The organism is Pseudomonas sp. 2835, from assembly GCF_050435905.1.
Classification (GTDB): Bacteria; Pseudomonadota; Gammaproteobacteria; order Pseudomonadales; family Pseudomonadaceae; genus Aquipseudomonas.
In genome coordinates this window covers 1-112,713 of record NZ_JBNDLE010000007.1, presented here as the reverse complement: position 1 = coordinate 112,713, position 112,713 = coordinate 1, and the positions used below count along the sequence as shown (strand labels likewise).

The 112,713-nt window shown below is 62.6% G+C and carries 101 protein-coding genes, 1 tRNA gene and 1 pseudogene (1 of these 103 only partly in view); 46 read left to right on the top strand and 57 right to left on the bottom strand.

Going from position 1 to position 112,713, the window contains the following annotated elements; translation table 11 throughout:
* The 8 genes from glnE to ABIE20_RS12335 all read left to right on the top strand — a co-directional run.
* Window positions 1-1,627, top strand: the 3' portion of a protein-coding gene (gene glnE, locus ABIE20_RS12370) for a bifunctional [glutamate--ammonia ligase]-adenylyl-L-tyrosine phosphorylase/[glutamate--ammonia-ligase] adenylyltransferase (RefSeq protein WP_429505341.1). It extends 1,310 nt beyond the left edge of the window; only the last 1,627 of its 2,937 coding nucleotides appear in the window; its start codon lies beyond the left edge, outside the window; it ends in the stop codon at window positions 1,625-1,627.
* A 156-nt stretch (window positions 1,628-1,783) separates the two neighbouring features.
* Complete coding sequence (gene waaF / locus ABIE20_RS12365) at window positions 1,784-2,833, top strand: lipopolysaccharide heptosyltransferase II (RefSeq protein ID WP_429505340.1); 1,050 nt, start codon at window positions 1,784-1,786, stop codon at window positions 2,831-2,833.
* Window positions 2,834-3,892 (top strand): lipopolysaccharide heptosyltransferase I, encoded by a 1,059-nt coding sequence (gene waaC / locus ABIE20_RS12360; RefSeq protein ID WP_429505339.1) that lies wholly within the window; start codon window positions 2,834-2,836, stop codon window positions 3,890-3,892.
* The gene (locus ABIE20_RS12355) at window positions 3,892-5,016 is read left to right on the top strand and encodes a glycosyltransferase family 4 protein (RefSeq protein WP_429505338.1); all 1,125 of its coding nucleotides are present in this window, start codon (window positions 3,892-3,894) and stop codon (window positions 5,014-5,016) included. Before waaC ends, ABIE20_RS12355 begins: the two co-directional genes overlap by 1 nt.
* A complete protein-coding gene (gene rfaP, locus ABIE20_RS12350) occupies window positions 5,013-5,819 on the top strand; it encodes a lipopolysaccharide core heptose(I) kinase RfaP (protein ID WP_429505337.1) in 807 nt (268 codons plus the stop codon). Before ABIE20_RS12355 ends, rfaP begins: the two co-directional genes overlap by 4 nt.
* Entirely contained in the window at window positions 5,819-6,553 is a 735-nt protein-coding gene (locus ABIE20_RS12345) for a lipopolysaccharide kinase InaA family protein (protein WP_123565328.1), read from the top strand. The genes rfaP and ABIE20_RS12345 overlap by 1 nt, the downstream gene beginning before the upstream one ends.
* Window positions 6,550-7,302 (top strand): lipopolysaccharide kinase InaA family protein, encoded by a 753-nt coding sequence (locus ABIE20_RS12340; RefSeq protein WP_429505336.1) that lies wholly within the window; start codon window positions 6,550-6,552, stop codon window positions 7,300-7,302. Before ABIE20_RS12345 ends, ABIE20_RS12340 begins: the two co-directional genes overlap by 4 nt.
* Window positions 7,302-8,744 carry a lipopolysaccharide kinase InaA family protein gene (locus tag ABIE20_RS12335; protein WP_429505335.1) on the top strand — a complete coding sequence of 481 codons (1,443 nt, stop codon included), beginning with the start codon at window positions 7,302-7,304 and terminating at the stop codon, window positions 8,742-8,744. Before ABIE20_RS12340 ends, ABIE20_RS12335 begins: the two co-directional genes overlap by 1 nt.
* On the opposite strand, the gene ABIE20_RS12330 is transcribed toward ABIE20_RS12335, so the two are convergent.
* From ABIE20_RS12330 to ABIE20_RS12295, 8 genes are all read right to left on the bottom strand, one after another.
* Window positions 8,741-11,440, bottom strand: coding sequence for a dermonecrotic toxin domain-containing protein (locus ABIE20_RS12330; protein ID WP_429505334.1), 2,700 nt, complete (start codon window positions 11,438-11,440; stop codon window positions 8,741-8,743). The two genes, ABIE20_RS12335 and ABIE20_RS12330, sit on opposite strands and share 4 nt — an antisense overlap.
* Before the next feature lie 69 nt (window positions 11,441-11,509).
* Window positions 11,510-11,695 (bottom strand): hypothetical protein, encoded by a 186-nt coding sequence (locus ABIE20_RS12325; protein ID WP_429505333.1) that lies wholly within the window; start codon window positions 11,693-11,695, stop codon window positions 11,510-11,512.
* Window positions 11,692-12,825, bottom strand: a complete 1,134-nt coding sequence (locus ABIE20_RS12320; protein ID WP_429505332.1) for a PepSY-associated TM helix domain-containing protein — start codon at window positions 12,823-12,825, stop codon at window positions 11,692-11,694. Before ABIE20_RS12320 ends, ABIE20_RS12325 begins: the two co-directional genes overlap by 4 nt.
* Window positions 12,826-12,833: 8 nt before the next feature.
* Window positions 12,834-15,278: a TonB-dependent siderophore receptor gene (locus ABIE20_RS12315; RefSeq protein WP_429505331.1), complete on the bottom strand. Its 2,445-nt coding sequence runs from the start codon at window positions 15,276-15,278 to the stop codon at window positions 12,834-12,836.
* Between the two features lie 93 nt (window positions 15,279-15,371).
* Window positions 15,372-16,352 carry a FecR domain-containing protein gene (locus ABIE20_RS12310; RefSeq protein ID WP_429505330.1) on the bottom strand — a complete coding sequence of 327 codons (981 nt, stop codon included), beginning with the start codon at window positions 16,350-16,352 and terminating at the stop codon, window positions 15,372-15,374.
* Window positions 16,349-16,867: an RNA polymerase sigma factor gene (locus tag ABIE20_RS12305; RefSeq protein WP_429505329.1), complete on the bottom strand. Its 519-nt coding sequence runs from the start codon at window positions 16,865-16,867 to the stop codon at window positions 16,349-16,351. The genes ABIE20_RS12310 and ABIE20_RS12305 overlap by 4 nt, the downstream gene beginning before the upstream one ends.
* Window positions 16,868-16,962: 95 nt before the next feature.
* The gene (locus ABIE20_RS12300) at window positions 16,963-17,673 is read right to left on the bottom strand and encodes a 3'-5' exonuclease (RefSeq protein WP_429505328.1); all 711 of its coding nucleotides are present in this window, start codon (window positions 17,671-17,673) and stop codon (window positions 16,963-16,965) included.
* Complete coding sequence (locus ABIE20_RS12295) at window positions 17,670-19,607, bottom strand: DUF294 nucleotidyltransferase-like domain-containing protein (RefSeq protein WP_429505492.1); 1,938 nt, start codon at window positions 19,605-19,607, stop codon at window positions 17,670-17,672. The genes ABIE20_RS12300 and ABIE20_RS12295 overlap by 4 nt, the downstream gene beginning before the upstream one ends.
* Window positions 19,608-19,842: 235 nt before the next feature.
* On the opposite strand from ABIE20_RS12295, the gene ABIE20_RS12290 reads away from it, so the two are divergent.
* On the top strand, window positions 19,843-20,286 hold the full coding sequence (locus ABIE20_RS12290; protein ID WP_429505327.1) for a response regulator: 444 nt from the start codon (window positions 19,843-19,845) through the stop codon (window positions 20,284-20,286).
* Window positions 20,287-20,391: 105 nt separating this feature from the next.
* On the opposite strand, the gene ABIE20_RS12285 is transcribed toward ABIE20_RS12290, so the two are convergent.
* Entirely contained in the window at window positions 20,392-22,569 is a 2,178-nt protein-coding gene (locus ABIE20_RS12285; protein WP_429505326.1) for a malate synthase G, read from the bottom strand.
* A gap of 435 nt (window positions 22,570-23,004) precedes the next feature.
* Between ABIE20_RS12285 and ABIE20_RS12280 the strand changes: the two genes are divergently transcribed.
* Entirely contained in the window at window positions 23,005-23,523 is a 519-nt protein-coding gene (locus tag ABIE20_RS12280; protein WP_429505325.1) for a glycine cleavage system protein R, read from the top strand.
* A 98-nt stretch (window positions 23,524-23,621) separates the two neighbouring features.
* On the opposite strand, the gene rarD is transcribed toward ABIE20_RS12280, so the two are convergent.
* The 4 genes from rarD to ABIE20_RS12260 all read right to left on the bottom strand — a co-directional run bounded on the left by rarD (window position 23,622) and on the right by ABIE20_RS12260 (window position 27,406).
* Complete coding sequence (gene rarD, locus ABIE20_RS12275) at window positions 23,622-24,509, bottom strand: EamA family transporter RarD (protein WP_429505324.1); 888 nt, start codon at window positions 24,507-24,509, stop codon at window positions 23,622-23,624.
* 65 nt (window positions 24,510-24,574) lie between these two features.
* On the bottom strand, window positions 24,575-25,549 hold the full coding sequence (locus ABIE20_RS12270) for a serine/threonine protein kinase (RefSeq protein WP_429505323.1): 975 nt from the start codon (window positions 25,547-25,549) through the stop codon (window positions 24,575-24,577).
* Window positions 25,550-25,844: 295 nt separating this feature from the next.
* Window positions 25,845-26,609: a TOBE domain-containing protein gene (locus ABIE20_RS12265; RefSeq protein WP_429505322.1), complete on the bottom strand. Its 765-nt coding sequence runs from the start codon at window positions 26,607-26,609 to the stop codon at window positions 25,845-25,847.
* Between the two features lie 59 nt (window positions 26,610-26,668).
* Window positions 26,669-27,406, bottom strand: a complete 738-nt coding sequence (locus tag ABIE20_RS12260; protein ID WP_429505321.1) for a ComF family protein — start codon at window positions 27,404-27,406, stop codon at window positions 26,669-26,671.
* Between the two features lie 89 nt (window positions 27,407-27,495).
* Between ABIE20_RS12260 and bioB the strand changes: the two genes are divergently transcribed.
* The 9 genes from bioB (at window position 27,496) to ABIE20_RS12215 (ending at window position 37,770) form a co-directional block, all read left to right on the top strand.
* Window positions 27,496-28,554 (top strand): biotin synthase BioB, encoded by a 1,059-nt coding sequence (gene bioB / locus ABIE20_RS12255; protein WP_429505320.1) that lies wholly within the window; start codon window positions 27,496-27,498, stop codon window positions 28,552-28,554.
* Between the two features lie 7 nt (window positions 28,555-28,561).
* Window positions 28,562-29,734: an 8-amino-7-oxononanoate synthase gene (bioF, locus tag ABIE20_RS12250; protein ID WP_429505319.1), complete on the top strand. Its 1,173-nt coding sequence runs from the start codon at window positions 28,562-28,564 to the stop codon at window positions 29,732-29,734.
* Window positions 29,727-30,458, top strand: coding sequence for an alpha/beta fold hydrolase (locus ABIE20_RS12245; RefSeq protein ID WP_429505318.1), 732 nt, complete (start codon window positions 29,727-29,729; stop codon window positions 30,456-30,458). Before bioF ends, ABIE20_RS12245 begins: the two co-directional genes overlap by 8 nt.
* Window positions 30,451-31,275 (top strand): malonyl-ACP O-methyltransferase BioC, encoded by an 825-nt coding sequence (gene bioC / locus ABIE20_RS12240; protein ID WP_429505317.1) that lies wholly within the window; start codon window positions 30,451-30,453, stop codon window positions 31,273-31,275. The genes ABIE20_RS12245 and bioC overlap by 8 nt, the downstream gene beginning before the upstream one ends.
* A 1-nt stretch (window position 31,276) precedes the next feature.
* A complete protein-coding gene (gene bioD, locus ABIE20_RS12235; RefSeq protein ID WP_429505316.1) occupies window positions 31,277-31,957 on the top strand; it encodes a dethiobiotin synthase in 681 nt (226 codons plus the stop codon).
* Between the two features lie 107 nt (window positions 31,958-32,064).
* A complete protein-coding gene (locus ABIE20_RS12230; protein ID WP_045199215.1) occupies window positions 32,065-32,361 on the top strand; it encodes a hypothetical protein in 297 nt (98 codons plus the stop codon).
* 268 nt (window positions 32,362-32,629) lie between these two features.
* Window positions 32,630-34,435 carry a phenylacyl-CoA dehydrogenase gene (locus tag ABIE20_RS12225; RefSeq protein ID WP_010221411.1) on the top strand — a complete coding sequence of 602 codons (1,806 nt, stop codon included), beginning with the start codon at window positions 32,630-32,632 and terminating at the stop codon, window positions 34,433-34,435.
* Window positions 34,436-34,586: 151 nt separating this feature from the next.
* A complete protein-coding gene (locus ABIE20_RS12220; RefSeq protein ID WP_429505315.1) occupies window positions 34,587-35,870 on the top strand; it encodes a diguanylate cyclase in 1,284 nt (427 codons plus the stop codon).
* Between the two features lie 121 nt (window positions 35,871-35,991).
* Window positions 35,992-37,770: an acyl-CoA dehydrogenase C-terminal domain-containing protein gene (locus ABIE20_RS12215; protein ID WP_429505314.1), complete on the top strand. Its 1,779-nt coding sequence runs from the start codon at window positions 35,992-35,994 to the stop codon at window positions 37,768-37,770.
* Between the two features lie 229 nt (window positions 37,771-37,999).
* Here the strand turns inward: ABIE20_RS12215 and ABIE20_RS12210 are convergent, their stop codons facing one another.
* Window positions 38,000-38,923 (bottom strand): LysR family transcriptional regulator, encoded by a 924-nt coding sequence (locus tag ABIE20_RS12210; protein WP_045199221.1) that lies wholly within the window; start codon window positions 38,921-38,923, stop codon window positions 38,000-38,002.
* A 102-nt stretch (window positions 38,924-39,025) separates the two neighbouring features.
* Between ABIE20_RS12210 and ABIE20_RS12205 the strand changes: the two genes are divergently transcribed.
* The 3 genes from ABIE20_RS12205 (at window position 39,026) to ABIE20_RS12195 (ending at window position 41,324) form a co-directional block, all read left to right on the top strand.
* Window positions 39,026-39,724 carry an MOSC domain-containing protein gene (locus ABIE20_RS12205; protein ID WP_429505313.1) on the top strand — a complete coding sequence of 233 codons (699 nt, stop codon included), beginning with the start codon at window positions 39,026-39,028 and terminating at the stop codon, window positions 39,722-39,724.
* On the top strand, window positions 39,721-41,001 hold the full coding sequence (locus tag ABIE20_RS12200) for an aspartate aminotransferase family protein (RefSeq protein WP_429505312.1): 1,281 nt from the start codon (window positions 39,721-39,723) through the stop codon (window positions 40,999-41,001). Before ABIE20_RS12205 ends, ABIE20_RS12200 begins: the two co-directional genes overlap by 4 nt.
* A 164-nt stretch (window positions 41,002-41,165) precedes the next feature.
* Entirely contained in the window at window positions 41,166-41,324 is a 159-nt protein-coding gene (locus tag ABIE20_RS12195) for a YqaE/Pmp3 family membrane protein (protein WP_003177654.1), read from the top strand.
* 13 nt (window positions 41,325-41,337) lie between these two features.
* On the opposite strand, the gene ABIE20_RS12190 is transcribed toward ABIE20_RS12195, so the two are convergent.
* The 13 genes and pseudogenes from ABIE20_RS12190 to panB form a co-directional block, all read right to left on the bottom strand.
* Window positions 41,338-43,176, bottom strand: coding sequence for a S9 family peptidase (locus tag ABIE20_RS12190; protein WP_429505311.1), 1,839 nt, complete (start codon window positions 43,174-43,176; stop codon window positions 41,338-41,340).
* Window positions 43,142-44,302 carry a pyrroloquinoline quinone biosynthesis protein PqqE gene (gene pqqE, locus ABIE20_RS12185; RefSeq protein WP_429505310.1) on the bottom strand — a complete coding sequence of 387 codons (1,161 nt, stop codon included), beginning with the start codon at window positions 44,300-44,302 and terminating at the stop codon, window positions 43,142-43,144. Before pqqE ends, ABIE20_RS12190 begins: the two co-directional genes overlap by 35 nt.
* A complete protein-coding gene (gene pqqD / locus ABIE20_RS12180) occupies window positions 44,274-44,549 on the bottom strand; it encodes a pyrroloquinoline quinone biosynthesis peptide chaperone PqqD (RefSeq protein ID WP_429505309.1) in 276 nt (91 codons plus the stop codon). Before pqqD ends, pqqE begins: the two co-directional genes overlap by 29 nt.
* Window positions 44,546-45,301: a pyrroloquinoline-quinone synthase PqqC gene (gene pqqC, locus ABIE20_RS12175; protein WP_429505308.1), complete on the bottom strand. Its 756-nt coding sequence runs from the start codon at window positions 45,299-45,301 to the stop codon at window positions 44,546-44,548. Before pqqC ends, pqqD begins: the two co-directional genes overlap by 4 nt.
* A gap of 8 nt (window positions 45,302-45,309) precedes the next feature.
* Window positions 45,310-46,221: a pyrroloquinoline quinone biosynthesis protein PqqB gene (gene pqqB, locus ABIE20_RS12170; RefSeq protein ID WP_429505307.1), complete on the bottom strand. Its 912-nt coding sequence runs from the start codon at window positions 46,219-46,221 to the stop codon at window positions 45,310-45,312.
* Between the two features lie 67 nt (window positions 46,222-46,288).
* Entirely contained in the window at window positions 46,289-46,360 is a 72-nt protein-coding gene (pqqA, locus tag ABIE20_RS12165; protein ID WP_008365141.1) for a pyrroloquinoline quinone precursor peptide PqqA, read from the bottom strand.
* Between the two features lie 167 nt (window positions 46,361-46,527).
* Window positions 46,528-48,864: a pyrroloquinoline quinone biosynthesis protein PqqF gene (pqqF, locus tag ABIE20_RS12160; RefSeq protein WP_429505306.1), complete on the bottom strand. Its 2,337-nt coding sequence runs from the start codon at window positions 48,862-48,864 to the stop codon at window positions 46,528-46,530.
* A 38-nt stretch (window positions 48,865-48,902) separates the two neighbouring features.
* A complete protein-coding gene (locus tag ABIE20_RS12155; RefSeq protein WP_429505305.1) occupies window positions 48,903-49,700 on the bottom strand; it encodes a carbon-nitrogen hydrolase family protein in 798 nt (265 codons plus the stop codon).
* Between the two features lie 13 nt (window positions 49,701-49,713).
* Entirely contained in the window at window positions 49,714-51,396 is a 1,683-nt protein-coding gene (locus ABIE20_RS12150; protein ID WP_429505304.1) for a flavin monoamine oxidase family protein, read from the bottom strand.
* 160 nt (window positions 51,397-51,556) lie between these two features.
* On the bottom strand, window positions 51,557-51,871 hold the full coding sequence (locus ABIE20_RS12145) for a helix-turn-helix domain-containing protein (protein ID WP_429505303.1): 315 nt from the start codon (window positions 51,869-51,871) through the stop codon (window positions 51,557-51,559).
* A gap of 1 nt (window position 51,872) precedes the next feature.
* Window positions 51,873-52,211: pseudogene (locus tag ABIE20_RS12140) on the bottom strand (toxin).
* A gap of 118 nt (window positions 52,212-52,329) precedes the next feature.
* On the bottom strand, window positions 52,330-52,791 hold the full coding sequence (locus ABIE20_RS12135; protein ID WP_038998420.1) for an Lrp/AsnC family transcriptional regulator: 462 nt from the start codon (window positions 52,789-52,791) through the stop codon (window positions 52,330-52,332).
* A gap of 92 nt (window positions 52,792-52,883) precedes the next feature.
* Window positions 52,884-53,702: a 3-methyl-2-oxobutanoate hydroxymethyltransferase gene (gene panB / locus ABIE20_RS12130; RefSeq protein WP_429505302.1), complete on the bottom strand. Its 819-nt coding sequence runs from the start codon at window positions 53,700-53,702 to the stop codon at window positions 52,884-52,886.
* Between the two features lie 93 nt (window positions 53,703-53,795).
* Here panB and ABIE20_RS12125 point away from each other — a divergent pair, with 93 nt between their 5' ends.
* Window positions 53,796-54,584: an AraC family transcriptional regulator gene (locus tag ABIE20_RS12125; RefSeq protein ID WP_429505301.1), complete on the top strand. Its 789-nt coding sequence runs from the start codon at window positions 53,796-53,798 to the stop codon at window positions 54,582-54,584.
* A gap of 42 nt (window positions 54,585-54,626) precedes the next feature.
* Here the strand turns inward: ABIE20_RS12125 and ABIE20_RS12120 are convergent.
* The 5 genes from ABIE20_RS12120 to rpsU form a co-directional block, all read right to left on the bottom strand.
* Window positions 54,627-54,703: transfer RNA gene (locus ABIE20_RS12120), tRNA-Ile, on the bottom strand.
* A gap of 13 nt (window positions 54,704-54,716) precedes the next feature.
* Complete coding sequence (locus tag ABIE20_RS12115) at window positions 54,717-58,460, bottom strand: EAL domain-containing protein (RefSeq protein WP_429505300.1); 3,744 nt, start codon at window positions 58,458-58,460, stop codon at window positions 54,717-54,719.
* A gap of 128 nt (window positions 58,461-58,588) precedes the next feature.
* Window positions 58,589-60,439, bottom strand: a complete 1,851-nt coding sequence (rpoD, locus tag ABIE20_RS12110) for an RNA polymerase sigma factor RpoD (RefSeq protein WP_429505299.1) — start codon at window positions 60,437-60,439, stop codon at window positions 58,589-58,591.
* A gap of 67 nt (window positions 60,440-60,506) precedes the next feature.
* Window positions 60,507-62,477 (bottom strand): DNA primase, encoded by a 1,971-nt coding sequence (gene dnaG, locus ABIE20_RS12105; protein WP_258715935.1) that lies wholly within the window; start codon window positions 62,475-62,477, stop codon window positions 60,507-60,509.
* 304 nt (window positions 62,478-62,781) lie between these two features.
* Entirely contained in the window at window positions 62,782-62,997 is a 216-nt protein-coding gene (rpsU, locus tag ABIE20_RS12100) for a 30S ribosomal protein S21 (RefSeq protein ID WP_002551877.1), read from the bottom strand.
* Window positions 62,998-63,198: 201 nt separating this feature from the next.
* Here rpsU and tsaD point away from each other — a divergent pair, with 201 nt between their 5' ends.
* Window positions 63,199-64,224, top strand: coding sequence for a tRNA (adenosine(37)-N6)-threonylcarbamoyltransferase complex transferase subunit TsaD (gene tsaD, locus ABIE20_RS12095; protein ID WP_038998431.1), 1,026 nt, complete (start codon window positions 63,199-63,201; stop codon window positions 64,222-64,224).
* Window positions 64,225-64,250: 26 nt separating this feature from the next.
* Here the strand turns inward: tsaD and plsY are convergent, their stop codons facing one another.
* On the bottom strand, window positions 64,251-64,820 hold the full coding sequence (gene plsY, locus ABIE20_RS12090) for a glycerol-3-phosphate 1-O-acyltransferase PlsY (RefSeq protein ID WP_429505298.1): 570 nt from the start codon (window positions 64,818-64,820) through the stop codon (window positions 64,251-64,253).
* A 74-nt stretch (window positions 64,821-64,894) separates the two neighbouring features.
* On the opposite strand from plsY, the gene folB reads away from it, so the two are divergent.
* Window positions 64,895-65,248, top strand: a complete 354-nt coding sequence (gene folB / locus ABIE20_RS12085; RefSeq protein ID WP_115085024.1) for a dihydroneopterin aldolase — start codon at window positions 64,895-64,897, stop codon at window positions 65,246-65,248.
* Window positions 65,239-65,748 (top strand): 2-amino-4-hydroxy-6-hydroxymethyldihydropteridine diphosphokinase, encoded by a 510-nt coding sequence (folK, locus tag ABIE20_RS12080; RefSeq protein ID WP_429505297.1) that lies wholly within the window; start codon window positions 65,239-65,241, stop codon window positions 65,746-65,748. Before folB ends, folK begins: the two co-directional genes overlap by 10 nt.
* A 63-nt stretch (window positions 65,749-65,811) precedes the next feature.
* Here folK and ABIE20_RS12075 read toward each other — a convergent pair whose 3' ends face one another.
* From ABIE20_RS12075 to ABIE20_RS12025, 11 genes are all read right to left on the bottom strand, one after another.
* Window positions 65,812-67,041 carry a multifunctional CCA addition/repair protein gene (locus ABIE20_RS12075; RefSeq protein WP_429505296.1) on the bottom strand — a complete coding sequence of 410 codons (1,230 nt, stop codon included), beginning with the start codon at window positions 67,039-67,041 and terminating at the stop codon, window positions 65,812-65,814.
* 55 nt (window positions 67,042-67,096) lie between these two features.
* Complete coding sequence (locus ABIE20_RS12070) at window positions 67,097-68,659, bottom strand: SpoVR family protein (protein ID WP_038998436.1); 1,563 nt, start codon at window positions 68,657-68,659, stop codon at window positions 67,097-67,099.
* Window positions 68,656-69,927, bottom strand: coding sequence for a YeaH/YhbH family protein (locus ABIE20_RS12065; RefSeq protein WP_429505295.1), 1,272 nt, complete (start codon window positions 69,925-69,927; stop codon window positions 68,656-68,658). Before ABIE20_RS12065 ends, ABIE20_RS12070 begins: the two co-directional genes overlap by 4 nt.
* Window positions 69,928-70,059: 132 nt before the next feature.
* Window positions 70,060-71,982 carry a PrkA family serine protein kinase gene (locus ABIE20_RS12060; RefSeq protein WP_010221441.1) on the bottom strand — a complete coding sequence of 641 codons (1,923 nt, stop codon included), beginning with the start codon at window positions 71,980-71,982 and terminating at the stop codon, window positions 70,060-70,062.
* Between the two features lie 281 nt (window positions 71,983-72,263).
* Entirely contained in the window at window positions 72,264-72,593 is a 330-nt protein-coding gene (gene glpE, locus ABIE20_RS12055; RefSeq protein WP_429505294.1) for a thiosulfate sulfurtransferase GlpE, read from the bottom strand.
* 14 nt (window positions 72,594-72,607) lie between these two features.
* Window positions 72,608-73,483: a symmetrical bis(5'-nucleosyl)-tetraphosphatase gene (locus tag ABIE20_RS12050; protein ID WP_429505293.1), complete on the bottom strand. Its 876-nt coding sequence runs from the start codon at window positions 73,481-73,483 to the stop codon at window positions 72,608-72,610.
* Complete coding sequence (gene apaG / locus ABIE20_RS12045) at window positions 73,483-73,863, bottom strand: Co2+/Mg2+ efflux protein ApaG (protein WP_429505292.1); 381 nt, start codon at window positions 73,861-73,863, stop codon at window positions 73,483-73,485. The genes ABIE20_RS12050 and apaG overlap by 1 nt, the downstream gene beginning before the upstream one ends.
* Before the next feature lie 104 nt (window positions 73,864-73,967).
* Entirely contained in the window at window positions 73,968-74,774 is an 807-nt protein-coding gene (gene rsmA / locus ABIE20_RS12040) for a 16S rRNA (adenine(1518)-N(6)/adenine(1519)-N(6))-dimethyltransferase RsmA (RefSeq protein WP_429505291.1), read from the bottom strand.
* Window positions 74,771-75,760, bottom strand: coding sequence for a 4-hydroxythreonine-4-phosphate dehydrogenase PdxA (gene pdxA, locus ABIE20_RS12035; RefSeq protein WP_429505290.1), 990 nt, complete (start codon window positions 75,758-75,760; stop codon window positions 74,771-74,773). Before pdxA ends, rsmA begins: the two co-directional genes overlap by 4 nt.
* Window positions 75,757-77,076, bottom strand: a complete 1,320-nt coding sequence (locus tag ABIE20_RS12030; protein ID WP_429505289.1) for a peptidylprolyl isomerase — start codon at window positions 77,074-77,076, stop codon at window positions 75,757-75,759. The genes pdxA and ABIE20_RS12030 overlap by 4 nt, the downstream gene beginning before the upstream one ends.
* Window positions 77,057-79,867 carry an LPS-assembly protein LptD gene (locus tag ABIE20_RS12025; protein ID WP_429505288.1) on the bottom strand — a complete coding sequence of 937 codons (2,811 nt, stop codon included), beginning with the start codon at window positions 79,865-79,867 and terminating at the stop codon, window positions 77,057-77,059. The genes ABIE20_RS12030 and ABIE20_RS12025 overlap by 20 nt, the downstream gene beginning before the upstream one ends.
* A 130-nt stretch (window positions 79,868-79,997) precedes the next feature.
* Between ABIE20_RS12025 and ABIE20_RS12020 the strand changes: the two genes are divergently transcribed.
* From ABIE20_RS12020 to ABIE20_RS12010, 3 genes are read left to right on the top strand one after another with little or no spacing between them, the layout of a single operon-like run.
* Window positions 79,998-81,023, top strand: coding sequence for an aminoglycoside phosphotransferase family protein (locus tag ABIE20_RS12020; RefSeq protein WP_429505287.1), 1,026 nt, complete (start codon window positions 79,998-80,000; stop codon window positions 81,021-81,023).
* The gene (gene murU / locus ABIE20_RS12015) at window positions 81,020-81,691 is read left to right on the top strand and encodes an N-acetylmuramate alpha-1-phosphate uridylyltransferase MurU (protein ID WP_429505286.1); all 672 of its coding nucleotides are present in this window, start codon (window positions 81,020-81,022) and stop codon (window positions 81,689-81,691) included. The genes ABIE20_RS12020 and murU overlap by 4 nt, the downstream gene beginning before the upstream one ends.
* A gap of 1 nt (window position 81,692) precedes the next feature.
* Window positions 81,693-82,457, top strand: coding sequence for a DnaJ domain-containing protein (locus ABIE20_RS12010; RefSeq protein ID WP_429505491.1), 765 nt, complete (start codon window positions 81,693-81,695; stop codon window positions 82,455-82,457).
* Here the strand turns inward: ABIE20_RS12010 and ABIE20_RS12005 are convergent.
* On the bottom strand, window positions 82,454-83,458 hold the full coding sequence (locus tag ABIE20_RS12005; RefSeq protein ID WP_429505285.1) for an alpha/beta hydrolase family protein: 1,005 nt from the start codon (window positions 83,456-83,458) through the stop codon (window positions 82,454-82,456). The two genes, ABIE20_RS12010 and ABIE20_RS12005, sit on opposite strands and share 4 nt — an antisense overlap.
* Window positions 83,459-83,552: 94 nt before the next feature.
* Between ABIE20_RS12005 and ABIE20_RS12000 the strand changes: the two genes are divergently transcribed.
* The 9 genes from ABIE20_RS12000 to trpE all read left to right on the top strand — a co-directional run bounded on the left by ABIE20_RS12000 (window position 83,553) and on the right by trpE (window position 94,359).
* The gene (locus ABIE20_RS12000; protein WP_429505284.1) at window positions 83,553-85,934 is read left to right on the top strand and encodes a PAS domain-containing sensor histidine kinase; all 2,382 of its coding nucleotides are present in this window, start codon (window positions 83,553-83,555) and stop codon (window positions 85,932-85,934) included.
* 9 nt (window positions 85,935-85,943) lie between these two features.
* Window positions 85,944-86,573: a response regulator gene (locus ABIE20_RS11995; RefSeq protein WP_429505283.1), complete on the top strand. Its 630-nt coding sequence runs from the start codon at window positions 85,944-85,946 to the stop codon at window positions 86,571-86,573.
* Window positions 86,574-86,832: 259 nt separating this feature from the next.
* A complete protein-coding gene (locus ABIE20_RS11990) occupies window positions 86,833-87,957 on the top strand; it encodes an ABC transporter ATP-binding protein (RefSeq protein ID WP_038998451.1) in 1,125 nt (374 codons plus the stop codon).
* A gap of 40 nt (window positions 87,958-87,997) precedes the next feature.
* A complete protein-coding gene (locus ABIE20_RS11985; RefSeq protein WP_429505282.1) occupies window positions 87,998-89,032 on the top strand; it encodes an ABC transporter substrate-binding protein in 1,035 nt (344 codons plus the stop codon).
* A gap of 64 nt (window positions 89,033-89,096) precedes the next feature.
* Window positions 89,097-90,344 (top strand): ABC transporter permease, encoded by a 1,248-nt coding sequence (locus ABIE20_RS11980; RefSeq protein ID WP_429505281.1) that lies wholly within the window; start codon window positions 89,097-89,099, stop codon window positions 90,342-90,344.
* 11 nt (window positions 90,345-90,355) lie between these two features.
* Window positions 90,356-91,183 carry an ABC transporter permease gene (locus ABIE20_RS11975; protein WP_429505280.1) on the top strand — a complete coding sequence of 276 codons (828 nt, stop codon included), beginning with the start codon at window positions 90,356-90,358 and terminating at the stop codon, window positions 91,181-91,183.
* Window positions 91,184-91,318: 135 nt separating this feature from the next.
* Entirely contained in the window at window positions 91,319-91,993 is a 675-nt protein-coding gene (gene rpe / locus ABIE20_RS11970) for a ribulose-phosphate 3-epimerase (RefSeq protein WP_045199313.1), read from the top strand.
* On the top strand, window positions 91,990-92,808 hold the full coding sequence (locus tag ABIE20_RS11965) for a phosphoglycolate phosphatase (RefSeq protein ID WP_429505279.1): 819 nt from the start codon (window positions 91,990-91,992) through the stop codon (window positions 92,806-92,808). Before rpe ends, ABIE20_RS11965 begins: the two co-directional genes overlap by 4 nt.
* A 69-nt stretch (window positions 92,809-92,877) precedes the next feature.
* On the top strand, window positions 92,878-94,359 hold the full coding sequence (gene trpE / locus ABIE20_RS11960; protein ID WP_429505278.1) for an anthranilate synthase component I: 1,482 nt from the start codon (window positions 92,878-92,880) through the stop codon (window positions 94,357-94,359).
* Window positions 94,360-94,404: 45 nt separating this feature from the next.
* Here trpE and estP read toward each other — a convergent pair whose 3' ends face one another.
* Window positions 94,405-96,327, bottom strand: coding sequence for an esterase EstP (gene estP / locus ABIE20_RS11955; RefSeq protein WP_429505277.1), 1,923 nt, complete (start codon window positions 96,325-96,327; stop codon window positions 94,405-94,407).
* Window positions 96,328-96,731: 404 nt separating this feature from the next.
* Here estP and ABIE20_RS11950 point away from each other — a divergent pair, with 404 nt between their 5' ends.
* From ABIE20_RS11950 to ABIE20_RS11935, 4 genes are read left to right on the top strand one after another with little or no spacing between them, the layout of a single operon-like run.
* Window positions 96,732-97,325 (top strand): aminodeoxychorismate/anthranilate synthase component II, encoded by a 594-nt coding sequence (locus tag ABIE20_RS11950; RefSeq protein WP_123565384.1) that lies wholly within the window; start codon window positions 96,732-96,734, stop codon window positions 97,323-97,325.
* A gap of 9 nt (window positions 97,326-97,334) precedes the next feature.
* The gene (trpD, locus tag ABIE20_RS11945; protein ID WP_045199323.1) at window positions 97,335-98,384 is read left to right on the top strand and encodes an anthranilate phosphoribosyltransferase; all 1,050 of its coding nucleotides are present in this window, start codon (window positions 97,335-97,337) and stop codon (window positions 98,382-98,384) included.
* A complete protein-coding gene (gene trpC / locus ABIE20_RS11940) occupies window positions 98,381-99,217 on the top strand; it encodes an indole-3-glycerol phosphate synthase TrpC (protein ID WP_429505276.1) in 837 nt (278 codons plus the stop codon). Before trpD ends, trpC begins: the two co-directional genes overlap by 4 nt.
* 53 nt (window positions 99,218-99,270) lie before the next feature.
* The gene (locus ABIE20_RS11935; protein WP_429505275.1) at window positions 99,271-99,975 is read left to right on the top strand and encodes a lipoate--protein ligase family protein; all 705 of its coding nucleotides are present in this window, start codon (window positions 99,271-99,273) and stop codon (window positions 99,973-99,975) included.
* On the opposite strand, the gene crp is transcribed toward ABIE20_RS11935, so the two are convergent.
* Window positions 99,972-100,616, bottom strand: a complete 645-nt coding sequence (gene crp / locus ABIE20_RS11930; RefSeq protein WP_429505274.1) for a cAMP-activated global transcriptional regulator CRP — start codon at window positions 100,614-100,616, stop codon at window positions 99,972-99,974. The two genes, ABIE20_RS11935 and crp, sit on opposite strands and share 4 nt — an antisense overlap.
* A 192-nt stretch (window positions 100,617-100,808) precedes the next feature.
* On the opposite strand from crp, the gene ABIE20_RS11925 reads away from it, so the two are divergent.
* Entirely contained in the window at window positions 100,809-101,231 is a 423-nt protein-coding gene (locus ABIE20_RS11925) for an OsmC family protein (RefSeq protein ID WP_010221469.1), read from the top strand.
* A gap of 31 nt (window positions 101,232-101,262) precedes the next feature.
* Here the strand turns inward: ABIE20_RS11925 and ABIE20_RS11920 are convergent, their stop codons facing one another.
* The 8 genes from ABIE20_RS11920 to hemJ form a co-directional block, all read right to left on the bottom strand.
* The gene (locus ABIE20_RS11920; protein ID WP_429505273.1) at window positions 101,263-101,682 is read right to left on the bottom strand and encodes a hypothetical protein; all 420 of its coding nucleotides are present in this window, start codon (window positions 101,680-101,682) and stop codon (window positions 101,263-101,265) included.
* Window positions 101,682-102,722 carry a DUF2157 domain-containing protein gene (locus tag ABIE20_RS11915; protein WP_429505272.1) on the bottom strand — a complete coding sequence of 347 codons (1,041 nt, stop codon included), beginning with the start codon at window positions 102,720-102,722 and terminating at the stop codon, window positions 101,682-101,684. Before ABIE20_RS11915 ends, ABIE20_RS11920 begins: the two co-directional genes overlap by 1 nt.
* Before the next feature lie 8 nt (window positions 102,723-102,730).
* Window positions 102,731-103,378, bottom strand: a complete 648-nt coding sequence (gene coq7 / locus ABIE20_RS11910; protein WP_038998467.1) for a 2-polyprenyl-3-methyl-6-methoxy-1,4-benzoquinone monooxygenase — start codon at window positions 103,376-103,378, stop codon at window positions 102,731-102,733.
* A 65-nt stretch (window positions 103,379-103,443) separates the two neighbouring features.
* Window positions 103,444-103,782 carry a histidine triad nucleotide-binding protein gene (locus ABIE20_RS11905; protein ID WP_429505271.1) on the bottom strand — a complete coding sequence of 113 codons (339 nt, stop codon included), beginning with the start codon at window positions 103,780-103,782 and terminating at the stop codon, window positions 103,444-103,446.
* Window positions 103,783-103,853: 71 nt separating this feature from the next.
* Window positions 103,854-104,627, bottom strand: coding sequence for an SDR family NAD(P)-dependent oxidoreductase (locus ABIE20_RS11900; RefSeq protein ID WP_429505270.1), 774 nt, complete (start codon window positions 104,625-104,627; stop codon window positions 103,854-103,856).
* An 80-nt stretch (window positions 104,628-104,707) separates the two neighbouring features.
* Window positions 104,708-105,166: a DUF805 domain-containing protein gene (locus tag ABIE20_RS11895; protein WP_429505269.1), complete on the bottom strand. Its 459-nt coding sequence runs from the start codon at window positions 105,164-105,166 to the stop codon at window positions 104,708-104,710.
* Between the two features lie 31 nt (window positions 105,167-105,197).
* Entirely contained in the window at window positions 105,198-106,154 is a 957-nt protein-coding gene (locus ABIE20_RS11890) for an NAD(P)H-dependent flavin oxidoreductase (protein WP_429505268.1), read from the bottom strand.
* 33 nt (window positions 106,155-106,187) lie between these two features.
* Complete coding sequence (gene hemJ, locus ABIE20_RS11885) at window positions 106,188-106,613, bottom strand: protoporphyrinogen oxidase HemJ (RefSeq protein WP_045199341.1); 426 nt, start codon at window positions 106,611-106,613, stop codon at window positions 106,188-106,190.
* A 142-nt stretch (window positions 106,614-106,755) separates the two neighbouring features.
* Between hemJ and argC the strand changes: the two genes are divergently transcribed.
* Both argC and erpA read left to right on the top strand, forming a co-directional pair.
* Entirely contained in the window at window positions 106,756-107,790 is a 1,035-nt protein-coding gene (gene argC, locus ABIE20_RS11880; protein WP_429505267.1) for an N-acetyl-gamma-glutamyl-phosphate reductase, read from the top strand.
* A gap of 158 nt (window positions 107,791-107,948) precedes the next feature.
* Window positions 107,949-108,299, top strand: coding sequence for an iron-sulfur cluster insertion protein ErpA (gene erpA, locus ABIE20_RS11875; RefSeq protein ID WP_010221479.1), 351 nt, complete (start codon window positions 107,949-107,951; stop codon window positions 108,297-108,299).
* A gap of 57 nt (window positions 108,300-108,356) precedes the next feature.
* Here the strand turns inward: erpA and ABIE20_RS11870 are convergent, their stop codons facing one another.
* A complete protein-coding gene (locus ABIE20_RS11870; RefSeq protein ID WP_429505266.1) occupies window positions 108,357-109,448 on the bottom strand; it encodes an anhydro-N-acetylmuramic acid kinase in 1,092 nt (363 codons plus the stop codon).
* 3 nt (window positions 109,449-109,451) lie between these two features.
* Window positions 109,452-110,873 (bottom strand): peptidoglycan DD-metalloendopeptidase family protein, encoded by a 1,422-nt coding sequence (locus tag ABIE20_RS11865; protein WP_429505265.1) that lies wholly within the window; start codon window positions 110,871-110,873, stop codon window positions 109,452-109,454.
* A 210-nt stretch (window positions 110,874-111,083) separates the two neighbouring features.
* On the opposite strand from ABIE20_RS11865, the gene tyrS reads away from it, so the two are divergent.
* Window positions 111,084-112,283: a tyrosine--tRNA ligase gene (gene tyrS, locus ABIE20_RS11860; RefSeq protein WP_429505264.1), complete on the top strand. Its 1,200-nt coding sequence runs from the start codon at window positions 111,084-111,086 to the stop codon at window positions 112,281-112,283.
* Window positions 112,284-112,713: the final 430 nt, after the last annotated feature.

The window sequence follows — 112,713 nt, the reverse complement described above, 5'->3', positions numbered from 1 at the left end:
GCTGATGCACTGGCGTGGGCGGATCGACTGGCACTTTCGCCAGGTGATTGCCGACCCGGACGAAGACGAGAATGAAGAGGGTGAAGTGATCGTCGGTGGCGAATGGCTGCCGCTGTGGGAAGAAGCCCAGAATGAAGAGGCCGCCTGCCGTCAGTTGCAGGACGCCGGTTTCGCCGACCCGCAAAAAGCCCTCAAGCAGCTCGCCGGCCTGCGCGTCAGCCCGCAGTTGCGGGCCATGCAGCGCCTGGGGCGTGAACGCCTCGATGCCTTTATTCCGCGTTTGCTGGCCCAGGCGGTGGAGCACGCCGACCCGGACCTGGTGCTGGAGCGGGTGCTGCCGCTGGTCGAGGCTGTGGCCCGGCGTTCGGCTTACCTGGTGCTGCTCACCGAAAACCCCGGTGCCCTGCGCCGCCTGCTGACCCTGTGCGCCGCCAGCCCGTGGATCGCCGAACAGATCACCCGCTTCCCGCTGCTGCTCGATGAACTGCTTAATGAAGGCCGCCTGTTCAGCCCGCCGCAGGCCCCGGAACTGGCCGCCGAGCTGCGTGAGCGGCTGACGCGTATCCCCGAGGACGATCTCGAGCAACAAATGGAAGCCCTGCGCCATTTCAAGCTGGCCCACAGCCTGCGGGTCGCCGCCTCGGAAATCGCCGGCAACCTGCCGTTGATGAAGGTCAGCGACTACCTGACCTGGCTGGCCGAAGCCATCCTCAACCAGGTGCTGGCCCTGGCCTGGCGCCAGACCGTAAGCCGTCATGGTCAGCCCAAGCGCAGCGACGGCAGCCTGTGCGACCCGGGCTTCATTATTGTCGGCTACGGCAAGGTCGGTGGCATCGAGCTGGGCCACGGCTCGGACCTGGACCTGGTGTTCATCCACGACGGCGACCCGCAGGCCGAAACCGATGGCGCCAAGCCCATCGACAGCGCGCAGTTCTTCACCCGCCTGGGCCAGCGCATCATTCACCTGCTGACTACCCAGACCAACTCCGGGCAGCTCTACGACGTGGACATGCGCCTGCGGCCTTCGGGCGCTTCAGGCCTGTTGGTCAGTTCCCTGGGCGCTTTCGAGCGTTACCAGCAGAACGAAGCCTGGACCTGGGAGCATCAGGCCCTGGTCCGCGCCCGGGTGCTGGTCGGTTGCCCGCAGGTGGGCACGGCGTTCGAGGCGGTGCGTGCACGCATCCTCGGCCAGGCCCGCGACCTGCCCAAGCTGCAGGCCGAAGTCAGCGAGATGCGCGCCAAGATGCGCGACAACCTCGGCACCAAGGTCAGCGCCGCCGGAACCGCGGCCAATGCTTTCGAGGCCGGCGTGCCCTTCGATATCAAGCAGGATGCCGGTGGTATCGTCGATATCGAATTTATGGTGCAATACGCCGCTTTGGCCTGGTCTCACGACCATCCGGCACTGCTGCGCTGGACCGACAATATCCGCATCCTCGAAGAGCTTGAGCAGGCCGGGCTGATGCCCGCCAGCGATGCCGTGCTGCTGCGCGAGGTGTACAAGGCGTTCCGCTCCGCCGCGCACCGCCAGGCCCTGCAAAAGCAGGCCGGGGTGATCGATGCCGGGCAGTTCGTCCAGGAGCGCCAGGAGGTGCGGCGGATCTGGTCGCAGCTGGGTTTGAGTTGAGCCATCGGCCAGGCGGTTCAGGCACCAGGACGCCTGCCACGACCACAGTACAGCCCGAGTGGCGTACACTGGTCGACATATAGCCTGAATATAAAGAGGGGAGGCCAGGCTGTTCGCGGACAGTTTGCAGCCTCCCTGATCGTTTCTGGATAAAGCATGAGAATTTTGATCATTGGCCCCAGCTGGGTGGGCGACATGGTAATGGCGCAGACCCTGTTCCAGTGCCTGAAGCAGCGTCACCCGGAATGTGTGATCGATGTGCTGGCCCCCGAGTGGAGCCGGCCGATCCTCGAGCGCATGCCTGAAGTGCGCCAGGCCTTGAGCTTCCCGCTAGGCCACGGCGCGCTGGAGCTTGCCACGCGCCGGCGTATCGGCAAGTCCCTGGCCGGCCAGTACGACCAGGCGATCCTGCTGCCCAATTCGCTGAAGTCGGCGCTGGTGCCGTTCTTTGCCGGTATCCCCAAGCGCACCGGCTGGCGCGGCGAGCTGCGCTTTGGCCTGCTCAACGACGTGCGCAAGCTCGACAAGGCCAGGTATCCGCTGATGATCGAGCGATTCATGGCCCTGGCTTACCCGGCCGGCGCCGAGCTGCCGCAGCCGTACCCGCGGCCGAGCCTGCAGATCGAAGCGCAGAGCCGCGACGCTGCCCTGGCCAAGTTCGGCCTGAGCCTGGACCGCCCGGTATTGGCGCTGTGCCCCGGCGCCGAGTTCGGTGAGGCCAAGCGCTGGCCGTCGGAGCATTACGCCCAGGTTGCCGAGACCAAGATCCGCGAAGGCTGGCAGGTCTGGCTGTTCGGCTCGAAGAACGACCACGCGGTCGGCGAGGCGATTCGTGGCCGCTTGATCCCGGGCCTGCGCGAAGAGGCGACCAACCTCAGCGGCGAGACCTCGCTGGCCGAGGCCATCGACTTGCTGTCGTGCAGCGATGCGGTGGTGTCCAACGATTCCGGGCTGATGCACGTGGCGGCGGCGCTGAACCGCCCGCTGGTGGCAGTTTACGGTTCAACCTCGCCGGGCTTTACCCCACCTTTGGCCGATCAGGTCGAAGTAGTGCGCCTGGGCCTGGAGTGCAGCCCGTGCTTCGACCGTACCTGCCGCTTCGGCCATTACAACTGCTTGCGTCAACTTGAGCCGCAAGCCGTGGAAGCTGCGCTGCAGCGCCTGAATGGCCCAAGCCTTATCGATGTCATGGCCGAGGTCGACTAAGTGCGGGTACTGTTGATCAAGACCTCGTCCCTGGGCGATGTGATCCACGCGCTGCCGGCGCTGACCGACGCTGCCCGGGCCATCCCCGGCATCCGCTTCGACTGGGTGGTGGAAGAAGGCTTCGCCGAGATCCCCAGCTGGCACCCGGCAGTGGACAAAATTATCCCGGTGGCCATCCGCCGCTGGCGCAAGAACCTCTGGCAAACCTTCAAGAGCGGCGAATGGCGCCAGTTCAAGCAGCGTCTGCGCGAGCGCAAGTACGACCTGGTGATCGACGCCCAGGGCCTGGTCAAGTCGGCCTGGCTGACCCGCTACGTCAAGGCGCCGGTGGCTGGCATGGACCGTTACTCGGCCCGTGAAGGGCTGTCGAGCCGCTTCTACGACCGGCGTTTGTCGGTCGAGCGCGGCCAGCATGCGGTGGAGCGGGTGCGCCAGTTGTTCGCCCTGGCGCTGGGCTACAACCTGCCGGCAGGCCTGGGTGATTACGGCCTCGACCTTAACCGCCTGCAGTTGCCGCCGGCAGCGCCGTTCGTGGTGTTCCTGCACGGCACCACCTGGGCAACCAAGCACTGGCCGGAAGCCTACTGGCGCCAGTTGGCCGAACGCCTTGGCCAGCAAGGCCTGCAGGTACGCTTGCCGTGGGGCAACCCGGCCGAGCAGGCGCGTGCCGAGCGCATCGCCAAAGGCCTGGGCAACTGCCAGGTATTGCCCAAGCTCAACCTCGTGGGCGTTGCCCGGGTACTGGCCGCAGCCAAGGCCTGCATTGCCGTGGATACCGGCCTCGGCCACCTGGCGGCGGCACTGGATGTGCCGACCCTGTCGCTGTTCGGCCCGACCAACCCGGGGCTGACCGGGGCCTATGGCAAGTCCCAGGTGCACATCGCCAGCGACTTTGCCTGTGCGCCGTGCCTGCAGAAAAAATGTACCTACAAACCGAGCGCTGACGACCAGCGCCGGTTCGATCTCAAACGCGAGTGGCCGCTGTGCTTCACTCGCCTGAATCCCGAGCGTGTGGCGAGCCAATTGCGCGCGTTGCTGCTGGCTGAGGATGTTCGTTGATGCAACTGGCTTTTGTTCTATACAAGTATTTCCCCTTCGGTGGCCTGCAGCGCGACTTCATGCGCATTGCCCTGGAGTGCCAGCGTCGCGGTCATCAGATCCGTGTCTATACGCTGATCTGGGAAGGTGACGTGCCCGAGGGCTTCGAGGTGCTGGTGGCGCCGGTCAAGGCACTGTTCAACCACCGGCGCAACGAGAAACTCAGTGCCTGGATGGAAGCGGACCTGGCCAAGCGCCCGGTCGACCGCCTGATCGGCTTCAACAAGATGCCCGGCCTGGATGTTTACTACGCCGCCGACGGCTGCTTTGAAGACAAGGCGCAGAATTTGCGTAATTCGCTGTACCGGCGCTGGGGCCGTTACCGGCACTTTGCCGAGTACGAGCGGGCGGTGTTCGCCAAGGATGCCAAGACCGAGATCCTGATGATCTCCGAAGTCCAGCAGCCGCTGTTCATCAAACACTACGACACGCCGATCGAGCGCTTCCACCTGCTGCCTCCAGGCATCAGCCAGGACCGTCGGGCACCGGCCAATGCCGCCGAGATCCGCGCTGAGTTCCGCCGCGAATTCGACCTGAAGGACGATCAGCTGCTGCTGGTGCAGATCGGCTCGGGCTTCAAGACCAAGGGCGTCGACCGCAGCCTCAAGGCCCTGGCGGCCTTGCCGTCGGCCTTGCGCAAGCGCACGCGGCTGATGGTTATCGGCCAGGACGACCCCAAGGTGTTCCAACTGCAAAGCGCGACCCTCGGCCTGACCGAGCAGGTGCAGTTCCTCAAGGGTCGCAGCGATATCCCGCGTTTTCTGCTCGGCGCCGATCTGCTGATTCACCCGGCCTACAACGAAAACACCGGTACCGTGCTGCTTGAAGCGCTGGTGGCCGGGCTGCCGGTGCTGGTTTCGGCCGTGTGCGGCTACGCCCATTACATCGCCGAAGCCGACAGCGGCCTGGTGCTCGACGAGCCGTTCGAGCAGGAGCAGCTCAATCGCTACCTGCAGCGCATGCTCGAAGATGGCTCGGCCCGCGCCGACTGGGCGCGCAATGGCCTGGCATTTGCCGATACGGCCGACCTCTACAGCATGCCCGAGCACGCCGCCGACGTGATCCTGGCGCAGGAGCGCGCATGAAACTGATACTGGCTGAGCCGTTTAAGCGCCTGTGGGCCGGGCGCGATGCCTTCGAGGCCGTTGAAGCCTTGCAAGGCGAGGTGTACCGCGAGCTGGAAGGCCGCCGTACCCTGCGCACCGAGGTCGAAGGCCGTGGCTATTTCGTCAAAATCCATCGCGGTATCGGCTGGGGCGAGATCTTCAAGAACCTGTTCACCGCCAAGCTGCCGGTGCTCGGTGCCGGCCAGGAATGGCAGGCCATCCAGCGCCTGCACGAAGTCGGGGTGCCGACCATGACCGCGGTTGCCTATGGCGAACGTGGCGACAACCCGGCGACCCAGCATTCGTTCATCGTCACTGAAGAGCTGGCACCGACCGTCAGCCTTGAAGACTTCAGCATCGACTGGCTCAAGCAACCACCGCAGCCGCGCCTCAAGCGTGCGCTGATCGCCGAAGTGGCGCGCATGACCGGCATGATGCACCGCGCCGGGGTCAACCACCGCGACTGCTACATCTGCCATTTCCTGCTGCACACCGACCGGCCGGTGACGGCCGACGACTTCAAGTTGTCGGTCATCGACCTGCATCGCGCTCAGACCCGGGCGAAAATCTCCCGCCGCTGGCGTGACAAGGACCTGGCCGCGCTGTACTTCTCGGCGCTGGACATCGGCCTGACCCGGCGTGACAAGTTGCGCTTTTTGCGCGGCTACTTCCAGCAGCCTCTACGCCAGATACTGGCCGAGGAAGCCGGGTTGCTGGCCTGGCTGGAAGGCAAAGCGCAGAAGCTCTACGAGCGTAAACAACGGTACGGAGACGCGCTCTGATGGCGGGTTGGAAACTGGAGCCTGCCTACCAGGCCCTGGCGACGGATTTTGGCAGTATCGACGCAGTGTTCGCCCTCAAGGGCGAGCGCCTGACCCACGACCCGCTGAGCGAAGTGATCCGGGTCGAGCGCGATGGGGTCAACTATTACGTCAAACGCTATACCGGTGCTGGTAAAGGCCTGCGCCGCTACCTGGGCCGGCCGCGGATCAAGGCTGAATGGCAGAACCTCAAGCAGTTCGCCAAGTGGGACATTCCCACCGCCGAAGTGGTCGCCTTCGGTCATGAGCGCAATGGCCTGGCCTTTGGCCGCGGGGCGATGATCACTCGCGAGCTGCCGCGCACCGAAGATCTCTCGGCCCTGGCCGAACGCAACGATGCACGGCTGGCCGATCGCGGCTGGGTCGACCACATCAGCCGTCAGCTGGCCCGCCACACGCGGATCATGCATGACCACCACTTCACCCATAACGACCTGAAGTGGCGCAACCTGCTGGTGGACGATCAGGCCACGCTATTCTTCATTGACTGCCCGACCGGCGATTTCTGGTGGGGCTTCATGCTGCGTTACCGCATCACCAAAGACCTGGCGTGCCTGGACAAAGTGGCCAAATACCATTTGTCCAACACCCAGCGTCTGCGCTTTTACCTGCAGTACCGCGGGCGTGAGCGTCTGAATGAATCGGACAAGCGCCGCATTCGTCATGTGGTGACGTTTTTCGAGGGACGCGAATGACTGATTTTCTTGCCAGTGCCGACATGGCACTGCTTGAGCGCCATGGCCTCAACGGTTTCGACCAGCTCTGGGCGCTGCAACTCGACGCGGTGGATGAGCCCAACACCGGCCGGGGCGGCTGGAGCAGCGTCTATCGCCTGGAGCTTGAAGGCAAGGGCTATTACCTCAAGCGCCAGAGCGACTACCTGACCCGCACATTGCACAAGCCGTTCGGCGAGCCGACCTTCGCCCGCGAGTTTCGCAATATCAGCCGCTACCAGAAGCTTGGCATTCCCGCATTGCAGGCGGTGTATTACGGCGAGCGCAAGGTTGAAGGCGAACGCCGGGCGATCCTCATGACCCGCGCCCTGGACGACTGGAGCGACCTCGACAGCCTGCTGGCGCAGTGGCCGCAGCTGGACATCGGCCAGCGCCAGGGCATCCTGCGCGCCTGCGGGCAACTGGCGCGCACTCTGCACGCGGCCAACCAGGTGCACGGCTGCTTCTATCCCAAGCATATCTTCCTGCGCACCCGCAGTGATGGCTGGCTGGCGCAATTGATCGACCTGGAGAAAACCCGGCCGCTGCTGCTGGGCATGCGCGACCGGCTCAAGGACCTGGAGCCGTTGTTGCGCCGGGCGCCGATCTGGAGCGAAGCTGAAGTGCGGGTGATGCTCTCGTCCTACCTGGACCAGCCCAGCGACAGCCCGCTGGTCGATACCTGGCTGCAGCGCCTGACGCGCCGCCGCCGTGAGAAAGAGGCTCGCTGATGCGTTTGTCTGAACTCAAGGATGCCGGGCGCAGCCCGGACCTGCCGCTGAATATCAGCCTGGCCGACGCCGCTGGCAGTGCCGAGCTGCAATTGCTCAGCCTGCTGCGGGTGCTGCCCGGCCAGCGTTACGTCGGCGCCGGGATCTGGCGCGGCAAGCCTGTGTTGGCCAAGTTGCTGGTTGGCAGCAGCGCCGCCCGGCATTTTCAACGCGAGCTGGACGGTGCGCGGCTGTTGGCCGCGCAAGGCCTGACCACGCCGCTGCTGCTGGCCGATGGCTTGCGCGAAGGCGAGGGCGGCTGGCTGCTGTTCGAGTTTCTCGAAAACGCGCAAAGCCTGGCCGATGCCTGGGCGCAGGTCGAAGCCCTGCCGCCGCTGGCCGATGAACAGCACCTGGTGCTCGGTGAAGCACTGACCGCCGTGGCGCAGATGCATGCCAAGGGCCTGTGGCAGGACGACCTGCACCTGGACAACCTGCTGCGCCACAACGGCCAGCTGTATTTGATCGACGGCGCCGGGATCAAGGCCGAAACCCTCGGCCAGCCCCTGTCGCGTCAACAAGTGCTGCACAACCTCGGGGTGCTGTTCGCCCAGTTGCCCAAGCGACTTGAACCTTATATCGAAGAGCTGCTGGTGCATTACCTGCTGGCCAACGCCGAGCATGCGCTGCCGCTCGAAGCGCTGCAAAAGCAAATCGACAAGGTCCGTAACTGGCGTTTGAAGGACTACCTCGACAAGGCCGGACGCGAGTGCACGCTGTTCAGCGTCGAGCGTGGCCCGTCGGTCCTGCGTTCAATCCGCCGCAACGAAGCGGCCGCCATGCTGCCGGTGCTGGAGCAGGCCGATAGCCTGATCGACCAGGGCCACCTGTATAAAACCGGTGGCGCCGCCAGTGTCGCGAAAGTCGAGGTCGATGGCCGGCCGCTGGTGCTCAAACGCTACAACATCAAGAACACCGCCCACTGGTTCAAACGCTTCTGGCGCCCGAGCCGGGCCTGGCATTCGTGGATCGAAGGGCATCGCCTGGAGTTTCTCGGCATCGCCACGCCCAAGCCGCTGGCGGTCCAGGAGCTGCGTTTCATGGGTTTGCGCAGCCGCGCCTACCTGGTCACCGAGTATGCCGATGGCCCGGACTTGCTGGCCTGCTTTGCGCCTTATGTCGAGTCTGGCGAGGTGCCAGAGGAGCAGTTGCAGGCCCTGCAACAGCTGCTCGGGCAACTGATCCACGAGCGCATCAGCCATGGCGACATGAAAGGCCACAACCTGTTCTGGCAGGACGGCCAATGGTCGTTGATCGACCTCGATGCCATGTGCCAGCACACCACCCAGATGAGCTTCGCCCAGGCCTTTGCCCGCGACCGCGCGCGGCTGCTGCGTAACTGGCCCGCCAGCAGCGCCCTGCATCAGCGTCTGGACGCTGCACTGCCTTCGCTCGAAGGCTAGTTTTCGGGCAAGGGCAACCAGTCACTGGCACGTCCCGTCTGACGAACGCGGATGTGCCAGTTCGGTGTTTGCCAACGCAGGCTGATGCTGGTGGGGATTGCGCCCTTTAGATGGTCGGGCAGTACCAGCCGGTATTGGTCCATCAGCAGGCTGGGTTCCACGGCCAGTTGCCGGGCTCCCCACTGCAGGTAGTAGCGCCCACCACTGTTGAGTATTCCATTTTCTTGCGCGGTTGCGAGCATTGGCGTTGCAAGCTGACTGTCATCGATCAGCCTGGGCAGATCCGGCAGGCCTTCACTCCAGCGCACGGGTGCATCGTATTCCCAGTGGCCTTGGGCATTGCGCCGGATCGGCAGGTGCAGGTAGGCGTCGGGTTGGCGCGGGTCCTGAATGCGCCAGCGGCTGCCGTCGAAGCTTACCCGGTAGTAACGGTCGGCCAGATCCTTGATGTAGTACTGGCTCAATCCCTGATAGTCGGATACCTGTTCATACACCCCTTCGTGATAGTGGCCATCGATGCGATAGCGCAATTTGTCGGGGCTGATCTGGGTGGCCAGGTGCGGGCTTATCAGCTTCGGTGCCCGTCCTGGAAGCCTGCGCATGGTCTGGCGCATCAAGGCCGATCCGCCCAGATGAGCCAGGCCATCGGTGGCGTGCGACAGCGCGCCGTAGAAGTGTTCAAGCGTTTTCGCTGCATCTGCTTGGGGAAGGCTTTCCAGCCCGTCCCAGATCGACCACAGGCAGCGAGCAAAGGCCAGTGGCACCTGCACCCTGCTTGGGAGAAACACGGTAATCAGGTCAACTATCAGCCATATGCCTTGCCACACCTGCTCGGCGTCGAGCTGTCCGGTGCTTGTGCCTTGGGCTGCGGCATTGCTGATGAAGTGGCGGACTTCGGCCTGGTAGCACTGGGCAAAAAAGTCCGCGGAAATCGTCAATGATTGTACCTGGCCCTGGTTATGCTGACTTGCAAACAGGTGACGAGCAGCTGTTTGCGCTGACCGGGCCAAACGACCGATCAGGTAGGCTTGCAGGCTCGGGCTTTGCTGCAGGGCTTGCCACAACTGGCTGCGATCATCGAATTCGCGCCAGGGTTTACGGTCCGGTGCGTCGGGGGTGTAGAGCAGTATTGACGGCAAGCCTTGAGTCGCTTGCGGGCTGATTACCAATACCCCCTGGGCTGTCGCTCCCGCTATCAGCAGTTGCTGAACATCCAGCTTTTGTCCTGCCACAGCCGGGCGGTTGCTGCTGTCGGGGTAGTCGATCACATTCATCGCCCAGCGGTAGCCGCGCTCCTCTCGATCGGGGCGAAAATAACCGGCATAGCGGCCTTTGATCGCTTCGGCGCGCATGCGTGCACGGCTAATGTCCCGGTAGGCCTGGCGGCGCCAGTGTGAGGCCGGTGCAGTGAGTAAATGCCGGCGCAGGAATTGCTCATAGCTGCCGGCAACATCTAGGTCGCGGACCATGCGTTTGACGTAACCCGCTGATAGCCAGGGTATTGCTCGGCCATCGCTGTGGGTAATGCGGGCGGTCAACCAGTAATCGACATCGAGCAGGCTGACATTTTCCAGGGCCAGCTCGCTGAGTGTGCGTTTGCGGCGTACAGGAATCAGTATGTCGCCGGCTTGAGGCCGTGATCTGCCGGGAACACTGCTGCCCGGGTTGGTGGGAATGTGCAGCGGTCCGCCCTGGTGGATCAGCGTGGTGCTGACCAGAACCTTATCCGGGTCCAGGTCCTGGCCATGATCGTTTAGCAGTCGCCGGCGCAAGGTGTCGCGGCAATAGTCGAGCAGGGTGTTGCGCTGCTGGAATTGCTGCAAGGTCAGCAGGCCTGGCGCGCTGGCCAGTTCGATGGCGCTGGCCAGCTCCTGCAATGACTGCATCATGTGGGTCAGGCCTTGAAGCGGGGTACTTCTGAACCATGGCGGCATATGCCGGTCCAGCAGTGCGCTGTAGCGGGTTGCCAGGCTCCCGGCGCTGCCCAGCCGGGTCTGCAGGGCGATGGCCGGGCCTGGTGCGGCAGCGGCGTGCCAGGCGTTTTTCAGGGCGCGGCGTTGATGGGCGATGACAGCGTCGAGCAAGTGCTGGAATACGTCCTGCTCCTGCGTCGCCAAAGTCATCGTCTGCGCCGAGCGGCATTGTAGCTGGCGTTCTGCCGGTAGCAGGTCCAGCAGCCCAGCGCCTTGCACCTCGTCGTCCAGGCGCTCAGCCAGTTCGGTTGTCAGTGCCTGTAGGTTATTGAAACCTTCGAAGCCATGCGCCAGGCTGAACAGCACCACCTCATCTTCGGTTTCGGCGGCAGTGATCACCAGGCAACTGCGAAGTTGAGTGCGCCAGAAGGGCTGGCTGGCGCTTAGTACTACCGCTTTGATCTGGGCCTGCTCGGCGCGAGGCAGGCCTTGGCGCAACGCCGCACTGGGGTGGGTAACGATGCGTGAGACCAGGCGATGCTGGGCATGGCTCATGGTCAGGTCGTCCAGGCGCAGGTCGGCCTCCGCCTGCCACTGGCCGGCGCATAGTGTGCGCAGGCGTTCACGGCGACTTTGCTGGCTGTCGGGGCGAAAGGGCTGGTTGTAGTACTGACGCAGGGCGGCGCGCCATTGGCCGAGTTTTATGTAGGGGCCTTGCGGGGTATCGGCGAGGATGCTGTGGATGGCGCTGTCGATTTCTTCGAGGCGTTCGAGGGGTTGCATGACCTGTCTCCCGGTGGTGAGCAGGTCATGCTAGGGGGCGCTGTTCAGTGACTGTCGCTATACATGTATTCAGTTGCCCCTGGCAGGCCATAGCCCGCGCAAACTGTATAGCGCCGGCAAGCCCAAGCCGACCCAGGCCAGCGCGTCCCACCAGCCATCGCCGAGCAGGGCAGCGAACAGCCCCAGCGCGCCCAGCAGGGCAATGACTGTCGGTATGCCGAATACGGCCCGCAAACCTGATGACTTGCGTTTCATCGCAGCATCTCCGTTTGCGCGGTGGCAACCGGCTTGCTGGCCCGGCGGCGCACGACCCACAGGTACAGGCCGCTACCCAGGACGATGATGGTCAGCACATCCAGCACTGCCCAGAGGATCTGCATTGGCCGGCCGCCGTAGTCACCGAAGTGCAGCGGCTGCGACAGACCCATGGCGTCCATGTACCAGGGGCGGTCGCCGATGGCGGTGACTTGCAGGTTGCTGGCGTCGATCAGTACCGGCGTCAGCAGGTGCGCGGTCAGGTGGGTGCTGCCCTTCATGAACACCGCGTAGTGGTGCTCGCTGGAGAAACGCGTACCGGGGAAGGCGATGAAGTCCGGCTGCATGCCCGGTGCGGCCTCGGCGGCGATATCCAGCACGCGGCTCACCGGTGCCAGCTCGGTGAGCGGCGGTGCATCGCGGTAGGGCGCAACCATCGCTGTCAGGCTGTCGTTGCGCCAGGCGGCGATGACCAGGTCCGACAGGGCGCTGATCACCCCGGTAACGCCCACCACCAGCGCCCAGGTCAGGGTGACGATACCAATCAGGTTGTGCAGGTCGAGCCAGCGCAGGCGCGTGGATTTGTCGTTGCGTACGGTGGCGAACTTCAGCCGGCGCATGAACGGTGCATAGAGCACCACGCCGGAGATGATCGCCACCACGAACAACAACCCCATGAACGCCAGCAGCAGCTTGCCGGGCAGACCGGCAAACATGTCCACGTGCAGGCGCAGCATGGTCATCATGAAGCCGCCGTTGGCCGAAGGCATTTCCACCGCTTCACCGGTGCGCGCATCGAGCATGAAGGTGTGCGACGAGTTCGGCTCGGTGCCTGCGGTAGCCGCCATGATCGCGATCACGCCGTTGCGGTCGTCCTCATCCCAGCCGAAGTACTGCATCACCTCGCCCGGGCGATGGGCCTGGGCCTTGACCACCAGTTCCTGCAAGTCGAGCCTGGGCGTGTCGGCAGGCATTTCCCTGAGCTCAGGCGCATCGCCCAGCAGGTGGTCGATCTCGTGATGGAAGATCAATGGCAAGCCGGTGACCGCCAGCATCAGCAGGAACAGTGTGCAGATCAGGCTGGTCCAGGTGTGCACGAAGGACCAGCGACGGATGGTTAGGCTGTTCATCCAGGGCCTTAGAATTTGTAGTTGACGCTGGCTACCACGTTGCGCTCGTCACCGTAGTAGCACCAGTAACCGTCGCAGTTGGCCAGGTAGTCCTTGTTGAACAGGTTCTTGGCTTCGACAGCGACGGTCATGCCCTTGAGCGTGCTGACCTTGCGGCCCAGATCGTAATGCACCGAGGCGTCGTAGACGGTGTAGGAGCCGACATAACCGAGATCGGTGTTGGTGGTGTTGCCGTAGTTGTCACCGACATAGCGCACGCCACCGCCGACGCCGAAGCCGTCGAGCAGGCCGCTGTGCCAGGTGTAGTCGGCCCACAGGGTCGCCTGGTTGCGCGGGATCAGCGCCATGCGGTTGCCTTGCTCGTTGGCCGCACCCTTGAGGATCTCGGTATCGGTGTAGCTGTAGGAACCGATCAGCTTGAGGTTTTCGGTCACCTGGGTGGTGGCCTCCAGCTCAAGGCCGCGAACCTGCAACTGGCCAACCTGCTGGGTGATGTTGCCTTCGGTGACTTTGACGTTGTCCTGGCGCAGGTCATACACGGCAGCGGTGTAGAGGTTCTTGCTGCCCACCGGCTGGTACTTGATGCCGACTTCGTATTGGCGGCCTTCGGTCGGTTTGAACGAGTCCGTGGAGGCGACGGCGGCGCCGGTGGTCGGCTGGAACGACTCGGTGTAGGAGATGTACGGGGTCACGCCGTTGTCGAACACGTAGCTCAGGCCGACGTTGCCGGTGAAGGCCTTGTCGCGCTCGGTGCTGGTGGCATCGTTCTGGTTGTGGAAGGTGGTGCCGGTGTGCACCCAGTCTTCACGCCCGCCCAGGGTCAGGCGCCAGTTGTCCAGGGCGATCTGGTCCTGTACATAGAAGCCGGTCTGACGGATTTTCTGGCCGTAGTCGTACATGGTGAAGTACGACACCTTGGAAAAATCCTGGCCGTACGGCGGGTTGATCACGTTGCCTGGCGGTACGCTCGGACTCAGGCCGTAGTCCCAGCGGTAGTTGGTGTTCGAACGCTGGTGGTCGAGGCCGATCAGCAGGGTATGGCTCAGGGCGCCGGTCTGGAAGTCGGCCTGGAAGTTGTTGTCGATGGCGAACTGGCTGATGTCTTCGTTGACGATGCCGGTTTCGCGCGGAACGCTGCCGTCTGCTTCGACGCTGCCGCCTGGGGTGGAGGTATCGTTGTTCATGGTCGCGACGTTGATGCCCTGGAACGACAGATCGCTCTTGGTGTAGCGCAGGTTCTGGCGGAACTGCCAGACATCGTTCAGGCGGTGCTCGAAGGCGTAGCCCAGGGCGTAGTAGGTGCGATCGTAGAACTCCCAGTCCGGGTCGCCGAGGTTCTTGTGGTGGGAGATGTCGCCAGCCGGCGAGCCCAGCTTGGTGCCCTGCAGCGGCAGGAACTGGCCGCTGATGCCGGTATCGTCGCGAGTGAACTGGGTGATGAAGGTCAGGCTGGTGTCTTCATTCATGTTCCAGGTCAGGCTAGGCGCGAGGTTGTAGCGCTTGTCCGGAACATGATCGGTCGGCGCGCCACTGTCGCGGACCACGCCGCTGACGCGATACAGGAACTGGCCTTGATCATCGATCTTGCCGGTGCTGTCGAAGTTGATCTGGCGATGGTTGTTGCTGCCAACCTGGGCTTCGACCTGGTGGGCGCTTTCAGCCTGGGGGCGACGGCTGACCATGTCGAGCATGCCGCCGGGCGGGGTCTGGCCGTAAATCGACGAGGCCGGCCCGCGCAGCACGGCGATGCGCTCCAGGTTCCACGGCTCGACTTTCGGGTTGGCGAACGAACCTTTGGGCAGCGGCAGGCCGTCGAGAAACTGGGTCGGGTCAAAACCGCGCACCCGCAGCCAGTCGGCGCGGGGGTCGGAGCCGTAACCGCTGCTTTGTACCCCAGCGGTGTAGCGCAGGGCGTCGTTGAGGTTGAGGACCTGGCGGTCGTCCAGTTGTTCGCGGGTGATCACGCTCATCGAGCGGGGTACTTCAACGATCGGGGTGTCGGTTTTGGTACCGGCTGCGGTGCGCGTGGCGGTGAAGCCGGTGGCCGGGCCCCAGGCACTTTCGTAGTCGCTGCGCGCGTTGACGCTGGTTTCCGGCAGGGCCAGGGTGCCCTCGGGGGTGGCGACCAGGCTGTAGGTGCCGGCGCTGCTCTGCTGCAGTTGCAGGCCGGTGCCGCGCAGGGCCGCTTGCAGAGCGCCGACGCCGTCGTACTGGCCGTTGACCGGCGCCGAGGTGCGGCCACTGGCCAGGCTCGGGTCCAGGGCCAGGGCGATGCCAGCCTGGCTGGCGATCTGGTTGAGCGAGGTCGAAAGCGGCGCGGCAGGCAGGTTGTAGCTGCGCAGGCTGGCCGATTGCTCGGCAGCGATCAGCGGGCTGCTCGCCAGAGGTGCTGTCAGGGCAATGGCCACGGCCAGCAGGCTGGGACGCAGGAAGTTCTCAAAAGCGCGGGACATACAGCGGCTCCTCGACGGAAGTAAGTGCTAACTAGCTTCCTTGCCGAGTGAGTTGGGAAAAGTGTCAGGGGGTAGTGAAAATAATTTTGATTTTTATTTCAGGCTGCTCGCGGAGGTATCGCGTTTAGCCACCACCGTCACCCACCACGGTGTGCGCTGCTCGATCTGCACCGGCAAGGTCGGCAGCAACGACGTCAGCGCCAGGTCGGTATCGTTGAGTGGGAAGCTACCGGTAATGCGCAGGTCGGCCACCTGGTCGGCAACCCCCAGATGCCCGCTGCGGTAACGCCCCAGTTCCTCGACCAGGTCGGCCAGGCGCACGTTGTCGACCACCAGCATGCCGCGGGTCCAGGCGTCGGCTCCGGCGGCCAGGCCGTCGGCGCGGCCCAGGCGGTCGTGGTTCATCAGCACCTGCTGGCCTTCCTTGAAAATCTGCTCGTCGCCGCTGTCTTGCGGGCGCGCCGCCACTGCCGATTGCAGCACGCTCAGGCGCGTGCCCTGGTCTTCGAGCTTGACCAGGAAGCGCGTTCCCAGTGCACGCAGGCGGCCGTCTTCGGTGGTGACTACAAACGGGCGATCGTCCTTGTGGCCGGTTTCGATGGAGATTTCACCTTCGTGCAAGACGATCAGGCGTTCTTTCTCGTCGAAGCGGATATCCACCGCCGAATGGGTGTTGAGGCTGATCAGGGTGCCGTCAGTGAGGCGCAAGGTACGCTGCTCACCGGTGCCGGTGCGCTGGTCGGCCAGCCAGTAGCCCAGCGACTGATGGGCACTGACCCAGCTCAGCACGCCGACCACCAGCACCAGGCTGGCCAGGCCGCTACCCAGCTTGCGCACACGCTGGCGCAGACCGGCGCGAGATTGCAGCAGGGCCTGGCGCGCAGGGCCGGAGGCGGCGCTGAAACGCTGGTCGAGCATGCCCAGTTGCAGCCAGGCCCGGGCGTGCTCTTCGCTGGCGGCATGCCAGCGGGCGAACTCGGCGCGCTCATCGGCGCTGCCGCTGCCGGAATCCAGGCACAGCTGCCAGGCAATCGCGGCATCCAGCACCCGCGCCGAAACCGGCTTGCTGTTCATGTCGGCTCACCGTATAGCGCCACGTAGCACTGGCGCATGCCCTGGGCCAGGTACTGGCGCACCCGCGACACGGAAACCCCCAGGCGCTCGGCGATTTCGGCATGGCCCAGACCGTCCAGGCGGTTGTACAGGAACGCCGCCCGGGCTTTGCTCGACAGTTTGCCGAGCAGGCGGTCGATGGCCTTGAGGTCTTCGATGATCAGCTGCTGTTCTTCCGGTGAGGGCTGTTCGGCTTCGGGGATCAGCATCAGCTCGGCCAGGTACGCCTGTTCCAGTGCTGTGCGGCGAAAGTGGTCAAACAACAGGCCCTTGGCGATAGCGAGGAGGAACGCCCGTGGTTCACACGGTGCAGGCAATTGCTCGCGCCCGAGCAGGCGCACGAAAGTGTCCTGGCTCAGGTCTTCGGCGCGCTCGGCGCAGGCGATGTTGCGCCGCAGCCAGGCGAGCAGCCAACTGCGATGGTCACGGTACAGCGTACCGACCAGCTCAGTGTGTGGGCTTTGCACAGACGACAAGGCGTTCCCCGGGAAGATGCGTTAACTAACGAGAATTATTCGCGATTGTCGCAGAAGCTCCCCGTCAGACGCAATTCACGCTCATCGGATGATGCTTAAAAGCCATGGCTCTGTTGCCGACGCCTGCGTAGCCGGTGCAATTGCTGGTCGAGCAAGGCCGGGCTGTCCAGTTGTTGGCGCCGGGCCTGGCTAAACAGGATCAGCGCCAGCTCGGCGGTGACCAGGGCATCGGCGCTGGCGTTGTGCCGCTCGGCCGCCTCGAGGCCGAAGTAGGCAGTCCAGTCATCCAGCCCGGCTTCGCGCAGGGTTATCTGCGGGTTGAGCAGCGGCGCCAGTTCCGCGACATCGAAGAACGGGTGCTGCAGGCCATAGCCCAGGTGCTCCTTCAAGGCGCGGGCGAGCATGCGCTGGTCGAACGGCGCATGAAAGGCCAGCAGCGGGCTGTCGCCGATAAAGTCCATCAGCTCCAGCAGCGCCTGGGCCGGATCGCAGCCAGCAGCAATGGCGCTGGGGCCCAGGCCGTGGATCAGGACGCTGGAGGTGAGCTTGTGGTCGCGCTGGTGCAGGGTGCGTTCGAACTGCTGGCTGAAGTCGATGGCGCCGTCTTCGATCACAACTGCGCCAATCGACAGCACCTGGTCACGGTTGAGGTTCAGGCCGCTGGTTTCCAGGTCGAGCACCACCCAGCGCTGCTGGCGCAGGCTGTGTTCGGCCAGCGGCGCCGGGGCGCTCAGCTGTTGCACGCGCTGGCGCAGTTGCTCGTCGAGCTGCGGTTGGCTCGGGCGTAGCCAGGCAAACAGGCTCATAGCTGGTACCGCAGGGCCAGGCTGCTTTGCAGGCGTTGGGCCTGACGCAGGGACTCGCGCAGGATACGCCGGTCCAGATGGTTGAGGCTGTCAGGGTCGACCCGGTTGGAGTACGCCAGATTCTGCCGGCTCTGCAGTTGATGCTGCTGCATGCGGGTTTGCTGGATAAAGTGGTAAGCCTCTTCATAGGCGGCGCCGTCGAGCGGGTCGATCACTTCTTTGGCTACCAGTTGGCGTAGGCGCTCCAGGGTGTTGTTGGCGCCGATGCCATTGGCCAGGGCCAGCAAACGGGCACCATCAACGAACGGCGTCAGGCCCTGGACCTTGAGATCAAGGGTGGCAGCCTTGTCGTTGCCCTGACGGGTCAGCACAAATTCCCGGAAGCGGCCCACCGGCGGGCGCTGGCGCAGGGCATTGCCGGCCATCATGCGCTGGAACAGGCGATTGTCAGCTACCTGCTCGAGAATGCTCTTGCGCAGTTGTTCACAGGCTTGCTCGTCGCCCCAGACCACCCGCAGGTCGAAGTAGATGCTCGAAGCCAGCAGGTTTTCCGGCGTGGCTTCGCGAATGAAAGCGGCAAAGCGCCGTGCCCATTCGGCGCGGGACAGGCACAGCTCGGGGTTGCCGGCCATGATGTTGCCCTTGCACAGGCTGAAGCCGCATTGCGCCAGGCCCTGGTTGATGTGCTGGGCCAGCGGCAGCAGGCGCCCGCGTATTTCGGCGGCATGGGCGGCATCACGGGCTTCGAAGAGGATGCCGTTGTCCTGGTCGGTGTGCAGGGTCTGTTCGCGGCGGCCTTCGCTGCCGAAGCACAACCAACTGAACGGTACGCCCGGGTCGCCCTTGTCTTCGATGGCCAGCTCGATCACCCGGCACACGGTGTGGTCGTTGAGCAGGGTGATGATCTGGGTGATCTGCGTCGAAGAGGCGCCATGGGCGAGCATGCGTTCGACCAACTGGCTGATTTCACCGCGCAGCGACACCAGGTTCTCGACCCGGTTGGCGTGGCGGATGGTGCGCGCCAGGTGCACCAGGTCGACCCGCTGCAGGGAGAACAGGTCCCGTTCGGAGACCACGCCGCACAAGCGCCGTTCTTCGACCAGGCAGACGTGGGCGATATGGCGCTCGGTCATGGCGATGGCGGCATCGAAGGCGCTGGCTTGCGGGCTCAGGTAGAACGGCGCGGCGGTCATGTGCCGGCTGATCGGCTGAGCGAAGTCGGCGCTGGCATCGGCGACCACCTGGCGCAGGTCGCGCAGGGTGAAGATGCCAATGGGGAAGCGCTGCTCGTCGACGATGACAATACTGCCGACCTGTTGCTCATGCATCAGCCGCACCGCTTCACGCAGCGGTGTGGCCGGATCGCAGACCACCGGATGACGCATGGCCAGCTCACCCAGGCGGGTGTTCAACGAATACTGGTTGCCGAGGGTTTCCGCCGCGCGGCGCTGGACCTGCTGGTTGACCTGGTCGAGCAGGCTGCTGACCCCACGCAGGGCAAAGTCGCGGAAAGCTTCGGACAGGGTGAACAGGCGGATGAACGCAGCCTTGTTCAATTGCAGGCAGAAGGTGTCTTCACCTGCCAGGTGCTCGGTGCGGGTGGCCCGCTCGCCGAGCAGGGCGGCAAGTGGGAAGCACTCGCCACTGGTGATTTCGAAGGTGGTTTCGGTACCCGGGCGGGTTACGTGCTGACGTTCGCCGACCACCCGGCCCTGCTTGACGATGTAGAAGTGCTCGACCGGGCCGTCGCTGGGCTTGATGATGCTGTCATTGGCCGCATAGAAGCGTAGCTGGCACTGTTCGACGAGAAACGCCAGGTGGGCGTTCTCCATCTGATTGAAGGGTGGAAAGCGTTGCAGAAACTGCATGGTCCCCTGGATGTTCTGCATGACTGCAGTCTTTCCTGCCTGGGCGAAGGCGTCCTTTTTGCTCATGAGCATTACCGCGTCTTTGTGTCGAGCTGTGACCATCGACCTTGTTGTTTTCGTTGTTCATGGTCGGTCGCGGGCTGCTCAGTGCCCATTGGACGTAAGTCTATAAAACGCGTCAGGCTGTTGAAGCGTTGCGTCATGTGTCAATTACCCGACGAAAGGCAGTTTGCAAGTAATCTCAATGCGGTCTGAACTTGATTCACAGGACATTTTGCAGGTCATTGATGATGAGACAGCCATGTCCGACCATGAAGACATACTGAGCGAGGCCGAGCGTGAGGCGCTGGCGTCGGTGACCGCGCCACCGGCCGCGCCGCCGAAGGTATTGATCGTTGATGACAACCGCGTGGCCCGCGAAGCCCTGGCCAGGTACCTGAGCTCCAAGCGCATCAAGTGCCTGACCGCCAACAGCGGCAAGCAGGCGCTGGAGTGTCTGGTCAAGGAGCGGGGTATTGGCCTGGTGATCACCGACCTGCGCATGGGCTCGTTCGGTGGGCTTGAGCTGATACGCCACATACGCGAATCGGAGCGCGCGGCGATGCCGATCATCATTGTGTCGGGGGCTGCGGATGTGAAAGACGCCATCGAGGCGATGCACTTGAGCGTCGTCGACTTTCTGCTCAAGCCGATCGATCTGGACAAGCTGGTGGGGTTGGTGCGCAGGGAACTGGGGATAGGCTGAAGCCATCGCGGGTCAAGTCGGATCGTCGCACCGCCGCTCCCACAGAGTGGACTGTGGGAGCTGCGGTGCGGCGATCCGACTTGACCCGCGATGAAGGCAACGCGATTACAGGCCGTTCCGGGCCTTGAACTCGCGACGACGACGGTGCAGCACCGGCTCGGTATAACCGTTTGGTTGCTTGGTGCCTTCAACCACCAGTTCGACCGCCGCCTGGAACGCGATGTTGTTGTCGAAGTCTGGTGCCAGCGGGCGGTACAGCGGGTCGTTGGCGTTCTGCTTGTCGACCACCGGCGCCATGCGCTTGAGGCTTTCAAGGACTTGCGCTTCGCTGACCACGCCGTGGCGCAGCCAGTTGGCCAGCAACTGCGCGGAAATCCGCAGGGTGGCGCGGTCTTCCATCAGGCCGACATCGTTGATATCCGGCACTTTCGAACAACCGACACCCTGGTCGATCCAGCGCACTACATAACCGAGGATGCCCTGGGCGTTGTTGTCCAGCTCGTTGCGTTTTTCGTCGTCCGACCAGTTGGTGTCGGTCGCCAGCGGGATGGTCAGGATGTCATCGACCGACGCCGGTGCACGCTTGGCCAGTTCCGCCTGACGGGCGAATACGTCAACCTTGTGGTAGTGCAGGGCATGCAGCGCTGCGGCAGTCGGCGACGGCACCCAGGCGGTGTTGGCACCGGCCAGCGGGTGGGCGATCTTCTGCTCGAGCATGTCGGCCATCAGGTCCGGCATGGCCCACATGCCCTTGCCGATCTGGGCGCGGCCTTGCAGGCCGGTCGCCAGGCCGATATCAACGTTGGAGTTTTCGTAGGCGCCGATCCACTTCTGGGTCTTCATGGCGCCCTTGCGTACCACGGCACCGGCTTCCATGGAGGTGTGGATTTCGTCACCGGTACGGTCGAGGAAACCGGTGTTGATGAACACCACGCGCTCGCTGGCCGCCTGGATACAGGCCTTGAGGTTGACCGTGGTGCGGCGCTCCTCGTCCATGATGCCGACCTTAAGGGTGTTGCGCTTGAGGCCCAGGGCATCTTCGATACGGCCGAACAGCTCGTTGGTGAACGCGGCTTCTTCCGGGCCATGCATCTTCGGTTTGACGATGTACACGGAGCCGGTGCGGCTGTTCTTGCGGCTGGTGTTGCCGTTGAGGTTGTGCATCGAGGCGAGGCTGGTGACCAGGCCATCGAGAATGCCTTCCGGCACTTCGTTGCCATCCTTGTCGAGAATGGCATCGATGGTCATCAGGTGACCGACGTTACGCACGAACAGCAGCGAACGGCCATGCAGGCTCACTGAGCCACCGTTTGGCGCGGTGTATTCGCGGTCCGGGTTCATGGTGCGGGTGAAGGTTTGCCCACCTTTGCTGACGCTCTCGGCCAGGTCGCCTTTCATCAGGCCCAGCCAGTTGCGGTAGATCACTACCTTGTCGTCGGCATCGACGGCGGCGACCGAGTCTTCGCAGTCCATGATGGTGGTCAGGGCGGCTTCCATCAGCACGTCCTTGACGCCGGCGGCATCGGTCTGGCCGACCGGGGTGCTGGCGTCAATCTGGATTTCGAAGTGCAGGCCGTTGTGCTTGAGCAGGATCGCAGTCGGTGCCGAGGCGTCGCCCTGGTAGCCGATCAGCTGGGCATCGTCGCGCAGGCCGCTGTTGCTGCCACCCTTGAGGGCGACAACCAGCTTGCCGCCTTCAATGCGGTAAGCAGTGGAGTCGACATGGGAGCCGGCAGCCAGTGGTGCCGATTCGTCGAGGAAGGCGCGGGCGAAGGCAATCACTTTGTCGCCGCGAACCTTGTTATAGCCTTTGCCTTTTTCCGCGCCGCCAGCTTCGCTGATGGCGTCAGTGCCATACAGCGCGTCGTACAGCGAACCCCAACGGGCGTTGGAGGCGTTCAGGGCAAAGCGGGCGTTCATGACTGGCACGACCAGCTGAGGGCCGGCCATGCGGGCGATTTCGTCGTCGACGTTCTGGGTCGAGGCCTGGAAGTCTGCAGCTTCTGGCAGCAGGTAACCGATGTCCTGAAGGAAGGCTTTGTAAGCCACGGCATCGTGAGCCTGGCCTTTGCGTGCCTGGTGCCAGGCATCGATCTGCGCCTGCAGTGCGTCACGTTTGGCCAGCAGTGCTTTGTTCTTTGGAGCGAGGTCGTTGATGATCTTTTCCGCACCCACCCAGAATTGCTCGGCGTTGACGCCGGTTCCGGGAATGGCTTCGTTGTTCACGAAGTCGAACAGGACTTTGGCGACCTGAAGGCCACCGACTTGAACGTGTTCAATCATTGCTTGCCTCACTCTGCTCAGCTATTCAGCTCTTCTATTTAAGCCTTGCGCGCTTCTCTAAACACGGCACCAGAACATGCCCTTGTGGGCGGCTGGGTGCGGCCTGCCAGACAGGCTGGCGGGTGTTGGCGTATTTTCACAGGCGCCTTGGCAGACATCGATCCAACGTTTTGTAGTCCACGCTGCGGCATACTACATGATGCGCTGCGGTTGTGAAAATCAGACTAAATACGTCGTTCTGCGACCAATTGGTCGCATAGGGTCACGCTGGGAGTTCGTATGTTCTCAAAAAAGCGGCAGATTGTTCCAGATAAATCTTGAAACAGTACACGATTAGTCAATCGCAGCTCCTGCGGCAGGTTGCCGCGCCTTGCCTATACTTTCTGCGCGCCCTTTGATTTCGGGGGCTGAACGTTAAAAGCAGAGGGTTAGCGCGTGGATCATCTCGTATTGACAGTGATCGCCCCCGACAAGGCCGGGCAAGTCGAGCGTATCGCTGAATGCATTGCCGAGCATAACGGTAACTGGTTGGAGAGCCGCATGTCGCGGATGGCTGGCCAATTTGCCGGCATTCTTAAGGTAGCGGTGCCGGCCGAGTCCTACGATGAACTGGTCGAGGCGCTGCAGGCCCTGGGCAAGTACGACATTCGTGTGCTGATCGCCGAAAGCGGCATCGAGCCGTCCTGCACCTGGAAGCCGATCGCCATGGAGTTGGTGGGCAATGATCGCCCGGGTATCGTGCGCGACATTACCCGGCTGTTGGCCGACCAGGGTGTCAACGTCGAGCGCCTGACCACCGAGGTGCGCCCGGCGCCGATGAGCAGCGAGCCGTTGTTTCATGCTGATGCCTTGCTGGCGGTGCCGCTGACACTGTCGCTGGATGTCTTGCAGGGCAAGCTGGAGGATCTGGCCGACGATCTGATGGTCGAGTTGAACCTGCGCCCCGAGGAGTAGTTATCCCGGTTTTGCGGGGATGCGCCTGTGGATAAGCTTTGGAGATGTCGCTGCAGGCCACGGTTTACGTGGCCTGTAGAGGGTTGTGCGTTTTTTGATCAGCTGCGTCGACGCAGGCTCAACCAGGCGTCGACGCTGTACAGCGCCAGACCCGCCCAGATGAACATGAAGGCCACCAGCGTGCTGCTCGACAGGTGCTCGCCGAACAGCCACACCGCCTGCAGCAGCACCAGGGTGGGCGCCAGATACTGCAAGAAGCCCAGGGTGGTATAGGGCAGGTGCCGTGCGGCGGCGTTGAAGCAGACCAACGGCACCAGGGTGACCGGGCCGGCGGCGATCAGCCACAGTGCTTCGCTGCTGGTATAGAAACTGGCCTGGGCGCTATGGGCCAAGGGGTTGAGCAACATCCAGCCGATGGCCAGCGGCACCAGCATCCAGGTTTCTACCACCAGGCCGGGCAGGGCGGCTACCGGCGCTTGCTTGCGGATCAGACCGTAGAAGCCAAAGCTCAGTGCCAGTACCAGGGATACCCACGGCAGACTGCCCACCTGCCAGACCTGTTGCGCCACCCCGAGTGCGGCCAGCCCTACTGCGACCCACTGCAAACGGCGCAGACGTTCACCGAGTAAAAGCATGCCCAGCAGCACGTTGACCAGCGGGTTGATGTAGTAGCCCAGGCTGGCTTCAAGCATGCGCCCGTTGTTCACCGACCACACGTAAGTCAGCCAGTTGCCGGCGATCAGCGAGCCGCTCAGGGCCAGGATCGCCAGGCGCTTGGGGTTTTCGCGCAGTTCGCGTAACCAGCCCGGATGCTTCCAGACCAGCAGCAGCAACGAGCCGAACAGCGCCGACCAGAGCACCCGGTGGACGATGATTTCTACCGCGGGGACGCTTTGCAGCGCTTTGAAGTAGAGCGGGAACAGGCCCCAGATGATATAGGCGCTCAGGCCCAGGATGTACCCGCGGCGCGGGTTGGCGGCGTGCATGCAGATTCCTTGCTTAGGCAGCTATCTAAAAGCAGGGGGCTATTGTAGACAGACTCGCGTGCGCTTCAGAACAATTTCAGCGGTTCTTCATCCAGCGCCGCCATTTGCTCGCGCAGGGCGAGGATCTGGTCACCCCAGTAACGCTCCTGGCCGAACCAAGGGAAGCTGCGCGGGAACGCCGGATCGTCCCAGCGCCGGGCCAGCCAGGCACTGTAATGCAACAGGCGCAGGGCGCGCAGGGGCTCGATCAGGGCCAGCTCGCGCGGGTCGAAATCGTGGAACTCGTTGTAGCCATCCATCAGCTCGGCGAGCTGGCCCAGGCGCTCGTGGCGCTCGCCGGCGAGCATCATCCACAAGTCCTGCACCGCCGGGCCAGTGCGGCAGTCATCAAGGTCGACGATGTGGAACACCTCGTCGCGGCACATCATGTTGCCGGGGTGGCAGTCACCGTGCAGGCGGATGACCTGGTGCGGGGTGCTGGCGTAGATCGCCTCGACCCGCTTGAGCAGGTCGCGGGCCACCGACTCGAAGGCCGGCAGCAGGCTTTTGGGGATGAAGTTGCCTTCGAGCAGGGTGTTCAGCGAGGCATGGCCGAAGTTATCCACCGCCAGCGCTTCGCGGTGCTCGAACGAGCGGGTAGCGCCGACCCCATGCAGGCGGCCGAGCAGTTGCCCGAGGCGATACAACTGATCGAGGTTACCCGGCTCCGGCGCGCGGCCGCCGCGGCGCGGGAACAGGGTGAAACGAAAGCCGCTGTGCTCGAACAGGGTCTCGCCGTTGTGGACAAGTGGTGCCACCACCGGCACTTCGCATTCGGCCAGTTCAGCGGTAAAGCTGTGTTCTTCGAGGATCGCCGCGTCGCTCCAGCGGTCCGGACGGTAGAACTTGGCGATCAATGGCTCAGCCCCTTCGATGCCCACCTGGTAGACCCGGTTCTCGTAGCTGTTGAGTGCCAGCACCCGGGCGTCGCTGAGAAAGCCGATGCTTTCCACGGCGTCCAGGACCAGGTCGGGGGTGAGGGTTTCAAAGGGGTGGGACATGCTCGCTCCTGCTATGCGGCAGGTGGCCGCAAGGTTCCTGCATGGTATCGCACATCGGCTCCCGCGGCGGATCTGTATTGGCAGCTGGCCTTGCCAGCGCCAGACTCATGCGCCGGCCAGGGCGGCGTTCTCGTGCTTGAAGCGGCCCAGGGCCGCTGAGGCTGATGGGCGTATTGCCATGGATGCGCCGGTTGTAGGGCGAATCCTGGATGAACTGCCACTGGCCATTGCCCGACAGGCTTCCTGCGGGTTTGGCAGTCACCTTAGTCAGGGCGCATGACGGTTTTGTGGCAGTTTATAGCGGAGTTCCGAGAAGTACGTAGGAAGGCTGGAACTGCACCTTAAGGTCACTGCCTATAACGACCTGATGGTCCTTCAGCCAGCGGGCTTCGGCGAAGGCACACAGGGTTTGCCCGCTGGCCAGGGCCAGGCGCACTTCGGTGGGCCCCTCGGCGGCGTCCAGCAGGGCATCGACCTTGACCGGCAAACAATTGTAGCCCTCGGCAGGTTGCTCACCGAGGCCCAGCAACTCCAACCAGCCCGCCTTGATCAGCGCGACGACGGCGGTACCGGGGCTGAGCTCCAGGCGCCCGGTGCTGTCGTGGGTGATTTCGGCGTCGATGCGCAGATCGCCCGCCAGGGTCAGGCTGATGCGGTCATAGCGGCCCAGGGTCTCAATCGAGCTGATGCGCCCGTGCAGTTGGTTGCGCGCACTGGTACGCAGCATCAGGCGGCCGAGCAGGTCCAGATCACTGGCGTCTTCGGCAGCTTCGAGAATCTGCGTCTGCAGCGCCTGCAAACGTTGGTACAGGCGCAATACCCGCTGGCCTTCGGCAGACAGCTTTGCGCCGCCGCCGCCACGGCCGCCGACACTGCGTTCGACCAGCGGGCTGGCCGCCAGGTTGTTGAGCTCGTCGATGGCATCCCAGGCGGCCTTGTAACTCATGCCGGCGCTTTTTGCCGCACGGGTGATCGAGCCTTGTTCGGCAATGTGTTGCAGCAAGGCAATCCGCTGCGGGCGGCGGACGATGTGCTGGGTGAGCAGGGCAGGCAGAGACATAAGCGGTAACGGGCACCTGATGGGAATCAGCCCGAAAGTGCCCGCACCCCGCGTTCAAGTCAAGCGCTGCCGGGCTTGGCGGTGCGTGCCAGGCAGTAGACATCGACCCGCCGGGCACCCGCCTTGAGCAGCAGGCTGGCCAAGGCCTGGGCAGTGGCGCCAGTGGTCAGCACGTCATCCACCAGCGCCACGTGGCGCCCGGCAATCAGGTTGCTGTCGTGGATGGCGAAGGCCTGGCGCAGGTTGCGTTTGCGCGCCCGTGCCTTGAGTCCTTGCTGGGCCGGGGTATCGAGGGTGCGGATGAGCACCTGTCCGTTGCAACTGATACCCAGTTGTTGCGCCAGCCAGTTGCCGAGCATGCCCGCCTGGTTGTAGCCGCGTTGGCGCAAACGCTGCCGTGAAAGCGGTACCGGCAGCAATAAGGACGGGCGCGGCAACCCTTCGTCGAAACGATGGATCAACCAGCGCCCGAGCAGTTGCGCCAGCAGGCGGCCCAGCGGCCACTGGCTGTTGTGCTTGAAGCGGGTGACCAGCGCATCGACCGGAAAACCGTAATGCCAGGGCGCCTCGACCCGATAGAAGGCCGGCGGACGCCGGCTGCACTGGCCACAAACCAGGCCATGCATGGGCAGCGGCAGGGCACACACCTGGCAATGTTCATCCAGCCAGGGCAGTTCGCTTTCGCAGGCGACACACAAGGGGTAGGGCTGCTCGGCCGTTTCATTGCAGAGCAGACAGCTATGGTTGTTAAATAACCAGTTGTAAACCTTGGTTTTGACTTGTGGTTGACAGTGCATCAGCCTTCCTTAACTATGCGAGCTATCCGTGATGCGCTGGCGGGGTTTCCTGTGCCGGCGCTTGTACAAGCCTAAACAAGGAACCGCCGATGAGCGCCAGCACAACTGCAACAACACGTCACGACTGGTCCCTGGCCGAGGTCAAAGCCCTGTTCCAGCAGCCGTTCAATGACTTGCTGTTCCAGGCGCAAACCGTGCACCGCGCGCATTTCGACGCCAACCGCGTGCAGGTTTCGACCCTGCTGTCGATCAAGACCGGCGCCTGCCCGGAAGATTGCAAATATTGTCCGCAGTCCGGCCACTACAACACCGGGTTGGAAAAACAGAAGCTGATGGAAGTGCAGAAGGTCCTTGAAGAGGCTGCCCGGGCCAAGGCCATCGGCTCGACCCGTTTCTGCATGGGCGCCGCCTGGAAGCACCCCTCGGCCAAGGACATGCCCTACGTGCTGCAAATGGTCAAAGGGGTCAAGGCCATGGGCCTGGAAACCTGCATGACCCTCGGCAAGCTCGACCTTGAGCAAACCCAGGCACTGGCCGAGGCCGGGTTGGACTACTACAACCATAACCTCGATACCTCGCCGGAGTTTTACGGCAGCATCATCACCACCCGCACCTACAGTGATCGCCTGCAGACCCTGGCCTACGTGCGCGACGCCGGGATGAAGATCTGCTCGGGTGGCATCCTCGGCATGGGCGAGTCGCTGGACGACCGCGCCGGGTTGCTGATCCAGCTGGCCAACCTGCCGGAGCACCCGGAGTCGGTACCGATCAACATGCTGGTGAAAGTCGCCGGCACCCCGCTGGAGAACGCCGAAGAAGTCGACCCGTTCGACTTCATCCGTATGCTTGCGGTCGCCCGCATTCTTATGCCCAAGTCCCACGTGCGGCTGTCGGCCGGCCGCGAAGCGATGAACGAGCAGATGCAAGCCCTGGCCTTCTTCGCGGGTGCCAACTCGATCTTCTACGGCGAGAAACTGCTGACCACCGCCAACCCGCAAGCCGACAAGGACATGCAACTGTTCGCGCGCCTGGGCATCCAGCCTGAAGCCGGTGAAGAGCACGCCGACGAAGTCCATCAGGCGGCCATCGAGCAGGCCTTGGTGGAGCAGAAGAGCAGCGAGCTGTTCTACAACGCCGCCTCGGCCTGAGGCGCGCATGGCTTTTGATCTTCGCGCGCGGCTCGAACAACGCCGCGCGGCTGACCTGTACCGTCAGCGCCCGTTGCTGCAAAGCCCGCAGGGCCCTGAAGTGGTGGTCGACGGCCAGCCGTTGCTGGCGTTCTGCAGCAATGACTACCTGGGCCTGGCCAACCACCCGGAAGTAATCGCCGCCTGGCGCGCCGGTGCCGAGCGCTGGGGTGTCGGCGGCGGCGCTTCGCACCTGGTGATCGGCCACAGCAGCCCGCATCATGCGGTGGAAGAGGCCCTGGCCGAACTTACCGGGCGGCCGCGGGCACTGCTGTTTACCACCGGCTACATGGCCAACCTCGGTGCCTTGACCGCTCTGGTCGGGCAGGGCGACACGGTGCTGCAAGACCGCCTCAATCATGCCTCGCTGCTGGATGCCGGGCTACTCAGTGGCGCGCGCTTCAACCGTTACCTGCACAACGATGCCCAGAGCCTGGCCAGCCGCCTGGACAAGGCGGTCGGCAACACCCTGGTGGTGACCGACGGGGTGTTCAGCATGGACGGCGACCTGGCCGATCTGCCCGCCCTGGCTGCCGCGGCGAATGCCCGCGACGCCTGGCTGATGGTCGACGACGCCCATGGCCTGGGCACCCTGGGGCGCAACGGCGGCGGCATCGTCGAGCATTTTGGCCTGAGCCTTGAACAGGTGCCGGTGCTGATCGGCACGCTCGGCAAGGCTTGCGGTACGGCGGGTGCGTTTGTCGCCGGCAGCGAAGAGCTGATCGAATGCCTGATCCAGTTCGCCCGGCCCTACATCTATACCACCAGCCAGCCCCCGGCCCTGGCCTGCGCCACCCTGCGCAGCCTGGAGTTACTGCGCAGCGAACACTGGCGGCGTGAGCACCTGGCAGCGTTGATTCAGCAGTTTCGCCGCGGCGCCGAGCAGATTGGCCTGCAGTTGATGGACAGCTTCACGCCAATCCAGCCGATCCTGATCGGTGACAGCGCGCGCGCCTTGCGCCTGTCGCGGATGCTGCGCGAGCGTGGCTTGCTGGTGACCGCGATCCGCCCACCCACGGTGCCTACCGGCAGCGCGCGCCTGCGCGTAACCCTGAGTGCGGCGCACAGCCCGGCGCAGGTCCAGCTATTGTTGAATGCATTGGCTGACTGTTATCCGCTGCTGGAGCCTGCTGATGCGTAACCATCTGATCCTGTTGCCGGGCTGGGGCCTGGGCAGTTCTGCCTTGCAACCACTGGTGGCGACCCTGCGGGCCATCGACCCTGGCCTGCGGGTGGAGATTCAAGCCCTGCCCAACCTGGTGTCGAACAACCCCGAAGACTGGCTCGACAAGCTCGATCGGCAACTGCCGCGCCATGCCTGGCTGGGTGGCTGGTCACTGGGCGGCATGCTCGCTGCCGAACTTGCCGCCCGGCGCGGCGACGACTGCCATGGCCTGATTACCCTGGGCAGCAACCTCAGTTTTGTCAGCCGCCCGGACTGGCCGCACGGCATGGCGCTGGATACTTTCCAGACCTTCCTCGAAGGGTGCCGCTATCACACCCAGGTCACCCTCAAGCGCTTCGTTTCGCTGTGCAGCCAGGGCGCTGAAGAGCCGCGCAGCCTGGCCCGCCTGCTCAGCGCCGGCCTGCCGGTTCCCGCTCCCGAGCAATTGGTGGCCGGGCTTGAGGTACTTGGCAAGCTCGATACCCGCGCCGCGCTGCAGCGCTACGGCGGCCCGCAGCTGCACCTGTTTGCTGGCCGTGACGGCCTGGTACCGGCGGAAGTGGCCGGCGAGTTGCTGGAAATACTGCCCGACGTGGAAGTCGGGCTGCTGGAAGACAGTGCTCATGGTTTTGTGATGGAAACACCTCATGAGTTGGCGGCAGCAATCAAGGCCTTTGTACATGAGAGTGGCGATGACTGATCTTTCCCTGCCGGGCCTGCCCGGTGCCCTGCCCGATAAACGCCAGGTCGCAGCGTCGTTCTCCCGCGCTGCTGCCAGCTACGACAGCGTCGCCGAACTGCAGCGCGCGGTAGGTACTGCGCTGCTTGAGCGGTTGCCGGGTGCACTTGAACCGCAACGCTGGCTGGACCTGGGCAGTGGCACCGGCTACTTCAGTCGTGCCCTGAACAGCCGTTTTTCCCAGGCCGCCGGTATCGCCGTGGACATCGCCGAAGGCATGCTCGAGCACGCCCGCGAGCAGGGCGGGGCGCATCATTATGTAGCTGGCGATGCCGAGCGCTTGCCGCTGCGCGACGCCAGTGTCGAGTTGATTTTCACCAGCCTGGCGGTGCAATGGTGCGGCGATTTTCGCGCAGTGCTCAGCGAAGCCCGGCGCGTGCTGCAGCCCGGCGGTGTACTGGCGTTCGCCAGCCTCTGCGTCGGCACCCTGCATGAACTGCGCGAAAGCTGGCAGGCGGTCGATGGCCTGGTGCATGTCAATCGCTTCCGGCGTCTTGAAGACTATCAGCGCCTGTGTGGCGAAAGTGCCTTGCAGGTGCTGAGCCTGGAGGCCCGCCCGCACGTACTGCACTACCCCGATGTGCGCAGCCTGACCCACGAACTCAAGGCTCTCGGCGCCCACAACCTCAACCCCGGTCGCCCGGCGGGGCTGACCGGTCGGGCGCGGATGCAGGGGCTGTTGCAGGCATATGAGCGCTTCCGCCAGCCGCATGGACTACCGGCGACTTACCAGGTGGTCTACGGTGTACTGCAAAAGCCGCCGGTAGAAGGGGATTGAGATGAACCCGGCCTATTTCATTGCAGGGACCGACACTGACGTCGGCAAGACCACCATCGCCGCTGGCCTTCTGCACGCCGCGCATCTGGCCGGCCTGAGCACCCTGGGTGCCAAACCGGTGGCGTCCGGTTGCGAGGCCAGCAGCCGAGGCCTGCGCAACGCCGATGCCATGGCGCTGATCGCCGAAAGCTCGCTCAAGCTGCCTTACGAACAGGTAAACCCGTTCGCCTTCGAGCCGGCCATTGCCCCGCACCTGGCGGCGCGCGAGGCCGGTGTCGCCCTGAGCGTGCAGGCCTTGTTGGCGCCGATGCGCGAGGTGCTGGCCCAAGGCGCGGATTTCACCTTGATCGAAGGTGCCGGAGGCTGGCGCGTACCGCTGTCCGATCAGGCCAACCTGTCGGACCTGGCCATTGCCCTGAAGTTGCCGGTGATCCTCGTGGTCGGTGTGCGCCTGGGTTGCATCAACCACGCCTTGCTGACGGCCGAAGCCATCGCCCGCGACGGCCTGCAACTGGCCGGCTGGGTTGCCAATATCGTCGACCCGCGCACCTCGCGCCTGGAAGAAAACCTCGCCAGCCTCGCCGAGCGCTTGCCGGCGCCGTGCCTTGGGCGGGTGCCGAAACTCAAGCAGGTTAGCGCCGAAGCCGTGGCCGCGCACCTGCAACTGGACCTGCTGGACTGACACCCGTCTATCATAAGGCACAGTGCCATTAGTGTTTTCAACGGGCCTTTTGCCGGCAAGTCTGCTTCAATAGAGGCTGTTCGCCTTCAGCGTCATGGAGTTTCGACATGGAAATCTCGGGCAACTCAGTCTACTACGCAGGGCTCGGCGCCATTCAGGCCGGGCAGAACCGGGTCGATCAGGCCGCCAGCCAGATCGCCAACACCACCGTCGAGCGTGCCGCTACCAGCCAGTCCAGCGACTATCAGGCCGAGCGCCTGCGTGCGGTCGATCGTAGCCAGCAGATGGACCTGGCCACCAGCAGCGTCGAGATGGCCCTGGGCAAGCATCAGGTCGAACTCGGTGTCAAAGTGGCCAAAGCATCGGACGAAATGCTCGGCACGTTGATCGACACCTACGCCTGACCCCTTCGGCTCGCCCTCTGCGAGCCTTCAACTAGTCTTTATGTATCAGCGCCTTGGCCCTGCTGGCCGGCGTTCGGCTGCGCGTTTGCGGGGTATTTTGCCAGGGCAATCGCGCAGTCTGGCATGGCCGAACTGCCCTCTGCTTGATGCTTGACAAGTTTTCGGCGTAAACGTATGTTTCAAACAACTGTTTGACCGAAAGCCGCCTAGAGCTGGTCGGTATATCGCGGTCTCCCTATCCAGGATTCATCAGCAGAGGTTCATCGCTATGCCTGATTACAAAGCCCCCTTGCGTGATATTCGCTTCGTTCGTGACGAGCTGCTCGGCTACGAAGCGCATTATCAGAGCCTGCCGGCTTGCCAGGACGCTACCCCGGACATGGTTGACGCCATCCTCGAGGAAGGCGCCAAGTTTTGTGAACAGGTACTGGCCCCGCTGAACCGTGTCGGCGACCTCGAAGGCTGCACCTGGAGCGAGTCGGGCGTAAAAACCCCATCCGGCTTCAAGGAAGCCTACAAGCAATTCGTCGAAGGTGGCTGGCCGAGCCTGGCTCATGACGTCGAGCACGGCGGTCAGGGCCTGCCTGAGTCGCTGGGCCTGGCGGTGAGCGAAATGGTTGGCGAGTCGAACTGGTCGTGGGGCATGTACCCTGGCCTGTCCCACGGCGCGATGAACACCATCTCCGAGCACGGCACCGCCGAGCAGCAAGAGACCTACCTGACCAAGCTGGTATCCGGCGAGTGGACCGGCACCATGTGCCTGACCGAGCCACACTGCGGTACCGACCTGGGCATGCTGCGTACCAAGGCCGAACCTCAGGCTGATGGTTCCTACAAAGTTACCGGCACCAAGATCTTCATCTCGGCCGGTGAGCACGACATGGCCGACAACATCGTCCACATCGTCCTGGCTCGCCTGCCCGATGCACCGGCTGGCACCAAAGGCATTTCGCTGTTCATCGTGCCGAAGTTCCTGCCGACCGCCGAAGGCACTGTCGGTGAGCGCAACGCTGTTTCCTGTGGCTCGATCGAACACAAGATGGGCATCCACGGCAACGCCACCTGCGTGATGAACTTCGACGCCGCTACCGGCTATCTGATCGGCCCGGCCAACAAAGGCCTGAACTGCATGTTCACCTTCATGAACACCGCTCGCCTGGGTACCGCGCTGCAAGGCCTGGCCCACGCTGAAGTGGCGTTCCAGGGCGGCCTGAAATACGCTCGCGACCGCCTGCAAATGCGCTCGCTGACTGGCCCGAAAGCGCCGGACAAAGCCGCTGACCCGATCATCGTTCACCCGGACGTACGTCGCATGCTGCTGACCATGAAGGCGTTCGCCGAAGGCAACCGCGCCATGGTCTACTTCACCGCCAAGCAGGTGGACATCGTCAAGTACAGCCAGGACGAAGAAGAGAAGAAGAAAGCCGACGCACTGCTGGCCTTCATGACTCCAATCGCCAAGGCATTCATGACCGAAGTCGGCTTCGAAGCGGCCAACCACGGCGTGCAGATCTACGGCGGCCACGGCTTCATTGCCGAGTGGGGCATGGAGCAGAACGTTCGCGACAGCCGCATCTCGATGCTGTACGAAGGCACCACCGGCATCCAGGCCCTGGACCTGCTCGGCCGTAAAGTGCTGATGACCCAGGGCGAAGCGCTCAAGGGCTTCACCAAGATCGTGCACAAGTTCTGCCAGGGCAACGAAGGCAACGAGGCGATCAGCGAGTTCGTCGCACCACTGGCCCAACTGAACAAAGAGTGGGGCGAGCTGACCATGAAGGTCGGTATGGCGGCGATGAAAGACCGTGAAGAAGTCGGTGCCGCTTCGGTGGACTACCTGATGTACTCCGGTTACGCCTGCCTGGCTTACTTCTGGGCCGACATGGCGCGCCTGGCTGCCGAAAAACTGGCCGCCGGCACCACTGAAGAAGCCTTCTACACCGCCAAGCTGCAGACCGCGCGCTTCTACTTCCAGCGCATCCTGCCGCGTACCCGCACCCATGTCGCAACCATGCTGTCGGGCGCCAACAACCTGATGGACATGAACGAAGAGCACTTCGGTCTCTCGTACTGATTCAAAGGCTGTAAGAAAAAACGCCTGCCCTCACCGGCAGGCGTTTTTTTTTGCCTTTTGCTTCCTGTGGGAGCGCATTCATCTATTCATGTGCGCTGCCGATACATTAAGGCACAATGCCATTATTGATCTGCCGGGTCGGAGATTACCCTTGTTTCGTTTATCCGCTGTACGCCTGAGCCACTTCCTGCCATCAGTCTGTTTGCTGGTGTCGGGGCTCGCGGCCGCTTATGTGAGAGACCTCAGCGTCTTTTTCACATCGCTGTTCAATGTCCTGCCCACCTTGGTCCTGTTGCTCGGCGGCGCCTATTGCGCCGTGTACCGCCGTCAGCGTGAGCTGTTTCTGATGCTCACGGTGTATATCGCCTACTTCCTGCTCGATACCCAGACCGACTTCTACCGCGACAACGGTCGCGTGCGCGAAGATGCGGCGGTGGTGTTCCATCTGGTTTGCCTGCTGTTGCCGCTGATGTTTGCCCTGTACGGCGCCTGGCAGGAGCGCACGCATCTGTTCCAGGACATGGTCGCGCGCTTTGCCGTACTGCTGGCCGTGGGCAGCGTCGCTCTGGGCCTGGAGCAGAGTTTCCCCCAGACACTGCTGACCTGGCTGGCGGAGATCCGCTGGCCATCGTTGCACGGCCAGTGGATGAGCCTGATCCAGCTGGCCTACCCGGTGTTCTTCTGCGCCTTTATCCTGCTGGTGGTGCAGTACCTGCGCCAGCCACGGCCGTTGCATGCCGCGCAGTTGATCGGCCTGATCGGTATCTTCTGGATGCTGCCCAAGACTTTCATCCTGCCGTTCACCCTGAACATCATGTGCAGCCAGGTGATGCTGATGATTGCCGCAGCGGTGTCCCACGAGGCTTATCAGATGGCCTTTCGTGATGAGCTGACCGGCTTGCCCGGCCGCCGCGCGCTCAACGAGCGCATGCAGCGCCTGGGGCGCAATTATGTGCTGGCAATGACCGACGTCGACCACTTCAAGAAATTCAACGACACCCACGGCCACGATGTCGGTGACCAGGTGTTGCGCCTGGTGGCCAGCAAGCTGTCCAAGGTGACCGGTGGCGGTCGGGCTTATCGCTATGGTGGTGAGGAATTTGCCGTGGTGTTCGCCGGCAAGAGCATCGAGGAGTGCATGCCACACCTTGAGGCGGTGCGTGAGGTGATCGCCAACTACAACATCCAGCTGCGCAACCAGGACAGCCGCCCCCAGGACGACCAGCAAGGACGCCAGCGCCGCGGAGCGTCGGCGGCCTCCAGCGTTTCGGTGACCATCAGCATCGGCGTCAGCGAGCGCCTGGCCGATCATCGTTCACCCGACGAAGTGCTCAAGTCCGCCGACCAGGCCCTGTACAGCGCCAAGGGCGCCGGGCGCAACTGTGTTGTCGCCTACGGGGTTCAGGCCAAGCGTGGCGCAGTACGCATGGCGTGACCGAAATAGACTATACAGTCGCTAGATGACCCTATGTGTCACAAAAGTTGTTCGGTTACACTGCTTGCATAACAGTGATGCGGCCTGCGGGCCGTCCCCGACTCTAGTGTGAGAGGTAGCCATGGCTGACTATAAAGCGCCCCTGCGCGATATGCGCTTCGTCCTCAATGAAGTCTTCGAGGTGTCCAAGCTCTGGGCGCAGTTGCCGGGCCTGGCCGAAGTGGTCGACGAAGAAACCGCCCTGGCGGTGCTCGAAGAAGCCGGCAAGGTCACCAGCAAGAGCATCGCGCCGCTGAGCCGCAGCGCCGATGAAGAAGGCTGCCACTGGGACAACGGTGCGGTGAGCACCCCGGCCGGTTTCATCGAGGCCTATCAGACCTACGCCGAAGGCGGCTGGGTGGGCGTCGGTGGCGACCCGGCCTACGGTGGTATGGGCATGCCCAAGGTGATCTCGGCCCAGGTCGAGGAGATGGTCAACTCGTCCAGCCTGGCGTTCGGCCTGTACCCGATGTTGACTGCCGGTGCCTGCCTGTCGATCAACGCCCACGCCAGCGACGAGCTGAAAGAAAAGTACCTGCCGAATATGTACGCCGGGATCTGGGCCGGCTCCATGTGCCTGACCGAACCGCACGCCGGCACCGACCTGGGCATCATCCGCACCAAGGCCGAGCCTCAGGCTGATGGCAGCTACAAGGTCAGCGGCACGAAGATCTTCATCACCGGTGGCGAGCACGACCTCACCGAGAACATCATCCACCTGGTGCTGGCCAAGCTGCCGGACGCCCCCGCCGGGCCGAAGGGCATTTCCCTGTTCCTGGTGCCGAAGGTCCTGGTCAATGCCGATGGCAGCCTGGGCGCGCGCAACCCGGCCACTTGCGGCTCGATCGAGCACAAGATGGGCATCCAGGCTTCGGCCACCTGCGTGATGAACTTCGACGAAGCAGTCGGTTACCTGGTCGGCGAGCCGAACAAAGGCCTGGCGGCGATGTTCACCATGATGAACTACGAACGCCTGGGCGTTGGTATCCAGGGCCTGGCGTCGGCCGAACGTTCCTACCAGAACGCCATCGAATATGCCCGCGATCGCCTGCAGAGTCGCTCGCCAACCGGCCCGCAAGCCAAAGACAAGGTTGCTGACCCGATCATCGTCCACCCCGATGTGCGACGCATGCTGCTGACCATGAAGGCCCTCAACGAAGGCGGTCGTGCGTTCTCTACCTATGTGGCGATGCAGCTCGATACCGCCAAGTTCAGCGAAGACGCCCAGACCCGCAAGCGCGGTGAAGACCTGGTGGCCTTGCTGACGCCGGTGGCCAAGGCATTTCTCACCGACCTTGGCCTGGAGTCGGCCGTGCATGGCCAGCAAGTGTTCGGCGGCCACGGTTATATTCGTGAGTGGGGCCAGGAGCAACTGGTGCGCGATGTGCGCATCACCCAGATCTATGAAGGCACCAACGGTATCCAGGCCCTCGACCTCATGGGGCGCAAGGTGGTTGGTAGCGGCGGCGCGCTGTACAAGCTGTTCGCCGACGAGATCCGCCACTTCACCGCCAGCGCCGGCAGCGAGCTGGGCGAGTTCGTCAAACCGCTGAATGCTGCCCTGGATAACCTCGACGACCTGACCGCCTGGGTGCTGGACCGGGCCAAGAGCAACCCGAACGAGATCGGCGCGGCGTCGGTAGAGTACCTGCAGGCGTTTGGCTATACCGCCTACGCCTACATGTGGGCGTTGATGGCCCGCACCGCCCTGGCCAAGCAAGGCGAAGACGACTTCTACGCCAGCAAGCTGGGCACCGCACGCTTCTATTTCGCCCGTTTGCTGCCGCGGATTCACTCGCTGAGCGCTTCGGTCAAAGCCGGTAGCGAGTCGCTGTACCTGCTGGATGCGGCGCAGTTTTAAGCGTGATAGTAGTTTGTAAGCATTCTCTTACATGACGTGGTGACTTTTCGCCTCTATCGGAAGATTGGATCCACAGTTAATCTTCTCACATGGACGTAGCGCAGGAAGCGCAAAGTACAGAACACGGACACGAAGGATTCCTGCCAGGATGGCGGGGCGAAAAGGATGTCAGGGAAACAGTCTGCAAAGCCCCGCTTCGGCGGGGTTTTCTTTTGCCTGCGATTTGACCTCAGCCCAGCACATCCAGCGGTGACACACCGATCTGGCGCGGGTCAGCTTCTTCTTCCAGCAGGTTGCGCAGCAGTTCAACCGAGGCTTGCTGGCGCTGCGCATCGCGAAACACCAGGCCGATCTTCAGCGGCACCCGTGGTTCGCTCAATGGCTTCCACAACAGATCCTGGTCATCTTCGACCACTTCCTTGGCGCGCCCCGGCAATACCGTTGCCAGCGAGGTGTGCGCAAGGCTGTCGAGAATCCCGCCCATGTTGTTCATTTCCGCCTGCACTTGCGGCCGCCGGCCGAGGTTGGCCAGTTGCGACTGCCAGATCTGGCGCACCTGGAATTCTTCGCCGAGCAGCAGCATCGGCAGCTCGGCCGCCTGTTTGAGCGATACCTTCTTGAATTCGCGCAAGGGGTGGGTATTGGGGATGACCAGTTGCAGTTCGTCTTCGTACAGCAGCAGCCCATGCAGGCCGGGCTGGCGCGGCGGCAGATAGCTGATGCCGATGTCCAGGCTGCCATTGAGCAGGCGCCGTTCGATTTCCAGCCCCGACAGCTCATAGATTTGCACCACCAGATGCGGCTGCGCCTTGCGCACCCGGTCGAGCAGTTGCGGTACCAGGCTTGGCCGCACGGTTTGCAGCACGCCGATGGCCAGGGTGCGCAACGACTGGCCCTTGAAGTTGCGCAATGCCTCGCGGGCCCGCTGCAGGCCATCGAGCAAGGGCAGGGCGTGGTTGTACAGGGTGTGCGCGGCCAGGGTCGGCAGCAGACGCTTGTTGCCGCGCTCGAACAGGCTTACATCGAGGTTCTGTTCAAGCTGGCGGATCTGTTGTGACAGCGCCGGTTGCGACAGTGACAGGCGCTCGGCAGCCCGGCCGACGTGGCCCTCTTCATACACCGCGACGAAATAACGCAGTTGGCGAAAATCCATAACTAATACTTATCAAAAATGCTCGAAAAACCAAATGGCCGTTAGCCTGCAAGAAGCCTAGTCTATCCCGTATTCACAAGGTTTACAGGGCCAGAAGGCGCGATGAATACCGTGTATGTGGATGGCGTTTACATAGGCAAGGCAAAAAACCTCGGGCATGGCTTATTGACTGATATCGATAAGCAGGAGGTTGCAAGACGGTTGTGGTTATGGCCACAGGGGCTGGGGAACGACGAGCACGGCGACCCACGCTTTCATACCGGCCCCGAACGGGCCTTGCACCATTACCCGGCCGAACACTACGCCTGGTGGCGGCAACGTTATCCACAGATCGACTGGCGCGCCCCGGGTTTTGGCGAAAACCTCTCGACCCACGGCCTGGATGAACATCAGGTCTGCCTGGGCGACATGTTCCGCTGGGGCGGGGCGCTGTTGCAGATCAGCCAGCCGCGTTCGCCGTGCTATCGCCTGAGCCATCGCTGGGGGTTGTCGAACCTGCCGCAGCAAGCCCAGGACAGTGGCCGCTGTGGCTGGTTCTACCGGGTGCTCAAGCCTGGTTTCGTCAGCGCCGAGGAGCCTTTTGAACTGATTCAACGCAGTTATCCGGGCCTGACCGTGGCCTGGGCCCTGCGCACTTTTTACCGTGAACCTCTGGAGCATGCAGGTTTGAAAAAGCTGGTGGATTGTCCGGCCCTCTCGTCTCGCTGGCGCGATATCGCGATCAAGCGCATACGCACCGGCCAGGTCGAAGACTGGACCGCGCGTCTGCTGGGCCTGCCGCTCGAGGGGCTGCGCGCATGAACCTGTTCAACCTGCGCCGCCCGGCCCCGGCCGTGGCCGAGCGCAAGATCGCTCCTGCCGTTACTCAATCTGTAGACGCCCAGTCGCGTGAATACCTGATGCCAGCGGTAGAGCGTGCACCCCAGGTGTTCGTCCGCGGCCAGGGTTCATGGTTGTGGGACAGCGAAGGCCATGCGTATCTGGACTTCACCCAGGGTTGTGCAGTCAACAGCCTCGGCCACAGCCCCAGCGTGCTGGTCAAAGCCCTGGGCAGCCAGGCCCAGGCGTTGATCAATCCGGGTTCCGGTTTTCATAACCGTGGCTTGTTGAAGCTGGTCAATCAATTGTGCGAAAGCACCGGTAGCGATCAGGCCTACCTGCTCAACAGCGGCGCCGAAGCCTGCGAAGGGGCGATCAAGCTGGCGCGCAAATGGGGCCAGCTGCATCGCAACGGCGCCTACCACATCATCACCGCCAGCCAGAGCTGCCATGGCCGCAGCCTGGGCGCGCTGTCGGCCTCCGACCCGTCGCCGTGCAATCGCTGCGAGCCCGGTTTGCCGGGCTTCAGCAAGGTGCCATTCAATGACCTTGAAGCGCTGCACGCGGCGGTCGACTCACGCACCGTAGCGATCATGCTTGAACCGATCCAGGGCGAAGCCGGGGTGATTCCGGCGACCCAGGCGTACCTGCAGGGTGTCGAGCGCCTGTGCCGTGAGTTGGGCATCCTGCTGATTCTCGATGAAGTGCAGACCGGCGTCGGCCGCTGCGGGACGATGCTCGCCGAACAGTTGTACGGCGTGCGTGCCGACATCCTCACCCTCGGCAAAGGCCTGGGTGGCGGCGTGCCATTGGCGGCCTTGCTGGCCCGTGGCAGCGCCTGCTGCGCAGAGCCCGGCGAGCTGGAAGGCAGCCACCATGGCAATGCGCTGATGACTGCAGCGGGCCTGGCGGTGTTGCAGACCGTACTGGAGCCGGGCTTCTTCGAGCATGTGCAGGATTCCGGGCGGCACCTTCGCGATGGCCTGAGCCGTCTGGCCGGCCGTTATGGCCAGCTTGAGGTACGCGGCCAGGGCTTGCTCTGGGCGTTGCAACTGAATGAGGACATTGCCGCCGAGCTGGTTAAGGCCGCCTTGCATGAAGGTTTGCTGCTCAATGCTCCACAGGCCGATGTGCTGCGTTTTTCGCCAGCGCTGACGGTGAGCAAGGGCAACATCGACGAGATGCTCCTGCGCCTGGCCCGGGCCTTTGCCCGCGTGCACGCCGCGCAGCAGAACCAGCGACGCGAGGCCACGGCCTGATCAATAGCGCGCTTTAACGAATTATCCGAACCGTCTCGCGTTCCTGCGCATCGCCCCGGGCCTGTTGTTTTTGGCTTGGGGCGTTTTTTTGTCTGCTGGCGACGAGTGGAACCCTGATGACGCGCTAGAGTCAGTTCTAGTACATCTTTGAAGGGAGCTGCCCAATGGACTTTATCCGCATCATCATCGCCATTCTCCTGCCGCCGCTTGGCGTGTTCCTGCAGGTCGGCTTCGGCGGCGCCTTCTGGCTGAACATCCTGCTGACGTTGCTGGGGTATATTCCGGGCATTGTGCATGCGGTGTATATCATCGCCAAGCGGTGAGGCCAATCGCGGTCTAACTGCCCTCCAGCACCCGCTGATAGAACTTCCATTCCTCTTCCAGCGCATGTGCCAGGTTGCTCGCGGTACGAAAACCGTGACGCTCTGAAGGGTAGAAATGCCCTTCGGCGCGAATGCCGTTGGCCTTTAGCGCAGCCAGCATCGAACGGGTCTGTTCTGGCACCACCACGGCATCCAGCTCGCCCTGGAAGAAGATCACCGGCACCTTGATGTTGGCAGCATGCAGCAACGGTGTGCGCTGCTGGTAACGCTCGGCATCGGCCACGGGGTCGCCGATCAGCCAGTCGAGGTAATCGCCTTCGAACTTGTGCGTGGCCCGGGCCAGCGCCTGCGGATCGCTGACGCCGTACAGGCTGGCGCCGGCGCGGAACACATCGTGGAACGCCAGGGCACAGAGGGTGGTGTAGCCGCCGGCGCTGCCACCGCGGATAAACGCGCGCTGGGGGTCGATCAGCTTGCGTTCGGCCAGGTGCCTGACCACGGCGCAGGCATCTTCGACATCAACCTCGCCCCAGCGCAGGTGCAAGGCCTGGCGATAGTCGCGGCCATAGCTGCTGCTGCCTCGGTAATTGAGGTCGGCCACGGCAAAGCCACGCTGGGCCCAGTACTGGATGCGCGGATCGAGCACCGGGTAGCAGGCCGAGGTCGGGCCACCATGGATGAACACCAGCAGCGGCGGCTGCGCCTCACCGTTCATGGCCGGGTAGAAGAAACCGTGGGCGATGCCGTCACCGCTGGGGTAGCGCAATGCTTGCGGCCGGCTGATGCGTTCGGCCGGCAGCGGTAAAGCACCGCCCGCCAATACCTGAACCTGATGATTCTGGCGGTTGATGGCGATTACCGCAGGTGGGCTGATGGCTGACGCGGCAATGGCATAGATGTGCTGCTCGTCGAGATCGAGGCAGCGGAAGCGGTTGTAGTTCGCGCTGTAGTCTTCTACCGAACCATCGGAATGACAGATGCCTAAGCGGCTGAAGCCGTTGTCGAACCAGCTGGCCAGGTAGCGTTGCTGATCCAGCGCCAGCCAGGTGCTGGCGCCCAGTTGCCAGGGCGCGCCGGCATGGTCGGCAGCGGCGGCCGGCAATGCGCTCCAGCCCGCGGCGGTTTCGCCCCAGGGCTGCCAATAACCGTTGCGGTCGGACAGGCAATACAAGCGGCCGCCGGCATCAAAATGCGGTTGCTGCAGGGATTGTTGCGGGCCTTGTTCACCGGCGATACAGCGTGGTGTGCTCCAGCGGCCATCGGCCTGGCGCTGGCAACAGAGCAACCGGGTTGCGGTCCATGGTTGCTCGGGGCGGCTCCATTCTATCCAGGCCAGGCGCGAGCCATCGGCGCTGAGGGTGGGCGCGGCGTAGAAGTCGGCGCCTTCGGCCAGTACTTCACGGCTACCCTTGGCGATGGCCACCAGACGATGCTCCACCGCCCCCGGGCCATGGCTTTCTTCCACTGCCAGCACCTGGCCGTTGGCCCAGCGCAGATCCCCATAACGCTTCAGGCCTTCGGTCAGGGGTTGCGGCAACCCGCCGTCAAGGTCTTGGCAATAGAGCTGCTGGTCGGCCTCGTTGACAAACACCAGGCCATCGTCGCTCAGGCAGAAGCTGCCGCCACCGTACTCATACACCCGGCTGCGCACGCTGAAGCCATTGGGCGTCAGGCAGCGGGCCTGGCCATCGCGCCAGTGCCAGATCCGGCAGGCGCCGTCATTGGGGCGAAACTCGTTCCAGAACAGGCCCTGGGTGGCAACCCGAAGCTCGGCAAAATCGGTACCGGCGGCGACCGCCTGTTCGGCGCTGAAACGCTCAGCCGCGGACAATGACACGGGAGTTTCGCTCATTACGGAAGGTCAGCTCATCGATGGTCTGGTGGGCATGCTCGGCGTCTTCACGCGCCTTGAGGATGATGCCGTGTTCAGCCGACTTGGCGCAAACCGGGTCGGCATTGCTGGCATCGCCGGTCAGCATGAAGGCCTGGCAGCGGCAGCCACCGAAGTCTTTCTCTTTTTCGTCGCAGGAGCGGCACGGTTCGGGCATCCAGTCATAACCACGGAAGCGGTTGAAGCCGAACGAGTCGTACCAGATGTGCTCCATGCTGTGCTCGCGCACATTGGGAAACTGCACCGGCAGCTGCCGGGCGCCATGGCAGGGCAGGGCGGTGCCGTCCGGGGTGACGGTGAGGAACACGCTGCCCCAGCCGTTCATGCAGGCCTTGGGGCGCTCTTCGTAATAGTCCGGGGTGACGAAGATCAGCTTGCACGGGTTGCCGGCGGCCTGCAGTTTGGCCCGGTACTCGTTGGTGATGCGTTCGGCGCGTTCGAGCTGGGCGCGGGTCGGCAGCAGGCCGACGCGGTTCAGGTGTGCCCAGCCATAGAACTGACAAGTGGCCAGTTCAACGAAGTCGGCTTCCAGGGCCACGCACAGCTCGATGATGCGGTCGATCTTGTCGATGTTGTGCCGATGGGTGACGAAGTTCAGCACCATCGGATAGCCATGGGCTTTTACCGCGCGGGCCATTTCCAGTTTTTGCGCGAAGGCCTTCTTCGAGCCGGCCAGCAGGTTGTTCACCTGCTCGTCGCTGGCCTGGAAGCTGATCTGGATATGGTCCAGCCCGGCCTCTTTGAAGGCGGCGATCTTCTGCTCGGTGAGGCCGATGCCGGAGGTGATCAGGTTGGTGTAGTAACCCAGGCGCCGGCCCTCGCCGATCAGTTCGGCCAGGTCCTGGCGCACCAGCGGCTCACCGCCGGAAAAACCCAGTTGTGCGGCGCCCATCTCCCGCGCTTCGGCCATCACCTTGAACCACTGCTCGGTGCTCAGCTCCTGGCCCTGGGCGGCGAAGTCCAGGGGGTTGGAGCAGTAGGGGCACTGCAGTGGGCAACGGTAGGTCAGCTCGGCGAGCAGCCACAGCGGCAGGCCGACGTCAGGTTTTGCCGGCAATTCAGGCAAGGCTGATCCAGTGTTCGGCACGGGCCACCTCCATGAACTGCTCGATGTCGTCACCAAGCTCGGGTACACCAGGGAACTGCGTGTCCAGCTCGGCGATGATCGCGGCTACGTCACGCTGGCCGTCGATCAGCCCGCCGATCAGTGCGGCGCTGTCGTTGAGCTTGATCATTCCCTCCGGGTACAACAGCACATGGCCCTTTTGTGCCGGCTCGTACTGGAAGCGATAGCCCGGGCGCCAGGCCGGGACTTGCGCGCGATCGAAACTCATAAGGCGATTCCTTTGTGCCAGACCCTTTCGCGGGTGACACTGTGATAGGGCGGGCGGTTCAGTTCGTAAGCCATGCTCATGGCATCGAGCATGCTCCAGAGGATGTCCAGCTTGAACTGCAGGATCTCCAGCATGCGCTGCTGGCCTTCAACTGTAGTGTAGTGCTGCAGGGTAATCGCCAGCCCATGCTCGACGTCACGCCGGGCCTGGCCCAGGCGGGTGCGGAAGTACTCGTAGCCGGCCGGGTCGATCCATGGGTAGTGCTGCGGCCAGCTGTCGAGCCGCGACTGGTGAATCTGCGGGGCGAACAGCTCGGTCAGTGAACTGCTGGCCGCCTCCTGCCAACTGGCGCGGCGGGCGAAGTTGACGTAGGCATCCACGGCAAAACGTACGCCCGGAAGCACCAGTTCCTGAGAACGCAGTTGGTCCGGGTCGAGGCCGACCGCCTGGCCCAGGCGCAGCCAGGCTTCGATGCCGCCGTCTTCGCCTGGGGCGCCGTCATGGTCGAGCAGGCGCTGAATCCACTCGCGGCGGATTTCGCGGTCCGGGCAGTTGGCCAGGATCGCGGCGTCCTTCATCGGAATGTTGACCTGGTAGTAGAAACGGTTGGCCACCCAGCCCTGGATCTGCTCGCGGCTCGCGCGGCCTTCATACATCGCCACATGGTAGGGGTGATGAATGTGGTAATAGGCGCCCTTGGCGCGCAGGGCCTGTTCGAATTCGGCGGGGGACAGCGGTTTGGCGTCGCTCATGTCGGCTCCTAGAGGGTGATGCTCATGCCGTCGAAGGCCACTTCGACGCCGCGGCGTACGCATTCGGCGCGCTCGGCCGAATCCTCATCGAGAATCGGGTTGGTGTTGTTGATGTGGATAAGCACCTTGCGCTGGCGCGGGAAGCCTTCCAGTACCTCGAGCATGCCGCCCGGGCCGTTCTGCGCCAGATGGCCCATCTCGCGGCCGGTGCGGGTGCCGACACCGCGGCGCTGCATCTCATCATCCTCCCAGAGGGTGCCGTCGACCAGCAGGCAGTCGGCGTCGCTCATCATCTGCAACAATTTGCCGTCGACCTGGCCAAGGCCTGGGGCGTAGAACAGCTTGCCGCCGGTGCGCAGGTCTTCGACCATCAACCCGAGGTTGTCGCCCGGGTGTGGGTCGAAGCGGTGCGGCGAGTAGGGCGGTGCGGCGCTGCGCAGCGGGAAGGGGCTGAAGCGCAGGTTCGGGCAGGCGTCGATGACGAAGCTGCCTTCGAGCGCGATGCGCTTCCATTGCAGGCCGCCGTTCCAGTGGCTGAGCATGGTGAACAGCGGGAAACCGGTGCTCAGGTCCTGGTGGACCATGTCGGTGCACCAGACTTGGTGCGGGCAGCCTTCGCGCAGGCTGAGCAGGCCGGTGGTGTGGTCGATCTGGCTGTCGAGCAGGACGATGGCATCGATGCCGGTGTCGCGCAGGGCACGGGCCGGTTGCATCGGGGCAAAGCTTTGCAGCTGCGCGCGGATGTCCGGTGAGGCGTTACACAGCACCCAATGGATACCGTCGTCAGACAGGGCAATCGATGACTGGGTCCGCGCCGTGGCGCGCAGGCTGGCGTCGCGAAAGCCTTTGCAGTTGGCGCAGTTGCAGTTCCACTGGGGAAAACCGCCACCGGCGGCGGAACCTAGAATCTGGATGTACATGGCCACTCCTGCCGCGTCCTGAAATAAAAACGCCCCGGCGGGCCGAGGCGTTGTACCGCAAGCAGGTTTAGCGGCTTGCGAAATACATGGTCACTTCAAAGCCGATACGCAGGTCAGTGTAAGCAGGTTTGGTCCACATGGGATTACTCCTTCCGGATAGGTCTGGGGGTTGCAGGCTACTTATTTAGTCCACCCTCCAGGTGAGGGGTTCCATAGCCAAGATTGCGCTATCTTACTAAAAAAATACGGACCGAATGGTTAAATCTGAGATAAACGCCGTTACCGGGACGGTAAGAATCGCCCACCTCAGTGCCAGGTTTCACAAGGCGCGGGGCCGTTGGCCAGGCACAGCCAGCCTTGCTCGGCCTGGCTTACCTGGCGGGCCAGGTGCTGCAGTTGCGGCGCCTCGACCGCCAGAATCGCCGCTTGCAGATCGCTCAGCTGCGGCTGCTGCTGACCGGCCAGATGCGCCTGCCAGGCCCATTCGGCAACCTCATTGTTGGCCATGGCCGGTTCGTCGAACTGGGCGGCGAGGGCCTGTTTATCTGCAGTGTTGCAGCTCAGTGTGGCGCTCAGGTTATCGAGCAATGCCTGGATGTGCCCGATGATCTCGGCGTGGCTGGCCGACGGCGACTGCACGCCAAGCAGCAGGCCATTGCAGCCCTCGATCTGTCGGAAGGCGCTGAACACCGCGTAGCCCAGGTTCAGTTCGACCCGCAGGCGCTGATAGAAAGGCCCTTGTAGCTGCTGGGCAAGCAGGCGGCCTGCAGCTTGATCCTCGATCGGGCAGAACAGCAGCAAGGCCTGTTCACTGGCCGCTGGCGGTAGCGTTTGCCAGCGCCGCACAGGTTCGATTGTGGTCGGCAGATGCCTGCCAGCGCACCCTGGCATTGCGCTTAGGGCCTGGTTCAGCACCGATTGCTGGCTGGCACTGAAGCCGGTCGAGAGACCGGTCCAGGTTGAATACGCCCACAGCGTATCCAGATCGCTCTGGCTGATCGTGCAGGCTGGCAAGGGCTGGTCGACGTGGCGGCCGAGTAATTGCTCCGGCAACTGCCTGAGCAGAGCGCGGATTGGCATGTTGTCGGCCTGCTCGGCAGTGCCGGGTGTCCAGCTCTGGCTGGGCGGGTGCCGCAGTATGGCCAACGCCTGTTCGATCACTGCGCCCACTACGGTGCCATTGCCGGCGCAGCGCAGTTGCCAGTATTTGTCGCAGGTGCTCAATTGCATTTGCACCCCAGCCTGCGCGGCCTGTTCACGCAGAGCTTGCAGCGCCCGATCCAGTACCTGCCACAGGCGCCCACGCAAGGCCGAGGCGAGCTGCCAGCGCAGGTAAATGACACCATGCTCGCGTGACGGCGGTAGCAGGGGAGAGACAGTCAGGCCTTCGGGAACGGCGCTGACCGAGAGGGTCTGCGCCTTCACGCTCAGCAACGGATTTGCAGTGGGCAACTGCCAGGCGTGGGTAGACGTTTGTACCTGGCCGGCGAGCATTGTTTCGAGCAACTGCTCAAGCGCAGCCAAGCCTTGCGCGTCCAGCGCTTCGAAGCGTTGCCCGGTGCTGTCCCGGCGTGCCAGCTCCAGCGCGCTGGCGGCAAGTTCGCGACAACGCTGCAAGCGGGCGTATTCCTGATTGATGCTGCTCAGGTCCGCTGTGCGGAAAAACGCCAGCCAGTCAGTCAACAGCGCCTGGACCTGCGCGGCATCAGCCGCGTCGTTGAGCTTGAAGCCCGCATGCAGCAGCGACTGGCCGGCATAGCTGTACAGCGAGGAAAACGCGAAGTGCGCCAGCCAGCCCCGCTCGCGCAAGCACGCCGGCAAGCCGCCGGGCCGGGTGTCGCTCAGCCAGGTAGCGAGAAAATCGACTGCCTGCTCAAAACCTGCGGGGAGTTGCTCGCACGGGTACAGCACATCCAGTTGCCGTTCGTTGTGCATCAACAGTGGAGCGCGGCTATTGAAACTCGGTGGTAGCGACTGCTGCACCTTTGCCCCGTGACTGAACACCTGGCCAAAGCGATTCACCAACGCCAAAAGTTCGTCGAGGCTTTGTGGCCCGCTCAGGCTCAAGGTGATCTGCCCGGCCTGATAGTAGCGCTGATGAAAGCCCCTTAGCGCCGCCTGGAACGCCGGGTTTTGAACCTGCAGGCTATACCGGTTGCCAGCCTGAAAGGCGCTCAACGGATGTGCGCTGCCAGCGGCCTGCAGCAAGGCGAACTGTCTTTGCGCTTGCGGGTTGCGCGACCAGGCAATGAATTCGGCATGGATCACTTTCCGTTCGCGCACTTGTCGTTCAAGGTCGAACTGCGGGTGCGCGAGCATCTGACACAGTCGTTCGAGGCCACCGGCAAAGGCTGCAGGCGGCACTTCGAAAAAGAACTCGGTGCTGCGTTCGCGGGTGCTGGCATTCACTTGCCCGCCGTGATGCTGCACGTAGCGCATCAGGCCGTCGTCCAGGGCAAACCGTTGATTGCCAAGAAAGAACAGATGTTCGAGAAAGTGCGCCAACCCCGGCCACGCCGGTGGCGCGTCATGGCTGCCGGCCGCTACCCGCACAGCCGCCGCGCAGCGTTTGAGCTGCGGGGCATGGCGCAGGGTGACCTGCAGGCCATTGGCGAGGGTCAGGTTGTGCAAGGCGCTGGGCATGACGGCTCCGGGTACAGGCGAACCGTCATGCTAGCGGATTATTGCCGCGCCGTGCTGTAGAGCTCGGGGCGCAGGTCGTGCAGGTAAGGGTTGTTGGCCCGCCCTTGCTGCACTCGCTGCAGGTCGAGGTCGGCGCTCAGCAGCGCGCTGTCACGACCGGCCATGGCCAGGATGCTGCCATCCGGGCCGATGATGCTGCTTTGTCCGCAGTAGTGGATGTCGCCTTCGCTGCCGCAGTAGTTGGCGTACGCCAGGTAGCACTGGTTCTCGTAGGCGCGGGCGCGCACGGTGACCTGGGCAATGAAGTCGAAGGGCACCATGTTCGCCGTTGGTACCAGGATCAGCTCTGCACCGGCCAGGGCCAGGCGCCGGGCATTTTCCGGGAACTCGATGTCGTAGCAGATCAAAAAGCCCACGCGCCAGCCGTTGAGCTCGACCACCGGGAAGTGATCGGGCCCCGGGCTGAACATCGCCCGGTCCAGGCCGCCGAACAGATGGGTTTTGCGGTAGTTGCACAGGCTGCTGCCGTGGGCGTCGATCAATTGCACGCTGTTGAAGATCTGCCCGTCTTCGGACAGCTCCGGGTAGCCGTAGGCAATGGCGATGCGGTTGCTCTGGGCGATCTCCACCACGGCCATGGCCGAGGGGCCGTCTTCGGCTTCGGCCAGGCGCGCGACGGCTTCGCTGCCGATGTTGTAGCCGCTCAGGAACATCTCCGGGCATACCAGCAGTTCGGCGCCGCGGGCAGCGGCCAGTTGCGCCTGCTGCTGCAGGCGCTCGAGGTTGCCGGGCAGGTCCAGCGGTTGCGGTTCGCCTTGGAACAGGGCGATGCGCATGGCGATTCTCCCGTCAGTCGGCCAGGGCGATGGGGCCGATTTCATTGAACACATCGCCCGGGCCTGGGTTGTCCGGGTGGGTCTGCCCACCGAAGTGATTCATGATACCCCACACCGCATTGAGCGAAGTCTGCACCGCGCCTTCGACCCAGGCCGGGGTCCACGACACATCGTCACCGGCGATGAAGATGCCGCGCTGTTCGGCCGGCATGTCCTGCTGCATGAAGTGCGCGTACATGCGCTGGTTATAGCGGTAATGGCCGGGCAGGGCGCCCTTGAAGGCGCCGAGGAAATGCGGGTCGGCTTCCCACGACACGGTGATCGGGTCGCCGATGATGTGCCCGGCGATATCGACTTTCGGGTAAATCTTCTTCAACGCATCGAGAGCCAGCTTGACGCGTTTTTCCACCGGGTGCGGGAGCATCTTCAGCGCATCGCTCATCCACGAATAGGACAGGCAGATCACCCCCGGCTTGTCGTCGCCGTTGTCGAACAGGTAGGTGCCGCGGGTCAGGCGGTCGGTCAGGGTCATGCTCATCAGGTCGCGACCGGTTTGCGGATCCTTGTCCTTCCAGAACGGCCGGTCGACCATGACGAAGGTCTTCGACGACTGCATGTAGCGGGTACGGTCCAGGGCCATCCACATCTTCTGTGAGAACAGCGATTCTTCGCACTCGATCTGGGTGGTCAGCAGCCAGCTCTGGCAGGTGGTCAGCACCGCGGCGTAGTGGCGGGTGTCGCCCCAGGTGTCGGTAACCGCCAGGCGCCCGTCGCTGTCGCGGGCAATGCTTTTCACCCCGGCGCGTGGCGCGCCGCGGTGTAGCGAGCTGAGGCTGGTGCCGGCCGGCCAGTGCGCGCAACGCTCCGGCACATGGCGCCAGATGCCCAGCGGCACCTGCTCGACGCCGCCGACGACCAGGTGCTGGTGATCGTCGCAGTTGGTCATCACCACGCGGAAGATTTCCAGCATCGAGTTGGGGAAGTCCGAGTCCCAGCCGCCAGTGCCGAAACCGACCTGGCCGAACACCTCGCGGTGCAGGAAGCTGAGCTTGGCGAAGGCCTTGGACGTGGCGACGAAGTCGTAGAAGGTGCGGTCGTCCCACAGCGGTACCAGGGTGTTCCACAGCTCTTTGAGGCGCGGCACATCGCGGTCGCGAATAGCCTGCTGGATATCGCCGAAGCGGGCGCCGTCTTCCAGGGCATCGGCCCAGGCATCGGCGACTTCCTGAAACAGCTTGGGCAGGTCGGAGAGCTTTTCGGCGTAGTGGGTCTGGCCTTCCAGGTCGATTACCGTGCTGCCCGACGCAGGGGTCAGCGGGTTGGGGAAGGGCTTGGTTTCTAGGCCAAGCTTGTCGACATAGTGATAGAACGCCGTCGACGATACCGGAAAACGCATGCCGCCGAGTTCGGCGATGACCCCGTCGCTGCCTTCGAAGGCCTGCGAACGCAGGCGCCCGCCCATTTTCGAGGCTTCGTACACCACAGGCTTGAGGCCCAGCTTCATCAGCTCGTATGCCGCCACCAGCCCGGCGATACCGGCGCCGACAATCGCTACTTCTTCGCCGTGGCGTGCAGCCGGAATATTGCCCAGGCCGGCCGGGTGCTCGATCCAGTCGTCAAAGGCAAAAGGGAAATCCGGGCCGAAGATGGTGATCGGTTTCTTGCCGTCGGCGGGGTGACGATTGTTCTTGTTCATAGGTGACCTTGCCAGGCGCTGCGCGGGGTGCGGAGCTTGAGTATAGAAAAAACACTGGCGGTCATTTTAGGGGGCGGGGATTACGTAATTAAGATGCAGAGTGTCGTCGTTATGATTTGATATAAGTCATTTTGACGATGCTGTTTATCTATATGACGAATCAGGCCAGCGCAGCCAGGTGCTCCACGGTTTCAGGGAATTTTTCTACCAGGCGAATCAGCGTCATTGCCTGGGCATTGGGGCGAGCCCGGCCCTGTTCCCAGTTTTCCAGGGTGCGGGCATTGGTGCGCAGGTACATGGCAAACACCGCGCGAGACATGTTCAAGCGTTCGCGAATAGCCACAAGCTCTTTGGCCGAGACGTCCATCAACTCGGCGAGCTGTATTTTATGCGAGCGCAGGGTCAGTTTGCCCTGACGCTCCTGGGCAAGGGCATCGAAGCCTTCGTTCAGTTCGGAAAAAATATCGCGTTTCATTTTATCTCCTCGCTTCGATTTGCAGATCGAGCATCTGTTTGAGCGACTGGCGTTGCGCAGGGCTCAGGTCGTCCAGTTGATCCTTGCCGTACAAGGTGAACAGCCAGAACTGTTGGCCGTTGCTCCACCAGTAATAGATGACTCGGATTCCACCGCGCTTGCCCTTGTGCCGCTGATCATCAGCAAAGCGAACTTTGCGCAAGCCCCCGGTCCCCTGGATGACTGAGCCAGCCTGGGGATTGAGCAGCAATACGAGCTGCAAGGCCTTCATCGCCTAGTCATCCAGGTAGTCACTGCGATAGCGCGCAAAGGCCGGTAGTTCGACGAAAAGTGCTTCCATGCTTTGTACGTTATCTGCGTATAGTTTGTGGTTATCAAGCTTTGCCGTCAAGCGACGGGCCTGTAACCAGCCTATACGTGCAGCCGCGATGCATCCGGGGGGATGATTGCCTGGTGTGTCAAACCGGCTGCCCGCGATCCACCTTGCTGCTGAGGATGATCGAGGTGGTGGTTTTTTCCACGCCTTCAACGCTGCCGATCTGGTCGAGCAACTGGTCCAGTTGCTCGGGCGAGTCGCTGCGCAGCCAGGCGACGTAATCGAATTCGCCGCTGACCGCGCACAACTGCTGCACCTGGCCCATGGCGCTCAGGCGCCGCACCACGTCCTTTCCCGAACGCGGTTGTACCTTGATCCCGACATAGGCTTGCAGGCCGCCATCGATCAGGCGCTGACCGAGGCGCACGCCGTAGCCGCTGATGACCTTGGTCTTTTCCAGGCGGGCCAGGCGCGAAGTTACCGTGGTGCGCGCGATACCCAGTTGCCGGGCGAGCGTGGCGACGCTTTCACGGGCGTTGATCTGCAGCAGCGAGATCAGCTGGCGATCGATTTCGTCGAGGGCGACGGGGCGGCTGTCGGACATGGGCACTCTCTGGCAAGAGCCGCATTTCGCGGCTCATGGAATAAGCGCGATAGCCTATCCATTGCCCTCACCCTTGGGCAAGGCGTCTGTGCTCAGCGCGCCTTGAAGCAGTGCTCGGCCTGGGGGAAGCTGCCGTCGCGTACTTCCCGGGCATAGGCTGCCAATGCCTGGGCAATCTGTGGTTGAAGGTCGGCAAAGCGTTTGACGAAGCGCGGTTGGTATTCGCCGAACAAACCAAGCAGGTCTTCGGTAACCAGCACCTGGCCATCACAGGCCGGTGAAGCGCCGATACCGATGGTGGGGATGGCCAGTTCTTCACTCACGCGCCGTGCCAGGGGTTCGGCGATGCCTTCCAGCACTACCGAAAAAGCCCCGGCGGCCTGCATAGCCAGGGCGTCCTGGCGCACTTTGGCGGCACTTTGATCATCGCGGCCCTGGGCCTTGAAACCTCCCAGGCAGTTGACCTGTTGCGGCATCAGGCCGACATGGGCCATGACCGGAATCCCGCGGCGGGTGAGGAACTCCACGGTCTCGGCCAGCTCTTCACCGCCCTCAAGCTTGACCCCCTGGGCACCGGTCTCGCGCAACAGCCGGGCGGCACTGAGGAAGGATTGTTCGGGCGAGGCCTGATAACTGCCGAACGGCAGGTCGATGACCACGCAGGCGCGCTCGGAGCCGCGCATCACCGCCTGGCCATGGGCAATCATCATCTCCAGGCTGACCCCGAGTGTGCTGGGCAGGCCATACAGCACCATGCCGACCGAGTCACCGACAATGATCACATCGGCCTCGGCATCTACCCAACGTGCCATCGGCATGCTGTAGGCGGTCAGCACCACCAGGTTGCCAGCGCCCTTGCGTTGCTGGATGGCGGGCACGCTCAAACGGTTTTCACGCACATGGCTGCTCATCGGTCTCTCCTTGGGTTGTTCAACGAAGCCGGGCGCAGGCTACCATCGGCCTTCGTCGGCTCACTTGAGCAAAGGAGACAGGCATTGCCGCCAATGAGACAAAGCAGTGAAGTACCGCCGCTGCCGGACTTCCAGCAACTGCCGGGGCCGGTTTACCGGCGCATGTTTGCCATTCCGGCCGGTCATCGGGTGCAACTGCACAGGCACCCCTGGGTGCAGTTTACCTACGCCAGCGCCGGGATCATGCAAGTGGTCACCGAGCACCACAGCTACCTGCTGCCGCCGCAATGTGCGTTGTGGATACCAGCGGGGGTCGAACACACCGCCTATAGCGACCAGGCCATCGAGTTTCGCGGGCTGTACCTGGATGACTCGCTGCTCAATGGCTACCAGCGCCCTTGCGGTGTGGTGCAAGTTACGCCGCTGGTACGTGAGCTGATCGCCAAGGCCAACAGCTTTGCGCCGCAATACCCTGCCCAAGGCGCCCAGGCGCGGCTGTTGCAGGTGCTGGTAGATGAGTTGCGCGAACTGCCCGAAGCGCCGTTCGGCCTGCCGCTGCCCAGCGATCCGCGCCTGCGCCGAATCAGCGAAGCCTTGCAGGCCAACCCTGGCGACAACCGCAGTATTGAAGACTGGGCGCAGCAGGTCGGCGCTTCGCGGCGTACCCTGGTGCGGCTGTTTCAGGCGCAGACACAGTTGTCGTTCAGGGAGTGGCGCCAGCGCTTGCGCCTGTTGGCGGCGTTGCCGTTGCTGGCGCAAGGCATGAGCGTCACGGCGCTGGCCAATGAGCTGGGCTACGACTCGGTGTCGGCGTTCATTGCTCTGTTTCAGCGCCACTACGGCAAGACCCCAGGCCTGTGGGCGGCAGAATTGCGCAGCTGACAGCGGGCACAAAAAAAACCGCGCAATGCGCGGCTTTTTGTTTGGTGGGCCCAGCAGGACTCGAACCTGCGACCAAGGGATTATGAGTCCCCTGCTCTAACCAACTGAGCTATAGGCCCCAGTGGACGCGGATTATAACGAGGGATTCCAGGCTGTGCCATCCGAAAGATCTGAAAGAGCTATGCGAAGGAAGGTCCTGGCGAATTCCTCGGCCGGTAGCGGCAGGCTGACGATGTATCCCTGGATCTGCTCGCAGCCTTCGGCGGCAAGAAACTGCTGCTGGGCCTGGCTTTCCACCCCTTCGGCAATGATGGTCAGCTGCATGCTGCGGCCCAGGGCGATGATGGCGCGGGCAATTGCCGCATCATGAGGGTCGTCCGGCAGGCCGCGGATGAACGACTGGTCGATCTTGAGGATATCCAGCGGCAGGCGCTTGAGGTAGCTCAGCGACGAGTAGCCGGTGCCGAAGTCGTCGATCGCCAGTTGCACGCCCAGGTGCTTGAGTTGATGGAGGATGGCCAGGGCTTCCTCGGCCTGGCTCATGATGAAGTTTTCGGTGATCTCCAACTGCAGGTCTCCGGCCTTGAGCTGGTGGGTCTTGAGCAGTTGTTCAATGCGTTTGACCAGGCTTGGCTGGCGCAATTGCGCGCCGGCCAGGTTGACTGACAGCGGGCCGAACGCCAGGTAGTTGTGTTTCCAGTCCTGCATTTGCCGACAGGCCTGTTCCAGCACCCAGTCGCCCAGTTGCAGGATCATGCCGTTCTCTTCGGCCAGTGCAATGAAGTGCTCCGGCGGGACGTCGCCAAACGTCGGGTTGGTCCAGCGGATCAGCGCTTCGGCACCGACCAGGCTCTGGGTCTTGAGGCTGAACTTGGGCTGGTAGCACAGGCTCAGTTCATTGCGCTCGATGGCCCGGCGCAGTTCGTGCTCCAGGGCGATGCGCTCGCTGGCCTGGGCCGTGAGGTCGCGGGTGTAGGACTCGACCCGGTTGCGCCCCTTGGCCTTGGAGCGGTACATGGCCGCGTCGGCGTTGCGGATCAGCGAGGCGACGTCGGTGCCGTCCTGGGGATAAAGGCTGGTGCCGATGCTGGCGCTGGTGAAGAACTCATGTTCGCCTGCCTGGAACGGTGCGCCGAAGCAGGCCAGCAGTTTGTGCGCGATGTGCTCGGCATCACTGGGCTGGTGCAGGCCGGGCAGGAGGATGATGAACTCGTCGCCGCCCAGGCGTGCGACGGTATCGATGTCGCGCACCTGCTCCTTGAGCCGCTGGGCGATGCCTTTGAGCAACAGGTCGCCGACCGGGTGGCCAAGGCTGTCGTTGATGTGCTTGAAGCGGTCGAGATCGAGAAACAGCACCGCGCCCTGGCGCTTGGAGGCCTGGGCGCAGTTGAGCGCGGCCTGCAGACGGCTTTCGAACAGGGTGCGATTGGGCAGGCCGGTCAGCGGGTCGTGATGGGCCTGGTAATCGAGCTTGGCCTGGGCGTGCTTGAGGCTGGAGATATCGGCGAACACCGCAACGAAGTGGGTGATGACCCGCTCGCTGTTGCGTACGGCGCTGATAGTCAGCCAACTGGGGTAGATTTCGCCGTTCTTGCGCCGGTTGTGGATTTCGCCCTGCCAATGGCCTTCGGCCGTCAGTTGGTGCCACATGGCTACATAGAAGGCACTGTCGTGCTGGCCGGAGGCGAGCAGCCGCGGTGTCTGGCCCAGCGCTTCGAACTCGCTGTAACCGGTGATCTCGCTGAAGGCGCGGTTGACCGCGCTGATGCGCTGGTCGGTGTCGGTGATCAACACGCCTTCGGCGGTGTTCTCGAACACCGTGGCGGCCAGTTGCAGTTTTTCCTGCATCAGGTGGCGTTCAGTGATGTCGCGGGCAATGGTCAGCATGCAGTCGACACCGGCAATGGGCAGCGGCCTGGCCGATAGCTCGCAGAGACGGATCTGGCCATCGCTGCGGCGGATATGGCAGCTGAAATCACGCACGAAACCATCGCGCTGGAGCGTCTCCAGCAGCCGGCGGCGCTCGTTGAGGTCGACCCAGATGCCCAGGTCCAGGGAGGTGTGATCCAGGGACATATGAGTGTCGTAGCCGGTCAGGCGGCAGAAGCCTTCGTTCACTTCGATCAGCAGGCCATCGCTCTGGCGCGACAATAGCAGGCCGTCGGGCGAGGCATGGAACGCCTTGGCGAACTTCTCTTCGGAGGTTTGCAACTGCTCCTGGGTTTCTTTCAGCTGGCTGATGTCGCGCACCGCCACCACCAGCGCTGGCGTGCTGTCGAGCTGGAAGGTTTCGGCGGAGGTCAGGCCGGTGAACAACTGACCATTGCTGCGCCGAAACACCATTTCCAGGTTGCGGATGCTGCCGGACTGCAAGCGCTTGAGCAGGTCAGGGCCGACGCCGTCGATGCCCCAGATATTCAGCTCGGTCGCGGTGCGGCCCAGTACCTGCGCCGGGCTCAGGCCGATTTGCTCTTCGAAAGCTTCGTTGACCTCCAGCAGGCAGCCGTCGCTCATGCGGGCGATGACCAGGATATCCGGGCACTGCTGAAACACCGAGGCGAACTTCTGCTCTGACAGGCGCAGGGCTTCTTCGGCGTTCTTGGTTTCGCTGATGTCGATCATCAGCCCGCGCATCACCGGTTTGTGCCCGTGCTCGATGAGGCTGACGATATCGCGCACCCACAGGCTGCGGCCGTCGGCGCGGATCACCCGGTAATCGAGGCTGTGATCGCGTCCGGCGGCGGTTTCGCTGTCGCAGTAGGCCTGGGCCCAGAGCGCGTCGTCGGGGTGAATGATGCTGCGCCAGAACCCCGGGCGCAGCCACTGGTTCAACGGGTAGCCAAGCAGGTCTTCGGCATGGGGTGAGACGTAGCTGTAGGTAAAATCGTTGGCGTCGGCTTCCCAAGCAATGGCGGAAAGGCTTTCGACCAGGCCGCGGTAGTGGTATTCGCTGCTGCGCAGTTCCTGCTCGAGGGCGATGCGCCGGGAAATCTCCGAGCTAAGGCGGCGGTTGACGCGGATCACCGCCGCGAGGATAGCGGTCATCAACAGCAGGGCAGGCAGGCCGTAGATCAGCAGGTCGTACCACAGCGTGCGATGGTCAAGCACCTTGCCGACCCAGCGCTCCTGGATATTGCTGATTTCGCCGGGGCTCATGTCGGCCATAACCTTGTCGAGAATGCCGACGAGGATCTTCTGCTCCCGTGGCACCGCCATAGCCAGCTGATAGCGGTAGGGTGTTTCACCGCTGACGTACAGGCCTTCGAGCTTGAGCTGGCGCAGGCTCCAGATGCTCGAGGCAAGGTCGCCCACCACGGCGTCCACCTCATCGGTGGCCAGGGCCTGCAGTGCCGAGCTGACATTGGGCAGGGCCACCAGGTTGAGGTCAGGGTGGTGGGTGCGCAACAGCTCATGGGGCGCGTAGTTTTCCACCACGGCGATCTTCAGGCCGTAGAGGTCCTTGATGGTGCGCGGTTGCGGGCCGCCATCGTGGGCGAGGATGACAATCGGAAAATCCAGGTACGGGCGGGTGAAGGCCAGAAAGCTCTGGCGCTCGGGGGTCGACATGATGCCGGGCAGCAAGTCGAGCTTGTTCTTGCGTGCCTGTTCGAGCACGGCTGTCCAGCTGATCGGTTCGATCGGCTTGAACTGCACACCCAGGCGCTCCTGGATAAGGGCAATGTAGTCGGCGGCCAATCCCTGGTAGCGACCGTCCTGGTCCCGGTATTCGAAAGGTGGCCAGGATGCATCGACGCCCAGGCGCAGCTGCGGATGAGCGCTGAGCCAGGCTTGTTCTTCTTCAGTCAGGGTCAGGGCGCCGGCGGTTGCACTCCAGACGAGCAGGAGAGCCAACAGAAGGGCCGGCATTCGGGGCATAGCGGCCTCGTCACACAGGTGGATTGATTCGAGTGTAGACGGGCATTTAAGCGGCGGGGTAGTGGGCGAAGGCTGAAAAGCGCCGTTCGCCGGAAAAGAAAAACCCCGGCCTGGGCCGGGGTTTGTCATCACTCGTCGAGGAAGGAGCGCAGATGCTCGCTTCGCGTCGGGTGGCGCAGCTTGCGCAGCGCCTTGGCTTCAATCTGACGGATCCGCTCACGGGTCACGTCGAACTGTTTGCCGACCTCTTCGAGGGTGTGATCGGTGTTCATATCGATACCGAAACGCATGCGCAGCACCTTGGCTTCGCGTGCGGTCAGACCGGAGAGCACGTCACGGGTCGCTTCCTTGAGGCTTTCGACCGTGGCCACATCGATTGGCGACTGCATGGTCGAGTCTTCGATGAAGTCACCCAGGTGCGAATCTTCGTCGTCACCGATCGGGGTTTCCATGGAGATCGGCTCTTTGGCGATCTTCAATACCTTGCGGATCTTGTCCTCAGGCATTTCCATGCGTTCACCCAGCTCTTCCGGGGTCGGTTCGCGACCCATTTCCTGCAACATCTGCCGGGAAATGCGGTTGAGCTTGTTGATCGTCTCGATCATGTGCACCGGAATACGGATGGTGCGGGCCTGGTCGGCGATCGAACGGGTGATCGCCTGGCGGATCCACCAGGTGGCATAGGTCGAGAACTTGTAACCACGACGGTATTCGAACTTGTCCACCGCCTTCATCAGGCCGATGTTGCCTTCCTGGATCAGGTCGAGGAACTGCAGGCCGCGGTTGGTGTACTTCTTGGCGATCGAGATAACCAGACGCAGGTTGGCCTCGACCATTTCCTTCTTGGCGCGACGAGCCTTGGCTTCACCGATCGACATGCGACGGTTGATGTCCTTGATCTCGGCGATGGTCAGGCCGGTTTCGCTTTCGAGGTCGATCAGCTTCTGCTGGCAGGCTACGATTGCGTCGCTTTTCTCACCCAGGGCGGCAGCCCATTTGGTGCTGCGCTTGGCCAGGTCGCTGGCCCAGGTCTGGTCGATTTCGTTACTCGGGAACAGGCGCAGGAAGTCGGCACGTGGCATGCGTGCGTCACGGACGCACAGTTGCATGATGGCGCGTTCTTGCTGACGCAGGCGGTCCAGGGCGCTACGAACGCGCTCAACCAGGGCTTCGAACTGCTTCGGTACCAGCTTGATCGGCATGAACAGCTCGGCCAGATCAAGCATCGCCTTGAGGCTGTCCTTGTGGCTGCGGCCGTTCTTCTTCAGCACCTTGAGGGTAGCGTTGAGCTGATCCTGGACGGCACCGAAGCGCTGTTGCGCGACGACCGGATCCGGACCGCTTTCGACTTCTTCCTCTTCGTCGGTGCTTTCCTCTTTCTCTTCCTCGTCGTCGTCAGCATCGGCCTTGGCCGGGGCTTTCGGGTCGATCGGCGGCGGCACTTCGGCCGGCGGCGCGATGCCGTCGTCCGGGTCGATGTAACCGCTGAGGACGTCGGACAGGCGGCCACCTTCGGTGGTGACGCGATCGTACTCGGAGAGGATGTGCTCGACAGTACCCGGGAAGTGGGCAATAGCACCCATGACTTCACGAATACCTTCTTCGATCCGCTTGGCGATTTCGATTTCGCCTTCGCGGGTCAGAAGCTCGACGGTCCCCATTTCACGCATGTACATGCGCACCGGGTCAGTCGTGCGACCAATATCGGTTTCCACAGCCGCCAACGCTGCGGCGGCTTCTTCAGCTGCGGCTTCGTCGGTGTCGGCTTCGGCCAACAAAAGGGCATCCGCATCCGGAGCACTCTCGAATACGTTGATCCCCATGTCGTTGATCATGCGGATGATGTCTTCCACCTGCTCCGGATCTGAAATATCCTCTGGCAGGTGGTCGTTGACCTCCGCGTAAGTCAGGTAGCCCTGCTCACGACCGCGGGTGATCAACTCTTTGATGCGAGACTGCTGTTGCGCTTTTCCGGACATAACACCCTATCCACTGAAGGTCTTGGCGGGCAAAAAACAAGCCGAGGATTATACCCGAGCTAGGACCTCACGCGCCAGTTGAGGTCGGGGTTTGTGCGGGAACATTACGGCTTAACAGGTCACGCAGCTGATTTTTTTCCTCTGCGCTCAAGTCACTTTGACGTGCTTTCCTGAGCAGATGTTCCAGGCTGCGCTCGCGTTGGCGAGCGGACAAGCTAGTTATGGTGTCGAAAAACTGTTGTTCAAGGTTATCGGCATCGATCAGCCATTCCTTTTCTGCCAATGCCCTTAGCAGGCGGCCCTGTTCGGTGCCATGCCAGCGGGCGATCAGCTGTAGTGAGCGTAGCTCAGGATTCTTTTGCAACGCCTCGAGCAGGGCTACCAGCAGCTGGGCATAGACGTGTTCTTCGGCCGCCAGCTGGCTGGCATCTTCGACCTTTTTCGCCAGTTGCGGGTGATGCAGCAGGGTGCGCAGGGCGCTCAAGGTCGGCGGTTCTACCGAAGTCGGAACCCGTGGTGGCGCATCCTGGCGCTGGCCGTTGCGCTCCCAGGGTTTGCCCTTCTTGTCCCAGGGCTTGCCTTCCCACTTTTTCTTGCCGCCCTTGTTCGGCGTCCACTGCTGTTGCTGAGGTGCGTATTCGGGCTGGTGAAAATCAGCGTAATCCGGGGTGTAGTCGGGAATGGCGTCGTAATCGATGCCCGGGTCGTAACTGGGTGGAGCTTCAACGGGTGCGCTGTGCGCCAGTTGTTCGACCTGCTGGTTATCCAGGCCGGTGATTTCCTTGAGGCGATTGCGCATCAGGGCACGCAGGTTGGCCCCGGGCACTTTTTCGATCAACGGTGCAGCAAGGGTGGCCATGTGCGCCTTGCCTTCGAGCGAGCGCGGGTCGGCTTCCTCGGTCAACTGCTGGAAAAAGTAATCGGCCAGTGGCTGCGCATGCTGGTTGATGCGCGCGCGGAAGGCATCGGTGCCTTCGGCGCGTACCAGGGTGTCCGGGTCTTCGCCTTCGGGCAAAAACAGAAAGCGCGCCTTGCGCCCGTCCTGCAGGCTCGAAAGCGTTGCCTCCAGAGCGCGCCAGGCAGCGTTGCGGCCAGCCTGGTCGCCGTCGAAACAGAACAGCACGCTCGGCACCACGCGAAACAAGCGCTTGAGGTGTTCTTCGCTGGTGGCCGTGCCCAGGGTCGCCACCGCATTGCGCAAGCCTTGCTGCGCGAGGGCGATGACGTCCATGTAGCCTTCGACCACGATGATCTCGTCAAGATTGCGGTTGAACTTGCGCGCTTCGTACAGCCCGTACAGCTCCTGCCCCTTGTGGAACACCGGGGTTTCCGGGGAGTTCAGGTACTTGGGCTTGTCGTCGCCCAGTACCCGGCCGCCGAAGGCGATGACCCGGCCACGGCTGTCGCGGATCGGAAACATCACCCGGTCGCGGAAGCGATCGTAACGCTTGCCGGACTCGGCGTTCTCGATCAGCAGGCCGGCATCGATCATGGCTTTTTGCTGCAGGGTATCGCTGCTCAAATGTTTGAACAGGTTGTCCCAGCCAGGCGGGGCGAAGCCCAGGCCGAAGTCGCGGGCGATCTCGCCGGACAGGCCGCGGCCCTTGAGGTAGTCGACCGCGGATTTGCGTGTCGGATGGCTGCGCAGCGCCTGGCGATAAAATTCGGCGGCTGCTTCAAGCAGCGGGTAGAGCGGTGAATCGACCGGTTGCCGGGGTTTGTGACCACGCCCGCTTTCTTCGCGGGGGATCTCCATGCCGGCGGCCTTGGCCAGTTCCTCGACGGCCTGGGGGAAATCCAGGTTGTCGTGGTCCATGATGAAGCCAAGGGCGTTGCCGCCCGCGCCGCAGCCGAAGCAGTAGTAGAACTGTTTGTCGGGGCTGACGCTGAAGGACGGGGTCTTTTCCTTGTGGAACGGGCAGCAGGCCGTGAGGTTCTTGCCAGCTTTTTTCAGCTGCACGCGCGAACTCACCACATCGACGATGTCGGTACGGTTAAGCAGGTCGTCGATAAAACTCTGGGGAATCAGCCCGGCCATGGCACTCTCATCATCAGGCGATAAGCAAGTGTAATCGCTAATGCGGCGGGAACGGCTGCGCGTTCGAGCGATGTCGAATGGCGTAACACAAAATACGGAAAGACGTGCTCGTCTGCAGCCGGTGAAGGCTCGTCAGGAAGGACGTGCACAGCTGGCGTTGCGGCCAGTTCTGACGATTCAGGCAGGTTGTCCATGCTGCAGGGCAGCAGGACGCCTTGGGCCCGAAGGCCAAAGGATCAAGCAACAACTGCCGGCAGCCCGGCTGTAGGCCGGGCGAGGCAGAAGCTTGCGACGGACGTCTGTATTAGTACAGACGAACGGCGCGGCGCTGTTCGCGCTGAACTTTCTTGGCGTGACGTTTAACAGCGGCTGCTGCTTTGCGCTTACGCTCAGAAGTCGGCTTCTCGTAAAATTCGCGGCTACGAACTTCAGCCAGAACACCGGCTTTTTCGCAGGAGCGCTTGAAACGACGCAGAGCTACGTCGAAGGGTTCATTCTCTTTAACTTTGACGGCTGGCATCCAGAGCTACCTTCATTCATTACCGGGGTCAACGAACTCGTGGCAAAAATGTGCGCTGGAGAACGTCGGTTTTTAAGGGTTGCGGATGTTAACCCTTAGCCGACCGGAATGCAAAGCCTCTGATCGAAAACCGCTGGTCGGCGTCGGGAGCGGGGACTATCATGCGCGCCTTCGAATTCAGCCTCAACAAGGCACGGACCCATGCTAGTACTGGGATTGGAAACATCCTGCGACGAAACCGGCGTCGCATTATACGACAGTGAACGCGGCCTTCTGGCCGATGCATTGTTCAGTCAGATCGACCTGCACCGCGTCTATGGCGGGGTAGTGCCGGAGCTGGCCTCGCGTGATCACGTCAAGCGCATGCTGCCGTTGATCCGCCAGGTGCTGGCCGAAGCCGACTGCGTCGCCACCGAGATCGACGCCATTGCCTACACCGCAGGCCCCGGCCTCGTGGGCGCACTGTTGGTGGGCGCTTCCTGCGCTCAGGCTCTGGCATTTGCCTGGGGGATTCCAGCCCTCGGCGTGCACCACATGGAAGGCCACCTGCTGGCGCCGATGCTCGAAGAGCAACCGCCGGAGTTCCCGTTCGTCGCCTTGCTGGTGTCGGGTGGGCATACCCAGCTGGTGCGCGTCGATGGTATCGGCCAATACGAGTTGCTCGGCGAGACCCTCGATGACGCCGCTGGCGAAGCCTTCGACAAGACCGCCAAGCTGATCGGCCTGCCTTACCCGGGCGGCCCTGAGATCGCCCGCCTGGCGACCCAGGGCGTGCCCGGGCGCTTTGTCTTCCCGCGGCCGATGACCGATCGTCCGGGGCTGGATTTCAGCTTCAGCGGCCTGAAAACCTTTGCCCTCAACACCTGGCAGCAGTGTCAGAGTGCTGGAGACGACGGTGAACAAACTCGTTGCGACGTGTCGCTGGCCTTCCAGCAAGCGGTGGTGGAGACTTTGACCATCAAGTGCAAGCGGGCCCTCAAGCAGACCGGCCTCAAACGCCTGGTGATCGCTGGCGGCGTCAGTGCCAACAAGGCCTTGCGCGCTTCGCTGGAAGACATGCTGGCCGGCATCAAGGGCAATGTGTACTACGCCCGGCCGCAGTTTTGTACCGACAATGGCGCCATGATCGCCTACGCCGGCTGCCAGCGTCTGGCCGCCGGGCAGCAGGAAAGCCTGGCAATCAGCGTGCAGGCGCGCTGGCCGATGGAGCAGCTGGCGCCGCTGTGAAACTGAGCGTTGCTCATGCAGTGGATTCAGAAATGCCGTTCGCGTCCGGCGAAAAGGTCGCGTAGATTGCCGCGGTGACGCCAGACGATCAGCACGGTCAGCACGCTGATCGGCAGCAGCGCTTCCGGCTCGCGCCAGGCCAGTAGTGGCAGGGTCAGGGGCGTTGCCACCAGCGCCGCCAGCGAGCTGGTGCGGGTCAGGTAGAAGGTTAGCAGCCAGGCGCTGATGGCCAGCAAGGCGGCTGGCGGGTAAAGCCCCAGCAGCATGCCGGCGGCGGTGGCGACACCTTTGCCGCCGCGAAAGCGGAAGTACACCGGGAACAGATGGCCAACCACTGCGCACACGCCGATCCAGGCCTGTTGTTGCAGGTCGAGGCCAGCAAGATTGGCGACCAGCACGGGCAGCAGGCCCTTGCACAGGTCGCCAAGCAGGGTCAGGACCGCCAGTTTGCGGCCGGCCAGGCGCAGCATGTTGGTTGCACCGGCATTGCCTGAACCGCTCATGCGCGGGTCCGGGCTGCCATTGAGGCGGCTGAGGACGATGGCAAAGGACAGAGAGCCGAGCAGGTAGGCGCACAGCGCCAGTAACCAAAACATGCTAACCATTCCGGGCGAGGACGCCCTGATTCTAACGGCGCAACGCGCCCTTGTCGTGCTGTGGAGAGAAGTGCTTGGACAGAGTGTTCATCGAGGGGCTGGAAGTCGATACCGTGATCGGCGCCTATGACTGGGAGCGCGGAATCCGCCAGTGCCTGCGTCTGGACCTGAGTTTTGCCTGGGACAACCGCCCGGCCGCAGCCGGTGACGACCTGACCAAGGCCCTGGACTACGCCAGCGTTTCGGCGCGCATCCAGGCGTTTGCCGAGCAATCCGAATTCCAGTTGGTGGAAACCTTCGCCGAGCGCCTGGCGGCAGTGTTGATGAGCGAATTCCAGATTCCCTGGTTGCGCCTGAAACTGACCAAGCCTGGCGCGGTACCTGCTGCCAGTGGGGTGGGCGTGGAGATCGAGCGCGGATGTCTCTGAACAGGGTTTACCTCGGGTTGGGCAGCAATATCGATCGCGAGCGGCACTTGACCGCGGGGCTCGATGCCCTGGCCGAGATGCTGACCGACATGCACTGCTCTGCAGTGTTCGAAAGCCAGGCGGTGGGTATCAAGAGCGGGCCGTTCTTCAATCTGGTGGTCACCGGCCTGACCGATCTTCCACTGATGGAGCTGGACCGCCGGCTCAAGTTCATCGAGGCCGATAACGGCCGCTACGCCCCCGAGCGCAAGGGCTTGCCGCTGGATATCGATGTGCTGATGTACAACGACCTGCATGGCAGCTTTGACGGGCTGGTGTTGCCACGGGCGGAGATTCTCAAGAACGCTTTTGTGCTGTGGCCGCTGGCGTTGATTGCGCCAGAGTTGCTGCACCCGGGGGCTGGTAAAACCATGGGTCAGTTGTGGGCTGAAGCGCAGATCGATCAAGTGCTGGCGCCAGTTCCGTTTGAGTGGCGCGGGCAGCAGTTGACCGGTCTTTAGCTTCGATCGCGGGGCAAGCCCGCTCCCACAGGATTGTCGGAACGGGCTTGCCCCGCGATAGGTTCAGCGCCCGGGATCGTCCTTGTACGCCTTCAACGCCTTCAGTCGCTCGCCCTTGAGCGCCTCGCCCAGTGCCTGCCCTGTCAGCCCCCGCTGCACCAGCGGTTGCACCTGTACCGCCCGCGCTGCTGCTGCCGCGCCGCGCAGATAACCCGCCTGTGGATAATCACGTTGCTCCAGGCCCTTGCGGCCCCGGGCGTCCATCTCGCAGGCGACGATGAACTCCTCGAAGCGTTGCGGTCGGCGGTACACGTCGAAGCTTTGCAGCAGCTCCAGCAACGTCGAGGCGCGCAGTTCCAGCGCCCGATGGCAGTGGGTGTGATATTCACCAACCAGCAAGGCCAGTTCCTGGCATTCGCGGGGCGCCTTGAAGCGCTGGTTTACCGCCTTGATCAACTTCAGCCCGCGCTGCTCGTGAGCGATGTGCCGTGGCCATTCTTCCTCTGGGGTAAGGCCTTTGCCAAGGTCATGCAGCAAGCAGGCCCAGCGCACGCTCAGGGGCTGTTGGTGCGCGGCGGCTTGTTCAAGCACCGAGAGGGTGTGGATGCCGCTGTCGATCTCCGGGTGATGAGCCTCAGGCTGCGGTACGCCGAACAGCGCATCGAGCTCCGGGAGCAATTGTTTGAGGGCGCCGCAATCGCGCAATACCTGGATGAATACCTGGGGTTGGTCTTCCATCAGTGCCCGGGCGATTTCCTTCCAGCTGCGCTCGGCGGTCAGGGCCTGCAACTCGCCTGACTCGCTGAGTGCACGCATCAGTTCGATGGTTTCAGGGGCCACGCTGAAGCCCATGCCGGCATAGCGCGCGGCAAAGCGGGCCACACGCAGCACGCGCAAGGGATCTTCGGCGAACGCCGGGGATACGTGACGCAAGATGCGGGCTTCGAGGTCCTTCTTGCCGTTGTACGGGTCACAAACGTTGCCCTGGTCGTCTTCGGCCATGGCGTTGATGGTCAGGTCGCGGCGGATCAGGTCTTCTTCAAGGGTAACCTCGGGGCTGGCGTGGAAGGTGAAGCCGCCATAGCCGCGTCCGCTCTTGCGCTCGGTACGCGCCAGGGCGTACTCCTCGCCGCTTTTGGGGTGCAGGAATACCGGAAAATCCGCCCCGACCGGGCGATAGCCCAAGGCTTGCATTTGTTCCGCCGTGGCGCCGACCACGACCCAGTCGATATCACTGACCGGCCTGCCGAGCAGGCGGTCGCGTACAGCGCCGCCGACTTTGTAGATCTGCATGTAGAACCTCCGTTGATGCCACAGGATAACCTGTCTGGCAGCAACGGAGGGCGTGCTAGAGGTGCACTACCGCCAGGTCCAGGCGGCCGTAGTCGGCTTCGCCGTGCTCGCCTCTGGGCGGCACGTGGTGGGTTTTCATGACCTGGTCGCCCTGCAGGGTCTCCAGGTGGATATCGAAGCCCCAGAGGCGGTGCAGGTGCTTGAGAACCTCCTCGGTGGAATCGCCCAGGGGTTTGCGGTCGTGCTGCTGGTGGCGCAGGGTCAGTGAGCGGTCGCCGCGGCGGTCGATGCTCCAGATCTGCACGTTGGGTTCGCGGTTGCCGAGGTTGTACTGGGCGGCCAGGGTCTCGCGGATGATCCGGTAGCCACTCTCGTCGTGGATGGCCGGTACCAGCAGGTCTTCGCGCTGGTCATCATCGAGGATGCTGAACAGCTTGAGGTCGCGGATTACCGTCGGCGACAGGTACTGGAGAATGAAACTCTCGTCCTTGAAGCTGCTCATGGCGAACTTGATGGTCGACAGCCAGTCGCTGCCGGCGATGTCGGGGAACCAGCGGCGGTCCTCTTCGGTAGGGTGTTCGCACATGCGCCGGATGTCGCGGTACATGGCGAAACCCAGAGCGTAGGGGTTGATGCCGCTGTAGTAAGGGCTGTCGAAGCCTGGCTGGAACACCACGCTGGTGTGCGACTGCAGGAATTCCATCATGAAGCCTTCGGTCACCAGGCCCTCATCGTAGAGGTCGTTCATCAGGGTGTAGTGCCAGAAGGTCGCCCAGCCTTCGTTCATCACCTGGGTCTGGCGCTGCGGGTAGAAGTACTGGGCGATCTTGCGCACGATGCGCACGATTTCGCGTTGCCAGGGTTCGAGCAAGGGCGCGTGTTTCTCGATGAAGTAGAGGATGTTCTCCTGGGGTTCGGCCGGGAAGCGCGCATTGTCGCGGTCGCTGTTCTTGTCGGCGCCCTTGGGAATGGTGCGCCACAGGTCGTTGATCTGTTTTTGCAGGTGCTCTTCGCGCTCCTTCTGCCGGCGCCGCTCTTCTTCGGCGGAGATCGGGTAGGGCCGCTTGTAGCGGTCGACACCGTAGTTCATCAGGGCGTGGCAGGAGTCGAGCAGATCTTCCACGGCATCGATGCCATGGCGTTCTTCGCACTGGGTGATGTACTGCTTGGCGAACACCAGGTAGTCGATGATCGAGCTGGCGTCGGTCCAGGTGCGGAACAGGTAGTTGCCCTTGAAGAAGCTGTTGTGCCCGTAGCAGGCATGGGCAACCACCAGGGCCTGCATGCAGATGGTGTTTTCTTCCATCAGGTAGGCGATGCAGGGGTCGGAGTTGATCACGATCTCGTAGGCCAGGCCCATCTGACCGCGGCTATAGGACTTTTCAGTGCTGAGGAAGTGTTTGCCGTAGGACCAGTGGTGATAGCCCAGCGGCATGCCGACGGAGGCGTAAGCGTCCATCATCTGCTCGGCGGTGATCACCTCGATCTGGTTGGGGTAGGTGTCCAGGGCATAGCGCTCGGCCAGGCGGCTGATTTCCCGGTCATAGGCCTGGATCAGTTCGAATGTCCATTCGGACCCGGTGGAAATAGGGTGGCGCTTCTGCTCTCTAGCGGTCATGTCACTAACCTGCGCTGGAAGAGTTCACGGAAGACCGGATAGATATCGCCGGCCGACACCAGCTGCTGCTGGGCGAACGTATCGGCAAAGGCTTCGCCGATACGCTCATACTCGTACCACAATGCCTGATGTTCGCGAGGGGTGATCTCGACGTAAGTGTAGTACTGGACGAACGGCATGATCTGCTTGGTAAGGATTTCGCGACAGATCGGCGAGTCGTCGTTCCAGTTGTCACCGTCCGAGGCCTGGGCGGCGTAGATGTTCCATTCGTTGGCCGGGTAGCGTTCGGCCATGATCTCCTGCATCAGCTTCAGCGCGCTGGAAACGATGGTACCGCCGGTTTCCCGGGAATAGAAAAACTCCTCTTCGTCGACTTCGCGGGCGCTGGTGTGATGGCGGATGAACACCACCTCGATCTTGTCGTAGTTGCGCTTGAGGAACAGGTACAGAAGGATGAAGAAGCGCTTGGCGATGTCCTTGGTGGCCTGGGTCATGGAGCCGGAAACGTCCATCAGGCAGAACATCACTGCCTTGGAGCTGGGGTTGGGTTGTTTGACCAGCAGGTTGTACTTGAGGTCGAAGGTGTCGAGGAACGGCACACGGTGGATGCGCGCGCTCAAACGTTCTATTTCTGCTTCAATTTCCTGAATATCGCCGAAGTTATCTGGTTCTTCCCGCTTCAGGCGCGCCAGTTCCTCCTGCGCCTGGCGCAGTTTTGCCCGGCTGCTGCCGGACAGGGCGATGCGCCGGGCATGGGCTGAACGCAGGGTGCGGATGATGTTGATGCGTGACGGGTTGCCTTCGTTGCTGATACCGGCGCGCACGGTCTTGAAGGTGTCGGTGCCGGTCAGGTGACGTTTGACCAGGTTGGGCAACTCGAGGTCTTCGAACATGAACTCGAGGAATTCTTCCTGGGTAATCTGGAAGACGAATTCGTCCATACCTTCGCCGGAGTTGCCGGCCTTGCCACGGCCGCCTCCGCCGCCGCCACCTTGCGGGCGGGCGATATGCTCGCCAGCGGTGAATTCCTTGTTGCCCGGGTGCACCACGGTCTGCTTGCCGCCACGGCCATGGTGCAGTACTGGCTCATCGATGTCGCGACCGGGGATGCTGATCTGCTCGCCATGCTCCATGTCGGTGATGGAGCGGCGGCTCACGGCCTCCTCGACGGCCTTCTTGATGTGGTCACGGTAACGCCGCAAAAAGCGCTGGCGGTTGACCGTGCTCTTGTTCTTGCCGTTCAGGCGTCGGTCGATCACATAGCTCATAGGCCCCTCCGGGAGTAGGCGGTAGCTGCAAGCTGTAAGCTTCAAGCTTCAAGTTGGATCACCGCTGCCCCCGCAAGCCGACACGTATTTGACCTACGTGCGACTTGCAGCTGACAGCTTGCAGCTTGGCGCTTATTGCGACTTTCTGACCCGCAGGTACCATTCCGAGAGCAGCCGAACTTGCTTGTCTGTGTAACCGCGTTCCACCATTCGGGTGACGAAGTCGTTGTGCTTTTGTTGATCCTCTTTGCTGGCTTTGGCGTTGAAGCTGATGACCGGCAGCAGGTCCTCGGTGTTGGAGAACATTTTCTTCTCGATCACCACCCGCAGTTTTTCGTAGCTGAGCCAGGTCGGGTTCTTGCCGTTGTTGTTGGCCCGGGCACGCAACACGAAGTTGACGATTTCGTTGCGGAAATCCTTCGGATTGCTGATACCGGCCGGCTTCTCGATCTTCTCCAGCTCTTCGTTGAGGGCAATGCGGTTGAGGATCTCGCCGGTTTCCGGATCGCGGTATTCCTGGTCCTGAATCCAGAAGTCGGCGTACAGCACGTAACGGTCGAAGATGTTTTGCCCGTATTCACTGTAGGACTCCAGGTAAGCGGTCTGGATTTCCTTGCCGATGAATTCGATGTAGCGCGGTGCCAGGTACTCTTTCAGGTAGCGCAGGTAGCGTTCACGCACTTCAGCCGGGAACTGTTCCTGTTCGATCTGCTGTTCCAGCACATACAGCAGGTGCACCGGGTTGGCGGCGATCTCATGGGGGTCGAAGTTGAACACCTTGGAGAGGATCTTGAAGGCGAAGCGGGTCGACAGGCCGTTCATGCCTTCGTCCACTCCAGCGGCGTCGCGGTACTCCTGGATCGACTTGGCCTTGGGATCGGTGTCCTTGAGGTTTTCGCCGTCGTACACCCGCATTTTCGAGTAGATGTTCGAGTTTTCCGGCTCTTTGAGCCGCGACAGCACGGTGAACTGGGCGAGCATCTTCAGGGTGTCTGGCGCGCAATGGGCCTTGGCCAGCGAACTGTTGAACAGCAGCTTGTCGTAGATCTTGATCTCGTCGCTGACCCGCAGGCAGTACGGCACCTTGACGATGTAGATACGGTCGATGAACGCTTCGTTGTTCTTGTTGTTGCGGAAACTGTGCCATTCCGATTCGTTGGAGTGGGCCAGTAGGATCCCGGAGTAGGGGATCGCCCCAAGGCCTTCGGTACTGTTGTAGTTACCTTCCTGGGTGGCCGTGAGCAGCGGGTGCAGGACCTTGATTGGCGCCTTGAACATCTCGACGAATTCCATCAGGCCCTGGTTGGCCCGGCACAGCGCGCCCGAGTAGCTGTAGGCGTCGGCGTCGTTCTGTGGGTATTCCTCGAGTTTGCGGATGTCGACCTTACCAACCAGGGCGGAAATGTCCTGGTTGTTTTCATCACCCGGTTCGGTTTTGGCCACGGCAATCTGGTTGAGGATCGACGGGTAGAGTTTGACCACCTTGAACTGGCTGATATCGCCGCCGAACTCGGCCAGTCGTTTGGTCGCCCAGGGTGACATGATGGTGTTCAGATAGCGCCGCGGAATGCCGAAGTCTTCTTCGAGAATGGCGCCGTCTTCAGCGGCGTTGAACAGCCCCAGGGGCGATTCGAAGACCGGTGAGCCCTTGATGGCATAGAAGGGCACCTTCTCCATCAGTTGTTTGAGCTTTTCGGCCAGGGACGACTTACCGCCGCCCACCGGGCCCAGCAGGTAAAGGATCTGTTTCTTCTCCTCCAGGCCTTGGGCAGCATGGCGGAAATACGACACGATCTGGTCGATGCATTCTTCCATGCCATGGAAGTCTTCAAAGGCCGGATAGCGGCGGATTACCTTGTTGGAGAAGATGCGCGACAGCCTGGAGTTGTTCGAGGTGTCGACCAGTTCCGGCTCGCCGATAGCCATCAACAGGCGTTCGGCCGCCGACGCATACGCGCTGCGATCGCTTTTGCAGAGCTCAAGGTACTCTTGCAGCGAAAGTTCTTCCTGACGGGTGGACTCGAAACGTTGTTGGAAGTGGCTAAAAATACTCATGACGTCACCTCGCTCGATACGTGGAGCCGACGCCGGATCAGTCAGCTGATGCTGGCATGCAATCGACATCGCCGATTGCTGTATACCCCCCAGAACACCTAGAACTCGCTACCGATGACCCGCACGCCGGTGTACCGGCTCTCCCCTTTTTGGATGGCCTGCGCTTAAGGATAGTTCGTTATCAGGGAGGTCAAGGGCGGTTGTACATGAAGTTCGCCATGACCGTTCGTCTGGCCAGGCGCGAGCCCGCACAGGACGCGGGCTGCGGGAGATGAAAAAAATTATTCGGCGGCGTCTTGGGCGGTTTCCGCGGGATAAGTGCTGCGCCACAACTCGAAGCCGCCGTCGAGGCTGTAGACGTCGGAAAAGCCCTGGCTGATCAGATAGGCGGCAGCGCTCTGGCTGGAATTGCCGTGATAGCAGACCACTACGGTGGGGGCATCGAGATCGGCGGCGCGGATGAAGTCGGCTACCGATTGGTTGTCCAGGTGCCTGGAGCCTGCAATGTGGCCGGCGGCAAAGGTTGGTTGGTCGCGAATATCGACCACGACCGCACCTTGCTCGCGCAGCGCCTGGGCCTGCTGGGGAGGGATGCGTTTGAATTCGCTCATGGGTACGGTTTCCTTCAGGACTGGTCGTTCATTCTAGCCGGTTGTGCGGACGCAGGCTGCATACGCGGGGTGCCTTGCTCGGTGCATTCGCAGCGGTGCAATGCGCCGGTGTCGACGTTGTACAGGGTCATGGCGCCGCCCCACACGCAGCCGGTGTCCAGGGCGATCACCCCGGGCTCCTTGCAGCGGCCTTCAAGGGCGGCCCAATGGCCGAAGATGATCTTCACATGCCGAGAGCGGCGGCCCTTGTGGGCGAACCAGGGCTTGTATCCGGGTGGGGCGGTGTCGGCGCCTTCCTTGCCCTTGAGGTCGAGCTTGCCTTCGCTGGTGCAAAAGCGCATGCGGGTGAAGTAGTTGGTGATCACCCGCAAACGGGTGACGCCGCTCAGGTCCTTGCTCCACTTGTTCGGCTCGTTGCCGTACATGCCATCGAGGTAGGGCTTGAAGCGGTTATCGTCGCGCAGCGCTTCCTCGACTTCGCCTGCCAGCTCCAGGGCCTTGCCCAGGGTCCACTGCGGCGGGATGCCGGCGTGCACCAGTGCTACACCGCGCTGCTCGTCGTAGTGCAGCAGCTTTTGCCGGCGCAGCCAGTCGAGCAGTTCGCCAGCATCGGGCGCCTCGAGAATTTCGCGCAGGGTGTCGCTTTTTTTCAGGCGCTCGATGTTGTGCCAGGCGGCCAACAGGTGCAGATCATGGTTGCCCAGTACGCACACCAGCGATTCGCGGATGGAATAAAGGAAGCGCAAGGTTTCCAGTGATTCCGGGCCTCGGTTGACCAGGTCGCCGACCAGCCACAGGCGGTCGATCTTCGGATCGAAGTTCACCCGTTCGAGCAGGCACTTGAGCGGCTGCAGGCAGCCTTGCAGGTCTCCGACTACGTATACCGCCATCAGTGCAGGGCTCCGGGGACGGCGAGGCGGAAGGGGGCAATGACGGCGTCGAAACGCTTACCGTCCTCGGCGAACATCTGGTAGCTGCCCTGCATGGTACCGACCTTGGTGCTGATCACCGCGCCGCTGCTGTAGGTGTGGCTGTGGCCAGGTTCGATGGTCGGTTGCTGGCCGATCACACCGGCGCCCTTGACCTCTTCGACATGGCCATCACCGTTGGTGATCAGCCAGTGTCGTGACATCAGTTTGGCGGTCACAGAGCCATTGTTCTTCACCGTAATGGTATAGGCGAAGGCGAAACGGTCGTTTTCGGGGTCGGATTGTTCTTTGAGAAAGCGGGTCACGACGCTGACGTCGATCTGGTAACGGGGATCGGACATGCAAGGGGCCTTGGCAACAGACGCGGATACGGCGATGGCGTCAGTCTAGGCTATCGGCGGGGTAGCCGGCCAGTCATGCGGGCATGACTGGCCAATGGCGCAGGTTACGCGGCGCCCTGTTGCTCGGCCAGCTTGTCGGCCAGGCGCACGAAGGCAGCGAGGTCGAGTTGCTCGGGGCGCAGGCTGCCATCGACGCCGGCGGCTTCGATAGCGTCGCTGCTGAGCAGGGCCTTGAGGGTGTTGCGCAAGGTTTTGCGGCGCTGGTTGAAGGCTTCGCGAACGATGCGTTCGAGCAGGCGATGGTCCTTGGCCGGGAACGGCAGGGTTTCGTGTGGTACCAGGCGCACGATCGCTGAATCGACCTTGGGCGGCGGATTGAACGCGCCGGGACCGACGTTGAACAGGTGTTCGACCCGGCAATGGTACTGCACCATGATCGACAGGCGGCCCCAGTCACCACCGCCAGGGCCTGCGGCCAGGCGCTCGACTACTTCCTTCTGCAGCATGAAGTGCATGTCGCGGATCAGCTCGGCGTTGGCCAGCAGGTGGAAGATCAGTGGCGTGGAGATGTTGTACGGCAGGTTGCCGACCACGCGCAGGCTGTGGGGGGCAGCGCCGAGGGTGGTAAAGTCGAATTTCAGCGCATCGCCCTGGTGCAGGCGGAAGTTGTCGCGGCCAGCGAACTGCTGGTTGAGGATCGGCACCAGGTCCTTGTCCAGCTCGACCACGTCCAGCTGCGCGCCGCTGGCCAGCAGGCCAGAGGTCAGGGCACCCTGGCCCGGGCCGATTTCCAGCAGGCGTTCGCCGGCTTTGGCGTGGATCGAACGCAGGATGCGGTCGATGACGCCAGCGTCGTGCAGGAAGTTCTGGCCAAAGCGCTTGCGCGCCTTGTGTTGGTATTGCTCGGTCATTTTCGGGTCTCGGCCATCTGGTAGGCGGTTTCCAGGGCGACCTGCAAGCTGCCGGTGTCGATCTTGCCGCTGCCGGCCAGGTCCAGGGCGGTGCCGTGGTCGACCGAAGTGCGGATGATCGGCAGGCCGAGCGTCACGTTGACCGCAGCGCCGAAGCCTTTGTACTTGAGCACGGGCAAGCCCTGGTCGTGGTACATCGCCAGCACTGCATCGCAGTGCTCCAGATATTTGGGGGTAAACAGGGTGTCGGCGGGCAACGGGCCGCGAAGGTCCATGCCTTCGCTGCGCAGGCGCGCCAATGTCGGTTCGATGGTGTCTATTTCTTCGTGGCCCAGGTGGCCACCTTCGCCGGCATGCGGGTTGAGGCCGCAGACCAGGATGCGCGGGTCGGCAATGCCGAACTTGTTCTGCAGGTCGGCATGCAGGATCCGCGTGACGCGCTCCAGGCGCTCGCTGGTGATGGCGTCGGCAACCTCGCGCAGGGGCAGGTGAGTGGTCACCAGGGCCACGCGCAGGCCGCGCGTAGCCAGCATCATTACCACTTGAGCAGTGTTGGTCAGGTCGGCGAGGAACTCGGTATGCCCGGAAAAGGCGATTCCGCTTTCGTTGATCACGCCCTTGTGCACGGGCGCGGTGATCATCCCGGCGAAATGCCCGTCCAGGCAGCCTTGCCCGGCGCGGGTCAGGGTTTGCAGGACGAATCCTGCGTTGGCCTTGTCCAGCTGGCCTGCGAGCACCGGGTTTTGCAACGGCGTATCCCAGACATACAGGCTGCCTGCCGGAGCAGGCTGGTCGGGGAGGGCGTCGAGAGTCACCGGCAGCAGTGTGATGGCCACACCCAGCTGCGCGGCCCGCTCGGCGAGCAGGTCACGGCTGGTAATGGCAATCAGGGGATGCGGCTGGGCTTGCGTGGCGAGCAGCAGGCACAGGTCTGGACCTATGCCGGCCGGCTCGCCGGGTGTGAGGGCGAAGCGCTGCGGTTTCACTGCGCGGCCTGATCGGCGCCAGGAAGCTTGATTTCGACGTAGGCTTCGTCACGGATCTGACGCAGCCAGGTCTGCAGCTCTTCATCGTACTTGCGGTTACGCAGTACGTTCATCGCTTGTTGCTCGCGGGCCTGTTCGGTGCTGTCGGTGGCGCGGCGGCCCAGCACTTCGAGCACGTGCCAGCCGTACTGGGTCTTGAATGGCTTGGTGACCTGGCCCTGTTGGGCGTTGGCCATTTCTTCGCGGAACTCCGGTACCAGGTTGCTCGGGTCGACCCAGTTGAGGTCGCCGCCATTGAGTGCCGAGCCAGGGTCTTCGGAGAAGCTCTTGGCCAGCGTGGCGAAATCCTCACCGTTCTGGATACGGTCATAGAGCCGTTGGGCCAGTTCCTGGGTCGCCGCTTCGCTGCGAATCTCGCTCGGCTTGATCAGGATGTGACGGACATGCACTTCGTCGCGCATGGTGGCTCCGCCGCCGCCACGTTTTTCCTGCATCTTGATGATGAGGAAACCGGTAGGAATACGCAGCGGCTGAGTCACGTCGCCGACGTTCAGGCTGCTGAGCAGCTTGGCGAGCTCAGGCGGAAGCTGACCGGCTTTACGCCAGCCCATTTCGCCGCCTTCCAGGGCGTTTTCGCTGGCGGAACTGGCGATTGCCATCTGGCCGAAGTCGGCACCGCTCTTCAAGCGCGAGTAGACCTCGCCGGCCTTTTGCGCGGCCGCCTGGATCTGCGCCGAGTTGGCGCTTTCCGGGGTCGGGATGAGGATATTGGCCAGGCGCCATTCTTCCGACAGTTGCATCTGGCCTTGCTCCGAGGCGAGGAAGTTCTTCACTTCCTGCTCCGAGACCTGGATGCGCTCGGCAACCCGGCGCTGACGCACGCGGCTGATGATCATCTCGCGACGAACCTGCTCGCGGGCATCTTCGTACGACAGGCCGTCACGGGCCAGGGCCGCGCGGAACTGCTCCAGGTTCATGCCATTGCGCTGGGCAATGGTGCCGATGGCCTGGTTCAGCTCTTCGTCGGTGATGCGGATGCCCGAGCGATCGCCGATCTGCAGTTGCAGGTTTTCGACGATCAGGCGCTCGAGCACCTGTTGGTCCAGGACACCGGCGGGCGGCACCTGGCCGCCACGCTTGGCGATGGTCTGCTGGACTTCGCGTACGCGGCTGTCCAGCTGGCTTTTCATCACCACGTCGTTATCGACGATGGCCACAACGCTGTCCAGGGGTTGCACGGCGGCGTGCGCCGTGCCGGTCAGCAACACTGCGCCCAGCAACAGCGGGCGCAGACAATCAGTAAGCTTGGTCTTCACGAGTACGATAACCTTGAATGCCCTGGTCGAGGAACGACTCGACCTTGTTGCCCACTACGCCGCCGAGGCCTTTCAGCACAATCTGCAGGAAGACGCCGTGGTCGCCTTTTTCGTTTTGCGGAATTGCCTGGCTGTAATCGTCGTAATCGATCCAGTAACGGTTGATCAGACGCAGCTTCCAGCAGCAATTGTCATATTCGAAACCACCGAAGGCTTCCAGCGTGCGGTTGCGGTTGTAGTCATGCTGCCAGCGTGCAATCGCGGTCCACTGCGGAACGATCGGCCACATGACCGAGAAGTCATGCTGCTGGATCTTGTAGTAGTCCTTGATGTAGTTCGCGTCACCCGGTTGGCCATAGTCGCCACCACCTACCTGCCAGCGACCAGTGGCGCTGTTGTAGATGACCATGTCGTTGCGGTAGCGGTAACCGAGGTTGACCACCTTGTTGACGTTGTCTTCAGGTTGGTAATGGAACATCGCGCTGCCCGAACGGGTGCTGCGGCTGTCTGGATCCCAGTTGAAATCGGAATTGAAGCGCCAGTCGCGGTTGAAGCGGTATTCGTATTCCAGTGCGTACGGGGAAACGTCCGACTGTGCGTCTTGGCGGTCCTTGTAGGCAATACCAGGCAGCTGAACCTTGCGGTCCTTGAAGTACAAGGCCTGGCCAACGCTCAGGCGCTGACGTTCAAAACCGTTCTCTTCGATCCAGCGGTTGGTCACGCCCAGCGACAGTTTGTTCTCGTCGCCGATACGGTCGTTGCCGCTGAAACGGTTGTCGCGGAACAGCGAGGCGTAGTTGAAGGTGTACTCGCTGGTGTCGAAGACCGGGATGTCCATCTGATTCTTGTACGGGACGTACAGGTAGTACAGACGTGGCTCCAGGGTCTGGGTGTAGTTCTTACCGAACCACTGGGTACTGCGGTCGAAGTACAGCCCGCTGTCGACGCTGACGATCGGAACGTCGCGATCCTGCGAAGAGTTGAACCGGCCGAATTCGCGCGGCTGGCCTGGCGCCTGGGCCTTGCCCTGACTGTCGAGGTCAAGGTCGTAGTGTGTGTAGGCGTACTTGAGCGATGGCCGTACATAGCCATAGCTTGCTTCCATCGGCAGGCTGATGGTCGGCGCCAGGTGCAGGCGAGTGCCGTTGGCGCGGGCCAGGCCGGTGATGTTCTGGTCGATGCGGCCGCCGTCAGGCCGAACGCTGGTATCGAGCTTGCCGTCCTTATCGAAGACGGTGCCATTCTTCAGATCACGCTCGAAGCGTACAGCCTCGGATTCGTAGGTGAAGTTCATGCCGCCCGGGTGGAAAGGCAGCATGCCGTTGAAAGTGACCTGCGGCAGGCGGTCATACGGGGTGATCTGGGAAATGGTCGCCAGCTCGAAAGCCTGCACGTTCAACCGCGCGGTGTAGGTGTCGCCGCGATAGGTCAAAGCACCTTGCTGATTGACGAAGTCCCGGCTTTCGACACCAATCTGATCCGACTCCAGGTCCTGGAAGTAGAACGGATCGCTGAAGTCGGTGTAGTCGACTTCAGTCATCAGGCGCTCGTCGAGGCCGCCCTTGTGCTGCCAGTTAACCATCCAGCGCTGGTCTTTGTAGTCCGTCTGCAGCTTGCGGTCATCATCCTTGTCATTCAGGTAAGCACCACCAAACTGCCCTTCGCTGGACTTGGTCAGGTAGCGGAACTCGCCTTCCATCAACATGCCGCGCTTGGCCATGTAGCGTGGATACAAGGTGGCGTCATAGTTCGGCGCCAGGTTGAAGTAGTACGGCGTGACCAGCATGAAGCCGGTATCGCTGCTGGTGCTGAACGACGGCGGCAGGAAGCCGGACTGGCGACGGTCGTCGATCGGGAAGTAGATGTACGGTGTGTAGAACACCGGGAAATCCTTGACCCGCAGGGTGACGTTGGTCGCGGTACCGAAGCCGGTGGCCGGGTTCAGGGTGATGTTGTTGCCCTTGAGCTGCCAGGCGTTGCTGTTTGGCTCACAGGTGGTGTAGGTACCATCCTTGAGGCGGATGATGGCGTTTTCGGCACGCTTGGCGTACAAGGCGCTGCCGCGGATGCGCGATTTGTGCATCACGTATTCGGCGTTGTCGACCTTGGCTTCACCCGTGTCGAGCTGGATGTCGGCGTGATCGCCCACCACCAGCGAACCGTTGTCGCGAATCTTCACGTTGCCGCTCAGCTCGCCGCGGTTCTCGGCCTGGTACAGGTTGGCCTCGTCGGCCTCGACCTGCATGCTGCCCTGGCGCATGACCACGTCACCGGCGAGGGTGGCGATCTGCTGCTCCTGCTGGTAGCGCGAGACCTTGGCACCGATGAAGGTCGGCGACTCGTCTTTCGGCGTGGTGTCGGTCATACCCGGACGGGTCGGCTCGATGTAGGCACCGGCGCAGTAAGGCCCGGTTTCGGCGAGCTGCGCCGGGGTGAGCTGGTCACGAGGGACCCAATCCAGGTGGCTGGCATCGGGGCTGCGGGATTTCAGCACGCGGCCTTTGGCTTCAGTGACCAGCGCAGGACCTTGAACCTGCTCCTGGGCAACCTCGCCGGAGCCGGCTGGCGTTTCACCGGACGAGCTGGCGGCAGCACCGGCGTGTACCGGGCGCGGCGGCAGTGCAGCGGCAGGGGTTTTGGGCTTGCAGTCCCAGCCTCCGGCAGCAGACACTTGGCAGTCGAACTGCTCTGCGGCAACCACGTATGGGGTGGCCAGAGGTTGCATCGCCAGCAAACCGCCGGTGACCAGCAACGGGAATTTTTTACGAAACGCGGGGGATTTCAATGCCATCTTATTAGTCCGGGCTTCCTGCGTGCCATCTGCCCGCGTGTGGGGCCGCACGCCTCTCGATGGTCTGAAAAAGATGCTGGATAATAAAGCATGACCCGCTTGACGGCTAGGGCCGTCGGAGACCCTTGTAATGCCCGATCACGATGTACGCTTGCAACACCTGAATGTCTGGCTCGCCGAGCAGCTGGCAAATCTGTTCCATAAACAGGGCTGGGGCACGGTTCCCGCGGGTAGCCTGACCGCCGCCAGCAGCGATGCGAGCTTTCGCCGCTACTTCCGCTGGCAGGCCGAAGGCCACAGCTTTATTGTCATGGATGCGCCGCCACCGCAGGAAAACTGCCGACCATTTGTTGATATCGCCCACTTGCTGGCCACAGCCAAGGTCAATGTTCCGGTCATTCATGCCCAGGACCTTGAGCGCGGGTTCCTGCTGCTCAGCGACCTGGGCACCCAGACCTACCTGGATGTGATCAGCGCCGAGAACGCCGATGGCCTGTTCAATGACGCCATCGACGCGCTGCTGGCCTTTCAGCAGTTGCCGATGGATGCGCCGCTGCCAAGTTATGACGTCGCCCTGCTGCGCCGCGAGCTTGAGCTGTTCCCCGAGTGGTATGTCGGCCGTGAACTGGGCCTGGGCTTTACCGACGCGCAACTGGCCGCCTGGCAGCGCATCAGCAACCTGCTGATCGACAGCGCCCTGGCCCAGCCAAAGGTGCTGGTGCACCGCGACTATATGCCACGCAACCTGATGGACAGCGAGCCGAACCCTGGCGTGCTGGATTTCCAGGACGCGGTGTACGGGCCGGTCACCTATGACATCACCTGCCTGTTCAAGGATGCCTTCCTGAGCTGGCCGCAGGCACGCGTGCAGGGCTGGCTCAAGGATTACTGGCAGCGCGCCCAGGCCAAGGGCATCCCGGTGCAGGCCGATTTCGAGGACTTCCACCGCGCCAGCGACCTGATGGGCGTGCAGCGTCACCTCAAGGTCATCGGCATCTTCGCGCGCATCTGCCACCGCGACGGCAAGCCGCGTTACCTGGCCGATGTACCGCGCTTCTTTGCCTATATAGATGAAGTGATCGCTCGCCGCCCGGAGCTGGCCGAGCTCGACGAGTTGATCGAGAGCCTGCAGGCCGCAGCCGGAGCGCGTCCATGAAAGCGATGATTCTTGCTGCAGGTAAAGGCGAGCGCATGCGCCCGCTGACCCTGCACACGCCAAAGCCGCTGGTGCCAGTGGCCGGCATGCCGCTGATCGAGTACCACCTGCGTGCGTTGGCAGCGGCCGGCTTCAAGGATGTGGTGATCAATCACGCCTGGCTCGGGCAGCAGATCGAGGATCACCTGGGCGATGGTTCGCGCTGGGGCCTGAATATCAGTTACTCACCCGAAGGTGAGCCGCTGGAGACCGGCGGCGGTATCTTCAAGGCCTTGCCGTTGCTGGGCGATGAGCCTTTTGTACTGGTCAACGGCGATATCTGGACCGAGTACGACTTCGCCCGCCTGCCGAATCATCTCGACGGCTTGGCCCACCTGGTACTGGTGGATAACCCTGGTCATCATGGCAAGGGTGACTTCTGTCTGGATAAAGGCCAGGTCAGCGACGCCAACGCCGATGCCGACACCCTGACCTACAGCGGTATCGCCGTACTCGCCCCACAGCTGCTCGCCGACTGCCAGGCCGGCGCTTTCAAGCTGGCGCCGCTGCTGCGCCAGGCGATGTCGGCCGGGCAGGTCAGCGGTGAGCATTTCAGCGGGCACTGGGTGGATGTCGGTACCCTTGAACGCCTGGCTGAAGTCGAGCAACTGCTCGCTGAGCGCCGCTGACATGTTGTGGCCGAGCACAGTGATAGGTGCCGGAGCAGGCTTTGCCATCGCCAGTATTCCCGGGGCGTTGCTGGGGGCGTTGTTAGGCCAGGCGATGGACCGCCGTTTGCAGTTGCACAGCTGGGCGCATGTGCGCGAACGCCTGGGCGGGCGGCCGGTGCTGCGTGACGACGAGGTATTGTTCGTCCTGCTTGGGCGCCTGGCCAAGAGCGACGGGCGGGTGGTCGATGGCCATATCCAGCAGGCGCGGGTGGAAATGCAGCGTCTGGAAATGAGCGAACCGGCCAGGCGCCGCGCCATCGCTGCGTTCAATCGTGGCAAGGGCGGCAAGGAGCGCCTGGGTGTTCATCTGCGCCGCCTGAAGCAACAGCCGCATGCCGCCGAAGGCATGTTGCGCGCGTGCTGGCGCATGGTCTGGGCCGATGGCCAGGCTGGCCGGCATGAACGCGAGCTGCTGCTGGCCTGGGGCCAGGCCCTTGGTTGGTCGGCGGCCAAGGTCCAGGCACTGGCGCTGGACTATGAACCGCAAAAGGCCGTACTGGCCGATGGTACGCTGGGTTATCCACAGGCCTTGCGCATGCTTGGGGTCAGCGCCGACAGCGAAGCCGGGCAGATCAAACAAGCCTATCGGCGGCTGCTCAGCCGTCATCACCCGGACAAGCTGGTGGGCAATGGCGCCAGCCCCGCGCAGGTTCGCGAGGCAACGGAGCGCACTCGCGAACTGCACCAGGCCTATGCCGTCATTCGCAAACGCCGTGGCTTCTAGTCGAGCTTTTCCGGGCTGAGCCAGCCACGGATGCGGCGGAACAATTGCTCCTGTTCCGCCGCGCCGTTGCCTGGCATGGCGGTCAGGCTGACCTGGCGGTAATTGGCGTCCTTCAAGCGTTTACTGGCTTGCAGGCGCTGCTCGGCGGCGCGCCTGGCCTGGGGCAGGGTGGCGTAGAAGAAGTCTGCGGTGGCTACCTTGAGGTTCGGCGCCAGGCTGTCCAGGCTTTGCTCGGCCTGGGCCGGTGTCTGTGCGGCGACCATCACCAGCTTCTGCACTTGGGCCGGTTGCCGTTCGCTCAGGTAACGGGCAGCCCAGTAGGCGCCACTGCCGTTGCCTAGCAAGACAATACTGCGGGCATTCTGTTGTTGGGCATAGGCGACCGCCGCATCGAGGCGGGCGAAGATGCGTTCGGCATCGGCCTTGTCATTCTCGACCGGCGCCTTCGCCTGCTCGACGCTTTCGCTGTTCTCGCTTTCGGCTGCCGTGGCCTGCTCGATGCTGGCGTTGGCATTGGCCGGGGTGTCCTTGACCGGTGCGCTTTCGCCTTGTTCGGCCTTTTTTGCTGGCGCTGGCGTTACTTCGACGCGGGCCTGAGGGGCACTGGCGAGCAAGTCCGGTTGAGCCAGGCTCAGGCTGTGCCAACCGGCATCGGGAAACTTGCGCCGCAGCGGGCCGACGGTTTTCGGCCAGTCGGCATTTTCGCCAGCACCGGCGAGAATGATCAGGGCGCCTTCGGGCTCGGCAGTGTTGGCCGGTTTCCACAGGGCCAGGAAGCTGTCGCTGCCGGCTTGGAGGGTTTGCTGTTCGGCTGCAGGAACCTGGCGTTCCAGGGCCTGGGCGTCTTCCTGGCTGCGTTCGGCCAGCGGTTGGCGTTCGACTGCGGCAGGTTTGCTGTCGGCAGCCGTTTCTGGCGTTTCGCCAGCTGCCGCTTGTGCGGTACAAGGTAGTATCAGTGACAGGCATAACGCCGGCAGCGTCGTGCGATAAAGTGCGAACATGGATCGATCCAGGCCAGATTAATACCGGCAGCCTAATAGTATTTGCTCGGGACGGCCATGCTCGGTGGCCGTCCTACCCTTGATGAGAGTGCAGATGAAGCTTTTGCGCTGCCTGTTGCTTATCGGCTGTTTTTGCCTGCCCTTGATCACCTGGGCGGCTGCGCCTGCGCAGGTGGTGCTGGAGCCGGCCCAACAACAATGGCTTGAGCAACACCGCAGCCTGCGGGTCGGGTTGGTGTTGCAGGCACCTTTCGCCCAGTTCGACCGGCGTCTGCAGCAGCTCTACGGGGTCAACGTCGAGCTGATGAACTGGCTCGGCCGCTCCCTGGGGCTGGACCTTACCTGGCGCAACTTTGCCGATCAGGCTGCCCTTGAGCATGCGCTGCAGGCCGGCGAAGTCGATCTTGCCCCGGGCCTGACCCAGACACCTGCCAGCCTGCGCCTATGGTTGTTCAGCGATCCTTACATGCGCGTGCCGCAATTGATCGTCGGCCCGCGTACCGGCGCGGTGGCGGTGGACCTGGAGAAGCTTGCCAGTACCGATCGGGTCGCTGTGCGCATGCCCAGTACCGTGGCCGACTACCTGCGCGCCACCTATACCAACCTCAACCTGCAAGGCGTGCCTCAGGAGCGCCAGGCTTTGCAGTTGGTGCTCAGTGATCAGGCACGCTTTGCCGTGGTGGATGAAGCGCAGTTGAGCCGCCTGTCACGGGAGAGCGAGTTCAGCGAACTGGTGGTGGTCGGTGATATCGGCCTGCCGCAGTTGCTGCGGGTCGGCTCGCGCCGGGACTGGCCGGAGCTGGCCGGGATTCTTGAGCGCGGCCTGCAAGCGGTGCCGGCCAAGGATCTTGAACAATTGCACCAGCGCTGGCTGGAACCCAAATACCCGCGCCTGAGCGAATCCCCGGGTTTCTGGCAGAACCTCGGTTTGCTGCTGGCTGCGCTGCTGGTCAGTTGCATGGCCATTGTCATCTGGCAGCGTCGGCAACTGCATCAACTCGAACACAGCCTGCTCGCCACCCGCGACACTCTAGCCCAGCGCCAGGCCCGCGAAGAAGCCTTGCGCCTGAGCCAGTTTTCCATCGACCAAAGCACCGTGGGCATTCTCTGGGTCAACTGGGACAGCCATGTGCGCTACGCCAACCGGGCCGCCGAAAGCATGCTCGGTTATGCCTCAGGGGCATTGATCGATCGGCCGTTGATCGATTTCGAGCCCAACCTGCACATGGATCGCTGGCTCGACTTGTGGAAGCGCGCCAGGACCCGTGATGAAGCCCCGCAGCATTTTGAAACCCAATGCCTGCGCGCCGATGGCAGTATGCTTCCGGTGGATGTGTCGCTGAGCTTCCTGCGCTTTCGCGATGCCGAGTACCTGGTGGTGTTTCTCGCCGACGTCACCGAGCGCAGGCGTGCGCTTGCAGCTCTGCGCGAGAGCGAGGCGCGGCTCAAGGGTATTGCCGGCAACGTGCCGGGCCTGGTGTTTCGCCTTGAGCGCAACCCGGCCGAGGGCGAGCTGGAGTTCCCCTATATCAGTGAAGGCAGTGAAGCGCTGGTGGGCTTTGCACCTGCGGCGTTGCAGCATCCAGACATGGGCCTGCGCAACCTGGTGCACCCAGACGACCGCGCCGATTACCACCGGGTCCAGGACCTGGCCCTGGCCACTGACAGCGACTGGTCCTGGCAAGGGCGGATCCTGACCCGCCAGGGCGAGCAGCGCTGGGCCGATATCAAGGCCAGTACCCGAACCCTGGCGGATGGCCGGGTGGTCTGGGACGGAGTGGTCTGGGATATCAGCCAGAGCAAGCGCGTCGAGCTCGAACTGGCCCGTTCCCAGGAACAGCTGCGTGAACTGTCGGCGCACCTGGAAAGCGTTCGTGAGGAAGAAAAAGCCCGTATAGCGCGGGAAGTGCACGATGAACTGGGGCAGATGCTCACAGTACTGAAGCTGGAAACCTCCATGTGCGAACTGGCCTACGCCGAGCTGGATCCCGGCCTCAACGAGCGCCTGGGCAGCATGAAACGCCTGATCGCCCAGTTGTTCCAGCTGGTGCGCGATGTGGCCACCGCCCTGCGGCCGCCGATCCTCGATGCTGGCATCGCGTCGGCCATCGAGTGGCAGGCCCGGCGTTTTGAGGCGCGCACGCAGATCCCTTGCCTGGTGCAAGTGCCAGAGAATCTGCCAGCCTTGAGTGATGCCAAGGCCATCGGCCTGTTCCGTATCCTGCAGGAGGCGCTGACCAATGTCATGCGCCATGCCCAGGCGCATACTGTGCAAATCAGCCTGAGCCTCGACGGCCAGACCCTGCGGCTGACGGTGATCGACGATGGCGTGGGATTTGTCCTGGAGCAGAGTCGGCCGACATCCTTTGGCCTGGTCGGCATGCGTGAGCGGGTGCTCATGCTGGGCGGCAGCATGACCCTGGAAAGCGAGCCGGGCGAGGGCACCAGCCTGAGCGTAGCCATCCCCCTGGATTAGGAGCATTGCGTGATTCGAGTACTGGTTGCCGAAGACCACACCATTGTCCGTGAAGGCATCAAGCAGTTGATCGGCCTGGCCAAGGACATGCAGGTAGCAGGGGAGGCCGGCAATGGCGAACAGCTGCTGGAAACCTTGCGCCATACCGAGTGTGAGGTGGTGCTGCTGGATATTTCCATGCCCGGGGTCAATGGCCTGGAGGCGATCCCGCGGATTCGCACCTTGAACAACCCACCGGCGATCCTGGTGCTGTCGATGCACGACGAAGCGCAGATGGCAGCGCGGGCGCTGAAAGTCGGCGCTGCCGGCTACGCCACCAAGGACAGCGATCCGGCATTGCTGCTGACCGCCATTCGTCGGGTGGCCGGTGGCGGGCGCTACATCGACCCGGACCTGGCCGATCGCATGGTCTTCGAGGTCGGCCTGACCGATGCCCGGCCGCTGCATTCGCTGCTGTCGGAGCGCGAGTTTTCGGTGTTCGAGCGCCTGGCCCAGGGCGCCAACGTCAACGACATTGCCCAGCAACTGGCGCTGAGCAACAAGACCATCAGCACCCATAAGGCGCGGTTGATGCAGAAGCTCAACGTCAACTCGCTGGCGGAGCTGGTGAAGTACGCGATGGAGCACAAGCTGCTGTGAGTGTTCCAGAAGCGACATCGGGTTGACTGCATCGCGGGGCAAGCCCGCTCCTACAAAGTAGGGATCTGTAGGAGCGGGCTTGACCCGCGATAGCCTTCAACCTGCCGAATACATACCCAAAAACGCCACTCTTGTAGGGCAATCCCTACCCCAAGGCTTCCATCCCGCTGATATCAATCTCTCTCCACCGCCGATTTGCGCCGCTTGCCGCCTTCACTAGGCTTTGGATACAGCAGTCATCCAACAAAAAGGTGCGGGTATGAGTGAGGTGAATTCGAGCGCTGCAACCGGCGAAGTGCTGGTCAGCTTCCGTGGTGTGCAGAAGAGCTACGACGGCGAATCGCTGATCGTCAAAGACCTCAACCTGGATATCCGCAAAGGTGAGTTCCTCACCTTGCTCGGCCCGTCCGGTTCCGGCAAGACCACCAGCCTGATGATGCTCGCCGGCTTCGAAACGCCGACCGCAGGCGAGATCCAGCTGGCCGGCCGTTCGATCAACAACGTGCCGCCGCACAAGCGCGACATCGGCATGGTGTTCCAGAACTACGCGCTGTTTCCGCACATGACCGTGGCCGAGAACCTGGCTTTCCCCCTGAGCGTGCGCAACCTGAGCAAGACCGACATCAGCGAGCGGGTCAAGCGTGTGCTCAACATGGTCCAGCTCGACGCCTTCGCCCAGCGTTACCCCGGCCAGCTTTCCGGTGGCCAGCAGCAGCGGGTGGCTCTGGCCAGGGCGCTGGTGTTCGAGCCGCAACTGGTACTGATGGACGAACCGCTGGGTGCCCTGGACAAACAACTGCGCGAACACATGCAGATGGAGATCAAGCACCTGCACCAGCGCCTGGGCGTCACCGTGGTCTACGTGACCCACGACCAGGGCGAAGCGCTGACCATGTCTGACCGTGTCGCGGTGTTCCATCAGGGCGAGATCCAGCAGATCGCCGACCCGCGCACCCTGTATGAAGAGCCGAAGAACACCTTCGTCGCCAACTTCATCGGTGAAAACAACCGCATCAATGGCCGCCTGCTCAGCCACGACGGCGAGCGTTGCCAGGTACTGCTGCCGCGCGGCGAGAAGGTCGAGGCGCTGGCGGTCAATGTCGGCCAGGCCGGCGAGCCGGTAACCCTTTCGATTCGCCCCGAGCGCGTGCGCCTCAACGGTCACAGCGAAAGCTGCGTCAATCGCTTCTCCGGGCGGGTAGCCGAATTCATCTATCTGGGCGACCACGTGCGGGTGCGCCTGGAAGTCTGCGGCAAGGCCGATTTCTTCGTGAAGCAGCCGATTGCCGAACTCGACCCGGCCCTGGCCGTGGGCGATGTGGTACCGCTTGGCTGGCAGGTGGAGCACGCCCGCGCGCTTGATCCTCTGCTGGAAGCCAATTGAAGGTTTGCTTCACCAACCCTGTTCTGTGGAGAGAATAATAATGCTCAAGCACTTGAAGTTGACCGCCCTGACCCTGGGCCTGTTCGCGGCGACCCAGGCCATGGCGGCGGCCGACCTGACCGTGATTTCCTTCGGCGGCGCCAACAAGGCGGCCCAGGTCAAGGCGTTCTACGAGCCATGGGAAAAGGCGGGCAATGGCAAGATCGTCGCTGGCGAGTACAACGGTGAAATGGCCAAGGTCAAAGCCATGGTCGACACCAAGAGCGTGTCGTGGAACCTGGTGGAAGTCGAATCGCCGGAGCTGGCCCGTGGTTGCGACGAGGGTATGTTCGAAGAGCTTGACCCTGCGCTGTTCGGCAACGAGTCCGACTATGTTCCCGGGGCTATCCAGCCTTGCGGTGTCGGCTTCTTCGTCTGGTCCACGGTCATGGCCTACAACGCCGACAAACTGAAGACCGCGCCGACCAGTTGGGCGGATTTCTGGGACACCAAGCAGTTCCCGGGCAAGCGTGGCCTGCGCAAAGGCGCTAAATACACCCTGGAGTTTGCCTTGATGGCCGACGGCGTTGCGCCCAAGGACGTCTACAAGGTGCTCGCCACCAAGGAAGGCCAGGATCGCGCCTTCAAGAAACTCGACGAACTCAAGCCGAGCATCCAGTGGTGGGAAGCCGGCGCACAGCCGCCGCAGTACCTGGCCTCGGGTGACGTGGTCATGAGCTCGGCCTACAACGGCCGGATTGCCGCAGTGCAAAAAGAGAGCAACCTGAAAGTCGTGTGGAACGGCGGTATCTACGACTTCGATGCCTGGGCCATCCCCAAAGGTGCCAAGGACGTTGAAGCGGCGAAGAAATTCATCGCTTATTCGGTCCAGCCTGAACAGCAGAAGATCTATTCGGAAAACATCGCCTACGGGCCAGCCAACTCCAAGGCTGTCGCCCTGCTGTCCGACGAGATCAAGAAAGACATGCCGACCACCCCGGAAAACATCGCCAACCAGGTGCAGATCGACGTGGCGTTCTGGGCTGACAACAGCGAGCAGCTGGAGCAACGCTTCAACGCCTGGGCTGCCAAGTAAGGGCTGCTGATGGGGCGTCGGCTTGCCGCCGGCGCTCCTTGTTCTCAAGATTTCGGAGTTCGCTATGGCCATCGCAGTGCCCCTGAATGAAGGCGCCGGTTCCAACCTCAAGCAGCGCCTCAAGCGCGCCGAGCGGGTCAACCGCTGGAAGGCGCAAGCGCTGATCGCGCCGCTGGCGCTGTTTCTGCTGCTGGTGTTCCTCGTGCCGATTGCCGCGCTTTTGTACAAGAGCGTGGGTAACCCGGAAGTGGTGGGCGGTTTGCCGCTGACTGTGGCGGCCGTAGCCGAATGGGATGGCAAGGGTCTGCCAGGGGAAGCGGTATACAAGGCGCTGAGCGAAGACCTGGGGCAAGCACGCAAGAACCAGACCCTGGGCGATACCTCCAAGCGTCTGAATATGGAGCTGGCCGGCTATCGCAGCCTGCTGGCCAAGACTGCCCGGGCGTTGCCGTTCAAGACCGAGCCGGCCTCCTATAAAGAAGCCCTGCAGGAGCTGGATGAGCGCTGGGGCGATCCGGCCTACTGGCAGGCGATTCGCCGTAACACCAGTAGCGTCACCCCGTTCTACCTGCTGGCGGCCCTCGACCATCGTATCGACGATCTCGGGGAGCTGGCCAAGGCCACCCCGGACCAGGCCATCTACCTGGACATCTTCGCCCGTACCCTGTGGATGGGTTTCGTCATCACCGCCATCTGCCTGGTGCTCGCTTATCCACTGGCCTACCTGCTGGCCAACCTGCCGACCCGGCAGAGCAACCTGCTGATGATTCTCGTGCTGCTGCCGTTCTGGACCTCGATCCTGGTGCGGGTCGCGGCCTGGATCGTGCTGCTGCAATCGGGCGGGCTGATCAACAGCGCGCTCATGGCCATGGGCATCATCGACAAACCGCTGGAACTGGTGTTCAACCGCACCGGGGTGTACATCTCGATGGTGCATATCCTGCTACCGTTCATGATCCTGCCGATCTACAGCGTGATGAAGGGCATCTCGCCGACCTACATGCGTGCGGCGATATCCCTGGGCTGTCATCCGTTTGCCAGCTTCTGGCGGGTGTACTTCCCGCAAACCTACGCCGGCGTAGGCGCGGGCTGCCTGTTGGTGTTCATCCTCGCTATCGGCTACTACATCACCCCGGCGCTGCTCGGCAGCCCCAACGATCAGATGGTCAGTTACTTCGTGGCCTTCTACACCAACACCAGCATCAACTGGGGCATGGCGACCGCGCTAGGCGGGCTGCTATTGCTGGCCACCGTGCTGCTTTACTTGATCTATAGCTGGCTGGTCGGCGCCAGCCGCCTGCGCCTGAGCTGAGGAGCGTTGTCATGCTGAGCCCCTACATGTCGCCCGTCGAGCGGGTCTGGTTCTACAGCTTGCGCATCCTTTGCGGGATGATCCTGTTGTTCCTGGTGTTGCCGGTGCTGGTGATCATTCCGCTGTCGTTCAACTCCGGCAGCTTCCTGGTCTATCCGCTGCAGGGGTTTTCGCTGCAGTGGTACCACGATTTCTTCGCCTCGGCCGAGTGGATGCGGGCGCTGAAGAACAGCATCATCGTCGCCCCGGCGGCGACGGTGCTGGCGATGATCTTCGGCACCCTGGCCTCGATCGGCCTGACCCGCGGCGATTTCCCCGGCAAGTCGCTGATCATGGCCTTGGTAATTTCGCCCATGGTAGTGCCGGTGGTGATCATCGGTGTGGCCAGCTACCTGTTCTTTGCCCCGCTGGGCATGGGCAACAGCTTTATCTCGCTGATCCTGGTGCATGCGGTGTTGGGTGTGCCGTTCGTCATCATCACCGTTTCGGCGACCCTGCAGGGCTTCAACCACAACCTGGTGCGCGCTGCTGCCAGCCTTGGCGCCTCGCCGCTGACCACCTTCCGTCGGGTGACCTTGCCGCTGATTGCCCCGGGGGTGATTTCCGGTGCGCTGTTCGCCTTCGCCACGTCGTTCGATGAGGTGGTGGTCACCCTGTTTCTTGCCGGCCCCGAGCAGGCGACCCTGCCACGGCAGATGTTCAGCGGCATCCGCGAGAACCTCAGCCCGACCATCGCCGCCGCCGCGACCTTGCTGATTGCCTTCTCGGTGGTGCTGTTGCTGACCCTGGAGTGGTTGCGTGGGCGTAGCGAGAAGCTGCGTACCCAGCAGCCGGGTTGAGTCCTTTATCGCGGCCAGCCCGTTCCTACAAAACAGTAGGAGCGGGCTGGCCCCGCCATGCTTGATACCGGTCAGCCCCTGAGCGTTTCCCTGAGGTACAATGCGCGCCACTGTGATTCTGCCTACAGGTGCGCCATGCAGCCCTACGCTATTGCCCCCTCGATTCTTTCTGCCGACTTCGCCCGCCTGGGCGAGGAAGTCGACAACGTCCTGGCCGCGGGTGCCGACATCGTTCACTTCGATGTGATGGACAACCATTACGTGCCCAACCTGACCATCGGCCCGATGGTCTGCACCGCCCTGCGCAAATACGGCATCACCGCGCCGATCGACGTGCACCTGATGGTCAGCCCGGTCGACCGCATCATCGGTGACTTCATCGAAGCCGGCGCCAGCTACATTACCTTCCATCCGGAAGCCACCCTGCACATCGATCGTTCGCTACAGTTGATTCGCGACGGCGGTTGCAAGGCCGGCCTGGTGTTCAACCCGGCGACCCCGCTCGACACCCTCAAGTACGTGATGGACAAGGTCGACATGATCCTGTTGATGAGCGTCAACCCAGGCTTTGGTGGCCAGAAATTCATCCCCGGCACCCTCGACAAGCTGCGCGAAGCCCGCGCGCTGATCGATGCCAGCGGCCGTGATATCCGTCTGGAAATCGACGGCGGCGTCAACGTCGGCAACATCCGTGAAATCGCTGCTGCTGGCGCCGACACCTTTGTCGCCGGTTCGGCGATCTTCAACACCCCGGACTACCGTGAGGTGATTGCCAAGATGCATGCCGAACTGGCCCTGGCCCGCCCATGAGTGGCTTCGAGCAGCTGTTCCCCGGCGCCCTGCCCAAACTGGTGATGTTTGATCTGGACGGTACCCTGATCGATTCGGTACCGGACCTGGCAGCGGCGGTGGATAACATGCTGCTCGCAATGGGCCGCCCGCCCGCCGGCCTTGAGGCGGTACGCCACTGGGTCGGCAATGGTGCGCCGGTGCTGGTGCGCCGGGCGCTGGCCGGTGGCCTCGACCACCAAGCGGTCGATGACGACGAAGCCGAGCGGGGCCTGGAACTGTTCATGCAGGCCTACGCCGAAAGCCATGAGCTGACGGTGGTCTACCCCGGCGTGCGCGACACCCTCAAGTGGTTGCACAAGCAGGGTGTAGAAATGGCCCTGATCACCAACAAGCCCGAGCGCTTCGTTGCGCCCTTGCTTGATCAGATGAAGATTGGCCGTTATTTCCGCTGGATCATCGGCGGCGACACCCTGCCGCAGAAAAAGCCCGACCCGGCTGCCTTGTTGTTCGTGATGAAAATGGCCAGCGTCGAGCCCGAGCAGGCGCTGTTCGTCGGCGACTCGCGCAGCGACGTGCTGGCCGCCAAGGCCGCCGGGGTCAAGTGCGTCGGCCTGACCTATGGCTATAACCATGGCCGGCCGATCAGCGAAGAGGCGCCGTGCCTGGTCATCGATGACCTGCGCGCGCTGTTGCCTGGTTGCTTAGATCCGGCCACTGGGATAACGTTGACGGACGTTCAATCCCCCTCAGATCGAGATTCCATCGTGGCGGTTATCGGCAAACTCTGGATGAAAGTCATCAAGGCCCTGGCCCGCTGGCGTTGGCGCGCCTGACTGCTATCCGCCGGCCCGCGCCGGCCTGCTTGCCTGCCTGACCCATCTGCTGCTTGCCACGAGGCTATCATGACCCGCGAAGAATTCCTGCGCCTGGCCGCTGCCGGCTACAACCGCATTCCCCTGGCCTGCGAGACCCTGGCCGACTTTGACACGCCGCTGTCGATCTACCTGAAACTGGCTGACCACGCCAACTCCTACCTGCTCGAATCGGTGCAGGGCGGCGAGAAGTGGGGGCGTTACTCGATCATCGGCCTGCCGTGCCGCACTGTGTTGCGTGTGCACGATCACCAGGTGCGGATCAGCCACGACGGTGAACTGATCGAGCAGCATGAAGTGGAAGATCCGCTGGCCTTCGTCGAAGCCTTCAAGGAGCGCTACCAGGTGCCGACCATCGCCGGCCTGCCGCGCTTCAACGGTGGCCTGGTCGGCTATTTCGGTTATGACTGCGTGCGTTATGTCGAGCGGCGCCTGGGCAAGTGCCCGAATCCTGATCCGCTGGGCGTGCCGGACATCCTGCTGATGGTGTCCGATGCCGTGGTGGTGTTCGACAACCTGGCCGGCAAGATGCACGCCATCGTCCTGGCCGATCCGGCTGAACAAGACGCTTACGAAAACGGCCTGGCCCGGCTCGAAGGCCTGCTCGAAAAACTGCGTCAGCCTATCGCCCCGCGCCGCGGCCTCGACCTGGGTGGCCCGTTGCCGGCAGAGCCTGAGTTCCGCTCAAGCTTTACCCAAAGCGACTACGAGCGTGCGGTCGATACCATCAAGGAATACATCCTCGCTGGCGACTGCATGCAGGTGGTGCCGTCGCAGCGCATGTCCATCGACTTCAAGGCCGCGCCGATCGATCTGTACCGGGCGCTTCGTTGCTTCAACCCGACGCCGTACATGTACTTCTTCAATTTCGGCGACTTCCACGTAGTCGGCAGCTCGCCGGAAGTGCTGGTGCGGGTCGAAGACAATCTGGTTACCGTGCGCCCGATCGCCGGTACCCGCCCACGCGGCGCCACCGAAGAGGCTGACCGCGCGCTGGAAGAAGACTTGCTGTCTGACGACAAGGAAATCGCCGAGCACCTGATGCTCATCGACCTTGGCCGCAACGATGCTGGCCGGGTTTCGGAAACCGGTTCGGTCAAAGTCACCGAGAAAATGGTGATCGAGCGTTATTCCAACGTCATGCACATTGTTTCCAACGTCACCGGCGAGCTGAAACAGGGCCTGAGCGCCATGGATGCATTGCGTGCGATCCTGCCGGCGGGCACCTTGTCCGGGGCGCCGAAAATCCGCGCCATGGAAATCATCGACGAGCTTGAGCCGGTCAAGCGTGGCGTCTACGGTGGTGCAGTGGGGTACTTTGCCTGGAACGGCAACATGGATACCGCGATTGCCATCCGTACCGCAGTGATCAAGGACGGCGAGCTGCATGTGCAGGCGGGTGGTGGCATTGTTGCCGACTCGGTGCCAGCGCTTGAGTGGGAAGAAACCATCAACAAGCGCCGGGCAATGTTCCGTGCGGTGGCGCTGGCCGAGCAGACGCCGCGTAGCTGAGCCTGATCCACGGCGCCTGTTGGTAGCAGGCGCCGTTTTCCCTCCCTAGAACTCCAGGCTTAATGCCAGGTTGATCCCCTGCTGGGTCAGCTCGTCGCTCTTGCGCCAGTTGTAGCTGCCGCGCAGGGCCAGGCCTGGTGCGAGGGTCTGGCTCAGACCCAGGGTTGCCCGGTTCAGATTGCTCTGCGGGGTGTAGCCGGTCAGGGTGAAATCATTGCCCGGAAGGCTGTTGAGGTGGATGGTCAGGTCCTGCTGGTCGTCCTCGAACTCGTGTTCGTGAGCGACTTCGGCGAACAGCAAAGTACTGGGCCCAGCCTGGTACTTGCCCTGCAGGCCCAGGCCCAGGCGCCGCGATTCGCGGTCCTGATCGTCGAAGCTCAGGGCGGTGGCGCGGGTGCCTTTCTCCGAATAGCCATCGACTTTTACCCGCGCATAGTCGGCGCTGACAAAAGGCGACAGGTTCCACTGGCTGCCGGGCGCCGCCAGGTCATAACCCAGGCGTGCGGCGAAGGCCCACAGTTCGCCATCGGTGTCACCTTTCTCGCTGCGATCATTCACGCCCAGGGCGAAGGTGCGCTTCAAGTCGCTGTAGTCCAGGTGCCCGCCGGTCAGGGCGGCATCGGCCCACCACTGGTTTCGCTGGAACTGCACGAAGGCCGTGGCCAGGTAGCTGTCGAGCTTGTAATCGGAGTCTTGCTCGCCGGCTTCAAGCTTCTGCTGGTAAACGCCGGTAGCCACGCCAATACGCCAAGCCTCGTCCAGGCGATAACTGCCGCCAAGGGTCAGGTTATAGCCATGGCCGTCGGCGCTGGCCGAGCTGCGCTGGCTGTCGATATCCAGATTCTGCCCACCGGCGGCAACGATGGCTTGCCATTGGCCAACCGGCTGCCAACTGCCTTGCCACTGGTTGCGCAGTTCATCCTGGTGCGCACGCAGGCTGGCGTGGGCCATTTCAGGTAACAGCGTCAGCTCCCATGGCGCGGAGAGGATCGAAAAGGCGTAGTCGGCAATCAGCTCCTGCCCAGCGGTGGTGGGGTGGACCGAATCGTTGAACAGCAATTTGCTCGGATCGGGCGTAACGCCGTTGATACCGTAGGTTGCGTTCTGCACGCAGCCATTGCCGCTGAAGCAGGTGCCAACCAGGTTCTGCCCGCTGGCCAGGCCGAACTGCGCTGGGGTCGCCAGGGCTTCCTGCAGTAGCAGTGGCACATTGAGCGGAATGATCTGCGCGTCGATCTGGCTCAGTTGGCCGACCAGTTGCTGGTTGAAGAGGCTGCTCAGCTGCGAAGCCGGGCCCTGCATCGGTGTGCCGTTGATGGCCGGGGTCAGACCCAGGTCGGGCAGCAGCCAGACCATGATGTACTGCGCGCCACCCTGTTGCAGGGCTTGGGCGCTGGCGGCCAGGCGATTGGCGGCAGCTGCGGCGGTTGCCGGGCTGGTGATCTGGCCCTGGAGGAAGTCGTTGCCGCCACCGGTCAGGTAGTAAAGCGCGTTGGGGTCGGCGCGCAGACCACCGGCCAGATAGCCCGGGCGTTCGCGCAGCACGGTGCCGGCGCCGGGGTTGCCCGGTGGAATGATCACGTCGGAAGTACCAGTGATCGAGTCGAGAATCTGGTCGGTACGGTAACCACCCACTGCCCAGTTGTTGCCGTCCGGGCGACCCAGCGCGGCATTGACTGGCGAGGTTGATGCGCCCAGGTCAGCCGCCGCAACGCCAAGCTGGGCGCCCAGCAACATAGGCGAAACCGCCCCGAAGGCTTCGCCATTGCCGTAAGTTGGCCCGACCCGGTTGGTAAAGCGCTGGGTGGCGCCCGCCGGGCCATTGCTGTCGGGGAACTGCCCGGCGTCGGCAAGGCTGTCGCCGAAGACGATCAAGGTCGAGTAGGGGGAGGGCGCGGCATGGGCGCCGGAGCAGGCCAGGGCCAGCAGCGAGAATGCACAGGGCAACAGGGAGCGCGCTTTCAACATCGCAAAGATCCTTTTTCGTTGTTGTTATCGGATGACGCCTTACGACGTTAGCAAAAGATTCCGCGCGTCTTCCATCGCTAAAGCGTTTCGGCATGCCTCCGTCATATTGCGTGTACCGCGCCGGTAGGCTACTGTGCGGAAACGTATGAACGAGACCTACCCCGTGTTGATCGTCAGCAAACTCTTGATGCGCGTTATCAAGGCCCACGCCCGTTGGCGTTGGCGCGCCTGACTTTATCTCTTGCCGGTTAGCCGGCCCTGTACCGCTTTGCCTTTCTGAACGCTTTACCTGCTGTAGCCGGCTCATGCTGGTGTGCACCGGGAGGCTCGCACCTGTAGCACCAAGCACAGGCACATCGAAAGGCATGTATTCAAAGTCAGTAGATGCAAGAGGTTGAACCCAGATGTTACTGATGATCGACAACTACGACTCCTTTACCTACAACGTCGTGCAATACCTCGGCGAGCTGGGTGCAGAGGTCAAGGTCATTCGCAATGACGAACTGACCATCGCCCAGATCGAAGCCCTGAAGCCCGAGCGCATCGTTGTTTCCCCTGGCCCGTGCACCCCTACCGAAGCCGGTGTGTCGCTGGAAGCCATCAAGCATTTTGCCGGCAAGCTGCCGATCCTGGGCGTATGCCTGGGCCACCAGTCCATCGGCCAGGCCTTTGGCGGTGAAGTCGTGCGCGCCCGCCAGGTGATGCATGGCAAGACCAGCCCGGTGTTGCACAAGGACCAGGGCGTGTTCGCCGGCCTCAACAATCCGCTGACCGTCACCCGTTACCACTCGCTGGTGGTCAAGCGCGAAACCTTGCCCGATTGTCTGGAACTGACTGCCTGGACCGCTCTTGAAGACGGCTCGGTGGACGAGATCATGGGCCTGCGCCATAAAGAGCTGAATATCGAAGGGGTGCAGTTCCACCCCGAATCGATCCTCACCGAGCAGGGCCACGAGCTGTTCGCCAACTTCCTCAAGCAGACCGGCGGCCGCCGTTAAGGATCGAACATGGATATCAAGAGCGCGCTGAGCCGCATCGTCGGTCACCTGGACCTGAGCACCGAAGAGATGCGCGATGTCATGCGCGAAATTATGACCGGCCAATGCACCGAGGCGCAGATCGGCGCCTTCATGATGGGCATGCGCATGAAGAGCGAGAGCATCGATGAAATCGTCGGTGCCGTGTCGGTGATGCGTGAACTGGCCGACAAGGTCGAACTCAACACCCTCGACCAGGTAGTCGACGTAGTCGGTACCGGCGGCGATGGCGCCAACATCTTCAACGTCTCCACCGCTTCAGCCTTCGTCGTTGCTGCGGCCGGCTGCACCGTGGCCAAGCACGGTAACCGTGCGGTCTCGGGCAAGAGCGGCAGCGCCGACCTGCTGGAAGCCGCCGGCATCTACCTGAACCTGACCCCGGTGCAGGTTGCACGTTGCATCGACAGCGTCGGCATCGGCTTCATGTTTGCCCAGACCCACCACAAGGCGATGAAGTACGCCGCCGGCCCGCGTCGCGACCTGGGCTTGCGTACCCTGTTCAACATGCTCGGCCCGCTTACGAATCCGGCCGGGGTCAAGCACCAGGTGGTCGGCGTGTTTACCCAGGCACTGTGCCGCCCGCTGGCTGAAGTGTTGCAACGCCTGGGTAGCAAGCATGTGCTGGTGGTGCATTCGAAAGACGGCCTGGACGAGTTCAGCCTGGCCGCGCCAACCTTCGTTGCCGAACTGAAGAATGACCAGATCAGCGAATACTGGGTCGAGCCCGAAGACCTCGGTATGAAAAGCCAGAGCCTGCATGGCCTGGCCGTGGAAAGCCCGGCCAAGTCGCTGGAGCTGATTCGTGATGCCCTGGGCCGGCGCAAGACCGAGAACGGCCAGAAGGCTGCGGAAATGATTGTGCTCAACGCCGGCGCCGCACTGTACGCCGCCGACCACGCCATGAGCCTCAAGCAGGGCGTCGAGCTGGCGCATGACGCATTGCACACCGGCCTTGCCCGGGAAAAACTCGAAGAACTCGGTGCCTTTACCGCGGTATTCAAGCAGGAGAATGAAGGATGAGTGTGCCGACGGTTCTGGAAAACATTCTGGCGCGCAAGGTCGAGGAGGTCGCCGAGCGCAGCGCCCGTGTCAGCCTTGCCGAGCTTGAACGCCTGGCGGCCGCTGCCGATGCGCCACGCGGTTTTGCCAATGCGCTGATCGAACAGGCCAAACGCAAGCAGCCTGCAGTCATTGCCGAAATCAAGAAAGCCTCGCCAAGCAAGGGCGTGATCCGCGAAAACTTCATTCCGGCCGACATTGCCGTCAGTTACGAGAAGGGCGGGGCGACCTGCCTGTCGGTGCTGACCGACGTCGATTACTTCCAGGGCAGCGACATCTACCTGCAGCAGGCGCGTGCCGCGTGCAAGTTGCCGGTGATCCGCAAGGACTTCATGATCGATCCTTACCAGATTGTCGAAGCCCGCGCCCTGGGCGCCGACTGCGTGCTGCTGATCGTTGCCGCGCTGGATGACGTGAAGATGGCCGAGTTGGCCGATACCGCCAAACGTGTTGGTCTCGACGTTCTGGTCGAAGTTCACGACGGCGACGAGCTGGAGCGGGCGCTGAAGACCCTCGACACGCCGCTGGTGGGCGTCAACAACCGCAACCTGCACACCTTTGAAGTCAGCCTGGAAACCACCCTCGACCTGCTGCCGCGCATCCCCCGTGATCGCCTGGCCATCACCGAGAGCGGCATCCTCAACCGCGCCGACGTCGAGCTGATGGAAATCAACGAGGTGTATTCCTTCCTGGTCGGCGAAGCCTTCATGCGGGCCGAGCACCCGGGGCTGGAGCTGCAGCGCCTGTTCTTCCCGGGGCGCGTGGTGCAGAACCCGGTGCAAGGTCTGGACTGATTCAACTCTGAAGCCGGCGATGCCGGCTTTTTTGTCTCTACAAGGTTAATGCGATGACTGATCAAGTGATTGATGTCACTGTCGAGGCAGGGCTGCACGCCGAGCAGGAACTGCTGGCGGCGGTATGCAAGGGCGAAAAGGATCATGGCCTGTTGTTCTGGCGTCCGACCGATCATGCTCTGGTCATGCCCCGGCGCATGAGCCGCCTCGAAGGCTTCGAGGCGGCCTGCGCCGAGCTTGCGATTGCCGGTTGGCCGGTGTTGCTGCGCGAAACCGGTGGTGAACCGGTGCCGCAGTCGCCGGCGGTGATCAACATCGCCCTGATTTACGTCGCACCGAAAAGCGAAGGTGATCACGGCCGAATCGAAAACGCCTACGAGCGCCTTTGCCTGCCGCTGTGTGATGTATTGCGCGAATGGGGTGGGCTGGCGTCGGTTGGGGAAATCGAAGGGGCGTTCTGTGATGGCCGCTACAACGTCAACCTTAACGGCCGCAAACTGGTCGGCACCGCCCAGCGCTGGCGCCAGGGCTTGGGCGGCAAGCGTCCGGTGGTGTTGGTACATGGTGCGTTGCTGCTGGATAACGAGCGCGAGTCGATGGTGGCGGCGGTCAACCGCTTCAACGAATGCTGCGAGCTGGAACAGCGCTGCCTGGCCGACAGCCACATCGCTTTGCACGAGGTGGTGCCCGAGGCGCCGCTGCTCGAGCGCCTTGGCCAGGCCTATGCCGAAGTGATCAAGGGCATCGCCCGCGATTAACGGGTGCCGAAGACCACCATGGTCTTGCCCTTGACGTGTACCAGGCTGCGTTCCTCGAGATCCTTGAGGACGCGGCCAACCATCTCCCGCGAACAACCGACGATGCGGCCGATCTCTTGTCGAGTGATCTTGATCTGCATGCCGTCGGGGTGGGTCATGGCGTCTGGCTGCTTGCACAACTCCAGCAGGCAGCGGGCTACCCGGCCCGTGACGTCGAAGAATGCCAGGTCGCCGACCTTGCGTGTGGTATTGCGCAGGCGCTGGGCCATCTGGCTGCCCAAGGCGTAGAGAATGTCCGGGTCGTGGCGTGCCAGTTCGCGGAATTTCTCGTAGCTGATTTCCGCCACCTCACATTCGCTTTTGGCCCGCACCCAGGCGCTGCGTTGCTGCTCCTGGCCGGCCGGTTCAAACAGCCCCAGTTCACCAAAAAAGTCGCCGCTGTTGAGGTAGGCGATGATCATTTCGTGGCCGTTGTCATCTTCAATGAGGATGGTCACCGAGCCCTTGACGATGAAGGAGAGGGTTTCGGCCTTGTCTCCGGCGCAGATGATGTTGCTCTTGGCCGCATAGCGGCGGCGCTGGCAATGGACCAGCAGCTTTTCGATGTTCTTGATCTTGGCTGGAAGGGCTGATGCAACCATGGCTGGATCCCGGTCAGGAGGCGACGCTTCAAATACTTTTATAGGTAGTCTGGCGATAACCGCCAGTGATTTGGCGTCAGCTTATCAGACGCTAGTCCTTCTATCGGCAGATTTACTCACGCGCTTGAGCTTTTCCGCCGGGCTCGCAGGGTCTAAGCTGGCAGCCTTTTTTCAAACAAGGGAGTCCAGGTAATGAAGGCGCGTATCCAGTGGGCAGGTGAAGCCATGTTTCTGGGCGAATCGGGCAGTGGCCATGTGGTCGTGATGGATGGGCCGCCCGAGGCCGGTGGCCGCAACCTGGGTGTGCGGCCCATGGAAATGCTGTTGCTGGGCCTGGGTGGCTGCAGCAACTTCGATGTGGTCAGCATCCTGAAGAAATCCCGCCAGGCAGTAGAGAGCTGCGAAGCTTTCCTTGAAGCCGAGCGCGCCAGCGAAGACCCGAAGGTGTTCACCAAGATCCACCTGAACTTCGTGGTCAAGGGCCGTGGCCTGAAAGAAGCCCAGGTCAAGCGTGCGGTCGAGCTGTCGGCAGAGAAGTATTGCTCGGCCTCGATCATGCTCGGCCGGGCCGGTGTCGAGATCACCCATAGCTACGAGATTGTCGAGCTCGGTTGACGGTCAGCAAGCCCGCTCCTGTAGGGGCGGGCTAACCGCGCAGGCGCTCCAGCCCGATCAGCCAGGCCAGCCCCGGAACCAGCGCCACCACCCACCAGTGCAGGTTGAAGACGAGCAAACCGACGATTTCTGCGCTACTCCAGGTATTGCCAAAGGCGTCGGCAAATATCAGGCACTGCAGCCAGGCAGTCAGCGCGGCCAACAGTACAAAGGCCCAGGCAAGCAGGCGCTGTTTGTGAATGAAGCAGCCGGCCAGCAGCAATAACAGTTGCCCGGGCAGTGAGAACAGCAACAGGTCGACGGCACTGTTGCCATCAGGTTGGGAGATGTCAGGCAGTTTCAGGCTAAAGGGTTCCCCGCTCATGCCGGCGGTCAGCAGGCACACGAACAGATAAGCCACCAGCACCAGCCCCAGGCTTTGCAGCAAGCGGACGCAAAATAACCGAATCATCAGTGGCGCAACCCCGGCAGCAGCTTCAGCAAGCCTTGCGGCAATCGCGCCTGCAAACGGCTGCTCAAAGCCTCGCGGTGCTTCTGATAGAAAAGCCCCAGGCCGATCACGCCCAACCCGATCAGGGTCAGCACCACCGGGAACAGCAGCGACTCGGCAAACACCTCGTAAGACAGGTAACCCAGGTACATCGCCACGCCCATGCCACCAAAGACCATGAACAGCGGACGGCGCAGCAACAGTGCTATGCCCATCAGGCCAAGGTTGATCAGACCATAAAGCGCTTTGTCCCATTCACTGTCGGTATCCAGCAGCGGCAAGCCGAGCCAGAAGGCCAGTAATCCGGCCAGATAACCCCAGAAGGCATAGTCCTGGCGGGTGCGGCCGTCGATCACCAGGAACACCAGCAATGTCGCCAGGCCAAACCACAGTGACACCGTGCGCCGCTGATTCCAGTCGAAGGCCTCGCCATAGAACCATTCGCTCAGGTCCATGGACATGAACCACAAGGCTACGGCAATCGGCATGACGATGAACGGAAACGGGATCAGGCGCAGCATCAGCAAACCGGCCAGTATCGTCGCCGCCTCCATCAGCAGCCAACCGTCCTGCACGTAGGTGTAGTAGTTGTGGTAGTTGCCCTGGGCGTTGTCCAGTAGCCAGAAACCGCTGAGTCGCTGCGCGGCAAACACCGCCAGCGGCACAATACTCACCGCCACCGCAGCAAGTACGCCAGCAGGGATAAGCTGGCCGCGGCGTTGCAGCAGCAAAGCACCCAGGGTCAGCACGCCGATATACACCAGTGAGACCAGCAGCAGGGCGCTGTCACCAACGCGCATCCAGGCTTCGCTGAGCAGCCAGCCCATGGCGGCCATGATCAGCAGGGCGCCGAAGTAGAAAGCCACATGGGCCAGCTGAAAACTGGCCTGGGTTTGCGGCTGGCGCTTGAGAAATTCAAGCAGGGCCTGGTCCTGGCCCGGGTTCAGAACGCCGGCGCTGACTGCGCGGGCCAGGTCCTTGGCATCGAAGCGTTCCGTCATCGGCAGTCCTAGATACGATATGTGCTTTTGGTCATGACCTTGGCCATCAGGCTCATGCCGAACTTGACCGGCGCCGGGAAGCGGAAGCCGCCAGCATCCAGGGCCGATTCGGCATGTTGCTCTTCGTCGACGCGCATCTGCTCGAGAATCGCCCGGGATTTTTCATCCTCGGCCGGGATTTGCTCAAGGTGCTCGTCCAGGTGCTTGCACACCTGATGCTCGGTGGCGGCGACAAAACCCAGGCTGACCTTGTCGCTGACCAGGCCCGCGAGGGCACCGATGCCGAAGGACATACCGTAGAACAGCGGATTGAGCACGCTGGGGTGGCTGCCGAGCTGGCGAATTCGCTGCTCGCACCAGGCCAGGTGGTCGATTTCTTCTTCGGCGGCGTGCTCCATGGCCTTGCGAACCTGGGGCAGCTTGGCGGTCAGGGCCTGGCCCTGGTACAGCGCCTGGGCACAGACTTCACCGGTATGGTTGATGCGCATGAGCCCGGCGACATGGCGGGTCTGCGTTTCGTCGAGGGTGACATCCGGCTGGATGATCGCCGGTGACGGCCGGGAAGGCTGGCCGCTGAAGGGCAGCAAGGTGCGCATGGCGGTGTCGGCCTGCAGCAACAAGCGGTCGAGCGGGGAATAGTGACGTTCGGTAGCCATCGGGCACCTCCGCAAGAATGTGCCCGACAGTTTACCCCAATCGCGATGCCGGGGCTTGCCCTGGATCAGCCCGGTGGCCAGTGCATCTGACGCTGGCCAAGCACGTGCATATGGATGTGGTAGACGGTCTGCCCACCCAGCTCATTGCAGTTCATGACCACGCGAAAGCCGTCTTCGCAGCCCAGTTCCTTGGCCAGCCGCTGGGCAGTGAGCAGGATGTGCCCGGCCAGGCCCTTGTCTTCTTCGGTCAGATCGTTGAGGGTGCGGATCGGTTTTTTCGGGATGACCAGAAAATGTACCGGTGCCTGCGGGGCGATATCGTGGAAGGCCAGAACCTGGTCGTCCTCGTAGATGATCTTGGCCGGGATTTCCCGGTTGATGATCTTGGTAAACAGAGTATCCACTACGGCTGCTCCATGAGGGTGATCGAACTTGAGTGTACGCAGGCCAGACGCTTGCGCCCAGCCCTGTGCAATTAGCGCGGGCAATAGGCCTGGTTGATGGCGCCGGCCAGCTTGCGGGTCAGCCAGCGTGAAAGCAGGCGCGGGCTGAAGGCCAGCCAGCGGTTGCGTCGGCCGGGGATGATCAGCGCACGGTTCTTGTCCAGAGCGCGTACGGTGTACAGCGCGACTTCTTCCGGGCTCAGGCAGCGCTGACCTTTTTCCAGCCTCGGAATGCGTCGTAACGGTGAACGCACGGGGCCTGGGCAGAGCACCGAAACCTTTATGCCGGTGCGCTTGAGCTCTTCGCGCAAGCCTTCGGAAAAGTGCAGCACATAGGCTTTGCTCGCCGCATAGCTGCTCATCCATGGGCCAGGGGCAAAGGCGGCGAGAGACGCCACATTGAGAATCTGCCCACCACCCTGAACCGCCATGGCATTACCCAGCGCATGGCAAAGACGGGTCAGGGCGAGGATGTTCACTTCGATCAGGTCCTGCTCATCGCTCCACTCCTGGGCCAGAAAGTGCCCGTAGGAGCGAATACCGGCGCAGTTGACCAGCAGATCGATGTGCCGCTCGCTTTCTTCCAGCTCCAGCAGGAACCCCGACAACCGCAACGGCTCGCCCAGGTCGCAGGCGCGAAACAGCACTTCGACGCCAAAACGCTGGGTCAGCTCGATGGCGATGCTTTCCAGCGGGTCGCGCTGTCGGGCCACCAGGATCAGATTGCGTCCCCGACGTGCCAGCGCCTCGGCCAGTGCCAGGCCCAAGCCGCTGGAGGCACCGGTGATCATGGCGTAACGGGTCATGCAGTTCTCCAGTCGGGAAGGGTGGCCAAAGTGCGCAGTTTACAGGTGCCGGGCCCGGAGTGCTGCTACCAGTGGCGTGTCTAGATGCCGGGGCGGGTGACGGTGACGTATGCAAGCCCGGCAACCAGGACCAGCCACAACCAGGCCAGGATCACCACGGCGTTGTTGTTGGGAACTGGCGGCGCACCGAAGCGGTTGCTGCCACGCGTGCCGGGCATCAGCACCAGCACCAGGATGAAGAAGTTGCCGACCCAGGGCAGGATCGACAGCCAGCAGAACCAGCCACTCCAGTTCAGGTCGTGCAGGCGCTGGACGATGAACAGCATGCTCAGGATACGTGCCGACAACAGGCCGATCATCACCAGCCCACCGAGGTCCAGCGACATTGAGCTGGAGAGCAAGGCCACCAGGAAAATGCCGCCGATGGTCGCGGCAAACAAAACCAGGCTCCAGGCCAGCAGGCGCACGCGACCAATTCGTCCTTCCAGGCTCATGACCTTGGGTTTGCTCGAATTGGCGAGAGTCAGGGTGTCATACATGCGGGCTTCCTTTGCCGTGTTAAAGCGTGAGTCAGCCCGGCCAGCGATGGCTCAGGGCTGTGGCCGAGGCGTGCGCCTGGCGGTATTCGGCATCCAGGCGTGCAATCAGTTGCTCGACCGAGCACAACTGGTCGATGGCACCGACACCTTGTCCGGCAGACCAGACGGTCTTCCAGGCCTTGGCCTCGTCGTCGATGGGTTTGAGCTTGGTCTCGGTATGGCTGCGCAGGGCGGCCATGTCGAAACCGGCGTTTTCCAGGCTCTGGCGCATGAAGCTTGCAGGCACCCCGGAAACCGCAGCGGTGTGGATGATATCGGCTGCCTTGGCTTCAAGCATCATTTCTTTGTAAGGCCCCGGCGCCTGGCTCTCGTGAGTAGCGATAAAACGCGTACCCAGGTAGGCGAGGTCAGCGCCCAGCAACTGCGCCGCGAGGATTTCCTGGCCACGGTTGATGCAACCGGCCAGCAGCACGGTCTTGTCGAAGAACTGGCGAATCTCGGCGACCAGGGCGAACGGGCTCCAGGTGCCAGCGTGGCCGCCGGCGCCCGCAGCCACGGCAATCAGGCCGTCGACACCGGCTTCGGCGGCTTTCTCGGCATGCCGGCGGGTGGTCACGTCATGGAACACCAGGCCGCCATAGCTGTGCACGGCATCGACCAGTTCCTTCACCGCCCCGAGGCTGGTGATGACGATTGGCACCTTGTGCTCGACGCACAGCGCCAGGTCCGCCTGCAGGCGCGGGTTGCTCTGGTGCACGATCAGGTTGACGGCATAGGGCGCGGGCTTGTCGAGGGCCGCGAGGCCCGTTTCGATTTCGTCCAGCCAGGCCTTGAAGCCGGCGCTGTCGCGCTGGTTAAGAGCCGGGAAACTGCCGACCACCCCGTTGGCACAACAGGCCAGTACCAGTTGCGGATTGGAGATCAGAAACATCGGCGCCGCTACCACCGGCAGACGCAAGCGTTGTTCGAGCAGGGCAGGCAATGACATGGCAGGTTTCCCGAGGCTGAGTATGGGTTTAGGTTAGAACGGTTTGACCACCACCAGAATTACCACGGCCAGCAGGACCAGCACCGGCACTTCATTGAACCAGCGGTAGAACACATGGCTGCGGGTGTTTTCGCCGCGCGCGAAGCGCTTGAGCTGGGCGCCGCACATATGGTGGTAACCGATCAGCAGCACCACCAGGGTGAGCTTGGCGTGCATCCAGCCCTGGCTCATGAAGCCCGGGGTCAGGCTCAGCAGCCAGATGCCGAAGACCAGGCTGGCGATCATCGCCGGCAGCATGATGCCGCGGTAGAGCTTGCGCTCCATGATCACGAAGCGTTCCTGGCTGATGCTGTCCTGGCTTTGCGCGTGATAGACGAACAGGCGCGGCAGGTAGAACAGGCCGGCGAACCAGCAGACCACGCTGACGATATGCAGCGCTTTGATCCAGAGAAAAAGCATGGGGTTGAGTTCCTTCAGGGTTCACGGTGGTCAGATAGTAGAGGCAAGGGGCCCCGCGAGCCATCGCAACAGTTGTGGGCGTGTTTCAGCGCCCCTATTATCGTGAGCTTTCCAGTTGGTTCGTTGATAAGGGGCACGCGTTATGGTCAAGGTCGGTATTGTTGGCGGCACGGGTTACACCGGGGTCGAGCTGCTGCGTCTGTTGGCACAGCATCCACAGGCCGAGGTGGCGGTGATCACCTCGCGCTCCGAAGCTGGCCTGGCGGTTGCCGATATGTACCCGAATCTGCGTGGCCACTACGATGGCCTGGCCTTCAGTGTGCCGGACGTGAAGACCCTGGCCGCCTGCGACGTGGTGTTCTTCGCCACCCCGCACGGCGTCGCCCACGCCCTGGCCGGCGAGCTGCTGGCCGCCGGCACCAAGGTCATCGACCTGTCCGCCGATTTCCGCCTGCAGGACGCCGATGAATGGGCCAAGTGGTACGGCCAGCCGCACGGCGCGCCCGAGCTGCTCAAGGATGCGGTCTACGGCCTGCCTGAAGTCAATCGCGAGCAAATCCGCCAGGCACGCCTGATCGCCGTGCCGGGTTGCTACCCTACCGCCACCCAGCTTGGCTTCCTGCCGCTGCTCGAAGCCGGTATCGCCGACGCCTCTCGCCTGATCGCCGACTGCAAGTCCGGCGTCAGTGGAGCCGGTCGTGGCGCTGCGGTGGGTTCGCTGTTCTGTGAGGCGGGCGAAAGCATGAAGGCTTATGCGGTCAAAGGGCACCGTCACCTGCCGGAAATCACCCAGGGCCTGCGTCGGGCGGCGGGTGCTGATGTCGGTCTGACCTTCGTGCCGCACCTTACCCCGATGATCCGCGGTATCCATTCGACCCTTTACGCCACTGTCACCGATACCTCGGTCGATCTGCAGGCGCTGTTCGAAAAACGCTATGCCGATGAACCGTTCGTCGACGTAATGCCGGCCGGCAGCCATCCGGAAACCCGCAGCGTTCGCGGTGCCAACGTCTGCCGAATTGCCGTGCACCGTCCGCAAGGCGGCGATCTGGTGGTGGTGCTGTCGGTGATCGACAACCTGGTCAAGGGCGCGTCGGGGCAGGCGGTACAGAACCTCAACATCCTCTTTGGCCTGGACGAGCGCATGGGCCTTTCCCACGCTGGTCTGCTTCCGTAAACGCCAGCTTTCAAGCTGCAAGTAAAAGGCGCACGCGATCCGCTTATAGCTTGCAGCTCACCTCTTGCAGCTTTTGTATTGTTGACCGCTTTTCTCGGAGAAGCGGATAATGCGCGTCATCACGCATTATGGCGGCATAGCGCCGGGAGATAGTCAGCATGAGCGTCGAATCCTTCACCCCTGTGGCATTGCAGTTCACTGAGGGTGCAGCGCACAAGGTGAAGACCCTGGTCGATGAAGAAGGCAATGATCGCCTGAAGTTGCGAGTTTTCGTGACCGGCGGCGGTTGCTCGGGTTTTCAGTACGGTTTCACTTTCGATGAAGACGTTGCCGAAGACGACACCATCGTCGAGCGCGAAGGCGTGGCTCTGGTTGTCGATCCGATGAGTTTCCAGTATCTGGCAGGAGCCGAGGTGGATTACCAGGAAGGCCTGGAAGGCTCGCGTTTCGTTATCAAGAACCCGAACGCCACCACGACCTGTGGTTGCGGTTCTTCGTTCTCGATCTGATCGCAAGGGCAGTACCGCAAACGCCGCGCCGATGCGCGGCGTTTTGCTGCCTGCGGTTCAGGCCGGGTAGATCGCGCCCAATACTCGCAAGCCACGGGCAGCGGTAACGCTGGGGCGGTTGGCGGGGATGTGTTCCAGGCAGCAGTGGGCGAGCCAGGCGAAGGCCATGGCCTCAACCCAGTCAGGATCGACGCCACAAGCGGCAGTGCTGCTGACCCGGGCGTAGGGCAGCAGGGCTGTCAGGCGCTGCATCAGCACGCTGTTGTGGGCGCCGCCACCGCAGACCAGCAGCGCCTGGGTATCGTTTTGCGCGGCCTGCAACGAGTTGACGATGCTGCGGGCGGTCAATTCCAGCAGCGTGGCCTGTACGTCTTCATCCCGAAGGCCTGGCCGAGAGGCCAGATGCCGATTGAGCCAAGGCAGGTTGAACACTTCACGGCCGGTGCTTTTCGGCCCGCTGCCAGCGAAGAACGAATCGCTTAGCAGCGAGGCGAGCAGGTCGGGAATGACCTGTCCGCTGCCAGCCCAGGCGCCATTGGCGTCATAGCTGTGCCCGTGTTTCTGCTGAATCCAGGCATCGAGCAGCACGTTCCCCGGCCCGCAATCGAAGCCGCTAACCGGTTTGTTCTGTTCGATCAGGCTCAGATTGCTGAAGCCACCGACGTTGAGCACCGCCAGGCGTTGGCCCTGATGGGCGAACAGCGCTTCGTGGAAGGCCGGTACCAGTGGCGCACCCTGGCCGCCGGCGGCAACGTCGCGGCGACGGAAATCGCTGACCACGCTGATATTGGTGAGCTCGGCCAGCAGCGCCGGGTTGCCGATCTGCACGGTGAAGCCGCGCGCCGGTTCGTGGCGGATGGTCTGGCCATGGCTGCCGATGGCGCGAATGGCCTCAGGCTTGAGGTTGCGGGCGGCTAGCAGGTGCTGGATGCCTTCGGCGGCAAGCTGCACCCACCGGTTTTCGGCCAGGGCGGCGCGGGCGATCTCGTCAGGCCCGCTGGCGCACAGGTCCAGCAGGTCCTTGCGCAGGTCGGCGGGCATGGGGATGTAATGGGTGGCGAGCAGCGTGAGTTGCTGCTCCTGTTCGATCAAGGCGATGTCCAGGCCATCGAGGCTGGTTCCGGACATCACACCCAGATAGAGCGGCATTGCTTAACGCTTGCTCGAAGCAAGCAGGGTGGCCTTTTCCTGGTCCATGCGTGCGACCAGTGGCTGGCTTTGCTGCAGGAAACGCTGGCGCTCGGCCTTGGCGATCGGGTCGGCCATTGGCAGCTTCTGCCCGAGCGGGTCGACGTGGACGCCGTTGACCTGGAACTCGTAGTGCAGGTGCGGGCCAGTGGACAGGCCGGTGGTACCGATGTAGCCGATGATCTGGCCTTGCTTGACGGTACCGCCGGTCTTCACGCCTTTGGCGAAGCCCTGCATGTGCCCGTACAGGGTCTGGTAACGGTTGCCGTGCTGGATGATCACGGTGTTGCCGTAGCCACCGCGGCGGCCTGCCAGCAGCACTTTGCCGTCACCGGCGGCCTTGATCGGCGTACCGCGTGGTGCTGCGTAGTCGACACCTTTGTGCGCGCGGATCTTGTTCAGGATCGGGTGCTTGCGGCCAGCCGAGAAGCGCGAGCTGATGCGGGCGAAGTCAACCGGAGTACGGATGAACGCCTTGCGCATGCTGTTGCCGTCAGCCGTGTAGTAGTTGGTGTTGCCCTGCTTGTTGGTGTAGCGCACCGCGGTAAAGCTCTTGCCGCGGTTGGTGAAGCGGGCAGAGAGGATGTTGCCGGTACCGACGACCTTGCCGTTCATGACCTTCTGTTCGTAGATCACGTCGAACTCGTCGCCTTGGCGGATATCCTGGGCGAAGTCGATGTCGTAACCAAAGATACGCGCCATGTCCATGGTCAGGTTGTGATTCAGGCCGGCACGCTGGGCCGAGGCCGACAGTGAGCTTTTGATCACGCCATGTACATAAGCCGAGCGCACCACTGGCTTGCTGATTTCACGGTTGAACGCGTAACCGTTTGCGCTCTTGCTCAGGCGAATGGTCTCGAGGTCGCTGAGCTTGCTGTGCAGGCTGGCCAGCTGGCCGTCCTTGTCCAGTTCGATCTGCAGCACCTGGCCGTGCTTGAGCTGGCTGAACTGCTTGGCCTGCTTGTTACTGGCCAGCACCTCATGCACGGCAGTAGCCGGCAGGCCGACCTTGGCGAACAGGGTCGACAGGGTGTCGCCGCGGCTCACAGTTACTTCGCGGTGGCTTGGGTCCTTGGCTGGCGCTGCTTCGGCAGCGGCGGGCGCTGGCTCGGCCTTGGCGGTTTCCTCGGTTGCGCTGGCGCTGTTGTCGATCTGCGCAAACGGCGAAGGGGCGGCGTCGGTGTTCTGGGTAAGTGGAGCGTTCTGTTCCTGCTTGAGTTGCTCTGCCGGGCTTTCCAGCTCCAGGTTCAGGGTGGTTTTCTTGGCTTCGACCTCGCTGGATGGGAACACCAGCAAGGCCAGGCTGAGTAAGGCGGCGATGCCGCTGGCGGCCAACAGGTGGCTCTTCGGATAAAGCGGGGGCGCTTTAGGCGGTTCGTTGGTCATAGATGAATTGACTTTGAAATAGATGAAGTGGAAAAGATGAATGACATGATGAAGATGAAATAACTGTATAAAATATAACCAAATCCCCTTCAGCGCAAGCGCGCAGACGTCATCAGTCGGCTTCGAGGTCACACCCGGGGCAAAAACTTGTATTTGATGGCTGATCTTGTATGGTTGGGTCCCTTTGAATCTGAGCCTTACGGGTCTGTTATGAAGTCGGTTGAAGAGCAGCTAGCGCTGATCAAGCGTGGAGCGGAAGAGGTACTGGTCGAGTCCGAGTTGGTCGAGAAGCTCAAGCGCGGGCAACCGCTGCGGATCAAGGCGGGTTTTGACCCGACTGCGCCTGACCTGCACCTGGGGCATACCGTCCTGATCAACAAGCTGCGCCAGTTCCAGGACCTGGGTCACCAGGTGATCTTCCTGATCGGCGACTTCACCGGCATGATCGGTGACCCGAGCGGCAAGAGTGCCACCCGTCCGCCGCTGACCCGCGAGCAGGTGCTCGATAACGCCGAGACCTATAAACAGCAGGTGTTCAAGATTCTCGACCCGGCCAAGACTGAAGTCGCGTTCAACTCTACCTGGATGGACAAGCTCACCCCGGCCGACTTCATTCGCCTGGCGTCGCAATACACCGTGGCGCGCATGCTCGAGCGCGACGACTTCGACAAGCGCTACACCACCAATCAGCCGATCGCGATCCATGAGTTCCTCTACCCGCTGGTCCAGGGTTATGACTCGGTGGCACTCAAGTGCGACGTCGAGCTTGGCGGTACCGACCAGAAGTTCAACTTGCTGATGGGGCGCGAGCTGCAACGCGCCTACGGTCAGGAAGCGCAGAACATCGTGACCATGCCGCTGCTCGAAGGGCTCGATGGCGTGAAGAAGATGTCCAAGTCCCTGGGCAATTATGTCGGCATCCAGGAAGCCCCCGGGGTGATGTACAGCAAGCTCGTGTCGATTCCCGACACCTTGATGTGGCGTTACTTCGAGCTGCTGAGCTTCCGCTCCATGGAAGAGATCGAGCAGTTGCGTGCCGATGTCGCCAATGGCGCGAACCCGCGTGACATCAAGATCAAGCTGGCGGAAGAGATCGTTGCCCGTTTCCATGGTGAGGAGGCTGCCGCCAATGCTCACCGTGCGGCAGGCAACCGTATGAAAGAGGGCGAATTGCCCGAGGATCTGCCTGAGGTCGAGGTCTCTGCGGCTGAAAGCTTGCCGATCGCTGCTGTGTTGAACCGGGCGGGCCTGGTGAAGAACTCGGCGATGGCGCGGGATCTGCTCAATGGCGGCGCCGTAAAGGTCGACGGTGCAGTGGTTGATCGCGACTTCATGTTCGCACTTGGCGCGACCCATGTGTGTCAGGCGGGTAAGAAGGCATTTGCCCGGGTTACCCTCAAGGCTGAGTAGGCGGTAGTGGCAAGCTATAAGCTATAAGCTGCAAGTTGGGCGCGGTGCCTCTGCTTTTACTTGCAGCTTGAAGCTTGCTACTTATAGCCAAAACGCCCCCGCCGAAACAAAGTTGAAATAAGTCCTTGACGCCCCTTCAGATGTGTCTATAATTCGCCCCACTTCCGGCGCAGTCGGAACTGAAAACTCCTTGAGTTTCAAAGAGTTAGCGGTTCCAGGGTTATCCGGAAGGGCTTCGATCGAAAGATCGGCAGCGGTGAAAAAGGCAGTTGACAGCGGTTTGAAACGCTGTAGAATTCGCCTCCCGCTACGAGAGATCGCAGCGAGTCAAGTGATTGAAGTTGAACGAAAAACTTCAAAATAAACGCTTGACAGACTCTGAGGAAAGCGTAGAATGCGCGCCTCGGTTGAGACGAAAAGCTCTTAACCA

Bases quoted from the DNA above. Each gene is read 5' to 3' on its own strand.
- waaF (WP_429505340.1), top strand. From the start codon at position 1,784: ATGAGAATTTTGATCATTGGCCCCAGCTGGGTGGGCGACATGGTAATG.
- ABIE20_RS12355 (WP_429505338.1), top strand. From the start codon at position 3,892: ATGCAACTGGCTTTTGTTCTATACAAGTATTTCCCCTTCGGTGGCCTG.
- rfaP (WP_429505337.1), top strand. From the start codon at position 5,013: ATGAAACTGATACTGGCTGAGCCGTTTAAGCGCCTGTGGGCCGGGCGC.
- ABIE20_RS12345 (WP_123565328.1), top strand. From the start codon at position 5,819: ATGGCGGGTTGGAAACTGGAGCCTGCCTACCAGGCCCTGGCGACGGAT.
- ABIE20_RS12340 (WP_429505336.1), top strand. From the start codon at position 6,550: ATGACTGATTTTCTTGCCAGTGCCGACATGGCACTGCTTGAGCGCCAT.
- ABIE20_RS12335 (WP_429505335.1), top strand. From the start codon at position 7,302: ATGCGTTTGTCTGAACTCAAGGATGCCGGGCGCAGCCCGGACCTGCCG.
- ABIE20_RS12330 (WP_429505334.1), bottom strand. From the start codon at position 11,440: ATGCAACCCCTCGAACGCCTCGAAGAAATCGACAGCGCCATCCACAGC.
- ABIE20_RS12325 (WP_429505333.1), bottom strand. From the start codon at position 11,695: ATGAAACGCAAGTCATCAGGTTTGCGGGCCGTATTCGGCATACCGACA.
- ABIE20_RS12320 (WP_429505332.1), bottom strand. From the start codon at position 12,825: ATGAACAGCCTAACCATCCGTCGCTGGTCCTTCGTGCACACCTGGACC.
- ABIE20_RS12315 (WP_429505331.1), bottom strand. From the start codon at position 15,278: ATGTCCCGCGCTTTTGAGAACTTCCTGCGTCCCAGCCTGCTGGCCGTG.
- ABIE20_RS12310 (WP_429505330.1), bottom strand. From the start codon at position 16,352: ATGAACAGCAAGCCGGTTTCGGCGCGGGTGCTGGATGCCGCGATTGCC.
- ABIE20_RS12300 (WP_429505328.1), bottom strand. From the start codon at position 17,673: ATGAGCCTGTTTGCCTGGCTACGCCCGAGCCAACCGCAGCTCGACGAG.
- ABIE20_RS12295 (WP_429505492.1), bottom strand. From the start codon at position 19,607: ATGAGCAAAAAGGACGCCTTCGCCCAGGCAGGAAAGACTGCAGTCATG.
- ABIE20_RS12290 (WP_429505327.1), top strand. From the start codon at position 19,843: ATGTCCGACCATGAAGACATACTGAGCGAGGCCGAGCGTGAGGCGCTG.
- ABIE20_RS12285 (WP_429505326.1), bottom strand. From the start codon at position 22,569: ATGATTGAACACGTTCAAGTCGGTGGCCTTCAGGTCGCCAAAGTCCTG.
- rarD (WP_429505324.1), bottom strand. From the start codon at position 24,509: ATGCACGCCGCCAACCCGCGCCGCGGGTACATCCTGGGCCTGAGCGCC.
- ABIE20_RS12270 (WP_429505323.1), bottom strand. From the start codon at position 25,549: ATGTCCCACCCCTTTGAAACCCTCACCCCCGACCTGGTCCTGGACGCC.
- ABIE20_RS12265 (WP_429505322.1), bottom strand. From the start codon at position 26,609: ATGTCTCTGCCTGCCCTGCTCACCCAGCACATCGTCCGCCGCCCGCAG.
- ABIE20_RS12260 (WP_429505321.1), bottom strand. From the start codon at position 27,406: ATGCACTGTCAACCACAAGTCAAAACCAAGGTTTACAACTGGTTATTT.
- bioB (WP_429505320.1), top strand. From the start codon at position 27,496: ATGAGCGCCAGCACAACTGCAACAACACGTCACGACTGGTCCCTGGCC.
- bioF (WP_429505319.1), top strand. From the start codon at position 28,562: ATGGCTTTTGATCTTCGCGCGCGGCTCGAACAACGCCGCGCGGCTGAC.
- ABIE20_RS12245 (WP_429505318.1), top strand. From the start codon at position 29,727: ATGCGTAACCATCTGATCCTGTTGCCGGGCTGGGGCCTGGGCAGTTCT.
- bioC (WP_429505317.1), top strand. From the start codon at position 30,451: ATGACTGATCTTTCCCTGCCGGGCCTGCCCGGTGCCCTGCCCGATAAA.
- bioD (WP_429505316.1), top strand. From the start codon at position 31,277: ATGAACCCGGCCTATTTCATTGCAGGGACCGACACTGACGTCGGCAAG.
- ABIE20_RS12230 (WP_045199215.1), top strand. From the start codon at position 32,065: ATGGAAATCTCGGGCAACTCAGTCTACTACGCAGGGCTCGGCGCCATT.
- ABIE20_RS12225 (WP_010221411.1), top strand. From the start codon at position 32,630: ATGCCTGATTACAAAGCCCCCTTGCGTGATATTCGCTTCGTTCGTGAC.
- ABIE20_RS12215 (WP_429505314.1), top strand. From the start codon at position 35,992: ATGGCTGACTATAAAGCGCCCCTGCGCGATATGCGCTTCGTCCTCAAT.
- ABIE20_RS12210 (WP_045199221.1), bottom strand. From the start codon at position 38,923: ATGGATTTTCGCCAACTGCGTTATTTCGTCGCGGTGTATGAAGAGGGC.
- ABIE20_RS12205 (WP_429505313.1), top strand. From the start codon at position 39,026: ATGAATACCGTGTATGTGGATGGCGTTTACATAGGCAAGGCAAAAAAC.
- ABIE20_RS12200 (WP_429505312.1), top strand. From the start codon at position 39,721: ATGAACCTGTTCAACCTGCGCCGCCCGGCCCCGGCCGTGGCCGAGCGC.
- ABIE20_RS12195 (WP_003177654.1), top strand. From the start codon at position 41,166: ATGGACTTTATCCGCATCATCATCGCCATTCTCCTGCCGCCGCTTGGC.
- ABIE20_RS12190 (WP_429505311.1), bottom strand. From the start codon at position 43,176: ATGAGCGAAACTCCCGTGTCATTGTCCGCGGCTGAGCGTTTCAGCGCC.
- pqqD (WP_429505309.1), bottom strand. From the start codon at position 44,549: ATGAGTTTCGATCGCGCGCAAGTCCCGGCCTGGCGCCCGGGCTATCGC.
- pqqC (WP_429505308.1), bottom strand. From the start codon at position 45,301: ATGAGCGACGCCAAACCGCTGTCCCCCGCCGAATTCGAACAGGCCCTG.
- pqqB (WP_429505307.1), bottom strand. From the start codon at position 46,221: ATGTACATCCAGATTCTAGGTTCCGCCGCCGGTGGCGGTTTTCCCCAG.
- pqqF (WP_429505306.1), bottom strand. From the start codon at position 48,864: ATGCCCAGCGCCTTGCACAACCTGACCCTCGCCAATGGCCTGCAGGTC.
- ABIE20_RS12155 (WP_429505305.1), bottom strand. From the start codon at position 49,700: ATGCGCATCGCCCTGTTCCAAGGCGAACCGCAACCGCTGGACCTGCCC.
- ABIE20_RS12150 (WP_429505304.1), bottom strand. From the start codon at position 51,396: ATGAACAAGAACAATCGTCACCCCGCCGACGGCAAGAAACCGATCACC.
- ABIE20_RS12145 (WP_429505303.1), bottom strand. From the start codon at position 51,871: ATGAAACGCGATATTTTTTCCGAACTGAACGAAGGCTTCGATGCCCTT.
- ABIE20_RS12135 (WP_038998420.1), bottom strand. From the start codon at position 52,791: ATGTCCGACAGCCGCCCCGTCGCCCTCGACGAAATCGATCGCCAGCTG.
- panB (WP_429505302.1), bottom strand. From the start codon at position 53,702: ATGAGCAGCCATGTGCGTGAAAACCGTTTGAGCGTGCCCGCCATCCAG.
- ABIE20_RS12125 (WP_429505301.1), top strand. From the start codon at position 53,796: ATGAGACAAAGCAGTGAAGTACCGCCGCTGCCGGACTTCCAGCAACTG.
- ABIE20_RS12115 (WP_429505300.1), bottom strand. From the start codon at position 58,460: ATGCCCCGAATGCCGGCCCTTCTGTTGGCTCTCCTGCTCGTCTGGAGT.
- rpoD (WP_429505299.1), bottom strand. From the start codon at position 60,439: ATGTCCGGAAAAGCGCAACAGCAGTCTCGCATCAAAGAGTTGATCACC.
- dnaG (WP_258715935.1), bottom strand. From the start codon at position 62,477: ATGGCCGGGCTGATTCCCCAGAGTTTTATCGACGACCTGCTTAACCGT.
- rpsU (WP_002551877.1), bottom strand. From the start codon at position 62,997: ATGCCAGCCGTCAAAGTTAAAGAGAATGAACCCTTCGACGTAGCTCTG.
- tsaD (WP_038998431.1), top strand. From the start codon at position 63,199: ATGCTAGTACTGGGATTGGAAACATCCTGCGACGAAACCGGCGTCGCA.
- plsY (WP_429505298.1), bottom strand. From the start codon at position 64,820: ATGTTTTGGTTACTGGCGCTGTGCGCCTACCTGCTCGGCTCTCTGTCC.
- folK (WP_429505297.1), top strand. From the start codon at position 65,239: ATGTCTCTGAACAGGGTTTACCTCGGGTTGGGCAGCAATATCGATCGC.
- ABIE20_RS12075 (WP_429505296.1), bottom strand. From the start codon at position 67,041: ATGCAGATCTACAAAGTCGGCGGCGCTGTACGCGACCGCCTGCTCGGC.
- ABIE20_RS12070 (WP_038998436.1), bottom strand. From the start codon at position 68,659: ATGACCGCTAGAGAGCAGAAGCGCCACCCTATTTCCACCGGGTCCGAA.
- ABIE20_RS12065 (WP_429505295.1), bottom strand. From the start codon at position 69,927: ATGAGCTATGTGATCGACCGACGCCTGAACGGCAAGAACAAGAGCACG.
- ABIE20_RS12060 (WP_010221441.1), bottom strand. From the start codon at position 71,982: ATGAGTATTTTTAGCCACTTCCAACAACGTTTCGAGTCCACCCGTCAG.
- glpE (WP_429505294.1), bottom strand. From the start codon at position 72,593: ATGAGCGAATTCAAACGCATCCCTCCCCAGCAGGCCCAGGCGCTGCGC.
- ABIE20_RS12050 (WP_429505293.1), bottom strand. From the start codon at position 73,483: ATGGCGGTATACGTAGTCGGAGACCTGCAAGGCTGCCTGCAGCCGCTC.
- apaG (WP_429505292.1), bottom strand. From the start codon at position 73,863: ATGTCCGATCCCCGTTACCAGATCGACGTCAGCGTCGTGACCCGCTTT.
- rsmA (WP_429505291.1), bottom strand. From the start codon at position 74,774: ATGACCGAGCAATACCAACACAAGGCGCGCAAGCGCTTTGGCCAGAAC.
- ABIE20_RS12025 (WP_429505288.1), bottom strand. From the start codon at position 79,867: ATGGCATTGAAATCCCCCGCGTTTCGTAAAAAATTCCCGTTGCTGGTC.
- ABIE20_RS12020 (WP_429505287.1), top strand. From the start codon at position 79,998: ATGCCCGATCACGATGTACGCTTGCAACACCTGAATGTCTGGCTCGCC.
- murU (WP_429505286.1), top strand. From the start codon at position 81,020: ATGAAAGCGATGATTCTTGCTGCAGGTAAAGGCGAGCGCATGCGCCCG.
- ABIE20_RS12010 (WP_429505491.1), top strand. From the start codon at position 81,693: ATGTTGTGGCCGAGCACAGTGATAGGTGCCGGAGCAGGCTTTGCCATC.
- ABIE20_RS12005 (WP_429505285.1), bottom strand. From the start codon at position 83,458: ATGTTCGCACTTTATCGCACGACGCTGCCGGCGTTATGCCTGTCACTG.
- ABIE20_RS12000 (WP_429505284.1), top strand. From the start codon at position 83,553: ATGAAGCTTTTGCGCTGCCTGTTGCTTATCGGCTGTTTTTGCCTGCCC.
- ABIE20_RS11990 (WP_038998451.1), top strand. From the start codon at position 86,833: ATGAGTGAGGTGAATTCGAGCGCTGCAACCGGCGAAGTGCTGGTCAGC.
- ABIE20_RS11985 (WP_429505282.1), top strand. From the start codon at position 87,998: ATGCTCAAGCACTTGAAGTTGACCGCCCTGACCCTGGGCCTGTTCGCG.
- ABIE20_RS11980 (WP_429505281.1), top strand. From the start codon at position 89,097: ATGGCCATCGCAGTGCCCCTGAATGAAGGCGCCGGTTCCAACCTCAAG.
- ABIE20_RS11975 (WP_429505280.1), top strand. From the start codon at position 90,356: ATGCTGAGCCCCTACATGTCGCCCGTCGAGCGGGTCTGGTTCTACAGC.
- rpe (WP_045199313.1), top strand. From the start codon at position 91,319: ATGCAGCCCTACGCTATTGCCCCCTCGATTCTTTCTGCCGACTTCGCC.
- ABIE20_RS11965 (WP_429505279.1), top strand. From the start codon at position 91,990: ATGAGTGGCTTCGAGCAGCTGTTCCCCGGCGCCCTGCCCAAACTGGTG.
- trpE (WP_429505278.1), top strand. From the start codon at position 92,878: ATGACCCGCGAAGAATTCCTGCGCCTGGCCGCTGCCGGCTACAACCGC.
- estP (WP_429505277.1), bottom strand. From the start codon at position 96,327: ATGTTGAAAGCGCGCTCCCTGTTGCCCTGTGCATTCTCGCTGCTGGCC.
- ABIE20_RS11950 (WP_123565384.1), top strand. From the start codon at position 96,732: ATGTTACTGATGATCGACAACTACGACTCCTTTACCTACAACGTCGTG.
- trpD (WP_045199323.1), top strand. From the start codon at position 97,335: ATGGATATCAAGAGCGCGCTGAGCCGCATCGTCGGTCACCTGGACCTG.
- trpC (WP_429505276.1), top strand. From the start codon at position 98,381: ATGAGTGTGCCGACGGTTCTGGAAAACATTCTGGCGCGCAAGGTCGAG.
- ABIE20_RS11935 (WP_429505275.1), top strand. From the start codon at position 99,271: ATGACTGATCAAGTGATTGATGTCACTGTCGAGGCAGGGCTGCACGCC.
- crp (WP_429505274.1), bottom strand. From the start codon at position 100,616: ATGGTTGCATCAGCCCTTCCAGCCAAGATCAAGAACATCGAAAAGCTG.
- ABIE20_RS11925 (WP_010221469.1), top strand. From the start codon at position 100,809: ATGAAGGCGCGTATCCAGTGGGCAGGTGAAGCCATGTTTCTGGGCGAA.
- ABIE20_RS11920 (WP_429505273.1), bottom strand. From the start codon at position 101,682: ATGATTCGGTTATTTTGCGTCCGCTTGCTGCAAAGCCTGGGGCTGGTG.
- ABIE20_RS11915 (WP_429505272.1), bottom strand. From the start codon at position 102,722: ATGACGGAACGCTTCGATGCCAAGGACCTGGCCCGCGCAGTCAGCGCC.
- coq7 (WP_038998467.1), bottom strand. From the start codon at position 103,378: ATGGCTACCGAACGTCACTATTCCCCGCTCGACCGCTTGTTGCTGCAG.
- ABIE20_RS11900 (WP_429505270.1), bottom strand. From the start codon at position 104,627: ATGACCCGTTACGCCATGATCACCGGTGCCTCCAGCGGCTTGGGCCTG.
- ABIE20_RS11895 (WP_429505269.1), bottom strand. From the start codon at position 105,166: ATGTATGACACCCTGACTCTCGCCAATTCGAGCAAACCCAAGGTCATG.
- ABIE20_RS11890 (WP_429505268.1), bottom strand. From the start codon at position 106,154: ATGTCATTGCCTGCCCTGCTCGAACAACGCTTGCGTCTGCCGGTGGTA.
- hemJ (WP_045199341.1), bottom strand. From the start codon at position 106,613: ATGCTTTTTCTCTGGATCAAAGCGCTGCATATCGTCAGCGTGGTCTGC.
- argC (WP_429505267.1), top strand. From the start codon at position 106,756: ATGGTCAAGGTCGGTATTGTTGGCGGCACGGGTTACACCGGGGTCGAG.
- erpA (WP_010221479.1), top strand. From the start codon at position 107,949: ATGAGCGTCGAATCCTTCACCCCTGTGGCATTGCAGTTCACTGAGGGT.
- ABIE20_RS11870 (WP_429505266.1), bottom strand. From the start codon at position 109,448: ATGCCGCTCTATCTGGGTGTGATGTCCGGAACCAGCCTCGATGGCCTG.
- ABIE20_RS11865 (WP_429505265.1), bottom strand. From the start codon at position 110,873: ATGACCAACGAACCGCCTAAAGCGCCCCCGCTTTATCCGAAGAGCCAC.
- tyrS (WP_429505264.1), top strand. From the start codon at position 111,084: ATGAAGTCGGTTGAAGAGCAGCTAGCGCTGATCAAGCGTGGAGCGGAA.